Origin of the sequence: Kitasatospora sp. NPDC004614 (genome assembly GCF_042873675.1) — a bacterium.
Classification (GTDB): domain Bacteria; phylum Actinomycetota; class Actinomycetes; order Streptomycetales; family Streptomycetaceae; genus Kitasatospora.
In genome coordinates, this window is record NZ_JBIALR010000006.1 from 115,344 (window position 1) to 227,500 (window position 112,157).

106 protein-coding genes and 2 pseudogenes (2 of these 108 cut by a window edge) are annotated in these 112,157 nt (G+C 72.7%); 68 read left to right on the top strand and 40 right to left on the bottom strand.

Going from position 1 to position 112,157, the window contains the following annotated elements:
* Both ACFYST_RS15935 and ACFYST_RS15940 read right to left on the bottom strand, forming a co-directional pair.
* Positions 1-360, bottom strand: partial view of an MBL fold metallo-hydrolase gene (locus tag ACFYST_RS15935; RefSeq protein ID WP_387646455.1) — the 5' portion only. Its footprint begins 294 nt before the window's first position; the window shows 360 of its 654 coding nt (coding positions 1-360); its start codon is at positions 358-360; its stop codon lies beyond the left edge, outside the window.
* A 46-nt stretch (positions 361-406) separates the two neighbouring features.
* Positions 407-1,156 carry a maleylpyruvate isomerase family mycothiol-dependent enzyme gene (locus ACFYST_RS15940; RefSeq protein ID WP_387646452.1) on the bottom strand — a complete coding sequence of 250 codons (750 nt, stop codon included), beginning with the start codon at positions 1,154-1,156 and terminating at the stop codon, positions 407-409.
* Positions 1,157-1,396: 240 nt separating this feature from the next.
* Between ACFYST_RS15940 and uvrA the strand changes: the two genes are divergently transcribed.
* The 11 genes from uvrA to ACFYST_RS15995 all read left to right on the top strand — a co-directional run bounded on the left by uvrA (position 1,397) and on the right by ACFYST_RS15995 (position 14,081).
* Complete coding sequence (gene uvrA, locus ACFYST_RS15945) at positions 1,397-4,273, top strand: excinuclease ABC subunit UvrA (RefSeq protein WP_387646448.1); 2,877 nt, start codon at positions 1,397-1,399, stop codon at positions 4,271-4,273.
* Positions 4,274-4,467: 194 nt separating this feature from the next.
* Positions 4,468-4,878 (top strand): Rieske (2Fe-2S) protein, encoded by a 411-nt coding sequence (locus ACFYST_RS15950; protein ID WP_387862749.1) that lies wholly within the window; start codon positions 4,468-4,470, stop codon positions 4,876-4,878.
* A gap of 43 nt (positions 4,879-4,921) precedes the next feature.
* A complete protein-coding gene (uvrC, locus tag ACFYST_RS15955; protein WP_387862751.1) occupies positions 4,922-6,925 on the top strand; it encodes an excinuclease ABC subunit UvrC in 2,004 nt (667 codons plus the stop codon).
* On the top strand, positions 6,922-7,806 hold the full coding sequence (gene rapZ / locus ACFYST_RS15960) for an RNase adapter RapZ (protein ID WP_369880792.1): 885 nt from the start codon (positions 6,922-6,924) through the stop codon (positions 7,804-7,806). The genes uvrC and rapZ overlap by 4 nt, the downstream gene beginning before the upstream one ends.
* A 62-nt stretch (positions 7,807-7,868) precedes the next feature.
* Positions 7,869-8,927, top strand: coding sequence for a uridine diphosphate-N-acetylglucosamine-binding protein YvcK (yvcK, locus tag ACFYST_RS15965; RefSeq protein WP_387646440.1), 1,059 nt, complete (start codon positions 7,869-7,871; stop codon positions 8,925-8,927).
* Positions 8,918-9,898 carry a DNA-binding protein WhiA gene (gene whiA, locus ACFYST_RS15970; protein WP_043910002.1) on the top strand — a complete coding sequence of 327 codons (981 nt, stop codon included), beginning with the start codon at positions 8,918-8,920 and terminating at the stop codon, positions 9,896-9,898. The genes yvcK and whiA overlap by 10 nt, the downstream gene beginning before the upstream one ends.
* Before the next feature lie 233 nt (positions 9,899-10,131).
* Positions 10,132-11,139 (top strand): type I glyceraldehyde-3-phosphate dehydrogenase, encoded by a 1,008-nt coding sequence (gene gap, locus ACFYST_RS15975; protein WP_387646436.1) that lies wholly within the window; start codon positions 10,132-10,134, stop codon positions 11,137-11,139.
* Between the two features lie 158 nt (positions 11,140-11,297).
* The gene (locus tag ACFYST_RS15980; protein WP_387646433.1) at positions 11,298-12,503 is read left to right on the top strand and encodes a phosphoglycerate kinase; all 1,206 of its coding nucleotides are present in this window, start codon (positions 11,298-11,300) and stop codon (positions 12,501-12,503) included.
* A gap of 7 nt (positions 12,504-12,510) precedes the next feature.
* On the top strand, positions 12,511-13,296 hold the full coding sequence (gene tpiA / locus ACFYST_RS15985) for a triose-phosphate isomerase (RefSeq protein WP_387862754.1): 786 nt from the start codon (positions 12,511-12,513) through the stop codon (positions 13,294-13,296).
* An 88-nt stretch (positions 13,297-13,384) separates the two neighbouring features.
* Entirely contained in the window at positions 13,385-13,618 is a 234-nt protein-coding gene (gene secG, locus ACFYST_RS15990) for a preprotein translocase subunit SecG (RefSeq protein WP_387646428.1), read from the top strand.
* 127 nt (positions 13,619-13,745) lie between these two features.
* Positions 13,746-14,081, top strand: coding sequence for an RNA polymerase-binding protein RbpA (locus ACFYST_RS15995; RefSeq protein WP_073814874.1), 336 nt, complete (start codon positions 13,746-13,748; stop codon positions 14,079-14,081).
* Between the two features lie 258 nt (positions 14,082-14,339).
* Here the strand turns inward: ACFYST_RS15995 and pgl are convergent, their stop codons facing one another.
* The 5 genes from pgl to tkt all read right to left on the bottom strand — a co-directional run bounded on the left by pgl (position 14,340) and on the right by tkt (position 21,081).
* Positions 14,340-15,077: a 6-phosphogluconolactonase gene (gene pgl / locus ACFYST_RS16000; protein ID WP_387862757.1), complete on the bottom strand. Its 738-nt coding sequence runs from the start codon at positions 15,075-15,077 to the stop codon at positions 14,340-14,342.
* The gene (opcA, locus tag ACFYST_RS16005) at positions 15,074-16,129 is read right to left on the bottom strand and encodes a glucose-6-phosphate dehydrogenase assembly protein OpcA (RefSeq protein ID WP_387646422.1); all 1,056 of its coding nucleotides are present in this window, start codon (positions 16,127-16,129) and stop codon (positions 15,074-15,076) included. The genes pgl and opcA overlap by 4 nt, the downstream gene beginning before the upstream one ends.
* A complete protein-coding gene (zwf, locus tag ACFYST_RS16010; protein ID WP_387646672.1) occupies positions 16,126-17,685 on the bottom strand; it encodes a glucose-6-phosphate dehydrogenase in 1,560 nt (519 codons plus the stop codon). Before zwf ends, opcA begins: the two co-directional genes overlap by 4 nt.
* A gap of 68 nt (positions 17,686-17,753) precedes the next feature.
* Positions 17,754-18,887 carry a transaldolase gene (gene tal / locus ACFYST_RS16015; protein ID WP_387646419.1) on the bottom strand — a complete coding sequence of 378 codons (1,134 nt, stop codon included), beginning with the start codon at positions 18,885-18,887 and terminating at the stop codon, positions 17,754-17,756.
* A 97-nt stretch (positions 18,888-18,984) separates the two neighbouring features.
* Positions 18,985-21,081, bottom strand: coding sequence for a transketolase (tkt, locus tag ACFYST_RS16020; protein WP_387646418.1), 2,097 nt, complete (start codon positions 21,079-21,081; stop codon positions 18,985-18,987).
* 402 nt (positions 21,082-21,483) lie between these two features.
* Here tkt and ACFYST_RS16025 point away from each other — a divergent pair, with 402 nt between their 5' ends.
* Entirely contained in the window at positions 21,484-22,425 is a 942-nt protein-coding gene (locus ACFYST_RS16025; protein WP_387862759.1) for a heme o synthase, read from the top strand.
* Positions 22,426-22,453: 28 nt separating this feature from the next.
* Here ACFYST_RS16025 and ACFYST_RS16030 read toward each other — a convergent pair whose 3' ends face one another.
* Positions 22,454-23,098, bottom strand: coding sequence for a DUF2461 domain-containing protein (locus ACFYST_RS16030; RefSeq protein ID WP_387862762.1), 645 nt, complete (start codon positions 23,096-23,098; stop codon positions 22,454-22,456).
* A 140-nt stretch (positions 23,099-23,238) separates the two neighbouring features.
* On the opposite strand from ACFYST_RS16030, the gene ACFYST_RS16035 reads away from it, so the two are divergent.
* From ACFYST_RS16035 to ACFYST_RS16045, 3 genes are read left to right on the top strand one after another with little or no spacing between them, the layout of a single operon-like run.
* Entirely contained in the window at positions 23,239-23,829 is a 591-nt protein-coding gene (locus ACFYST_RS16035; RefSeq protein WP_387862764.1) for a chorismate pyruvate-lyase family protein, read from the top strand.
* Positions 23,826-25,097 (top strand): FAD-dependent monooxygenase, encoded by a 1,272-nt coding sequence (locus ACFYST_RS16040; protein ID WP_387862767.1) that lies wholly within the window; start codon positions 23,826-23,828, stop codon positions 25,095-25,097. The genes ACFYST_RS16035 and ACFYST_RS16040 overlap by 4 nt, the downstream gene beginning before the upstream one ends.
* Before the next feature lie 9 nt (positions 25,098-25,106).
* The gene (locus tag ACFYST_RS16045) at positions 25,107-25,439 is read left to right on the top strand and encodes a hypothetical protein (RefSeq protein WP_387646406.1); all 333 of its coding nucleotides are present in this window, start codon (positions 25,107-25,109) and stop codon (positions 25,437-25,439) included.
* A 69-nt stretch (positions 25,440-25,508) separates the two neighbouring features.
* On the opposite strand, the gene ACFYST_RS16050 is transcribed toward ACFYST_RS16045, so the two are convergent.
* Positions 25,509-26,474 (bottom strand): heme A synthase, encoded by a 966-nt coding sequence (locus ACFYST_RS16050; protein WP_387646403.1) that lies wholly within the window; start codon positions 26,472-26,474, stop codon positions 25,509-25,511.
* A gap of 213 nt (positions 26,475-26,687) precedes the next feature.
* Between ACFYST_RS16050 and ACFYST_RS16055 the strand changes: the two genes are divergently transcribed.
* On the top strand, positions 26,688-27,956 hold the full coding sequence (locus ACFYST_RS16055) for a choice-of-anchor A family protein (RefSeq protein ID WP_387862769.1): 1,269 nt from the start codon (positions 26,688-26,690) through the stop codon (positions 27,954-27,956).
* 31 nt (positions 27,957-27,987) lie between these two features.
* On the opposite strand, the gene ACFYST_RS16060 is transcribed toward ACFYST_RS16055, so the two are convergent.
* A complete protein-coding gene (locus tag ACFYST_RS16060) occupies positions 27,988-28,758 on the bottom strand; it encodes an ABC transporter permease (protein ID WP_387862772.1) in 771 nt (256 codons plus the stop codon).
* Positions 28,755-29,672: an ABC transporter ATP-binding protein gene (locus ACFYST_RS16065; RefSeq protein WP_387862775.1), complete on the bottom strand. Its 918-nt coding sequence runs from the start codon at positions 29,670-29,672 to the stop codon at positions 28,755-28,757. Before ACFYST_RS16065 ends, ACFYST_RS16060 begins: the two co-directional genes overlap by 4 nt.
* Before the next feature lie 124 nt (positions 29,673-29,796).
* Between ACFYST_RS16065 and ACFYST_RS16070 the strand changes: the two genes are divergently transcribed.
* The 8 genes from ACFYST_RS16070 (at position 29,797) to ACFYST_RS16105 (ending at position 36,591) form a co-directional block, all read left to right on the top strand.
* Positions 29,797-30,666 carry a helix-turn-helix transcriptional regulator gene (locus ACFYST_RS16070; protein WP_387862777.1) on the top strand — a complete coding sequence of 290 codons (870 nt, stop codon included), beginning with the start codon at positions 29,797-29,799 and terminating at the stop codon, positions 30,664-30,666.
* A complete protein-coding gene (gene sufB, locus ACFYST_RS16075) occupies positions 30,659-32,071 on the top strand; it encodes a Fe-S cluster assembly protein SufB (protein ID WP_363480938.1) in 1,413 nt (470 codons plus the stop codon). The genes ACFYST_RS16070 and sufB overlap by 8 nt, the downstream gene beginning before the upstream one ends.
* A 60-nt stretch (positions 32,072-32,131) precedes the next feature.
* Positions 32,132-33,364, top strand: coding sequence for a Fe-S cluster assembly protein SufD (gene sufD / locus ACFYST_RS16080; RefSeq protein ID WP_387646392.1), 1,233 nt, complete (start codon positions 32,132-32,134; stop codon positions 33,362-33,364).
* Positions 33,361-33,684, top strand: a complete 324-nt coding sequence (locus tag ACFYST_RS16085; RefSeq protein ID WP_380365196.1) for a non-heme iron oxygenase ferredoxin subunit — start codon at positions 33,361-33,363, stop codon at positions 33,682-33,684. The genes sufD and ACFYST_RS16085 overlap by 4 nt, the downstream gene beginning before the upstream one ends.
* A gap of 7 nt (positions 33,685-33,691) precedes the next feature.
* On the top strand, positions 33,692-34,456 hold the full coding sequence (gene sufC / locus ACFYST_RS16090) for a Fe-S cluster assembly ATPase SufC (RefSeq protein ID WP_387646389.1): 765 nt from the start codon (positions 33,692-33,694) through the stop codon (positions 34,454-34,456).
* Positions 34,453-35,715, top strand: a complete 1,263-nt coding sequence (locus ACFYST_RS16095; protein WP_387646387.1) for a cysteine desulfurase — start codon at positions 34,453-34,455, stop codon at positions 35,713-35,715. Before sufC ends, ACFYST_RS16095 begins: the two co-directional genes overlap by 4 nt.
* Positions 35,716-35,724: 9 nt before the next feature.
* Positions 35,725-36,177, top strand: coding sequence for a Fe-S cluster assembly sulfur transfer protein SufU (gene sufU, locus ACFYST_RS16100; protein ID WP_073814843.1), 453 nt, complete (start codon positions 35,725-35,727; stop codon positions 36,175-36,177).
* A 126-nt stretch (positions 36,178-36,303) separates the two neighbouring features.
* Positions 36,304-36,591, top strand: coding sequence for a metal-sulfur cluster assembly factor (locus ACFYST_RS16105; protein ID WP_051055973.1), 288 nt, complete (start codon positions 36,304-36,306; stop codon positions 36,589-36,591).
* Between the two features lie 174 nt (positions 36,592-36,765).
* Here the strand turns inward: ACFYST_RS16105 and ACFYST_RS16110 are convergent, their stop codons facing one another.
* Positions 36,766-38,091, bottom strand: coding sequence for an MFS transporter (locus tag ACFYST_RS16110; RefSeq protein WP_387862779.1), 1,326 nt, complete (start codon positions 38,089-38,091; stop codon positions 36,766-36,768).
* A gap of 376 nt (positions 38,092-38,467) precedes the next feature.
* Between ACFYST_RS16110 and ACFYST_RS16115 the strand changes: the two genes are divergently transcribed.
* From ACFYST_RS16115 to ACFYST_RS16125, 3 genes are all read left to right on the top strand, one after another.
* Positions 38,468-40,051: a hypothetical protein gene (locus tag ACFYST_RS16115; protein WP_387862781.1), complete on the top strand. Its 1,584-nt coding sequence runs from the start codon at positions 38,468-38,470 to the stop codon at positions 40,049-40,051.
* Positions 40,052-40,204: 153 nt separating this feature from the next.
* A complete protein-coding gene (locus ACFYST_RS16120; protein WP_387862784.1) occupies positions 40,205-41,311 on the top strand; it encodes a hypothetical protein in 1,107 nt (368 codons plus the stop codon).
* Positions 41,312-41,455: 144 nt separating this feature from the next.
* The gene (locus tag ACFYST_RS16125) at positions 41,456-42,949 is read left to right on the top strand and encodes an alkaline phosphatase PhoX (RefSeq protein ID WP_387862786.1); all 1,494 of its coding nucleotides are present in this window, start codon (positions 41,456-41,458) and stop codon (positions 42,947-42,949) included.
* Between the two features lie 123 nt (positions 42,950-43,072).
* Here ACFYST_RS16125 and ACFYST_RS16130 read toward each other — a convergent pair whose 3' ends face one another.
* Positions 43,073-44,665 carry a PucR family transcriptional regulator gene (locus ACFYST_RS16130; RefSeq protein WP_387646372.1) on the bottom strand — a complete coding sequence of 531 codons (1,593 nt, stop codon included), beginning with the start codon at positions 44,663-44,665 and terminating at the stop codon, positions 43,073-43,075.
* A gap of 301 nt (positions 44,666-44,966) precedes the next feature.
* Here ACFYST_RS16130 and pruA point away from each other — a divergent pair, with 301 nt between their 5' ends.
* Both pruA and ACFYST_RS16140 read left to right on the top strand, forming a co-directional pair.
* Positions 44,967-46,595, top strand: coding sequence for an L-glutamate gamma-semialdehyde dehydrogenase (gene pruA, locus ACFYST_RS16135; RefSeq protein ID WP_387862789.1), 1,629 nt, complete (start codon positions 44,967-44,969; stop codon positions 46,593-46,595).
* Between the two features lie 92 nt (positions 46,596-46,687).
* Entirely contained in the window at positions 46,688-47,617 is a 930-nt protein-coding gene (locus tag ACFYST_RS16140; protein WP_387646368.1) for a proline dehydrogenase family protein, read from the top strand.
* A 68-nt stretch (positions 47,618-47,685) separates the two neighbouring features.
* On the opposite strand, the gene ACFYST_RS16145 is transcribed toward ACFYST_RS16140, so the two are convergent.
* On the bottom strand, positions 47,686-48,105 hold the full coding sequence (locus tag ACFYST_RS16145; RefSeq protein WP_387862791.1) for a barstar family protein: 420 nt from the start codon (positions 48,103-48,105) through the stop codon (positions 47,686-47,688).
* 9 nt (positions 48,106-48,114) lie between these two features.
* Positions 48,115-49,233, bottom strand: a complete 1,119-nt coding sequence (locus ACFYST_RS16150; protein WP_387646667.1) for a TerD family protein — start codon at positions 49,231-49,233, stop codon at positions 48,115-48,117.
* Positions 49,234-49,372: 139 nt separating this feature from the next.
* Here ACFYST_RS16150 and pepN point away from each other — a divergent pair, with 139 nt between their 5' ends.
* Positions 49,373-51,865: an aminopeptidase N gene (gene pepN / locus ACFYST_RS16155; RefSeq protein WP_387862794.1), complete on the top strand. Its 2,493-nt coding sequence runs from the start codon at positions 49,373-49,375 to the stop codon at positions 51,863-51,865.
* A gap of 199 nt (positions 51,866-52,064) precedes the next feature.
* On the opposite strand, the gene ACFYST_RS16160 is transcribed toward pepN, so the two are convergent.
* Positions 52,065-52,970, bottom strand: a complete 906-nt coding sequence (locus tag ACFYST_RS16160) for a hypothetical protein (RefSeq protein ID WP_387862797.1) — start codon at positions 52,968-52,970, stop codon at positions 52,065-52,067.
* Between the two features lie 274 nt (positions 52,971-53,244).
* Between ACFYST_RS16160 and ACFYST_RS16165 the strand changes: the two genes are divergently transcribed.
* Complete coding sequence (locus tag ACFYST_RS16165; RefSeq protein WP_387862799.1) at positions 53,245-53,742, top strand: SsgA family sporulation/cell division regulator; 498 nt, start codon at positions 53,245-53,247, stop codon at positions 53,740-53,742.
* Here ACFYST_RS16165 and ACFYST_RS16170 read toward each other — a convergent pair.
* The 3 genes from ACFYST_RS16170 to ACFYST_RS16180 form a co-directional block, all read right to left on the bottom strand.
* Positions 53,661-54,995 carry a GAF domain-containing protein gene (locus ACFYST_RS16170; protein WP_387862802.1) on the bottom strand — a complete coding sequence of 445 codons (1,335 nt, stop codon included), beginning with the start codon at positions 54,993-54,995 and terminating at the stop codon, positions 53,661-53,663. The genes ACFYST_RS16165 and ACFYST_RS16170 overlap by 82 nt on opposite strands.
* 193 nt (positions 54,996-55,188) lie before the next feature.
* Positions 55,189-56,175, bottom strand: coding sequence for a M56 family metallopeptidase (locus ACFYST_RS16175; RefSeq protein ID WP_387862804.1), 987 nt, complete (start codon positions 56,173-56,175; stop codon positions 55,189-55,191).
* On the bottom strand, positions 56,172-56,540 hold the full coding sequence (locus ACFYST_RS16180) for a BlaI/MecI/CopY family transcriptional regulator (RefSeq protein ID WP_387646350.1): 369 nt from the start codon (positions 56,538-56,540) through the stop codon (positions 56,172-56,174). The genes ACFYST_RS16175 and ACFYST_RS16180 overlap by 4 nt, the downstream gene beginning before the upstream one ends.
* A gap of 189 nt (positions 56,541-56,729) precedes the next feature.
* Between ACFYST_RS16180 and ACFYST_RS16185 the strand changes: the two genes are divergently transcribed.
* From ACFYST_RS16185 to ACFYST_RS16200, 4 genes are all read left to right on the top strand, one after another.
* Positions 56,730-57,368, top strand: a complete 639-nt coding sequence (locus ACFYST_RS16185) for a phosphatase PAP2 family protein (RefSeq protein ID WP_387862807.1) — start codon at positions 56,730-56,732, stop codon at positions 57,366-57,368.
* 131 nt (positions 57,369-57,499) lie between these two features.
* A complete protein-coding gene (locus ACFYST_RS16190; RefSeq protein WP_387862808.1) occupies positions 57,500-58,621 on the top strand; it encodes a TIGR03364 family FAD-dependent oxidoreductase in 1,122 nt (373 codons plus the stop codon).
* Between the two features lie 24 nt (positions 58,622-58,645).
* Entirely contained in the window at positions 58,646-59,326 is a 681-nt protein-coding gene (locus ACFYST_RS16195) for a phosphonatase-like hydrolase (protein WP_387862810.1), read from the top strand.
* Positions 59,327-59,449: 123 nt separating this feature from the next.
* A complete protein-coding gene (locus tag ACFYST_RS16200; RefSeq protein WP_387862812.1) occupies positions 59,450-60,664 on the top strand; it encodes a glycoside hydrolase family 3 N-terminal domain-containing protein in 1,215 nt (404 codons plus the stop codon).
* A gap of 18 nt (positions 60,665-60,682) precedes the next feature.
* Here the strand turns inward: ACFYST_RS16200 and ACFYST_RS16205 are convergent, their stop codons facing one another.
* From ACFYST_RS16205 to ACFYST_RS16245, 9 genes are all read right to left on the bottom strand, one after another.
* A complete protein-coding gene (locus ACFYST_RS16205) occupies positions 60,683-61,174 on the bottom strand; it encodes a DUF6584 family protein (protein WP_387646339.1) in 492 nt (163 codons plus the stop codon).
* A gap of 32 nt (positions 61,175-61,206) precedes the next feature.
* Positions 61,207-61,764, bottom strand: coding sequence for a DUF6584 family protein (locus ACFYST_RS16210; RefSeq protein ID WP_387862815.1), 558 nt, complete (start codon positions 61,762-61,764; stop codon positions 61,207-61,209).
* A gap of 13 nt (positions 61,765-61,777) precedes the next feature.
* On the bottom strand, positions 61,778-62,335 hold the full coding sequence (locus ACFYST_RS16215; protein WP_387862818.1) for a DUF6584 family protein: 558 nt from the start codon (positions 62,333-62,335) through the stop codon (positions 61,778-61,780).
* Between the two features lie 142 nt (positions 62,336-62,477).
* On the bottom strand, positions 62,478-62,798 hold the full coding sequence (locus ACFYST_RS16220; protein ID WP_387646332.1) for a DMT family transporter: 321 nt from the start codon (positions 62,796-62,798) through the stop codon (positions 62,478-62,480).
* The gene (locus ACFYST_RS16225) at positions 62,798-63,466 is read right to left on the bottom strand and encodes an HAD family hydrolase (protein ID WP_387862821.1); all 669 of its coding nucleotides are present in this window, start codon (positions 63,464-63,466) and stop codon (positions 62,798-62,800) included. Before ACFYST_RS16225 ends, ACFYST_RS16220 begins: the two co-directional genes overlap by 1 nt.
* A gap of 498 nt (positions 63,467-63,964) precedes the next feature.
* Positions 63,965-65,053 (bottom strand): ABC transporter ATP-binding protein, encoded by a 1,089-nt coding sequence (locus tag ACFYST_RS16230; RefSeq protein WP_387862824.1) that lies wholly within the window; start codon positions 65,051-65,053, stop codon positions 63,965-63,967.
* Positions 65,054-65,075: 22 nt separating this feature from the next.
* Positions 65,076-65,903 carry an ABC transporter permease gene (locus ACFYST_RS16235; RefSeq protein ID WP_387646325.1) on the bottom strand — a complete coding sequence of 276 codons (828 nt, stop codon included), beginning with the start codon at positions 65,901-65,903 and terminating at the stop codon, positions 65,076-65,078.
* Positions 65,891-66,871, bottom strand: a complete 981-nt coding sequence (locus ACFYST_RS16240; RefSeq protein ID WP_387646323.1) for an ABC transporter permease — start codon at positions 66,869-66,871, stop codon at positions 65,891-65,893. Before ACFYST_RS16240 ends, ACFYST_RS16235 begins: the two co-directional genes overlap by 13 nt.
* 8 nt (positions 66,872-66,879) lie before the next feature.
* Positions 66,880-68,046, bottom strand: coding sequence for an ABC transporter substrate-binding protein (locus tag ACFYST_RS16245; protein ID WP_387646320.1), 1,167 nt, complete (start codon positions 68,044-68,046; stop codon positions 66,880-66,882).
* A 312-nt stretch (positions 68,047-68,358) separates the two neighbouring features.
* Here ACFYST_RS16245 and ACFYST_RS16250 point away from each other — a divergent pair, with 312 nt between their 5' ends.
* The 3 genes from ACFYST_RS16250 (at position 68,359) to ACFYST_RS16260 (ending at position 72,403) form a co-directional block, all read left to right on the top strand.
* Positions 68,359-69,126, top strand: coding sequence for a GntR family transcriptional regulator (locus ACFYST_RS16250; RefSeq protein ID WP_387646318.1), 768 nt, complete (start codon positions 68,359-68,361; stop codon positions 69,124-69,126).
* 43 nt (positions 69,127-69,169) lie between these two features.
* On the top strand, positions 69,170-69,574 hold the full coding sequence (locus ACFYST_RS16255) for a RidA family protein (protein ID WP_387862826.1): 405 nt from the start codon (positions 69,170-69,172) through the stop codon (positions 69,572-69,574).
* Between the two features lie 279 nt (positions 69,575-69,853).
* Positions 69,854-72,403: an ABC transporter permease gene (locus ACFYST_RS16260; RefSeq protein ID WP_387862829.1), complete on the top strand. Its 2,550-nt coding sequence runs from the start codon at positions 69,854-69,856 to the stop codon at positions 72,401-72,403.
* 36 nt (positions 72,404-72,439) lie between these two features.
* On the opposite strand, the gene ACFYST_RS16265 is transcribed toward ACFYST_RS16260, so the two are convergent.
* Entirely contained in the window at positions 72,440-72,643 is a 204-nt protein-coding gene (locus ACFYST_RS16265) for a hypothetical protein (RefSeq protein ID WP_387646310.1), read from the bottom strand.
* A gap of 116 nt (positions 72,644-72,759) precedes the next feature.
* Here ACFYST_RS16265 and ACFYST_RS16270 point away from each other — a divergent pair, with 116 nt between their 5' ends.
* The 3 genes from ACFYST_RS16270 (at position 72,760) to ACFYST_RS16280 (ending at position 77,338) form a co-directional block, all read left to right on the top strand.
* The gene (locus tag ACFYST_RS16270; protein WP_387862832.1) at positions 72,760-75,075 is read left to right on the top strand and encodes a SpoIIE family protein phosphatase; all 2,316 of its coding nucleotides are present in this window, start codon (positions 72,760-72,762) and stop codon (positions 75,073-75,075) included.
* A gap of 123 nt (positions 75,076-75,198) precedes the next feature.
* Positions 75,199-76,593, top strand: a complete 1,395-nt coding sequence (locus tag ACFYST_RS16275; RefSeq protein ID WP_387862835.1) for a sensor histidine kinase — start codon at positions 75,199-75,201, stop codon at positions 76,591-76,593.
* Positions 76,594-76,633: 40 nt separating this feature from the next.
* A complete protein-coding gene (locus tag ACFYST_RS16280) occupies positions 76,634-77,338 on the top strand; it encodes a response regulator (protein ID WP_387646665.1) in 705 nt (234 codons plus the stop codon).
* 141 nt (positions 77,339-77,479) lie between these two features.
* Here the strand turns inward: ACFYST_RS16280 and ACFYST_RS16285 are convergent.
* Positions 77,480-77,776 (bottom strand): annotated as a pseudogene (locus tag ACFYST_RS16285) (phosphatase PAP2 family protein); the annotation flags it as partial.
* On the opposite strand from ACFYST_RS16285, the gene ACFYST_RS16290 reads away from it, so the two are divergent.
* On the top strand, positions 77,742-77,921 hold the full coding sequence (locus ACFYST_RS16290; protein ID WP_387646683.1) for a hypothetical protein: 180 nt from the start codon (positions 77,742-77,744) through the stop codon (positions 77,919-77,921). The pseudogene ACFYST_RS16285 and the gene ACFYST_RS16290 sit on opposite strands and share 35 nt — an antisense overlap.
* Positions 77,922-78,151: 230 nt before the next feature.
* Here ACFYST_RS16290 and ACFYST_RS16295 read toward each other — a convergent pair whose 3' ends face one another.
* From ACFYST_RS16295 to ACFYST_RS16310, 4 genes are all read right to left on the bottom strand, one after another.
* Entirely contained in the window at positions 78,152-79,732 is a 1,581-nt protein-coding gene (locus ACFYST_RS16295; protein WP_387862837.1) for a TauD/TfdA family dioxygenase, read from the bottom strand.
* A gap of 266 nt (positions 79,733-79,998) precedes the next feature.
* A complete protein-coding gene (locus ACFYST_RS16300; protein WP_387862838.1) occupies positions 79,999-80,718 on the bottom strand; it encodes a hypothetical protein in 720 nt (239 codons plus the stop codon).
* Positions 80,715-82,061 carry an AAA family ATPase gene (locus ACFYST_RS16305; protein WP_387862840.1) on the bottom strand — a complete coding sequence of 449 codons (1,347 nt, stop codon included), beginning with the start codon at positions 82,059-82,061 and terminating at the stop codon, positions 80,715-80,717. Before ACFYST_RS16305 ends, ACFYST_RS16300 begins: the two co-directional genes overlap by 4 nt.
* Positions 82,062-82,110: 49 nt before the next feature.
* The gene (locus ACFYST_RS16310) at positions 82,111-83,193 is read right to left on the bottom strand and encodes a pyridoxal-phosphate-dependent aminotransferase family protein (protein ID WP_387646290.1); all 1,083 of its coding nucleotides are present in this window, start codon (positions 83,191-83,193) and stop codon (positions 82,111-82,113) included.
* Between the two features lie 115 nt (positions 83,194-83,308).
* Here ACFYST_RS16310 and ACFYST_RS16315 point away from each other — a divergent pair, with 115 nt between their 5' ends.
* The 4 genes from ACFYST_RS16315 to ACFYST_RS16330 are packed head-to-tail and all read left to right on the top strand — an operon-like array spanning position 83,309 to position 86,210.
* Positions 83,309-84,394, top strand: a complete 1,086-nt coding sequence (locus ACFYST_RS16315) for an amidohydrolase family protein (protein WP_387862842.1) — start codon at positions 83,309-83,311, stop codon at positions 84,392-84,394.
* A 9-nt stretch (positions 84,395-84,403) separates the two neighbouring features.
* Positions 84,404-84,964 carry a hypothetical protein gene (locus ACFYST_RS16320; protein ID WP_387862845.1) on the top strand — a complete coding sequence of 187 codons (561 nt, stop codon included), beginning with the start codon at positions 84,404-84,406 and terminating at the stop codon, positions 84,962-84,964.
* Complete coding sequence (locus ACFYST_RS16325; protein WP_387862848.1) at positions 84,964-85,497, top strand: hypothetical protein; 534 nt, start codon at positions 84,964-84,966, stop codon at positions 85,495-85,497. The genes ACFYST_RS16320 and ACFYST_RS16325 overlap by 1 nt, the downstream gene beginning before the upstream one ends.
* Positions 85,498-85,532: 35 nt before the next feature.
* Complete coding sequence (locus ACFYST_RS16330) at positions 85,533-86,210, top strand: uracil-DNA glycosylase (protein ID WP_387862851.1); 678 nt, start codon at positions 85,533-85,535, stop codon at positions 86,208-86,210.
* A 49-nt stretch (positions 86,211-86,259) separates the two neighbouring features.
* On the opposite strand, the gene ACFYST_RS16335 is transcribed toward ACFYST_RS16330, so the two are convergent.
* On the bottom strand, positions 86,260-86,556 hold the full coding sequence (locus ACFYST_RS16335) for a hypothetical protein (protein ID WP_380485970.1): 297 nt from the start codon (positions 86,554-86,556) through the stop codon (positions 86,260-86,262).
* Between the two features lie 414 nt (positions 86,557-86,970).
* Here ACFYST_RS16335 and ACFYST_RS16340 point away from each other — a divergent pair, with 414 nt between their 5' ends.
* From ACFYST_RS16340 to ACFYST_RS16365, 6 genes and pseudogenes are all read left to right on the top strand, one after another.
* Positions 86,971-89,571: a SpoIIE family protein phosphatase gene (locus tag ACFYST_RS16340; RefSeq protein ID WP_387863028.1), complete on the top strand. Its 2,601-nt coding sequence runs from the start codon at positions 86,971-86,973 to the stop codon at positions 89,569-89,571.
* Positions 89,572-89,653: 82 nt separating this feature from the next.
* Positions 89,654-90,331 (top strand): response regulator, encoded by a 678-nt coding sequence (locus ACFYST_RS16345; protein WP_387646280.1) that lies wholly within the window; start codon positions 89,654-89,656, stop codon positions 90,329-90,331.
* A gap of 27 nt (positions 90,332-90,358) precedes the next feature.
* Complete coding sequence (locus ACFYST_RS16350; protein ID WP_387862854.1) at positions 90,359-91,522, top strand: sensor histidine kinase; 1,164 nt, start codon at positions 90,359-90,361, stop codon at positions 91,520-91,522.
* 67 nt (positions 91,523-91,589) lie between these two features.
* Positions 91,590-92,129: pseudogene (locus ACFYST_RS16355) on the top strand (ABC transporter ATP-binding protein); the annotation flags it as partial.
* 419 nt (positions 92,130-92,548) lie between these two features.
* The gene (locus ACFYST_RS16360; protein WP_387646272.1) at positions 92,549-93,301 is read left to right on the top strand and encodes an ABC transporter permease; all 753 of its coding nucleotides are present in this window, start codon (positions 92,549-92,551) and stop codon (positions 93,299-93,301) included.
* 31 nt (positions 93,302-93,332) lie between these two features.
* Positions 93,333-93,527: a histidine kinase gene (locus ACFYST_RS16365; RefSeq protein ID WP_387862857.1), complete on the top strand. Its 195-nt coding sequence runs from the start codon at positions 93,333-93,335 to the stop codon at positions 93,525-93,527.
* Between the two features lie 11 nt (positions 93,528-93,538).
* Here the strand turns inward: ACFYST_RS16365 and ACFYST_RS16370 are convergent, their stop codons facing one another.
* Positions 93,539-94,219 (bottom strand): hypothetical protein, encoded by a 681-nt coding sequence (locus ACFYST_RS16370; RefSeq protein WP_387862859.1) that lies wholly within the window; start codon positions 94,217-94,219, stop codon positions 93,539-93,541.
* A gap of 249 nt (positions 94,220-94,468) precedes the next feature.
* Here ACFYST_RS16370 and ACFYST_RS16375 point away from each other — a divergent pair, with 249 nt between their 5' ends.
* On the top strand, positions 94,469-95,401 hold the full coding sequence (locus ACFYST_RS16375; RefSeq protein ID WP_387862860.1) for an SCO1860 family LAETG-anchored protein: 933 nt from the start codon (positions 94,469-94,471) through the stop codon (positions 95,399-95,401).
* Between the two features lie 158 nt (positions 95,402-95,559).
* Positions 95,560-96,582 carry a glutamine synthetase GlnII gene (gene glnII, locus ACFYST_RS16380; RefSeq protein ID WP_387646263.1) on the top strand — a complete coding sequence of 341 codons (1,023 nt, stop codon included), beginning with the start codon at positions 95,560-95,562 and terminating at the stop codon, positions 96,580-96,582.
* A 74-nt stretch (positions 96,583-96,656) separates the two neighbouring features.
* Here the strand turns inward: glnII and ACFYST_RS16385 are convergent, their stop codons facing one another.
* Entirely contained in the window at positions 96,657-97,421 is a 765-nt protein-coding gene (locus ACFYST_RS16385; RefSeq protein ID WP_387862863.1) for a GNAT family N-acetyltransferase, read from the bottom strand.
* Between the two features lie 87 nt (positions 97,422-97,508).
* Between ACFYST_RS16385 and ACFYST_RS16390 the strand changes: the two genes are divergently transcribed.
* From ACFYST_RS16390 to ACFYST_RS16410, 5 genes are all read left to right on the top strand, one after another.
* The gene (locus ACFYST_RS16390; RefSeq protein WP_387862866.1) at positions 97,509-98,444 is read left to right on the top strand and encodes a MerR family transcriptional regulator; all 936 of its coding nucleotides are present in this window, start codon (positions 97,509-97,511) and stop codon (positions 98,442-98,444) included.
* Between the two features lie 79 nt (positions 98,445-98,523).
* Positions 98,524-99,687 (top strand): M48 family metallopeptidase, encoded by a 1,164-nt coding sequence (locus ACFYST_RS16395; RefSeq protein WP_387862869.1) that lies wholly within the window; start codon positions 98,524-98,526, stop codon positions 99,685-99,687.
* 99 nt (positions 99,688-99,786) lie between these two features.
* Positions 99,787-100,320 (top strand): hypothetical protein, encoded by a 534-nt coding sequence (locus ACFYST_RS16400; protein WP_387862871.1) that lies wholly within the window; start codon positions 99,787-99,789, stop codon positions 100,318-100,320.
* Positions 100,321-100,414: 94 nt separating this feature from the next.
* Positions 100,415-100,954: a hypothetical protein gene (locus ACFYST_RS16405; RefSeq protein ID WP_387646251.1), complete on the top strand. Its 540-nt coding sequence runs from the start codon at positions 100,415-100,417 to the stop codon at positions 100,952-100,954.
* The gene (locus ACFYST_RS16410) at positions 100,951-101,727 is read left to right on the top strand and encodes an MOSC domain-containing protein (RefSeq protein WP_387862874.1); all 777 of its coding nucleotides are present in this window, start codon (positions 100,951-100,953) and stop codon (positions 101,725-101,727) included. The genes ACFYST_RS16405 and ACFYST_RS16410 overlap by 4 nt, the downstream gene beginning before the upstream one ends.
* Before the next feature lie 3 nt (positions 101,728-101,730).
* Here the strand turns inward: ACFYST_RS16410 and cobC are convergent, their stop codons facing one another.
* Both cobC and ACFYST_RS16420 read right to left on the bottom strand, forming a co-directional pair.
* Complete coding sequence (cobC, locus tag ACFYST_RS16415; RefSeq protein ID WP_387862877.1) at positions 101,731-102,771, bottom strand: Rv2231c family pyridoxal phosphate-dependent protein CobC; 1,041 nt, start codon at positions 102,769-102,771, stop codon at positions 101,731-101,733.
* Entirely contained in the window at positions 102,768-103,166 is a 399-nt protein-coding gene (locus ACFYST_RS16420; RefSeq protein ID WP_387862880.1) for a cobalamin biosynthesis protein, read from the bottom strand. Before ACFYST_RS16420 ends, cobC begins: the two co-directional genes overlap by 4 nt.
* A gap of 407 nt (positions 103,167-103,573) precedes the next feature.
* Between ACFYST_RS16420 and ACFYST_RS16425 the strand changes: the two genes are divergently transcribed.
* The 7 genes from ACFYST_RS16425 (at position 103,574) to ACFYST_RS16455 (ending at position 109,443) form a co-directional block, all read left to right on the top strand.
* On the top strand, positions 103,574-104,464 hold the full coding sequence (locus tag ACFYST_RS16425) for an alkaline phosphatase family protein (RefSeq protein ID WP_387646238.1): 891 nt from the start codon (positions 103,574-103,576) through the stop codon (positions 104,462-104,464).
* A gap of 6 nt (positions 104,465-104,470) precedes the next feature.
* On the top strand, positions 104,471-105,763 hold the full coding sequence (locus tag ACFYST_RS16430) for an MFS transporter (protein WP_387862883.1): 1,293 nt from the start codon (positions 104,471-104,473) through the stop codon (positions 105,761-105,763).
* Complete coding sequence (locus ACFYST_RS16435; RefSeq protein WP_387862886.1) at positions 105,760-106,842, top strand: TolB family protein; 1,083 nt, start codon at positions 105,760-105,762, stop codon at positions 106,840-106,842. Before ACFYST_RS16430 ends, ACFYST_RS16435 begins: the two co-directional genes overlap by 4 nt.
* Positions 106,843-106,898: 56 nt before the next feature.
* A complete protein-coding gene (locus tag ACFYST_RS16440) occupies positions 106,899-107,531 on the top strand; it encodes a hypothetical protein (RefSeq protein ID WP_387862889.1) in 633 nt (210 codons plus the stop codon).
* Between the two features lie 147 nt (positions 107,532-107,678).
* Positions 107,679-108,308 carry a DUF3592 domain-containing protein gene (locus tag ACFYST_RS16445; RefSeq protein ID WP_387862891.1) on the top strand — a complete coding sequence of 210 codons (630 nt, stop codon included), beginning with the start codon at positions 107,679-107,681 and terminating at the stop codon, positions 108,306-108,308.
* Positions 108,309-108,374: 66 nt separating this feature from the next.
* Positions 108,375-108,974 (top strand): hypothetical protein, encoded by a 600-nt coding sequence (locus tag ACFYST_RS16450; RefSeq protein WP_387862894.1) that lies wholly within the window; start codon positions 108,375-108,377, stop codon positions 108,972-108,974.
* Between the two features lie 178 nt (positions 108,975-109,152).
* The gene (locus tag ACFYST_RS16455; protein WP_387862897.1) at positions 109,153-109,443 is read left to right on the top strand and encodes a hypothetical protein; all 291 of its coding nucleotides are present in this window, start codon (positions 109,153-109,155) and stop codon (positions 109,441-109,443) included.
* Positions 109,444-109,450: 7 nt separating this feature from the next.
* Here ACFYST_RS16455 and ACFYST_RS16460 read toward each other — a convergent pair whose 3' ends face one another.
* Positions 109,451-109,972, bottom strand: coding sequence for a GbsR/MarR family transcriptional regulator (locus tag ACFYST_RS16460; protein WP_387646659.1), 522 nt, complete (start codon positions 109,970-109,972; stop codon positions 109,451-109,453).
* Between the two features lie 108 nt (positions 109,973-110,080).
* On the opposite strand from ACFYST_RS16460, the gene ACFYST_RS16465 reads away from it, so the two are divergent.
* Together ACFYST_RS16465 and ACFYST_RS16470 are read left to right on the top strand one after the other, a co-directional pair.
* Positions 110,081-110,986 carry an ATP-binding cassette domain-containing protein gene (locus tag ACFYST_RS16465; protein WP_387862899.1) on the top strand — a complete coding sequence of 302 codons (906 nt, stop codon included), beginning with the start codon at positions 110,081-110,083 and terminating at the stop codon, positions 110,984-110,986.
* Positions 110,983-112,157: the 5' portion of an ABC transporter permease gene (locus ACFYST_RS16470; protein ID WP_387862902.1), read on the top strand. 442 nt of this gene lie beyond the right edge of the window; only the first 1,175 of its 1,617 coding nucleotides appear in the window; its start codon is at positions 110,983-110,985; the stop codon falls past the right edge of the window. Before ACFYST_RS16465 ends, ACFYST_RS16470 begins: the two co-directional genes overlap by 4 nt.

Sequence of the window (112,157 nt, forward strand, 5' to 3'; positions counted from 1 at the left end):
CCCGACCCGGAGCACCGAGCCGTCCTCCAGCAGGACGTCGGTGGGCACCTCGATGCCCTCCGCGTCGACCCGCCCGGCCGCGGTGCGTGCCCCGGTGGCGGCGACCACCTCGGCCAGCGCGCCCCAGTGGTCGTGGTGCCGGTGGGTGGTGACCACCATGGCCAGCCGGCTGCCGACGGTCTCCAGCAGCACCGGCGCGTCGGCGGCCGCGTCGATCAGCAGCTGCTCGTCGGTGGCCCGGCAGCGCAGCAGGTAGGCGTTGTTGTCGTACGGTCCGACCGCCACCTTGGTGATCATCAGGTGGGCCAGCTCCCGGACGTCGGGCGCGCCGCCGACCTTGACCGTTCCGTGGTACGTCATCACGTCGCTCCTTGCTGCTGCTGGGGTTCCCCGTCAATCGGCACCATCATCCCATCGGGGGGAGCTCGGGCAGCGAGCTGCGCGCGTCGACCAGGTGGCCGGCGCGGTGGACCTGCAGGCCGTCGCCGTCGGAGCGGCCCGACAGCCAGCCGGTGAGCGCCCGCACCGGGCCCTCGACGGTCAGCTCCGGCTCGCCCGCGCCGCCGAGCCGGGCCTCCGTCGCGGCGTCCTCGGCGATCAGCCGGACCACCGGGAGGCCGTCCAGGGCGCCGAAGTGGGTGCCCAGGCGCCGGAACTCGGCGATCGCGAACTGCTCGGGCCAGTGCGCCGGGGTGTAGCCCGCGTTCAGGTCGACGTGGTGGTACTCCAGTTCGGCCAGCCGCTTCCCGGGCAGCTGCCAGGCCGGGAAGGTGTAGCCGGCCCGGTGGCGGACCGTGGCCTGCCAGTGCTCGGGCGCGAGCTGCCGGGCGGCGTCCACGAAGCGCTGCTGGCTGTCGCGGACGTCGGCCAGCTGCACCTCCAGCGGCCGGCCCGCGCCGGCCTCGATGCCGGCGTCCCGGGCGGCCGAGCTGGCGTACTGGGGGATGTCCTGGCCGGTGCGGGCGCCGTTCAGCAGGTTGACCAGCGAGTCGGCGTTGCGGGCGATGTGGGCCAGTACGTGGCCGCGGGTCCAGCCGGGCAGCGAGGACGGTTCGAACACCTCCTCGGGCTTCAGCTCGGACAGCGTGTGCAGCAGTTCGGCGGTGCTCTCGACAGTGGCTCGCAGCTGCTCGGCTGCGGTGGTCGCGTCGCTCATCGGGCGGTGCCTTTCGACGGTCGGGTGGAGCGGTTCCGGGCGGTACTCGACCGCCCCGGGCCGTTGCCGGGGGCGGTTGTCAGTCGTTGACGCTACCGTCGGGCGCGGGTGCCGTTCACTCGTACGGGTGGACACCGCTGGACGGTTCGAGATTCGAACAGATGAGCTAGTACGCTGGCGGGCGCATCCTGGAAGAAGCAGACCTCACACATTTCGACCCGGAGAAAGGCGCCAGTAGCTGTGGCAGACCGCCTCGTCGTCCGCGGTGCACGCGAGCACAACCTCAAGAACGTCTCGCTCGACCTGCCCCGGGATTCCCTCATCGTCTTCACGGGCCTCTCCGGGTCCGGCAAGTCCTCGCTCGCCTTCGACACGATCTTCGCCGAGGGCCAGCGGCGATACGTCGAGTCGCTGTCCTCGTACGCCCGGCAGTTCCTCGGGCAGATGGACAAGCCGGACGTCGACTTCATCGAGGGTCTCTCCCCGGCCGTCTCGATCGACCAGAAGTCCACCAGCCGGAACCCGCGCTCCACCGTCGGCACCATCACCGAGGTGTACGACTACCTGCGCCTGCTGTTCGCCCGGATCGGCAAGCCGCACTGCCCGCATTGCGGCCGCCCGATCGCCCGGCAGTCGCCGCAGGCCATCGTCGACAAGGTGCTGTCGCTGGCCGAGGGCACCCGGTTCCAGGTGCTCAGCCCGGTGGTCCGGGAGCGCAAGGGCGAGTTCGTCGACCTCTTCGCCGACCTGCAGTCCAAGGGCTACGCCCGGGCCCGGGTGGACGGCCAGACCGTCCAGCTGACCGAGCCGCCGACGCTCAAGAAGCAGGAGAAGCACACCATCGAGGTGGTCGTCGACCGCCTCACCGTGAAGTCCAGCGCCAAGCGCCGCCTCACCGACTCGGTGGAGACGGCCCTCAAGCTGGCCGGCGGCATGGTGGTGCTCGACTTCGTCGACCTCCCGGAGGACGACCCCGAGCGCGAGAAGATGTTCTCGGAGCACCTCTACTGCCCCTACGACGACGTCTCCTTCGAGGAGTTGGAGCCGCGGTCGTTCTCCTTCAACTCCCCGTTCGGCGCCTGCCCGGACTGCTCGGGCCTGGGCAACCGGATGGAGGTCGACCCGGAGCTGCTGGTTCCCGACCCGGAGAAGTCGCTCGACGAGGGCGCCATCCACCCGTGGTCGCAGGGCGCCACCAAGGAGTACTTCCAGCGGCTGGTCAACGCGCTGGCCGGCGAGCTCGGCTTCCGCACCGACATCCCGTGGGCCGGGCTGCCCGCCCGCGCCCGCAAGGCCCTGATGTACGGGCACAAGACCCAGGTCGAGGTGCGCTACCGCAACCGGTACGGCCGCGAGCGCTCCTACACCACCGCGTTCGAGGGCGCCGTCCCGTTCGTGACGCGGCGGCACTCCGAGTCGGAGAGCGACTCCAGCCGCGAGCGCTTCGAGGGCTACATGCGCGAGGTGCCCTGCCCGACCTGCAAGGGCACCCGGCTCAAGCCGGTGGTCCTCGCGGTCACCGTGATGGACAGGTCCATCGCCGAGGTCTCCGCCATGTCGATCAGCGACTGCGCGGACTTCCTCGGCGCCCTCCGCCTCGACGCCCGCGACAAGAAGATCGCCGAGCGGGTCCTCAAGGAGGTCCTGGAGCGGCTGCGCTTCCTGGTCGACGTCGGCCTCGACTACCTGTCGCTGAACCGCGCCGCCGGCACCCTCTCCGGCGGCGAGGCCCAGCGCATCCGGCTGGCCACCCAGATCGGCTCCGGCCTGGTCGGCGTGCTGTACGTGCTGGACGAGCCGTCCATCGGCCTGCACCAGCGCGACAACCACCGCCTGATCGAGACCCTGGTCCGGCTGCGGGACATCGGCAACACCCTGATCGTCGTCGAGCACGACGAGGACACCATCAAGACCGCCGACTGGATCGTCGACATCGGCCCCGGCGCCGGCGAGCACGGCGGCAAGGTGGTGCACTCCGGCTCGCTCAAGGACCTGCTGAAGAACCCCGAGTCGCTCACCGGCCAGTACCTGGCGGGCAAGCGCAGCATCCCGATCCCGGCCGCGCGCCGCCCGCGCGACAAGAAGCGCCAGCTCGTGGTGCACGGCGCCCGCGAGCACAACCTGAAGGACGTCACGGTCGCCTTCCCGCTGGGCACCTTCACGGCGGTCACGGGCGTCTCCGGCTCCGGCAAGTCGACGCTGGTCAACGACATCCTCTACTCGCACCTGGCCCGCGAGCTGAACGGCGCCCGCAGCGTCCCCGGCCGGCACACCCGGATCACCGGCACCGACCTGGTCGACAAGGTGGTGCACGTCGACCAGTCGCCGATCGGCCGCACCCCGCGCTCCAACCCGGCCACCTACACCGGCGTCTTCGACCACGTCCGGCGGCTGTTCGCGGAGACCCAGGAGGCCAAGGTCCGCGGCTACCTGCCCGGCCGGTTCTCGTTCAACGTCAAGGGCGGCCGCTGCGAGAACTGCTCCGGCGACGGCACCATCAAGATCGAGATGAACTTCCTGCCGGACGTCTACGTCCCCTGCGAGGTCTGCCACGGCGCCCGCTACAACCGGGAGACGCTGGAGGTCCACTACAAGGGCAAGTCCATCGCCGAGGTGCTGGACATGCCGATCGAGGAGGGCCTCGACTTCTTCGAGGCCGTCCCCGCGATCGCCCGCCACCTGCGCACCCTCAAGGAGGTCGGCCTCGGCTACGTCCGCCTCGGCCAGCCCGCCACCACCCTCTCCGGCGGCGAGGCCCAGCGCGTCAAGCTCTCCGCCGAACTCCAGAAGCGCTCCACCGGCCGGACGGTCTACGTCCTCGACGAGCCCACCACCGGCCTGCACTTCGAGGACATCAGCAAGCTGATCAAGGTCCTGGAGGGCCTGGTCGACAAGGGCAACACCGTCATCGTCATCGAGCACAACCTCGACGTCATCAAGACCGCCGACTGGCTGGTCGACATGGGCCCCGAGGGCGGCGCCGGCGGCGGCGGCGTGGTCATCGAAGGCACCCCGGAAGAGGTCGCCGCCTCGACGATCAGCCACACCGGCAAGTTCCTCCGGGACATCCTGCCGGGGGTTTCGGACGCGACCCCGGTGAAGCGCAAGAAGAAGTAATCTCCGGCGCTGCCGCAGGCCGGCGAGGTTTTTTCACTCCTCAACCCCCGCGCCCCGCCAGGGGCGCGGGGAACTGCGCGAAGCGGGGGGCGAACGTCAACGCGGGCCGCCCGCGGAGAGCACCAGGCTCCCCGGGCGGCCCGCGTTGTGCGTGCTACGTTGCTGGCGCCCTTCCCCGCACCGAGGAGTTCCCGATGTCCGAGCCCGTCGCTTCCCGCCGAACCGTCCTCTGCTGCGCAGCCGTTGCGCTGGCCGGTGCCACGGCCGCGGGCTGCTCCTCGTCCAAGGACAACAAGACCGAAGCCTCCTCCGGCCCCGTCGACCTCGGCGCGGCCTCCGACGTCCCCGTCGGTGGCGGCAAGGTGTACCGCGAGCAGGCCGTCGTCGTGACGCAGCCAGCCGCGGGCGAGTACAAGGCGTTCAGCGCGAAGTGCACGCACGCCGGGTGCCTGGTCAACGGCGTGGCCAAGGAGCAGATCCAGTGCCTGTGCCACGGCAGCCGTTTCGCGATCACCGACGGCGCGGTGCTGGACGGCCCGGCGCCGAAGCCGCTGCCGGAGTACAAGGTCGCGGTGCAGAACGGTCAACTCCAGGTCACCAAGTAACTTCCCGCTCCGAGGTGTCGGCGTCAGTCGGTACGGTAGGGGCATGGCTGACCCGTCCACCTACCGTCCGGCTCCGGGGGCGATCCCGCTTTCGCCCGGGGTGTACAAGTTCCGTGACGCGCACGGCCGGGTCATCTACGTCGGCAAGGCGAAGAACCTGCGCCAGCGGCTGTCCTCGTACTTCCAGGACGTCGCGAACCTGCACCCGCGCACCGCGACGATGGTCACCACCGCGGCGTCGGTGGAGTGGACGGTGGTGTCCACCGAGGTCGAGGCGCTGCAGCTGGAGTACTCCTGGATCAAGGAGTTCGACCCGCGGTTCAACGTCAAGTACCGGGACGACAAGAGCTACCCGGAGCTGGCGGTCACCCTGAACGAGGAGTTCCCGCGGGTCCAGGTGATGCGCGGGGCGCACAAGAAGGGCGTGCGCTACTTCGGCCCGTACGGGCACGCGTGGGCGATCCGCGAGACGGTCGACCTGATGCTGCGGGTGTTCCCGGTCCGGACGTGCTCCAACGGCGTGTTCAAACGCGCCCAACAGGTCGGCCGCCCCTGCCTGTTGGGCTACATCGGCAAGTGCGCGGCGCCCTGCGTGGGCCGGGTGAGCGCGGATGAGCACCGCGAACTCGCCGAGGAGTTCTGCGACTTCATGGCCGGCCGGACGGGCAACTACCTGCGCCGCCTGGAGGCGCAGATGCAGGAGGCCGCCGCCGACATGGAGTACGAGAAGGCGGCCCGGCTGCGCGACGACCTGGGGGCGCTGCGCCGCGCGATGGAGAAGAACGCGGTGGTGCTCGGCGACGGCACCGACGCGGACCTGCTGGCGGTCGCCGAGGACGAACTCGAAGCCGCCGTACAGATCTTCCACGTCCGCGGCGGCCGGGTGCGCGGCCAGCGCGGCTGGGTGACCGACAAGGTCGAGGACGTGGACACGGCCGGCCTGGTCGAGCACGCGCTGCAGCAGCTGTACGGCGCGGGCACCGAGCAGGTGCCGCGCGAGGTGCTCGTCCCGGCGGTGCCGGACGAGGCCGTGCACGAGTGGCTGTCCGGCCTGCGCGGCGCCCAGGTCGACCTGCGGGTGCCGCAGCGCGGCGACAAGAAGGACCTGATGGAGACGGTGCAGCGCAACGCCCAGCAGGCGCTGGCGCTGCACAAGACCAAGCGCGCCTCCGATCTGACCACCCGCAGCCGGGCGCTGCAGGAGATCGCCGAGGCGCTGGAGCTGGACTCGGCGCCGCTGCGGATCGAGTGCTTCGACATCTCGCACCTGCAGGGCGAGGACGTGGTGGCGTCCATGGTGGTGTTCGAGGACGGCCTGGTGCGCAAGAGCGAGTACCGCCGGTTCCAGATCAAGAGCTTCGAGGGCCAGGACGACGTCCGCTCGATGCACGAGGTGATCACCCGCCGGTTCCGCCGCTACCTCCAGGAGCGCGAGCAGACCGGCGAGTGGGCCGTCCCGGAGGAACCCGCCGATAGTGACGAGTCGCTCACCGACGAGAGCGGCCGCCCCAAGCGCTTCGCCTACCCGCCGCAGCTGCTGGTGGTCGACGGCGGACAGCCCCAGGTCGCCGCCGCCAAGCGGGCGCTGGACGAGCTCGGCATAGACGATGTCGCGGTGTGCGGCTTGGCGAAGCGGCTGGAGGAGGTGTGGCTGCCCGGCCAGGACGACCCGGTGGTGCTGCCGCGCTCCAGCGAGGGCCTGTACCTACTGCAGCGGGTGCGCGACGAGGCGCACCGGTTCGCCATCACCTATCAGCGCTCGAAGCGGGCCAAACGGCTCACGGCGGGGGAACTGGACTCCGTCCCCGGGCTCGGAGAGACTCGCCGCCGGGCCCTGCTGAAGCACTTCGGTTCACTGAAGAAGCTTCGCGCGGCCACCATCGACGAGCTGTGCGAAGTCCCCGGGATCGGGCGCCGGACCGCCGAGACTGTTGCCACAGCCTTGGCCTCCCGTACACCTGCCGCATTCGCGGTCAACACCGCGACCGGCGAGATCATCGAAGACAGCACCGCCACAGCAGTACCGAGAAGCGGGGAAGAGACGTGACTGTGTCCAACGGGGGAGAGAGCACCCCCGAGCTGGTGATCATCTCCGGCATGTCCGGGGCGGGCCGTTCCACGGCCGCCAAGTGCCTGGAGGACCTCGGCTGGTTCGTGGTCGACAATCTGCCGCCGGCGCTGATTCCCACCATGGTCGACCTGGGGGCCCGCTCGCAGGGCGCGGTACCGCGGATCGGCGTGGTGGTCGACGTGCGCGGCCGCACCTTCTTCGACGACCTGCTGACCTCGCTGGAGGAGCTGGAGAAGCGCGGCGTCCGCCTGCGGGTGGTGTTCCTGGACTCCTCCGACGACGCCCTGGTGCGCCGCTTCGAGTCGGTGCGCCGCCCGCACCCGTTGCAGGCCGACGGCCGGATCGTCGACGGCATCGCCCGCGAACGCGAGCTGCTGCGCGAACTGCGCGGCGAGGCCGACCTGGTGGTCGACACCTCGAACCTCAACGTGCACCAGCTGCGCGCCAAGATGGACGCCCAGTTCGCCGGCCAGGACGAGCCGGAGCTGCGCGCCACCGTGATGTCGTTCGGCTTCAAGTACGGTCTGCCGGTCGACGCCGACCTGGTGGTGGACTGCCGCTTCCTGCCGAACCCGCACTGGGTCCCGGAGCTGCGGGCCCGTACCGGAACCGATCCGGACGTGGCAGAGTACGTGTTCCAGCAGCCCGGCGCGCAGCCGTTCCTGGACGGCTACACCGAGCTGCTGCGGATCATCACCGAGGGTTACCGCCGCGAGGGGAAGCGCTACATGACGCTTGCCGTAGGCTGCACCGGAGGCAAGCACCGCAGCGTCGCGATGTCCGAGCAGCTGACGAAGCGTCTGATCGCGGACGGGGTCGAGACGGTGCTGGTCCACCGGGACATGGGCCGGGAGTAGCGGCCGGGAACCCCCCGTAACCGCCGCCCCGGCCGAGCACGAGACAGGAACATGGGGTCGGCGTGACGGGATACGTGCCAGCACGGCAGCAGATCCGGACCAGACCTGCCGAGCGGGCCGCCCCGGGGCCCCGCCCCGGGGCCCCGCGCATCGCCGCGCTGGGCGGCGGCCAGGGCCTGTCCGCGTCGCTGTCCGCGCTGCGCCGGCTGACCACCGAGCTGACCGCCGTGGTCACCGTCGCCGACGACGGCGGCTCCAGCGGGCGGCTGCGCGCCGAGCTCGGCGTGCTGCCGCCCGGCGACCTGCGCAAGGCGCTGGCCGCGCTGTGCGGGGACGACGACTGGGGCCGCACCTGGTCCGAGGTGATCCAGCAGCGCTTCACCGGCAACGGCGAGCTCGGCGGCCACGCGGTCGGCAACCTGCTGATCGTGGCGCTCTGGGAGAAGCTCGGCGACCCGGTGGAGGCGCTGAACTGGGTGGGCCGGCTGCTGAACGTGCAGGGCCGGGTACTGCCGATGTCCGCCGTGCCGCTGGACATCGAGGCGCAGGTGCGCGGCCACGACCCGCTGAAGCCGGGCGAGGTCTCGGCGGTGCGCGGCCAGGCCGCGGTGGCGGTGACGCCGGGCACGGTGCTGTCGATCCGGCTGCTCCCGGACGGGCCCCCCGCCGTCCCCGAGGCCGTGCAGGCCGTACGGGAGGCGGACTGGGTGGTGCTCGGCCCCGGCTCCTGGTTCACCAGCGTGCTGCCGCACCTGCTGGTGCCGGACCTGGCGAAGGCCCTCGTCGAGACCCGGGCCCGCCGCCTGCTGACCCTCAACCTGGCGCCGCAGCCCGGCGAGACCGAGGGCTTCACCCCGCAGCGCCACCTGGAGGTGATCGCCGACCACGCTCCGGACCTCGCGGTGGATGCGATCCTGGTGGATGAGCGGGCCGTCAGCGGAGGAGCTTTCGGGCTCGCCGACCTGACGGGCCTGGAGCAGGCCGCGAAACGGATGGGCGCCGCACTGGTGCTCGACCAGGTGGCCCGCGCCGACGGCACCCCGCGACACGACCCGGAGCTCTTGGCCGCGGCGTACGACCGGATTTTCCGGACTCATGGAAGGATCGGCCCATGGCGATGACGGCAGCGGTGAAAGACGAGATCTCCCGGCTTCCCGTCACCCGTGCCTGCTGCCGCAAGGCGGAGGTCTCGGCGATCCTGCGTTTTGCGGGCGGACTGCACATTGTGAGCGGCCGCATCGTGATCGAGGCGGAGCTGGACACCGGCATTGCGGCACGGCGGCTGCGCAAGGACCTCCTGGAGATCTTCGGACACTCCTCGGATCTGGTGGTGATGGCCCCCGGCGGGCTGCGTCGCGGCAGCCGGTACGTGGTGCGGGTGGTGAAGGACGGCGAGCTGCTGGCCCGGCAGACCGGGCTGGTGGACGGACGCGGACGACCGATCCGGGGCCTGCCCCCGGCGGTGGTCTCCGGCGCGACCTGCGACGCGGAGGCCGCCTGGCGCGGCGCGTTCCTGGCGCACGGCTCGCTCACCGAGCCCGGCCGCTCCTCCTCCCTGGAGATCACCTGCCCCGGCTCGGAGGCGGCGCTCGCCCTGGTCGGCGCGGCCCGCCGGCTCGGCATCCCGGCCAAGGCCCGCGAGGTGCGCGGCGTCGACCGGGTGGTGATCCGCGACGGCGACGCGATCGGCGCGCTGCTCACCCGCCTCGGCGCGCACGAGTCCGTGCTGGCCTGGGAGGAGCGCCGGATGCGCCGCGAGGTGCGCGCCACCGCCAACCGGCTGGCCAACTTCGACGACGCCAACCTCCGCCGCTCGGCCCGCGCCGCGGTCGCGGCCGGCGCCCGGGTGGCCCGCGCCCTGGAGATCCTCGGCGAGGAGGTGCCCGAGCACCTGGCGGCGGCCGGCGCGCTGCGCATGCAGCACAAGCAGGCCTCGCTGGAGGAGCTCGGCGCGCTCGCCGACCCGCCGCTGACCAAGGACGCGGTCGCAGGCCGGATCCGTCGCCTGCTGGCGATGGCCGACAAGCGCGCCGCCGAACTCGGCCTGCCCAACACCGAGGCCAACCTGACGGAGGAAATGGCCCTGAACTGACGGGTCATCAGCCTCCCGGAACGCAACCCCGGAGGGGCGTGCGGAGCATGACGCGGCATCTGCCGCGGACAGGCCCGCACGCCCCTTTTCGGCCATCTGGGCCCTCGCGGCCTACCGGTGAGGCGATGTGCCTTGCCACACTTGGGGGAGGTAGGGTCAGCACTGGTCGGGGAAAACCCAAAATTTCACCCCCGTCGGGCTCCGGCCCGGCGTACCTAAGAGGAGATCGGTTCGTGACGATCCGGGTAGGCATCAACGGGTTCGGCCGCATCGGCCGCAACTTCTTCCGTGCGGTCAAGGCCCAGGGCGCGGACATCGAGATCGTCGGTGTCAACGACCTGACGGACACCAAGACGCTCGCTCACCTGCTCAAGTACGACACCACCCTCGGTACCTTCCCCGGTGAGGTCTCGCACACCGAGGACAGCATCACCGTCGACGGCCACACCTTCAAGGTCACCGCCGAGCGTGACCCGGCCAACCTCCCCTGGGCCGCGCTGGGCGCCGACATCGTCGTCGAGTCCACCGGAATCTTCACCAAGGCCGAGGGTGCGAAGAAGCACCTGGCGGCCGGTGCGAAGAAGGTCATCATCTCGGCGCCCGCCTCCGGCGAGGACATCACCATCGTGCTGGGCGTCAACGACGGCAAGTACGACGCCGCCGCGCACCACATCATCTCGAACGCCTCCTGCACCACCAACTGCGTGGCGCCGATGGCGAAGGTGCTGGACGAGAACTTCGGCATCGTCAAGGGTCTGATGACCACCGTGCACGCCTTCACCAACGACCAGGTCACCCTGGACTTCCCACACCGGGACCTGCGCCGCGCCCGCGCCGCCTCGCAGAACATCATTCCGACCTCGACCGGCGCCGCCAAGGCCACCGCCCTGGTGCTGCCGCAGCTGAAGGGCAAGCTGGACGGCACCTCGCTGCGCGTCCCGGTCCCGACCGGCTCCATCACCGACCTGGTGGTCACCCTGGAGCGCGAGGTCACCAAGGACGAGGTCAACGCCGCGTTCCAGAAGGCCGCCCAGGAGGGCTCGCTGAAGGGCATCCTGGCGTACACCGAAGACCCGATCGTGTCCTCGGACATCGTGAACGACCCGCACTCCTGCATCTTCGACTCCCAGCTGACGATGGTTCAGGGGAACCAGGTCAAGGTGCTCGGCTGGTACGACAACGAGTTCGGCTACTCGAACCGCCTCGTCGACCTGGTCGCCATCATCGGCGAGCAGCTCTGACTCCCAGCGGTAGCTGACGTGACGTAAGGGGCAGGGCCCGGACGGCTGTCATCGCCGACCGGGCCCTGCCGCTGCGCCCACCTCGTCCGTCCTACCCATTCCGGTGACGCACTGCGCCGTGTCGCCGTCTGCCGATCCATCCATCGAGGAGCAAGACCGTGAAGACGATCGAAGACCTGGAGGTCTCCGGCAAGCGGGTGTTCGTCCGCGCCGACCTCAACGTGCCGCTGTCCGGTGACACCATCACCGACGACGGCCGGATCCGCGCCGTCGCGCCGACCATCGCCAAGCTCGTCGAGCGCGGCGCCCGGGTGGTCGTCGCCTCGCACCTGGGCCGCCCGAAGGGCGAGCCGGACCCGAAGTTCTCTCTCGCGCCGGTGGCGGTCCGCCTCGGCGAGATCCTCGGCCGCCCGGTGAGCTTCGCCACCGACACGGTCGGGGACAGCGCGAAGGCCACCGTCGCCGCACTCGGCGACGGCGAGGTCACGCTGCTGGAGAACCTGCGCTTCAACGCCGGCGAGACCTCCAAGGACGACGCCGAGCGCGGAGCGTTCGCCGACCAGCTGGCCGCCCTGGCAGACCTGTACGTCGGCGACGGCTTCGGTGCGGTGCACCGCAAGCACGCCTCCGTCTACGACCTGCCGGCCCGCCTGCCGCACGCCGTCGGCGACCTGATCGCCACCGAGGTGGGCGTGCTCAAGCGCCTCACCGAGGACGTGGCCCGCCCGTACGTGGTGGTGCTCGGCGGCTCCAAGGTCTCCGACAAGGTCGGCGTGATCGAGAACCTGCTCGGCAAGGCCGACCGGATCCTGATCGGCGGCGGCATGATGTACACCTTCATCGCCGCCCAGGGCCACGGCGTCGGCAACTCGCTGCTCCAGGAGGACCAGATCCCGGTCGTCCAGGACTACCTGAAGCGCGGCGCCGAGCAGGGCGTGGAGTTCGTGATCCCGCTGGACACCGCGGTGTCCGGCTCGTTCCCGGACGTCAAGACCGGTGCCCCGGTGGACGACTTCGCGGTGGTCGACGTGGACGCCATCCCGGACGGCGCGCTGGGCCTGGACATCGGCCCGAAGACCGCGCAGCTGTTCGCGGAGAAGATCGCCGACGCGAAGACCGTGTTCTGGAACGGCCCGATGGGCGTGTTCGAGCATCCGGCGTTCGCGGACGGCACCCGGGCCGTGGCCCAGGCGCTGATCGACTCCGAGGCGTTCACGGTGGTCGGCGGCGGAGACTCGGCGGCAGCGGTGCGCACCCTCGGGTTCGACGAGGCGAAGTTCGGACACATCTCGACCGGCGGTGGCGCGAGCCTCGAGTACCTGGAGGGCAAGACCCTCCCCGGTCTCGCCGCCCTGGAGGACTGAGAAAGACATGACTGAGCGTCTCCCGCTGATGGCGGGCAACTGGAAGATGAACCTCGACCACCTCGAGGCCATCCAGCACACCCAGAAGCTGGCGTTCTCGCTGGCCGACAAGGACTACAAGGCCGTCGAGGTCGCCGTCCTGGTGCCGTTCACCGACCTGCGCTCCGTGCAGACCCTGGTCGACGGCGACAAGCTGAAGCTCAAGTACGGCTCGCAGGACATCTCGCAGCACGACGGCGGCGCCTACACCGGTGAGGTGTCCGGCCCGATGCTGGCGAAGCTGAAGTGCACCTACGCGGTGATCGGCCACTCCGAGCGCCGCCAGTACCACGGCGAGAACGAAGAGATCGTCAACGCCAAGGTGAAGGCCGCCTACCGCAGCGGGGTCACTCCGATCCTGTGCATCGGCGAGCCGCTGGAGATCCGCAAGGCCGGCACCCACGTCGCGTACACCCTCGCGCAGCTGGACGGCGCGCTGGACGGCGTTCCGGCCGGTGACGCGGAGAGCATCGTGGTCGCGTACGAGCCGGTCTGGGCGATCGGAACCGGCGAGGTTGCCACGCCCGAGGACGCGCAGGAGGTGTGCGGCGCGATCCGGGCCCGGCTCGGCGAGCTGTACGGCACCGAGCTGGCCGACAAGGTCCGCGTCCTGTACGGCGGTTCGGTGAAGTCCTCGTCGGCGGCCGGCCTGATGGCCAAGCCCGACATCGACGGCGGACTGATCGGCGGCGCCTCGCTGGACGCCGAGGAGTTCGTCAAGATCGTGCGGTACCGTGACCAGGCAGTAGGCTAACGCCGCCGCAGCAACGTAGGCTTTGGGGCCGGACCGCGTGGAGCGGGCCCGGCCCCTTCGCCGAAGATTCGAGAGAGTTGGTCCCGTCGTGGTTCTCGGGTTCGAGATTGCTCTGATCATTCTCAGTGTGCTGATGATCATGCTGGTCCTGCTGCACAAGGGCAAGGGCGGCGGCCTGTCCGACATGTTCGGCGGCGGCGCGATGTCCACCGGCGGCGGCTCCGCGGTGGCCGAGCGCAACCTCGACCGCATCACCATCGTGATCGGCCTGGCCTGGTTCGCCTGCATCATCGTGCTCGGCCTGCTGCTGAAGAGCAGCTGACACCGACAACTGACGTGAAGTCGGCGGCGATGGTGGCACAGCCTTAACCGCCGCTTACACTAGGACGACTTCGCCACCGTCCGCCCAGCCGCGGCCGGACGGCACCAGCACGCAGGGGAGTCAGACCGTGGCAAGTGGCAACGCGATCCGAGGCAGCAGAGTCGGTGCCGGCCCGATGGGAGAAGCGGAGCGCGGCGAGTCCGCCCCCCGCAACCGGATCTCCTTCTGGTGCGCCAATAAGCATGAGACGCGCCCCAGTTTCGCCGCGGAGGCGGCCATCCCGGACACCTGGGACTGCCCCCGCTGCGGGTTCCCGGCCGGCCAGGACGAGCACAACCCGCCCGCCCCGGCCCGCAACGAGCCCTACAAGACCCACCTCGCGTACGTGCGGGAGCGTCGGACGGACGCGGACGGCGAGGCGATTCTCGCTGAGGCGCTGGCCAAGCTGCGTGGCGAGATCTGAGCCGTACGGCAACGCGAAAGCCGCCCACCTGGGGAGTTCTTTGGGTGGGCGGCTTTTTGCGTGGGCGCACTCCCCCTTGCGGGGCACGAGTGAAGGGGCGTCAGTGGAAACGGATGCCGCCCACCTGGGGAGTTCTCCGGGTGGGCGGCTTTCTGTTGGTCCCGTTCCCCTGCGCGCAGTTCCCCGCGCCCCTGACGGGGCGCGGAGGTTGGGCGCTGGTTCTACGTGCCCCTGACGGGGCGCGGGGGTGAGGGGGCGTCAGTGGAGCTTGCCGGCGGCGGTGGTGTCGAGGAACCAGAGGGTTCGGGTGGTTCCGGTGACGGCGCCGGCGGGGGCGGTTTCGGGGGTGGGGGTGGTGCGGGCCAGGGCTACGGCGTCGGCCTTGTCGGGGCCGGCGGCGAGGAGCCAGACCTGGTGGGCGGTGCGGAGCGCGGGGAGGGTGAGGGAGATGCGGGTGGGGGGCGGCTTGGGGGAGTCGTGGACGGCGATCACGGTGCCCTCGGTCTGCTTGACCCCGGGGTGGCCGGGGAAGAGCGAGGCGACGTGCGCGTCCGGGCCGACGCCGAGCAGCAGGACGTCGAAGACCGGCAGGTCCGCGCCGTTGGGGGCGGCCGCGCGGAGTTCGGCGGCGTACCGGGCGGCGGCGTCCTCGGGGGAGGAGCCGTCGTCGGCGGGCATCTCGTGCACCCGGGCGCCGAGCGGCCGGACGGCGTCCAGGAACGCGGCGGCCTGTACGGCGTTGCGTTCCGGGTCGCCGGCCGGCAGGTAGCGCTCGTCGCCCCACCACAGGTCGACCTGTGCCCAGTTCACCGCGTCGCGCGCCGGGTGGGCGGCGAGTGCGGCGAGCAGGGCGTTGCCGTTGCGGCCGCCGGTGAGCACCACGTGGGCGGAGCCGTGGGCGGCCTGCGCGTCGACCACGGTGGTGATCAGCCGGGCGGCGACCGCCTCGGCCAGCACCGTCGGGTCGCGGTGGACCAGGACCGTCTCGGTGCTCACTGGGCGCTCCGCTTGCGGGTGGTGGCCTTCTTGGCGGCGACGGGCTCCTCGGGCTCGTCGGCCGTCTGCTCCGCGGCGTGCCCCTCGACAGTGCCGCCGGGGCCCGCGTGCTCGACTCCGGCGATCCGCTCGCGCAGCCGGTCCACGGGGGTGCGGACGGCGGTGGCGTAGATGTCGTCGGGGTCGAGGCGGCGCAGTTCCTCGGCGATCAGTTCGGCGGTGTCGCGGCGCTTGAGCGCGACCATGCGGTCGGGCGCGCCGGGCATCGACAGGGTGCCGAGCAGGCCGTCGGGGCGGTCCAGGACGATGTTGCCGTCCTTGGTGCGCAGCGTGACGGAGGTGATGCCGGGGCCGCCGGTGACGACCCGTTCGACCGGCACCCGCAGGCGGTTGTGCAGCCACAGGCCAAGCAGTTCGACGCTGGGGTTGTACGACTCGCCCTCGACCACCGCGGCGGTGATGGTGACGTCGCGCTGGTCGAGCGCGGCGGCCAGCATCGAGCGCCAGCCGGTGATCCGGGTCCACGCCAGGTCGGTGTCGCCGGGGGTGTAGCCGGCGGCCCGCTGGGCGAGCTGGCCGACCGGCGACTCGGCGGTCACCGCGTCGGTGATCCGGCGCTGGGCGAGCGCGCCCAGCGGGTCCTGGGCGGGGTTGAGCGGCGCGTTGTCCGGCCACCAGACCACCACGGGGGCGTCGGGCAGCAGCAGCGGCAGCACCACGGACTGGGCGTGCGAGGCGAGTTCGCCGTGCATGCGCAGGATGACGGTCTCGCCGCTGCCGGCGTCGCTGCCGACCAGGATCTCCGCGTCCAGCCGGGTCTCGGCCCGGGCGCGGGGCGAGCGGCCGGCCCGCTTGATGACGGCCAGGGTCCGCGAGGGGTGCTCGCGGGAGGCGTCGTTGGCGGCCTTCAGGGCGTCGTAGGCGCTGCCCTCGTCGGTCACGATGACCAGGGTCAGCACCATGCCGGCGGCGGTCGAACCGCTGGCCCGGCGGGCGTCCATCAGGGCAGCGTTGATCCTGCTCGACGTGGTGTTCGTCAGGTCGATCTTCATGGCCGGCGCCAGCTCCTGCCGTCTCGTGCGAGCATCTCGTCCGCCTCGACCGGGCCCCAGGTGCCGGCCGGGTACTCCGCGGGCTTGCCGTTGGCGTCCCAGTACTGCTCGATCGGGTCGAGGATCTGCCAGGACAGCTCGACCTCCTGGTGCCGGGGGAAGAGGTTGGCGTCGCCCAGCAGGACGTCCAGGATGAGGCGCTCGTACGCCTCGGGGCTGGATTCGGTGAACGATTCGCCGTACGCGAAGTCCATGGTGACGTCGCGGACCTCCAGCGCGGTGCCGGGGACCTTCGAGCCGAAGCGCACGGTGACACCCTCGTCCGGCTGGACGCGGATCACCAGGGCGTTCTGGCCGAGCTCCTCGGTGGCGTAGGAGTCGAACGGCAGGTACGGGGCACGCTGGAAGACCACCGCGATCTCGGTGACCCGGCGGCCCAGCCGCTTACCGGTGCGCAGGTAGAACGGCACGCCCGCCCAGCGCCGGTTGTTGATCTCCAGCTTGATGGCCGCGTAGGTGTCGGTCTTGGACTCGGGGTTGATGCCGTCCTCGTCCAGGTAGCCGCGCACCTCCTCGCCGCCCTGCCAGCCGGAGGTGTACTGGCCGCGCACGGTGTGCTTGCCCAGGTCGGCGGGGAGCTTGACGGCGCTGAGCACCTTCAGCTTCTCGGCGACCAGCGCCTTCGGGTGGAAGGACGCCGGCTCCTCGATGGCGGTCAGCGCCATCAGCTGGAGCAGGTGGTTCTGGATGACGTCACGGGCCGACCCGATGCCGTCGTAGTAGCCGGCGCGGCCGCCGATGCCGATGTCCTCGGCCATGGTGATCTGCACGTGGTCGACGTACGACCGGTTCCAGATCGGCTCGAACATCTGGTTGGCGAAACGCAGCGCCAGGATGTTCTGGACGGTCTCCTTGCCCAGGTAGTGGTCGATCCGGAAGACCTCGTCACGCGGGAAGACCTCGTGGACGATCCGGTTCAGCTCCTGGGCGCTCTCCAGGTTGTGGCCGAACGGCTTCTCGATGACCGCGCGCCGCCAGGAACCCGGCGCCGGGTCGGTCAGGCCGTGCTTCTTCAGCTGCTGGACCACGGTGGGGAAGAACTTCGGCGGCACCGACAGGTAGAACGCGAAGTTGCCGCTGGTGCCCTGCGCCTGGTCGAGTTCCTCGATGGTGCGGCGCAGGGTGGCGAAGGCGTCGTCGTCGCCGAAGTCGCCCTGGACGAAGCGCATGCCCTTGGCGAGCTGCTGCCAGACCTCCTCGCGGAAGGGGGTGCGCGCGTGCTCCTTGACGGCGTCGTGCACCACCTGCGCGAAGTCCTCGTCGGCCCACTCGCGCCGGGCGAAGCCGATCAGCGAGAAGCCCGGCGGCAGCAGGCCGCGGTTGGCGAGGTCGTAGACGGCCGGCATCAGCTTCTTGCGCGACAGGTCACCGGTGACGCCGAAGATCACCAGGCCGGACGGGCCGGCGATCCTCGGGAGCCGGCGGTCGGCAGGGTCCCGCAGCGGGTTGACGGGCTGGTCGGGGGTGTCTCCCCCGACCGGCTCCGTGCCCTCCACGTCCGGGTACGGCTGGGTGTTGCTCACTGTGGTGTGCTCCGCTTTCCGTTCGGTTTCGTGAGCGGGAGTCAGTTGTCGCCGTGCGACTGGAGCGCGGCGGTGACGGTGTCGAGCAGCTCGTTCCAGGAGACCTCGAACTTCTGCACGCCCTCCTCCTCCAGCACCCGCACGACGTCGTCGTAGTCCACGCCGGCCGCGGCGATCGCGTCCAGCACGGCCTTGGCGTCCGCGTAGTTCGGGGTGATGGTGTCGCCGGTGATGACGCCGTGGTCGTCGGTGGCGTCCAGGGTGGCCTCGGGCATGGTGTTGACGGTGCCCGGGGCGACCAGCTCGGTCACGTACAGGGTGTCCGGCAGGCTCGGGTCCTTCACGCCGGTGGACGCCCACAGCGGGCGCTGCGGCTTGGCGCCGGCCGCCTCCAGGGCCGCCCAGCGGGCCGAGGCGGGCTTGCTGCCGTCGACCGAGCCGTACACCTCCTCGTACGCCTGGTAGGCGAGGCGGGCGTTGGCCAGCGCGGCCTTGGAACGCAGGTCCTTGGCCTCGCCGCCGAGCGCGTCCAGGCGCTTGTCGATCTCGGTGTCCACCCGGGAGACGAAGAACGAGGCGACCGACTCGACCTGCGAGAGGTCCAGGCCGGCGGCCTTGGCCTGCTCCAGGCCGGTCAGGTGGGCGTCGATGACGGCCTTGTAGCGCTCCAGCGAGAAGATCAGCGTGACGTTGACGCTGATGCCCTTGGCGAGCACCGCGCTGATCGCGGGCAGGCCGGCCAGCGTGGCGGGGATCTTGATCAGCACGTTCGGGCGGTCGACCAGCCACCACAGCTGCTTGGCCTCGGCGATGGTCGCGGCGGTCTCGTGGGCCAGGCGCGGGTCGACCTCGATGGAGACCCGGCCGTCACGGCCGTTGGAGGCGTCGTACACCGGGCGCAGCACGTCGGCGGCGTCGCGGACGTCCGAGGTGGTGATCATGCGGACGGCCTCGTCGGTGGTGACCTTGCGCACCGCGAGGTCCTCCAGCTGGCGGTTGTAGGCGCCGTTGCCGGCGATCGCCTTCTGGAAGATGGTCGGGTTGGTGGTGACGCCGACGACGTGCTTCTCCTGCACCAGCTCGGCCAGGTTGCCCGAGTTCAGGCGCTCCCGGCTGAGGTCGTCCAGCCAGATCGCCACGCCTTCTTCGCTGAGGCGGTTCAATGCGTCGGTCATGGTGCTTCAGTCCCTCTTCTTCTGTTCTTCGTACGTCTGTGGAGTCCGGGGGCCCGGCCCGGGGGAGTGCGGATCCCCCGGGCCGGGGCTGTAACCGCTAGCGGGAGACGGCCTCGACCGTGCGCAGCGAGGCGCGGGCCGCGTTGGCGACGGCGTCCGCGGTGATGCCGAACTCCTGGTAGAGCACCTTGTAGTCGGCGGAGGCGCCGAAGTGCTCCAGGCTGATGATCCGGCCGGCGTCGCCGACCAGCTCGCGCCAGCCCTGGGCGATGCCCGCCTCGACCGAGACCCGGGCCCGGACGTTCGGCGGCAGCACGCTGTCGCGGTACGCCTGGTCCTGCTCGTTGAACCACTCCACCGACGGCATCGACACCACGCGGGTCGGGGTGCCCTCGGCCTGCAGCGCCTCGCGGGCCTGCATCGCCAGCTGCACCTCGGAGCCGGTGCCGAGCAGGATCACCTTGGGCTCGCCGCCCTCGGCCTCGGCCAGCACGTAGCCGCCCTTGGCCGCGCCCTCGGCGGAGCCGAACACCTCGCGGTCGAAGGTCGGCACGCCCTGCCGGGTCAGCACCAGGCCGACCGGGCCGGGGTGGCTGGTCTGCCGCTCCAGGACGGTGCGCCACACCACGGCGGTCTCGTTGGCGTCCGCCGGGCGGACCACCGCGAGGCCCGGGATGGCCCGCAGCGCGGCCAGGTGCTCGACCGGCTGGTGGGTCGGGCCGTCCTCGCCGAGGCCGATCGAGTCGTGCGTCCAGACGTAGACCACCGGCAGCTTCATCAGCGCGGCGAGCCGGACCGCGGGGCGCATGTAGTCGGAGAACACCAGGAAGGTGCCGCCGTAGATGCGGGTGCGGCCGTGCAGCGAGATGCCGTTCATCACGGAGCCCATGGCGTGCTCGCGGATGCCGTAGTGGACGGTGCGGCCGTACGGCGAGGCGCTCTTGAGCGAGTTGCCCTCCGGAAGGAAGGAGGACTCCTCGTCGATGGTGGTCAGGTTCGACTCGGCGAGGTCCGCGGAGCCGCCCCACAGTTCGGGGATCAGCTTGCCGACGGCCTTCAGGGTGTCGCCGGAGGCCTTGCGGGTGGCGACGTCCTTGCCGGCCGGGAAGACCGGCAGGGCCTTCTCCCAGCCGTCGGGCAGCTCGCCGATCTGGATCCGGTCGAACTCGGCGGCGCGCTGCGGGTTGGCGGCGCGCCACTCGCGCAGCTGCTCCTCCCAGGCGGTGCGGGCGGCCTGGCCGCGCTGCACGACCTCGCGGGCGTGCGCGACGACCTGGTCGGTCACCTCGAAGGTCTTCTGCGGGTCGAAGCCCAGCACCTTCTTGGTGGCGGCGATCTCGGCGTCGCCGAGGGCCGAGCCGTGCGCCTTGGCGGTGTCCTGGGCGTTCGGCGCGGGCCAGGCGATGATGGTGCGCATCGCGATGATCGACGGCTTGCCGGTCTCCGCCTTGGCGGCCTCCAGCGCGGCGGCCAGCGCGACCACGTCGATGTCGCCGTCCGACTTCGGGACGACCCGCTGGACGTGCCAGCCGTACGCCTCGTAGCGGGCCAGCACGTCCTCGGAGAACGCGGTGGCGGTGTCGCCCTCGATGGAGATGTGGTTGTCGTCGTACAGCGCGACCAGGTTGCCCAGCTTCTGGTGGCCGGCCAGCGAGGACGCCTCGGCGGAGATGCCCTCCTGGAGGTCGCCGTCGGAGACGATCGCCCAGATGGTGTGGTCGAACGGCGAGGTGCCGGCCGGCGCGTCCGGGTCGAACAGGCCGCGCTCGTAGCGGGCGGCCATCGCCATGCCGACCGCGTTGCCGATGCCCTGGCCCAGCGGGCCGGTGGTGGTCTCGACGCCGGCCGTGTGGCCGTGCTCGGGGTGGCCCGGGGTGCGGCTGCCCGCGACCCGGAAGGCCTTCAGGTCGTCCAGCGACAGTCCGTAACCGGACAGGAACAGCTGGGTGTACAGCGTGAGGGAGGTGTGCCCCGGCGAGAGCACGAAGCGGTCGCGGCCGACCCAGGTCGGGTCGGTCGGGTCGTGGCGCAGGAAGCGCTGGAAGATGAGGTAGGCCGCGGGGGCCAGCGACATGGCGGTGCCGGGGTGCCCGTTCCCCACCTTCTGCACGGCGTCCATGGCCAGGACCCGGGCCGTGTCAACGGCCCGCTGGTCCAGCTCGCTCCACTCGAATACGTTCGGCGTCGTGCTCACCCTGACTCAGGGCTCCTTCCGGATTTTTGTAGAAGTGTCACCCCGTGAAGGGGACCGGTCGGCCACGCCGCTGTGGCTGGTGCCGATCACGGAGGGTTGATCCCGCTTCTCTGTGCGAGCCTACCGTTTGCGGGGCACCTCACCCTGCGTGCCGGGCAACCAGGAACTGCGGCGTCGCATTCCCCTGTCGGGGCGTCAACTGCTCTGTCCTACATTCACCCGTCCGGGGAGGGTTTGCCCGTCCGAGGCGTAAGACGCGCATGCGCACGGCTCGCCGGGGGACCCCGGGGCGGATCGGGAGATATGGAGCGTCTATCGTTGCGTGGTACGCGCAGCGCGGACGGTGGGCACCCTGCGGGTTCTCCGGGCGCCTGTGGAAGTTCATCGACTGTTGAGGTGTCCGTGACCGCCGTCGAATCCCGCCCCGCCGGGGTGGTAGGGACGAGCACCGCGCGCCGGCCGTTCGGGGCCCGCATCGGGGCTTTCGTCGCCCTCACCAAACCCCGGATCATCGAGCTGCTGCTGATCTCCACGGTGCCGGTGATGTTCCTGGCCCAGGGCGGTGTGCCCAACCTGTGGCGGGTGCTCGCGGTGGTGGTCGGTGGATACCTGTCCGCCGGCGGCGCCAACGCGCTCAACATGTACATCGACCGCGACATCGACGCGGTGATGTCCCGCACCGAGCGGCGCCCGATCGTCACCGGCATGGTCTCGCCGCGCGAGGCGCTGGTCTTCGGCATCTCGCTGGCCGTGATCTCCACCGTCTGGCTCGGCCTCCTGGTCAACTGGCTGTCCTCGGCGCTGGCCGGCAGCGCGCTGCTGTTCTACGTGTTCGTCTACACGCTGGGCCTCAAGCGCCGCACCGCGCAGAACATCGTCTGGGGCGGCATCGCCGGCTGCATGCCGGTGTTCGTCGGCTGGGCGTCCGTCACCAACTCGCTGTCCTGGTCGGCGCTGCTGCTGTTCCTGGTGGTCTTCTTCTGGACGCCGCCGCACACCTGGGTGCTGTCGATGAAGGTCCGCGACGACTACGCCCGGGCCGGCGTGCCGATGCTGCCGGTGATCCGCGGCAACATCGGCGTCGCCAAGCAGGTCGTCATCTACTCCTGGGTGATGGTGGCGACCTCGATGCTGCTGTGGCCGGTCGCGCACACCAGCTGGCTGTACCCGATCACCGCCGGCGTGCTCGGCGTGCTGTGGATGAAGGAGGCGTACGCGCTCCAGTCGCGCGCCAAGGCCGGCATCGTGGGCGCCAAGCTCAAGGAGATGCGGCTGTTCCACTGGTCGATCACGTACCTGACGCTGCTGTTCCTGGAAGTCGCGATCGACCCGTTCGTGGGCTGACACCCCCCGTTTCCCGAACCCCTCGGCCTCAGCGCGGCGCAAGCCCGCTGGGGCCGACGTGGTTCTCCAGCCACTCGTGCAGCGGGGCCGCCGCGTGCAGGAAACCGGTGACCCGGCCGTACGCCTTCGCGGTGCCCAGCCAGGGCGCGGGCTCCCACCGCTGCCAGGCGATCAGGCCCTTGTGGCGCAGCAGCTCGATCCGCGGGTGGTCCCTCGGGTAGCCGCGCGGCGCGGTCTTCAGACTGTCCCGGCCGACCACCTCCGGCCCGGCCGCGCGCACCGCCGCCACCACCCGCTCCAGCTCGGCGCCCGGCAGGTCCTCGGCGACCGCGGTGCGGTAGGCCGCCAGCTGGTCGGTGGCCAGGTGGTAGTAGCCGAGCCCGCAGGCCAGGCCCTCGGCGGACAGCTGCACGTACCCGCCGGACTCCAGCACCGCGCCGATGTGCGTCTTGTACGGGGACTTGTCGGCCGAGAACCGGACGTCCCGGTTCGGCCGGAAGATCTTCCCCGGACCGAACTCGGGCTCCAGCCGGGCCAGCAGCGCCTCCATCGGGGCGCGCACCTGTTCCTCGTACTGGGTGCGGTGCTCCGTCCAGAAGGTCCTGGAGTTGTCGGCCTCCAGGTGCTCGTAGAACTCCAGGGCCTCGGCCGGCCAGCCACGGAAATCGTTCACGGGGCCAGTATTCACGCCGCGGCGGCGCGGGCCGCCGGCTTTGCGCGCGCATGGGGTGACGTTTCGTCAGCGGAAACAGTTCTCCAGTAGGGTCGGCCACCGTTTGCGATCCTGTCGTCGCCTTTCGGGGGAAAGAAAGAATGCCGCTCCAGTCCATCGTCCTGTCCGGACACCTGTTCCTGGCCCGCGAACCGGCCGAGCTCGCCGGGCTGATCGGGGCCTTCGCCGACCCGCCCACCCGGATACTGCTCGGCGCGGACGGGCTCACCACCACCCTGCTGTCGGCCTGGACCCGCGGGCCGGTGCGGGTCGGGCACGCCGACCACCGGCGGGTGACGGCCGCCGAGGCGCCCGCCGGGGCGGCCGCGCTGCTGCTGGCCGGCGACGACGAGGAGCTGATCGTCCGGCGCTCGGTGCTCACCGGCGGTGACGGCGGCGAGCTGTCGCGCAACGTGGTGGTCGCCCGGCCGGTACTGTCCGCCACCGCCGAGCAGTGCCTGACCGACACCGCCGCGCCGATCGGCGCCGCCCTGCAGGCCACCGGCACCGGCTACCGGCGCACCGTGCTGGACGCCGGTGTGCGCGACTGGGACGGGGCGGACGCCGCGTACAAGACCTACCTGATGTGGCACGGGCCGAAGCCGCTGGCCGCCGTCACCGAAACGTTCAACCCCGCGCTGGTGCCCGCCGTGGCCGGGGCCGACCTGCTCGCCGTCGGAGGCCGTCGATGACCCGCCGAACCACCACCGTCGCGATCGTCGGCGCCGGGCCCGCCGGGCTGGTGCTCGCCCACGTGCTGCACCGGGCCGGGATCACCGTCACCGTCCACGAGCGGCTCTCCCGGGCCGCCGTCGAGAGCGCCGCCCGGGCCGGGGTGCTGGAGCACCGGGTGGTGGAGTACCTGCGCGCGCTGGGCCTCACCGACCGGCTGACCGCCGAGGGCGAGCGGCACGGACGGTGCGAGATCACCTGCCTCGGCGAGAACGTGCTGGTCGACTACGGCACGCTGTCCGGCGGCATCCGGCACTGGGTGTACCCGCAGCAGCTGCTGCTGCGCGACCTGATCGCCGCGTACCTGGCGGACGGCGGCAGCATCGCCTTCGAGCGGCCGGTGGACTCCGTCACGGTCGGCGCCGACGGCCGCCCCGAGCTGAACACCGCCGACGGCCCGCTCACCGCCGAGTACGTGATCGGCTGCGACGGCGCGCACAGCGTGGTCGCCGCCGCCTTCCCCGACGGCGCCGACGGGCCCGGGCGGCGCTACCCGTACGACTGGCTGACGGTGCTGGCCCGGATCTCCCGGCCGGTCGAGCAGATCCGCTACGCGGTGCACGCCGACGGGTTCGCCGGGATGATGCCGCGCACCGCCGACGTCGGACGGTTCTACCTGGAGGTGCCCGCCGGGGAGGACCCGGCCGGCTGGGGCGAACGGCGGATCCGCGCCGAACTCGAACGGCGGCTGGAGCTCGACGGCGAGGACCCCGCGCTCGGCGCGCTGCTGGAGACCGGCATGCTGCGGATGCGCGGCAAGGTCGCCCGCCGGATGCGGGCCGGGCGGCTGCTGCTGGCCGGGGACGCCGCGCACACCGTCACCCCGTCCGGGGCCAAGGGCCTCAACTCGGCGGTCGCCGACGCCGCCGACCTGGCGGCCGCGCTGATCGCCGAGCTGCGCGACGGCGACGGCACCGGGCTGGACGGCACCGGGCTGGACGGCACCGGGTTGGACGGCTACGAGCGGCGACGGCTGGACGCCGCCTGGCGGACCCAGGAGTTCTCCGAGCAGCTGCTCGACCTGCTGCACCTGCCGGCCGGCCTGCCGCCCGGGCAGCGCGAGTTCGCGCTGCGGCTGCGGCTGGAGCGGATCCGCCGGATCGCCGCCCCCGGGCCGGAGGGCGCCGCCTTCGCGCTGGCCTACGCCGGGGCCGGTGAGCTGCGGCTGCCCGCCATGTGGCCGTCGGCACAGGGCGGTGCCGTCGCCAGCGGCGCTACCGGTCGGTAGCATGCGGGCATGACCAGCGCAGAGACCGCCACCACCGCCGCGCCGGACGCCCGCGTCGAGCGTCGCGCCAAGCGCATTGCCAAGCACCTGAGCAGCTTCGCCAAGCAGCACGGCGGCCACGCGGACGGTGTCGTCGAGTACGTCGGCCGCACCGCCACCCGGATCGTCGTGGTCGGCGCCGACGGCACCTGGGGCGACCAGGTCGCGCCGACCTACGCGATCGGCCGCCGGGCCGCCGAGCTCGCCGGGCTCACCCTGCACGACGACTTCGAGGGCGAGCTGGGCCTGAAGGTGAAGACCAGCTCGTACGAGTGGAAGCGCATGGCGGGCATCCAGATCTAGTCCGCCCCGGCGGACGGAAAAGGAGCGCGGACAGCTGTCCGCGCTCCTTTTCTGCGTTCGGGGTGTCGCTCAGGCGACCAGCTCGGTCGACGGGGCGGTGGCCTGGGCCGGGATCTCGGCGCGGGTGCGCAGGGCGAGCGGGATGCGGACGGCGGCGCCGAGGATCAGGGCCGAGCCCAGCATGTGCACGCCGACCATGATCTCCGGGGCGTCGGTGAAGTACTGGACGAAGCCCAGCACGCCCTGGATCATCAGCAGGCCGAACAGCTCGCGGACCCGGGCCCGGGCGGCCGGCGGGGCCTTCACGGCGGCGAACACCAGCAGCGCCGCCAGCGTCAGGCCGACCGAGAGGAACACCAGGTCGGCGTGGGCCTGGACGAGCCGGTCGTAGTCGATCGGGATGCGGTACACCGGCTTGCCGTCCTTGGACGAGGCTCCCGGGTGGTGGCCCGCGCCGGTGACCGCCGTACCGGCCACCACCAGCAGGCTGATCGTCAGCACCAGCACCTGGGCGAGGCGCTGGATCGGCTCCGCGACCAGGGCCCGCGGCGCGCCGTCACCCTCCCGGGTGCGCTCCCACTGCACCACCGCGACCCAGACCAGGGCCAGCGCGGCGACCATGTGCGCCGCCACGATGTACGGGTTCAGGCCGGTCAGGACGGTGATGCCGCCCATCACCGCGTTGCTCATCACCAGCCAGAACTGGGCCCAGCCGAGCTTGGTCAGCGAGCGCCGCCACGGCTTGGCGCAGCGGGCCGCCAGGATCGCCCAGCCGACGGCCGCGCACAGCACGTAGGTGAGCATCCGGTTGGTGAACTCGATGACGCCGTTGATGCCCATCTCGGGCGTCGGCGTCAGGCTCTCGGCGGTGCAGCGCGGCCAGGTGGTGCAGCCGAGACCGGAGGCGGTCAGCCGGACGGCGCCGCCGGTGACCACGATCACCACGCTCATCACCAGGGCGGCCATGGCCGCCCGGCGGACGTGCTGCGCGCTCGGGTGCCAGCGCTCGGCGAGGAGGGAGAACGGGTTGGTCACCGGACCATCGTAGGCGGGCTTACACGGTGGTCCGGCGGCGCGGGTGCGGCAGCGGGCCTCGCGAGGGGCGCGCGGACAAAACGGACGGATCGAGCGTGTCGGTGCGTTGGTCTTGACCTACTGGTGAGTGGCCGAAAGGGTGCGACTTGGTCCAGACCTTTCACAGGTTGGGCTCATCTCCCCCTGCCCTTCTCCACCCGTGGAGTCCTGCACATGCGCAAGTCCATATCCGCCGCCGCCGTGGCGCTCGGCGGCTCGCTCGCCCTCGCGGCCCTGGTCGCGCCCACCCCAGCGACCGCCTCCCCCGGCGAGGGCAACTGCTTCAGCCTCGGCGTCGCCGGCAAGTACGGCGAGTTCATCGAGGGTGACGACACCCACAGTCCCGACGCCGAAGGCGCCGTCGCGATCGGTGGGAACGCCGATTTCAGCCAGGCCGGTTTCTCGGTGGGGCAGGAGCTCACCGCCGATGAGGTCAAGGCCCTGCCCGGCGGTTACTCCCTGGTGGTCGGCGGCGACATCAAGGGACCCGTTCACGTGCAGAAGGGCAAGGGCGTCTACGCCGGGCGGAACCTCGGTGGAGCGATGGACGGTGTGACCAAGGGGACGTCGCCGATCGACTTCGCGGCCGAGTTCGCCAAGCTGCGGGCCGTGTCCGCCGAGCTGGCGAAGACCGCGGGTGCGGCCCCGGTGGCGGACGGCCGCACCCTGACCTTCACCGGCACCGACGCCAAGGCCAACTTCTTCACGGTGACCGCGGACACCCTGCAGAAGGCGGGCGAGATCCAGCTGAAGGTCCCGGCCGGCTTGTCCACCGTGATCACCGTCACCGGCGGCGGCTACGACCAGACCAAGGCGCCCACCAGCGGGTTCCTGATCTGGGACAACGCCAAGAAGGGCTACCTGCTGGACGACAAGCTGCAGTCCGCGGACGGCGGCGCCGAGCGGGCCAGGCTGCTGTGGAACTTCCCCACCACCACGAAGATCACCAAGCACAGCGGCAACGCCTGGCCGGGCAGCATCCTGGCGCCGAACGCGGCGTTCGACCTGGGCAGGGGCGGTCCGGTGAACGGCTCGGTGTGGGCGAAGTCGCTCACCGGCAGCGGCGGGGCCGAGACCCACCACTACCCGTTCGAGGGCTGCCTGCCGGGGACCACCGTGGCGCCGGTCTCGCCGTCCGGGGCCCCGTCCGCGTCGCCCTCGCCGTCCGCGAGCAGCGGCGGGTCGGAGAGCCCGTCGCCGTCGGGCAGCGCCTCGACGCCGGGCGGCAGCGAGTCGCCGAGCCCGAGCGGCTCGGGCGGCGCTTCGGTGAGCCCGTCCGCGAGCCACTCCGCCCAGGCGGGCGGTGGCAGCGGCGGTGGCGGGCTGGCGTTCACCGGGTCGGAGGGCCTGCTGGCGCTGACCGTGGGCGGCGCGGCGGTGCTCGGCGTGGGCGGCGGGATCATCTACGCGGCACGCCGCAAGAAGGCCGGCGCCGCTTCCTGAGCCCGGACGTGGCCCCCGAGGGCAGCGGGGGCTACTCCCAGCGGAAGAAGCGGGCGGCCGCAGCCAGGCCGAGCACCGACCAGACGCCCAGGATGCCGAGGTCGGACCAGGGCATGCCGTGGCCGAGCTGGAGCACCGAGCGCAGGCCGTCGGAGAGCGCCGAGATCGGCAGCAGCTCCAGCACCGGGCGCACCGCGTCCGGGAACTTGGCGAGCGGCACCACCACGCCGCCGGCCAGCAGCAGCAGGATGAACACCAGGTTGGCGCCGGCCAGGGTGGCCTCCGCGCGCAGCGTGCCCGCCATCAGCAGGCCTAGGCCGGAGAACGCGGCGGTGCCGAGCACCAGCAGGAGCAGGACCGCCAGCGGGTTGCCGTGCGGCGACCAGCCGAGGGCCAGCGCGATGCCGGAGAGCAGCAGCACCTGGAGCAGTTCGGTGACCAGCACGCAGCCGGTCTTCGCGGTGAGCAGCGCCCAGCGGGGCAGCGGTGTCGCGCCGAGCCGCTTGAGGACGCCGTAGCGGCGCTCGAAGCCGGTGGCGATGGCCTGGCCGGTGAAGGCGGTGGACATCACGGCGAGCGCCAGCAGGCCGGGGGCGAGGAAGTCGACGCGCTTGCCGGGGCCGTCCACGGCGACCACGTCGACGGCGGAGAACAGCACCAGCAGCACGGTGGGGATGACCACGGTGAGCAGCAGCTGCTCGCCGTTGCGCAGCAGCATCCTGGTCTCCAGGGCGGTCTGCGCGAGCAGCATCCGGCCGACCGGCGCGGCGCCCGGGCGGGGGGTGAGGTCGGTGGCGGTCATCGCAGGTCCCGTCCGGTCAGGTCGAGGAAGACGTCTTCGAGGCTGCGGCGCTGTACCGCGAGCTTGTCGGGCATCACCCCGGCCTCGGCGCACCAGCCGGTGACGGCGGCGAGCAGGGCGGCGTCCAGGGCGGCCTCGACGCGGTAGGAGCCGCGGGAGGGCTCGGCGACCAGAGCGGTGTCGGGGAGGACCTTGCGCAGGCCGGCCAGGTCCAGCCCGGGCGGTCCGTCGAAGCGCAGCTGGGCGTCGGGGCCGCGCAGCTCGTCGGGGGAGCCCTGGGCGATGACCTTGCCGCGGTCGACGACGGCGACGTCGTCGGCGAGCTGTTCGGCCTCGTCCATCTGGTGGGTGGTGAGGACGACGGTGACGCCGGCGGTGCGCAGTTCGGTGACCAAGTCCCAGGTGGCGCGGCGGGCCTGCGGGTCGAGGCCGGCGGTGGGCTCGTCCAGGAAGACCAGTTCGGGGCGGCCGACCACGGCCATGGCGAGGGCCAGGCGCTGCTGCTGGCCGCCGGAGAGCCGGCGGTAGGTGGTGCGGCCGCAGGAGTCCAGGCCGAGGCGTTCGGCGAGCGGGCCGACGGGCAGCGGGTTCGCGTAGAGCTTCGCGGTGTGCTGGAGCATTTCGAGGGCGCGCGCACCGGCGTACACGCCGCCGGACTGGAGCATCACGCCGATCCGCGGCTTGAGCTGCCCGGCCTGCGCGACCGGGTCCAGGCCGAGGACCCGGACGGTGCCGGCGTCGGGGCGGCGGTAGCCCTCGCAGGTCTCGATGGTGGTGGTCTTGCCCGCGCCGTTGGGGCCGAGCACCGCGGTGACGGTTCCGCGCGCGATGGCCAGGTCGAGGCCGTCCACGGCGGTCTTGTCGCCGTACCGCTTGACCAGTCCGGTCACCTCGACGGCGGGGTCTGCATGCATACCGGCGAGTGTAGGAGCAGTTCACGACCCTCATCAGGTAAGGCATGCCTTCCGTGATGGAGGCCACCGGTGAGACCGGGGTCACGGCTTGTTTCCCGCGGAGGAATTAAGCAACAATCGTGTTGTGAAAAAGATTCGCGAGCGCGACGCTCAGCGGGAGCCCGAGGCTCCCGACTGTGCCGTGCCCGCGACTCCGGCGGAGGCGCTCGCCGCCGAGGGCCACCGGGCGACCCGGGACCGGGTCGCCCGTTCGATCCTCGACCACGGACCGTCCTCGGCCGCCGACCTGGCCGGCCGCCTCGGCCTGACCACCGCCGCGGTGCGCCGCCACCTGGACGGCCTGACCGCCGCCGGGCTGGTCGAGTCCCGCGAGCAGCGGGTCTACGGCAGCCGCGGCCGGGGCCGTCCGGCCAAGGTGTTCGCCCTGACCGACGGCGGGCGGGACGCCTTCTACCAGGCCTACGACCAGCTCGCCGCAGACGCGCTGCGCTGGATCTCGGAGGCCGCCGGTGGCGGCGAGGCGGGCGAGCAGGCGGTCGCCGCCTTCGCCCGGGCCCGGCTCGCCAAACAGGGCCGGAAGTACCAGGGCGAGGTCGAACAGGCCGACGCCCCGCAGCGGGCCCAGGCGCTCGCTCGGGCCTTGAGCGCCGACGGGTACGCTGCCACGGTGCGGCCCGTCCCGTCCGCCGCCTCGGTGCCTGCCGCCCCGGCCGGCGCCCAGCTGTGCCAGCACCACTGCCCGGTCGCGCACATCGCCGAGCAGTTCCCGCAGCTCTGCGAGGCGGAGACCGAGGTCTTCTCGCAGCTCCTGGGCACCCATGTGCAACGGCTGGCCACCATCGCCCACGGCGACGGGGTCTGCACCACGTATGTGCCGGCATCCGGTGCCGCACCGTCGTCCTCCGGGACGCCCGGTGCCGTGCCGACTGCCGGTACCTCCATCGAACGTCCGACGAAACCGGCTCCACCGCGCGGAGGAACCTCGCATGACTGACATCGCACACCCCGAGCTCGAAGGTCTCGGCACGTACGAGTACGGCTGGGCCGACTCGGACGCGGCCGGTGCCGCCGCCAAGCGTGGCCTGAGCGAGGACGTCGTCCGCGACATCTCGGCGAAGAAGAACGAGTCCGAGTGGATGCTCAACCTTCGCCTCAAGGGCCTGAAGCTGTTCGGCAAGAAGCCGATGCCGACCTGGGGCTCCGACCTGTCGGGCATCGACTTCGACAACATCAAGTACTTCGTGCGCTCGACCGAGAAGCAGGCCGAGTCCTGGGAGGACCTGCCCGCCGACATCAAGGCCACGTACGACAAGCTGGGCATCCCGGAGGCGGAGAAGCAGCGCCTGGTCGCCGGTGTCGCCGCCCAGTACGAGTCCGAGGTCGTCTACCACCAGATCCGTGAGGACCTGGAGGAGCAGGGCGTCATCTTCCTGGACACCGACACCGCGCTGCGCGAGCACCCGGAGCTGTTCAAGGAGTACTTCGGCACCGTCATCCCGGTGGGCGACAACAAGTTCGCCTCGCTGAACACCGCGGTGTGGTCCGGCGGATCGTTCATCTACGTGCCGAAGGGCGTGCACGTGGACATCCCGCTGCAGGCCTACTTCCGGATCAACACCGAGAACATGGGCCAGTTCGAGCGGACGCTGATCATCGTCGACGAGGACGCCTACGTCCACTACGTCGAGGGCTGCACCGCGCCGATCTACTCCTCGGACTCGCTGCACTCCGCGGTGGTCGAGATCATCGTCAAGAAGGGCGGCCGCTGCCGCTACACGACCATCCAGAACTGGTCGAACAACGTCTACAACCTGGTCACCAAGCGCGCCGTGGCGTACGAGGGCGCGACCATGGAGTGGGTCGACGGCAACATCGGCTCCAAGGTCACCATGAAGTACCCGGCCGTCTACCTGATGGGCGAGCACGCCAAGGGCGAGACGCTGTCGATCGCGTTCGCCGGCGAGGGCCAGCACCAGGACGCCGGCGCGAAGATGGTCCACATGGCGCCGAACACCTCGTCGCACATCGTCTCCAAGTCGGTGGCGCGCGGCGGCGGCCGGACCTCCTACCGCGGTCTGATCGAGATCGGCGAGGGCTCGCACGGCGCCAAGTCGAACGTGCTGTGCGACGCGCTGCTGGTCGACACCATCTCCCGCTCGGACACCTACCCGTACGTGGACGTCCGCGAGGACGACGTGTCGATGGGCCACGAGGCGACGGTCTCCAAGGTCTCCGAGGACCAGCTCTTCTACCTGATGAGCCGCGGCCTGACCGAGACCGAGGCGATGGCGATGATCGTCCGAGGCTTCGTCGAGCCGATCGCGCGCGAGCTGCCGATGGAATACGCGCTGGAGCTGAACCGGCTGATCGAGCTGCAGATGGAGGGCGCGGTCGGCTGACGCGCCGTCAGCCCCCGCCCGTCCGTCGACCATTTCCGAAAGAGAGCAACACGAACAGCCATGGCTGAGCAGAACACTCCCGGCTCCACCACCGCCGGTTCGATCGAGGTGGGCACCGCCGGCGCCGGCGCGCAGCTCGCCGGTCCGGGCACCGGCCGCGAGAGCGTCCGGCAGCCGATCGACGCCCGCGTCGCGGTCAAGCCGTCCTTCGACGTGAACGACTTCCCGGTGCCGACCGGCCGCGAGGAGGACTGGCGCTTCACGCCGATGCACCGCCTCGCCGGCCTGCACGACGGCACGGCCGTCGACGCGGTCCGCGGTGAGGACAAGATCGAGCTGGGCCTGCCGGAGGGTGTCACCTCCGAGCTGGTCGGCCGCGACGACGCCCGCGTCGGCAAGGCCGGCACCCCGGTGGACCGGATCGCCGCGCAGGCGTTCAGCGCCTTCGAGCAGGCCCTGGTGGTGACCGTCCCCAAGGAGACGGTGCTGACCGAGCCGGTCCGGATCGACGTGCACGGCGAGGGCGGGGTCCGCTTCGCCCACGTGGTGATCGAGGTCAAGCCGTTCGCCGAGGCCGTCGTGGTGCTGAACCACTCCGGCACCGGCACCCGCGCCGCCAACGTCGACCTGCTGGTCGGCGACGGCGCCAAGCTGACCTTCGTCTCCGTCCAGGACTGGGAGCGGGACGCGGTGCACGCCGCCCAGCACAACGCGCTGGTCGGCCGGGACGCCACCTTCAAGTCCGTGGTGGTCACCTTCGGCGGCGACGTGGTGCGCCTGCACCCGCGGGTCTCCTACGCGGGCCCCGGCGGCGAGGCCGAGCTGTTCGGCCTGTACTTCGCGGACGCTGGGCAGCACCTCGAGCACCGCCTGATCATCGACCACGACACCCCGCACTGCCGCTCCAACGTGGCCTACAAGGGCGCGCTGCAGGGCGAGGACGCGCACGCGGTGTGGATCGGCGACGTGCTGATCCGCGCGGCCGCGGTCGGCACCGACACCTACGAGCTCAACCGCAACCTGGTGCTCACCGACGGCGCCCGGGTCGACTCGGTCCCCAACCTGGAGATCGAGACCGGCGAGATCGTCGGCGCCGGCCACGCCTCCGCCACCGGCCGCTTCGACGACGAGCAGCTGTTCTACCTGCAGTCCCGCGGCATCCCGGCCGACGAGGCCCGCCGCCTGGTGGTGCGCGGCTTCTTCGCCGAGCTGGTCCAGCAGATCGGCGTCGCCGAGATCCAGGACCGCCTGATGGAGAAGATCGAGGCCGAGTTGGAAGAGACGGTCGCATGAGCGCCGGCTACCTGCGCGCCTGCGCGCTGAGCGTGCTGCAGGAGGACGTGCCCAAGAAGGTCGAGCTGAACGGCGTCCCGGTGGCGATCGTCCGCACCGACGAGGGCGTGTTCGCGATCAACGACATCTGCTCGCACGCCAACGTCTCGCTCTCCGAGGGCGAGGTCGAGGACTGCATGATCGAGTGCTGGCTGCACGGCTCCAGCTTCGACCTGCGCACCGGAAAGCCGTCCGGGCTGCCCGCGACCAGGCCGGTCGCCGTCTACCCCGTAAAGATCGAAGGGGACGATGTGCTCGTCTCCGTCAACCAGGAGAACTGAGTACCCCATGGCAACGCTTGAAATCCGCGACCTGCACGTCTCCGTCAACGCCGAGGGCGGCCCGCGCCAGATCCTCAAGGGCGTCGACCTGACGGTCAAGCAGGGCGAGACCCACGCGATCATGGGTCCGAACGGCTCCGGCAAGTCCACCCTGGCCTACTCGCTGGCCGGCCACCCCAAGTACACCGTCACCGGTGGCGAGGTGCTGCTGGACGGCGAGGACGTGCTGGCGATGTCGGTCGACGAGCGCGCCAAGGCCGGCCTCTTCCTGGCCATGCAGTACCCGGTCGAGGTCCCCGGCGTCTCGGTCTCCAACTTCCTGCGCACCGCCGCCACCGCCGTCCGCGGCGAGGCCCCCAAGCTGCGGCTGTGGGTCAAGGAGGTCAAGGAGGCGATGGCCGCCCTGCAGATGGACCCGGCGTTCGCCGAGCGCAACGTCAACGAGGGCTTCTCCGGCGGTGAGAAGAAGCGTCACGAGATCCTCCAGCTCGAGCTGCTCAAGCCGAAGGTCGCGATCCTCGACGAGACCGACTCCGGCCTGGACGTCGACGCGCTGCGGATCGTCTCCGAGGGCATCAACCGGGTCCGCTCCACCGGCGAGGTCGGCACCCTGCTGGTCACCCACTACACCCGCATCCTGCGCTACATCAAGCCCGACTACGTGCACGTCTTCGCGGGCGGCCGGATCGTCGAGTCCGGCGGTGCCGAGCTCGCCGACAAGCTGGAGGAAGAGGGCTACGAGAGCTACGTGAAGGGCGGCGCTTCCGAGTGACCCACTCCCATCTGACCGGACTCCTGGACACCGACGCGATCCGCAAGGACTTCCCCGTCCTGTCGCGGGTGCTGCACGACGGCAAGCCGCTGGTGTACCTGGACAACGCGGCGACCTCGCAGAAGCCGCGCCAGGTGCTGGACGCGCTGAACGCCTACTACGAGCAGCACAACTCCAACGTCCACCGCGGCGTGCACGTGCTCGCCGAGGAGGCGACCGCGCTGTACGAGGGCGCCCGGGACAAGGTCGCGGCGTTCATCAACGCGCCCAGCCGGAACGAGGTGATCTTCACCAAGAACGCCTCGGAGTCGCTCAACCTCGTTGCCAACATGCTGGGTTGGGCCGACGAGCCGTACCGGGTGGACGCCGACTCGGAGATCGTGATCACCGAGATGGAGCACCACTCCAACATCGTTCCGTGGCAGCTGCTCGCGCAGCGCACCGGCGCGAAGCTGAAGTGGTTCGGGCTGACCGACGAGGGCCGGCTCGACCTGTCCAACATCGACGAGCTGATCACCGAGAAGACGAAGATCGTCTCCGTCACCCTGGTGTCCAACCTGCTGGGCACCATCAACCCGGTGGAGACCATCGTCCGCAAGGCCCAGTCGGTCGGCGCGCTGGTCGCCATCGACGCCTCGCAGGCCGCCCCGCACGCCGTCCTCGACGTGCAGGCGCTGGAGGCCGACTTCGTCGCCTTCACCGGCCACAAGATGCTGGCCCCGACCGGCATCGGCGTGCTGTGGGGACGCCAGGAGCTCCTCGAGGACCTCCCGCCGTTCCTCGGTGGCGGCGAGATGATCGAGACCGTCACCATGGGCTCGTCCACCTACGCCCCCGCGCCGCACAAGTTCGAGGCCGGCACCCCGCCGATCGCCCAGGCCGTCGGCCTCGGCGCCGCCATCGACTACCTGTCGGCGATCGGCATGGACCGCGTGGCCGCGCACGAGCACGCGATCACCGAGTACGCCATCGAGCGCCTGCTGGACGTCCCCGACCTGCGGATCATCGGCCCGCGCACGGCCGTGGACCGCGGCGCGGCGATCTCCTTCACGCTCGGCGACATCCACCCGCACGACGTCGGCCAGGTGCTCGACGAGCAGGGCATCGCCGTCCGGGTCGGCCACCACTGCGCGCGGCCGGTCTGCCTGCGGTACGGAATTCCGGCGACCACCAGGGCGTCGTTCTATCTGTACTCCACGCCCGGTGAGGTGGACGCGCTGATCGACGGCCTCCACCACGTCCGCAACTTCTTCGGCTGAGGTGGTCGCATGAAGCTCGACTCGATGTACCAGGAGATCATCCTGGACCACTACCGCAACCCCCACGGCAAGGGGCTGCGGGACGGCGACGCCGAGGTGCACCACGTCAACCCGACGTGCGGCGACGAGATCACCCTGCGGGTGAAGCTCGACGGCGCGGTCGTCGCGGACGTCTCCTACGAGTCGCAGGGCTGCTCGATCAGCCAGGCCTCCGCCTCCGTGCTCAACGACCTGGTGGTCGGCAAGACGGTCGGCGAGGCGCAGCAGGTCCAGGAGGCGTTCCTGGAGCTGATGCAGAGCAAGGGCCAGTCCGAGGGCGACGAGGAGATCCTGGAGGACGCCGTCGCGTTCGCCGGGGTCTCCAAGTACCCGGCCCGGGTCAAGTGCGCCCTGCTCGGCTGGATGGCCTGGAAGGACGCCACCGCCAAGGCGCTGGCCGGCCACCCCGAGATTTCCGACTGACGTTCCGGTAAGGACACTGAATTCATGAGCGAGAACGAGACCCCCGAGGCCGCCACGGCCGAGGTCGCGGTGTCCGACAGCCCCGGTGCGTTCACCACCGCCGGGACCGTCACCACCGAGGACCTCATGGAGGCCCTGATGGACGTCGTCGACCCCGAACTGGGCATCGACGTCGTCAACCTGGGCCTGATCTACGGCCTGCACATCGACGAGGACGACACCGCCACCGTCGACATGACCCTCACCTCCGCGGCCTGCCCCCTCACCGACGTGATCGAGGACCAGGCCCGGACCGCCACCGACGGCCTCGTCAAGGACCTGCGGATCAACTGGGTCTGGATGCCGCCGTGGGGCCCGGACAAGATCACCGACGAGGGCCGCGACCAGCTGCGCGCGCTCGGCTTCAACGTCTGATCGGTCAGTAGTACTTCTGGCAGGGGCGGGACCTTCGGGTTCCGCCCCTGCTGCGTGTGCTCACTTGATCGTTGCCCTCCCGCAGCGCCGCCGCCACCCGGCGGACCGGGCCCGACTGCGGACGGTCGGGCAGCCGGGCCGGCAGCAGCCGATGTCCGCCTCGCGGCGGGGGGGTCAGTCCTTGCGGCGCAGGACGGCGGTGGCCAGGGCCAGGGAGGCGGTGGCGGCGAGGGCGGCGAAGGTGGTGATGGCGGGGATCAGGCCGTAGGCGCGGGTGAGGGCGCCGACGGCGATGATCGGGGCGGAGGAGCCGAGGTAGACGATCACCCAGAGGGTGGAGAGTTCGCTGCCGCGGCGGGCGGGGTCGAGGGCGGCCACTGCGGCGGTGAACAGGGAGCGGAAGGCGATGCCCTGGCTGACGCCGGCGACCACGCTGCCGATGAAGAGGAGTGCGGGGGTGCCGGTGGCGGCGGCCGCGGTGAGCAGGCCGAGGCCGGTGGCCAGGCCGGTCAGGCCGGCGGCGACCACGATGCGGTCGGAGGTGGGCGGGACCAGCAGCTGGGCGGCTGCCGAGGAGCCGAGCAGCAGGGCCGCGACGGCGGCGCCCGCCATCTTGGAGTCGGTGTGCAGCAGGGTGCTGGAGAACGCCGGGGCGAGCGCCAGGTAGACGCCGAAGACCGCGTACGAGACGAAGCCCGCGCCGGAGGCGAGCAGGAACTCGCGGCGCCCGGAGCGGGGCAGTCGCAGGCGCTGCGGGCGCAGGTGGGTGGGGGTGGTGATGCGCGGCGGGGAGGCCGGGGGGCGGACCGAGCCGGGCATCCGCGGGTGCACCAGGGCGAGGGGTACGCAGAGGGCGAGCAGCGCGACGGCGTGGGTCAGGAACAGGCCCGGCAGCGGGTTCGAACCCGAGGCCATGGCCGCGCCGACCAGCGGGCCGAGTGCGACGCCGCCGGCCGAGCAGGCCAGGGTGACTTTGGCGGCGAGGGTGGGCCGGTCGGGCAGCAGGTCGCCGAGGGCGGCGCCCGCCGCGCCCGTGGACAGGCCGACGGCGATGCCCTGGACGGCGCGTCCGGCGGCCAGTTGCCAGAAGGAGCCGGCGGTGGCGAAGACGACGTCGCCGGCGGCGGACAGCGCGACCGCGGGCAGGATCATGGCGCGTCGCCCGAGGTGGTCCGACCAGTGGCCGACCGCGGCCAGTACCGGGACCAGGGCGAACACGTAGACCGTGAACAGGATCGTGGTGTCGAGCGGGGTCAGGCCGAGCCGCTGCTGGAGCGCGGGGTAGAGCGGCGTGACCAGGTTGGCGCCGATCAGCATCAGCAGCAGGCCGGCGGCGACCAGGCCGACCCGGATGCCGCGCAGCGCGTTCCATCGGCTGATCGCGGAGAGCTGGAGCTGCTTGCGAGGGGCGAGTTCCAGCGGAAGCAGGGCCTCCGACAGTCGGCGGCCGGCGTACTGAGCGGTGCTCAGGCCGGGGCCGGCGGGGGAGAGGTCCGCCATGGCAGGGGTCTCCTGTGGCCGGGCGCCGCCGGGCGTGGCCAGGCCGGGGAGTGGTGGCATGGCGGACTGGCCCGGTCGGCGCGGGTGTGCACGTGGTTCTTGGGGTTCGGAGCTCCGTCGCTCCGGGGAGGCACGCGCGGGGGTGGTGCGCGGCGCCCACCGAAGGATACGTGCACCCGGGCACTCGTTCGGCCGCACCGTCCCACTCGTTCGGGGGGACGCCCGGGCGGCTCACGCTTTCGGTGGTGGCGGCCGATACGCTGGGTTGACGGGCCGACACACCGGTCCGCGCCGCCGATGCCCCGGCGTCCGCCCATTTGTCGGACCGCCCACCGGGCGGCGGTTACCTCCGACGAACAGCGGGAGTTCGCGCGCGATGGCCGGACGAAGCCGTAAGACCCCTGAGCAGCAGCCGTCCGACGCCGAGGGCCTGCTGCCCGCCGACTACGACCTCGCGGAGCTGTACGGCTCCAGCAGCGGCGACGAGGACCCCGACGACACGGCGGTGCTGATCCCGCCGATCGTGCTGCCCTCGGACCGGGAACTCGCCGACGCGGCGCTCGCCGTCCCGCTGATCGCCCAGGTGGTCGCGCTGGCCCGCTGGGTCGACCCGCACCGCGACGTCGACGAGCACGGCGACCTCGGCCCCGAGGACCGGATCCGGGCCGCCCGGATGCTCGGCATCGAGAACCCGGACGAGGAGGACGTCGTCGAGGCGATGCGCGCCTGGGCGCTGGCCTGCGACCTCGGCGCGGTGGAGACCGGCACCACCGAGGGCGGCACCCACATCGCCGTCCCCGGCGCCGACCTGCCCGCCGTCGAGGCCGGCGAGCCGGCGGCCGTGCTCGGCCTGTGGTTCGAGGCCGCCGAACTGGTCCGCGAACTCGCCGCCGAGGCCGAGTCGGTGGACCCGGACGTGGTCGAGGGCAGCGAGCGGGACGATCCCGAGGGCCTGGCCGAGGTGGAGGACGCCCGGGACCAGGCCGCCGAGATCCTCGACGAGGCGCTGCACGTGCTGTACGAGTCCACCGCGTTCGCCGAGCCCGGCGCCGACACCACCGTCCCGCTGGGCGTGCTGGCCGCGCTGCTGGTCGTCCCCGAGGGCGAGGAGCCCGACGAGGAGATGCTCGGCGAGATCACCGACCTGATGGTCGTCCTCGACCCGATGCTCGGCGACCTCGCCGAACTCGGCCTGGTCGAGCACACGCCGATCGACCCCGAACTGTTCGAGGAGGAGGACGACGCCGCCGCCGCCGAGCCCGAGCACCCGCTGACCGACGAGGACGCCGCCCGCTTCGGCACCGTCCGGCTCACCCCGCTCGGCCAGTACGCGGTGCGCGAGTGGCTGATCGCCGACGGCCTCGACGCCCCGCTGATCGGTGACCTCGCCGACCTCGACGGCCCCGCCCTGCTGCGCGCCCTCGCCGAGAACGGCAACACGTTCGCCGAGCCCGAGCTCAGGGCCTGGCTGGCCGCCCGGGAGGACGCCACCGACGCCGCCCGCGCGCTGCTGTCCGGCGGGCGGGGCCGCGACGTGCAGTCGCCGGTGCGCCGCTACTACTGCGGGTTCGCGCTCGGCGAGCTCGGCGAGGACGCCGTCCCCGCCGTCCGGGAGGTCGTCGACGACCCCGAGCTGGGCGGCCTGGCCCGCGAGTGGCTGCGCGCCCGCGGCGAGGACGTCGAGGCCGCCGAACGCCCCGACGCGCTGTGGCGGGTGGTCGACTCGGTGGCCGCCGTGCTGCTGCTCACCGCCGGTGAGGGCGGCCGCCTGCAGGCGCTGGTCGCCGACCTGCCGGTCACCGACAACCCGGCCAGCTACTTCGGTGAGGTGTGGCGGGTGCCGCACCCGTTGACGCCCGAGGTGCTGGAGGTCATCGGCGCGCTCCACCTGGACCGCAAGGTCGCCAAGGAGGCGCGGCGGGCCGCGATCAAGGCCCGTTCGCTGAGGGCGCAGCGCTGACGGGCAACCCGGGCGGGTTCCCGCCGCGTCACCCTGGCGGAAGACCACTGCGGAGCTGATGGATCGACAGGTTCCCCGGGCCGTATGGTGGTCGCCGTGCCGGGCCCGCCCGGCAGCGGAACGGTGTGGCGAGTGCCGGGGGTGCGGCGAGAAATGAAGAGGCAGCACGCGAGCGGGCCGTGGGAGATCGAGGAGGTCTACGCGGACCAGGAGGCGTACAGCCGGCGGCTGATGGCCGGGGCCGGGTTCCCGGTGTTCGGCTGGGAGCACCGCGCGGGCGGCCTGCCCGGGCGGGACGTCCTCGCCGAGTACCAGGTCGACAACGGCGAACTCGGCTGGGTGGAGGTCCGCTCCGGTGACTGGAACCGTGCGGACGGTCCGTACGTGACCGTCCGCACCTACCGGCCCGGCGCGGAACTCACCGAACCGCTGCCCGACCTGGAGGACGTGGTCGAGGACGAGCGCGACCGGGTGTACGAGCAGCTCGGCATCGACGAGGGCGACACCCCCGGCGGCGTGCGGGCGCTGCGCGAGTGGATCACCGTGGACGGCGACCCGCGCGCCCTGCAGATCCACGAGGACCGCCGCCCCGGCGCCGGCACCGTCTGGGCCGGCCGGCTGTGGATGGACGGCACCACCGTCACCGTCACCGGACGCGGGGTGCCGCCCGGCGCGATCGAACTGCGCGGAATCGCCGACTTCGAGCAGTACATCATCGGCCGCACCGCGCTGCTGCGGACCCTGGCCGCCCGCCGGACCACCGCGTCCGAGCCCGCGGCCGAACCGACACCCGCCGAGCTCGGCCTGACCGCCCACCGCGAACTCGTCGAGCACGGCATTGCCCGGGCCACCGCGATGGTCACCCAGCTCCGGGCCGGCCGCAGCGCGAGGCTCCCCCGGTACCTGCGCGGTGCGGACCGCAAGGCCCGCTGGGAGACCGTGGTGCGCCAGCAGATGTGGCTCGCCTCGGAGACCGAGGAGGAGGCGGACAGCGCCGTCACCTCGATGGTCAACCACCTCGGCCGGCTCGCCCACCACGTGGACTGGCTGACCGGCACCGCGGAGGGCGCCGCGGCTGCCGAGGAGGTGGTGCGGTACACCGTGTTCGCCAGTGAGGTGCCGAGCCTGCCCGCGCAGCGCGCCTGGGAACGCCTGTGGGTCGGGGGCACGCCCGAGCTGCCGTCCGGCACGGAGGACGCCTGGCTGACCGCCTGGGAGCAGTGGCGCGTCGAGCGTACCCAGCACCGGAACCAGTGGTAAAGACCCGGTCATGGGGCCGTCTCCGGTTGGCAAAACGGTCGGTGGATCGGCGCTTTGACGTAGCGTCCGGTTCACGCCCGGTTCACGCGCGGGCCGGACTCTGACGGTCACCGATCCGTCTCCTTCCGCTGAGGAGTGACCGTCATGTCGCTGTCCCGCCGGGACTTGTTGAACCGTTCGACCGTGCTCGGCGCAGGCGTCCTGATCGCCGGAAGCGCGGAGGTCCTCGCCACCGCGCCCGGGGCGATCGCCGCTCCCTCCGGCGGCGAGGCCGCCCTCGCCGGGGCCGGGCACGCCGCGGTCGGCTACGGCGCGCTGGTGTCCGACCCCGAGGGCATCCTGGCACTGCCCAGGGGCTTCTCCTACGAGATCATCACCCGGACCGGCGTCACCACCCTGCTGACCGGCGAGAGCACCCCCAGCAACCACGACGGCACCGCCGCGTTCGAGGGCCGCCACGGCGCGACCCTGCTGGTCAACAACCACGAACTGGCCGGCCCGCGGGCGAACTGGCCGCACCCCGTGCCGCTGCTGGACGGCTACGTGTACGACCCGGCGGCGGCCGGTGGGTGCACGGTCGTGGAGGTGTCCGGGCGTGGTCATTTCCAGGAGGACGGCGACGATCACGGTTGCGGGCACGGGTACGGCAGGCGGCGGGTGCGGGAGTGGGTCGGCATCGCCGGCACCGCCACCAACTGCGCCGGCGGGGCCACCCCCTGGGGCACCTGGCTGACCTGCGAGGAGACCGAGGACAAGGCCGGCACCAACGGCTTCACCAAGGACCACGGCTACGTCTTCGAGGTCGACCCGCACGACCAGGACGCCAACCGCGACCCGCAGCCGATCAAGGCCCTCGGCCGGTTCGCGCACGAGGCCGTCGTCATCGACGAGAAGCGCGGCCACGCCTACCTCACCGAGGACGCCTCCAAGCCGAACGGCCTGTTCTACCGCTGGACGCCGCCGGCCGGCTTCCGGCACGGCAAGGGCAAGCTGCGCACGCTGGCCGCCGACGCGGGCGTGCTGGAGGCGCTGAAGGCGTTCGACGCCCAGGGCAAGCTGGTCGACGACCTCTCCCGCGCCACCAAGCCCGGCACCACGTACGGCGCGGACTGGGTCAAGGTCGCGGACCGGGACGCCCGCACCACCTCGATCCGCAAGCAGTTCGCAGCCGGCGAGATCACCCGGGCCCGCAAGCTCGAAGGCATGTGGTGGGGGGACGGCGGCATCTACTTCGTGTCGTCGTTCGCGCGCGAGGAGTCGCCGCTGCAGCACGACGGGCAGGTCTGGTTCTACCACCCGGCCCGGCGGACGCTGACGCTGAAGGTCATCCTCGGGGTCAACGCGGACGTGTGGACGGACAAGGGGAACTTCGACGGCCCCGACAACATCACGGTGTCGCCGCACGGCGGGCTGATCATCGCCGAGGACGGCAACGGGCTGCAGCACCTGTTCGGGGCGACTTCGGACGGGCGGACGTATGCGCTGGCGCGGAACGAGCTCAACCTGGGGACGGCGGAGAAGCCGGAGTTCAGCGAGTTCACCGGGGTGACGTTCTCGCGGGACGGGCGGACGTTGTTCGCGAATATTCAGGAGCCGGGGATCATGCTCGCGATCAGTGGGCCGTGGCACCGGATGTGACACGTTTTTAGGTGGTCCGCCCGGGGAGAGACGTTGCGCTCCCTTGGGCGGACCTTGCCGTTTGTGGGTGGTTGCTCGCGCTCCGCTGGGGGGACCCCAGCGCCCCTGGCGGGGCGCGGGCCGTTAGTCGGAGAGGCGCAGTTGGAGCATGGCCAGGAGGCGTTGTTGGGGTTGGGTCAGGTCGAGGCCGGTCAACTGCTCTGCTCTGCGGACTCGGTAGCGCAGGGTGTTGGGGTGGATGTGGAGGGCGTCTGCGGCTGCGCGGACTTCACCGAGGGCTTCGAGGTAGGCGAGGACGGATTCGGCGAGGCGGGTGTGGTGGCGGGTGTCGTAGGTGGTGAGGGCGGTGAGGCGGGGGTCGCGGAGTTCGGGGCGGTCCTGGAGGAGGGCGAGGACTTCGGAGACCAGGACTTCGGCCTGGACGTCGTGCAGGGCGGCGACGTCGGGGACGACGCCGCCGCGGCCCATGGCGTCGAGGATGCGGTCGGCCTGGGCGCGGGAGGAGGGGACGTCGGCGAGGCCGGGGACGGTGGGGCCGATGGCGGCGCGCAGGGGGATGGCGAGGTGGGTGCGGGCGGCGTCGACGGTTTCCTGGGCCCAGTCGCGGAGGGTGGACTGCGGGAGGGCGGGCGGGAGTTCGGGCAGCAGGACGTAGATGCGGGAGTCGACGGGGGCGAGCAGGGCGCCGCGGTGGCGGGCGGCGGTGTGGACGGAGATCAGGCCGGTGACTTCGTCGCGGGAGAGTTCGACGTCGCGTTCGGCGGTGGCGGCCGGGGCGTAGGCGAGGACGGTGGCGGGGCGGCGCAGGTCGAGGCCGAGGTGGGTGGCGAGCGACTGGGGGCCGGTGGAGCCTTCCAGCAGGCCGGTGAGCAGGGTCTGGGTGAGCCGGGCGTCGGCCGACAACTCGCGGCGGCGGCGCACCAGTTGACCGGCGGCGACGCGGGCGGCGCCGACCAGGGCGCGGTCGGCGGTGGGGGCGAGCGGGCGGGTGCTCTCCTGGACCCAGATGGTGCCGAGCGGCTGGGCGCCGGAGCGGATCGCGATGGCGAGGCGGCGGCGGATGCCGAGTTCGGGGTGGGCGGCGATCTCGATCGCGCCGTCGGAGCCGCGCAGGTGGGAGAAGACGCCCCATTCGCGGAGCTTGGCGAGGTAGGGCTCGGGCCCCTGGCGGCCGAGGATGGACAGCCGGCGCAGGTCGTCGACCTCGTCGGAGTCGGAGGTGCGGGAGTAGGCGAGGACCCGGCTGGAGGTGTCCTCGATGGAGACGATGCCGCCGGTGAGGACGGCGACGGTCTGGGCGAGGGTGAAGAGGTCGCCGGTGTCGGCCTCGCCCGGTTCTCCGCTGTCGGGTCCGGCGAGCAGGGCGCGGGCGAGCGAGTCGAGGTGTTCCCAGCGGGTTTCGCGGCGTACTGAGAGAAGGGCGACGCCGGCTTCGGTGGCGGCCTCGCGCAGCGCGTCGGCCTGGCCGGGCCCGTCGAGTTTGACGGCGACGGCGGCGGCCCGGGCGCGGCCGGCGGCGCGCAGGGCGGGGAGGGCGGCGCGGCCGCGGGCGCCGATGGCCAGGACGAGCTCGCCCGGGGCGGCGGTCGGCGGGTCCTCCGGGTCGAGGATGGCGACGTCGCGGACCGGGACGTCCAGGCCGGCCGGCGCGGCCTGGAGTTCGACCAGGGGTTCGCCGAGCGACATCAGCAACTGGCGCAGCGGCAGGCCGTTCATGGGCGGGGTCCTCGTCGAGTCACTGTCGGGGTCTGGCGGGGCTGGCGGGGTCTGGCGGGGTCCGTCGAGTCCGTCGGGTCTTCGTCGGGGCGGACAACATCCCGGCCCCGAGTTTAGTGAGCCGGACAGGATTCGGCGGCCGTGACCGGGACGTGACGGTGTTCGTCCGGGCGGACAACGGCGAGCGGGGGACTTTGGCGGCGCGGCCAACAGTTGGCGGCCAGGACGGGGAATAGCGTTCGTGACATGGCCGACGTGTGAACCCCGTCGGCGTCCCATGACGAGAAGGAGAGCGTGCGCCATGGATGCTGTGACCCAGGTCCCCGCGCCGGTCAACGAGCCGGTCCACAGCTACGCCCCCGGGAGCCCCGAGCGGGCCCGCCTGGAGGCGAAGCTGAAGGAGCTGGGCGGCCAGGGGCCGATCCAGCTCACCATGACGATCAACGGCGAGCAGCGCCTCGGCGGCGGCTCCGAGTTCCACGTGGTGCAGCCGCACAACCACGCGGCGAAGCTCGGCACGCTGCGCAACGCCACCCAGGACGACGCGCGTGAGGCCATCGACACCGCGCTGGCCGCCGCCCCGGCCTGGCAGGCGCTCTCCTTCGACTCGCGCGCCGCGATCTTCCTGCGCGCCGCCGACCTGCTGGCCGGCCCGTGGCGCGAGACGCTGGCCGCCGCCACCATGCTCGGCCAGTCGAAGACCGCCCAGCAGGCGGAGATCGACACCCCCTGCGAGCTGGTCGACTTCCTGCGCTTCAACGTGCACTTCGCCCGGCAGATCCTGGCCGAGCAGCCGATCTCCTCGGACGGCGTGTGGAACCGCATGGACCACCGCCCGCTGGAGGGCTTCGTCTACGCGATCACCCCGTTCAACTTCACCGCGATCGCCCTCAACCTGCCGACCGCGCCCGCGCTGATGGGCAACGTGGTGATCTGGAAGCCGTCCCCGACGCAGCAGTTCGCCGCGCACTACCTGATGCGTCTGCTGGAGGCCGCCGGCCTGCCCAAGGGCGTCATCAACATGGTCACCGGTGACGGCCTGGACGTCTCCGAGGTCGCGCTGAAGCACCCCGCGCTGGCCGGCATCCACTTCACCGGCTCCACCCCCACCTTCCAGCACCTGTGGCGCACGGTCGGCGAGAACATCTCCAACTACCGCACCTACCCGCGGATCGTCGGCGAGACCGGCGGCAAGGACTTCCTGGTCGCCCACCCGTCCGCCGACAAGGCGATCCTGAAGACCGCGATGACCCGCGGCGCCTTCGAGTTCCAGGGCCAGAAGTGCTCGGCGCTGTCCCGCGCGTACGTCCCGGCCTCGATCTGGGCCGAGCTGAAGGACGACTTCCGCGACGAGGTCGAGTGGCTCACCATGGGTGACGTCACCGACCTGGCGAACTTCATGGGCGCCGTCATCGACGAGCGTGCGTTCGCCAAGAACAAGGCCGCGATCGACCGCGCCCAGGCCGACCCGAAGGTCGAGGTCCTGGCGGGCGGCACGTACGACGACTCGGTCGGCTACTTCGTCCGCCCGACCGTGCTGGTCTGCGAGGACCCGACCGCCGAGTACTTCAAGGACGAGTACTTCGGCCCGATCCTCTCCGTGCACGTCTACGAGGACGACAAGTACGACGAGATGCTCGCGCAGATGGAGTCGGTGTCGTCCTACGGCCTGACCGGCTCGATCATCGCCCAGGACCGCGAGGCCGTGCAGCACGCCATGCACGTGCTGCGCAACGCCGCCGGCAACTTCTACATCAACGACAAGCCGACCGGCGCCGTCGTCGGCCAGCAGCCCTTCGGCGGCGGCCGGGCCTCCGGCACCAACGACAAGGCCGGTGCCAAGCAGAACCTGATGCGCTGGACGTCCACCCGGTCCATCAAGGAGACGTTCGTCCCGCCGACGGACTACCGCTACCCGCACATGGGCTGACCCAGCCCCGCTGTGCTCTTCGGCGGGGCGGCCGCCACCCCGGCCGCCCCGCCACCTCTCGCCACCAGCTGAACCTTGATCCGGGAGTACCGATGCTCCGTTCCGCCCTCCTCGCCGCCTCGCGCTCCCCGCAGGTGCGCACCATGGTCGAGAAGTTCCCGCCCACCCACGCGATAGTCGAGCGCTTCGTCGCCGGTGACCGCCTCGACCAGGGCGTGGACGCGACCGAGACGCTGGTCAACAGCGGCCGCAAGGTCACCCTCGACCACCTCGGCGAGGACACCAAGGACGCCGCCCAGGCGGCCGGCACCGCCCTGGCGTACGAGCACCTGCTGACCGCCCTCAAGGAGACCGGCCTCGCCGCGAACGCCGAGGTCTCCGTCAAGCTCTCCGCGGTCGGCCAGTTCCTGCCCGTGGACGGCGAGAAGATCGCGCTGGAGAACGCCCGCCGGATCTGCCAGGCCGCCGCCGACGCCGGCACCACGGTGACCCTCGACATGGAGGACCACACCACCACCGACTCCACCCTCGGCATCGCCCGCGAACTGCGCGCCGACTTCCCGTGGCTCGGCGTCGTCCTGCAGGCCTACCTGCGGCGCACCGAGGCCGACTGCCGAGACCTCTCCCACGAGGGCTCCCGGGTGCGCATCTGCAAGGGTGCCTACAAGGAGCCCGAGTCGGTCGCCTTCCAGGGCAAGCACGAGGTCGACCTCGCGTACGTCCGCGCGCTGAAGGTCCTGATGGCCGGTCAGGGCTACCCGATGGTGGCCTCGCACGACCCCAACATGATCAAGATCGCGGGCCAGCTGGCCGAGTGGAACCGCCGCGACGTCACCTCCTTCGAGTACCAGATGCTGTTCGGCATCCGCCCCGAGGAGCAGCTCCGCCTCGCCGAGGCCGGCAACACCATGCGCGTGTACCTGCCGTACGGCCAGGAATGGTATGGGTACTTCATGCGCCGCCTCGCGGAGCGCCCCGCGAACCTGACGTTCTTCCTGCGGGCGATGGCCACCCGCGGCTGACGCCGGCTCAACTCCCGCACGGGGCCCGTGGCATGACGCCACGGGCCCCGTCGGCGTGCGGAGGGCCGTCAGCCGGCCGCACCGCGCAGGCCGATCAGACAGTGCAGGGAGGTGGAGCGGCCCCCGGTGAAGGAGGGGTCGGTGAGGGTGTCGGCGAGTTCCGTGAGGATGCCGACGGCGGTCCGGAACTCCCCGGGGGCCCGGTCGTGCAGGAGGGTGAGGTCGGTCACGACGATCAGGGCGGTGTCGCCGGGGGCCCCGTGCAGGCCGCTCCACAGCGAGTCAGCGAGGGCGTCCCAGCCGCGCCGGCCGAGCAGCGGCGGGTCCATGGGGAGCGCGCCGCGCACGGCGTCGAAGAAGTCGGCGCGGGAGGTGGCCGCGACGGTGTCGACCCAGTAACGCAGGACGGCGTCCCGGGCTGCTGCGGCCCGGCCGATCGCGGACGGATCGACCAGGGTGACCCCGGGGGTGCGGAGCGGCGCCGGCACGGGGGGCGCTCAGAGCATCGCCGCCGCGGGCTGGACCATGGAGCGGGCGGTTTTGGCGTCGACGTATTCGCCGAGGGCGGTCATGACCCATTCGCCGGAGAACTGGCGGACGAGTTTGCACATGGCGACACCGGTGCGGGGTTCGGCGTGGGTGAGGTCGAAGCGGACGAGTTCTTCGCCGGTGGCGGCGTCGGTGAGGCGGCAGTAGGCGTTCTTGACGTCGGTGAACTTCTGGCCGGAGAAGGAGTTGACGACGAAGACCAGGCCGCAGACCTCGGCGGGCAGGCCTTCGAGGTGGACGGTGATGGCTTCGTCGTCGCCGCCGCCCTTGCCGGTGAGGTTGTCGCCGGAGTGGGCGATGGCGCCGTTGAAGACGGAGAGCTTCATGAACCAGGCGGTGTCGACCTTTTCGCGCCGGGCGTCGAAGGCGATCACCGAGGCGTCCAGGTCGATGCCGCGGCCGTGGGTGGCGGGTTCCCAGCCGAGGCCCATCCGGACCGAGGCGAGGAACGGCTTGCCGGCCTTCTCCAGGGAGACCGAGCCGCCCTTGACCAGGTTGACCTTGCCCTTGTCGAGGGTGATCTTGCCGACGGCGGGGGAGCCGGACGGCATGGGGGGTGCGGCCGCGGCCGGTGCGTCCTCGACGGTGACGCCGAAGTCGGTGGCGATGCCGGCCAGGCCGTTGGCGTAGCCCTGGCCGACGGCGCGGATCTTCCATTCGGCGCCGCGCCGGTACACCTCGACCACCACCAGGGCGGTCTCGCCGCCGAGCCGGGGCGGGGTGAAGGTGAACAGTTCGCGGCCGCTGTCGGCGTCCCGGACGGTCGCGGTGGGCTCGGTGCCGGCGAAGGTGGCCTGCCGGTCGTCGAGGGAGGCGGTGACCACGATCCGGGTGACGTCGGCGGGCACGCCCGCGGTGTCGACGGTGATCGCGTCGGGGTTGCTGCCGGCGGCCGGACGGTGCGTCACACCGGGGCCGGTGGGGGCGTTGAAGAAGACGAAGTCGGCGTCCGAACGGACCTTGCCGGACTGGGTCAGCAGCAGCGCGGACACGTCCAGCTGCTTGCGCGCGGTGACCTCCACCACGACCCGGCTCGCGCCGAGCGACGCATTGCCGCCCCGCACCAGAACTGTCGTCACGTGCTCCTCCTCGACTCGCCGCCGCGACACACCCTAGCCAACTCCCCGGACCGCCCCTGGTACGCCGCCAGCGAATCCGGGTCGAACCCGCTTGCCGGTCCCGGGCGGGCTCGGCGAGCATGCAGTCATGCCAGCACTGCAACGAGCCGAAGCAACTGTCCGTGCCCGCCTGTTGGCGGTCCACGGCTACACCGTCGACCTCGACCTGACCCGCGGACCGGACCGGTTCGGCAGCACCACCGTGATCCGGTTCGGATGCGCCGAGCCCGGCAGCGACAGCTTTGTCGACCTGGAGCCGGCCACCCTGCACCGGGCCGTCCTGAACGGGCAGCCGCTGGACGTGGCCGCCCTGGACGGCAACCGGCTCGCGCTGCCCGGACTGCGCGCCGAGAACGAGCTGCTGATCGAGGCCGAGATGCGCTACTCGCGCACCGGCGAGGGCCTGCACCGCTACACCGACCCCGCCGACGACGCGGTCTACCTGTACGCCACCTGCGGCCCCGACCTGGCGGCCAAGGTGTTCGCCTGCTTCGACCAGCCCGACCTGAAGGCCCCCATCACCCTCACCGCCACCGCCCCCGAGGACTGGACCCTGGTCTCCAACGGGGCGCCGGTCAAGTCCGAGGGCGGGCACTGGGAGTTCGTCGCCACCAAGCCGATCTCCACCTACCTGTTCACCGTGGTGGCCGGCCCGCTGCACTCGGTGTACGGCGAGCACGACGGCATCCCGCTCGGCCTGCACGCCCGCCGCTCGCTGGCCGCCGAACTCGACCGCGAGGCCCCCGAGTTGTTCGAGGTGACGGCCGCCTCGTTCGACCGGCTGCACGAATTCTTCGACGAGCGCTACCCGTTCGGCGAGTACCACCAGGCGTTCGTCCCCGAGTTCAACTGGGGCGCGATGGAGAACCCCGGCTGCGTGGTGTTCCGCGACGAGATGCTGTTCCGCTCGCCGGCCACCGACGTCGAGCGCGAGCGCCGCGCCATGGTGGTCTGCCACGAGATGGCCCACATGTGGTTCGGCGACCTGGTCACCATGCGCTGGTGGGACGACCTGTGGCTGAACGAGTCGTTCGCCGAGATGCTCGGCTACCGGATCGCCGCCGAATCCACCCGCTTCACCGGCACCTGGACCGGCTTCTCGGTGCAGCGCAAGGGCTGGGGCTACGACGCCGACCAGCGCGCCTCCACCCACCCGGTGGCCGGCAACGGCACCCGCTCGGTCGCCGAGGCGATGGTCAACTTCGACGGCATCTCCTACGCCAAGGGCGCCTCCGTGCTGCGCCAGCTGGTCGCCTGGCTCGGCGACGAGGCGTTCTTCACCGGCCTGAACGCCTACTTCGCCGACCACCTGTACGGCAACGCCGAACTGCCCGACTTCCTGGCCGCGCTGGCCACCGCCAGCGGCCGCGACGTGCACGCCTGGGCCGAGAGCTGGCTGCGCACCAGCGGCGTCGACACGCTGCGCGCCGAGACCGAGCGCGCCGCCGACGGCACCCTGACCGCGCTCACCGTGGTCAACGAGGGCGAGCGGCCGCACCTGATCGAGGTCGGTGGCTACCGGATCGAGGACGGCCGGGTCGTCCCCGTCGGCCGCGCCGCCGTCGAGCTCGCCCCCGGCCGCCGGGTCGCCGTGCCCGCCCTGGTGGAGGCCGGTGCGCAGCTGGTCGTCCCCAACGACGGCGACCTCAGCTGGGCCAAGATCCGCCTGGACGCGCACTCCTGGCAGCTCGTCACCGAATCGCTGTCCGCCGTCGAGGACGACGTCACCCGCGCCGTGCTCTGGGCACACGCCCGCGACCTGGTCCGGGACGCCGAGCTCGACCCGGTCGCCTACCTCGGCCTGCTGGAGCGGCACCTGCCCGCCGAGACCTCCGACGCGATCGTCGAGGCGGTGCTCACCTTCGCCCACCTCCACGTCGTCGGCCGGCACCTGACCGGCGAACGCCGCACCGACGGCCTGGCCACGCTCAGCCGCACCGCCCGCGCGCTGGTCACCGGCGGCGCCGGCGACGGAATCCGGCTGGCCGCGCTGCGGGTCGCCGTGGAGGCCTCCGGCGGCGAGCAGCAACTCGCCGAACTGCGCGGCTGGCTGGCCGGCGACGGGGTCCCCGCCGGGCTGGAGATCGGCCCCGAGCTGCGCTGGGCGGGCCTGGCCCGACTGGCCTCGCTCGGCGAACTCTCCGAGGACGAGATCGCTGCGGAGCTCGCCCGCGAGCCCGGCACCGAGGCCGAGTTCGGCGCCGCGCAGTGCCGGGCGGCCCGGCCGGAGAGTGCGGCCAAGGCCGCGGCGTGGCAGGTCCTGTTCACGCCCGAGTCGATGTCCAACCGTCTGCTGGAAGCCACCGCGCGTGGTTTCTGGGCCTCCGGTGACCCGGAGGAGAAGGCCGCGTACGCGCTGCGGTACTTCGAGCGGATCGGGGAGGCCTCGGACCGCGGCGACATTGTCGCGCACTTGCTCGGGGGGACGCTGTTCCCAGTGGACCAGGCGACGCCCGAGGTGGTGGCTGCGGCCGAAGCTGCGCTCGCGGAGCCGGAGTTGACGCCCGGGCTGCGGCGGAACCTGGCCGACTGCGCGGACGATCTGCGGCGGGCGCGGGCGATTCGGGTGGCGTTCGAGTAGGGGTGCGAAACCAGGGGCCCGGGGACGGCGGTTGTCCGTGGCTGCGGGTGGTCGGGGACAGCGGTTGTCCGTGGCTGCGGAGGGTCAGAGACGGGGGCCAGAAACGGCGGAACGCTCCGCGCCCTGTTGATCCTCCGCAGGCACGGCCCCGCCGTTCCCCGGGCCCCTGACGGGGCTCGGCTTCCCCCCTGCCGAAGGCTCAGAAGCTGCCGCGGGCTGCGACTGCGCGGGTGGTGGGGAGGGCGAAGGCGGAGGCGGTCCAGGTTTCCGGGGTGGTGGGGGTGGGGGCGGCGAGGGCGCCGGTGACGGTGAAGGTGTAGGTGCCGGGGGGCAGTTGGAGGTGGGACGGGGTGGTGAAGCGGTAGATCAGGGTGTCGCGTTCGAGGGCGATGGTGGCGACCGCGCCGGGCAGGTCGGTGGCGGGGACGGTGCCGGGGAGGGCGGCGGGGCGGGCGAGGCGGAACTCGACCTGGAGGGCCGTCATCGTTTCGTCGAGCTGGATCTGTACGACGTGCCGGGTGCCGGCGCGGCCCAGTGCGTCCACCCGGGCGGTGCCGCTCAGCGGCTGCGAGGGGGCGGGCGCGGCCGTCGGTGAAGGCTCGGCGGGGTTCAAGGGCGAGAGGGTGTCGCTCGGGGACGGCGTCGGGGACGGCGTGGTGGGGCCGGCGGGGATCGACGGCGAGGGCCGGGTCGACGGGGCGGCGGGGATGCTCGGCGAAGCGGAGGGTGCGGCCGGGCCGGTGGCGGCTGCGGGGCGGGCTCCGGTGCGGGTCGGGCCCGGGACGGGGGAGACGGTCGCGGAGCCGCGCGGGGGCGGCGGGGTGTCGGTGGGCTCGTCGACGGGGGTGGCGTTGGTCGTGGGCGAGGCGTCGGGGCTGGGGACGGGCGGGCCGCCGACGGTGACTCCGGGGCGGCGGCCGATCTGCTGCTGTTCGTTCAGCAGCCAGGTGGTGGCCAGGCTGATGCCGACCACCGTGGACATCGCCATCGCCGCGCCGGAGAAGCGGATGGTGGGCAGCCGGAGCCGTCCGCCGAAGGGCCGGGGGCGGCCGTGCCGGCCGGTTCGCCCGGCGGCGACGGGCCGGGAGTGCTCGCGGAGCGCCACCGGGCTCCCCTTCCTGGGTCTGGTCCGCGTCCGGCGTTCGGTCCGAACGCCACGCCGCATCCCGCGCCGCCGGGGGTGCCCGGACGAACGGCGGAGGAAGGACGAGAGTACCAGCGGCCTGACGGTCCGCCAGATTCCGGACCGAACCCGGGTGCGAATCGGGCCGCCGCCCGCCGGCCGGAAGCGGACACCCGTGCAACCCCCTGCAACCGTTGCGGGCGCCGGTGTGCGGGAGCAGGCTTGGCGGACACCCAGCCGCCCCGGAGAGACAGTCATGCCGCGCGATCCGCTGCCCGCCCCGTCCGACCAGCCGCTCGCCGCCACCCCCACGGGCGGCGAGCCGGCCGGTGCCGCCGTGCCCCGGGTGCTGGAGGAGACGCTGGTGCTGCGGATCGCGCTGGACGAGGAGCAGGTCGGCGAGGTGCGGACGCGGTTCCGCTACGACGCCGCCGCGCCGTACGAGGTGCGCCTGACGTTCCACGCGGGGCGTCCCGACGAGGCGGACTGGGTGTTCTCCCGCGATCTGCTGCGGGACGGCCTGGATTCGTTGTCCGGCCAGGGCGACGTCAAGTTGTGGCCCACTCACTGCCCGTGCCACGGGCTCACCCTGCACCTGGCGTTGGAGTCCCCGCACGGCAGTGCGCTGTTGGAGGTGCCCCGGCCGCAGGTGAAGGACTGGCTGGAGCGCAGCTACCGGATCGTCCCGGACGGCCAGGAGGCCGAACTGCTGCCCGACGACGAGGAGTTGGCGAAGCTGCTGGCCGAGGGCTGAGCCGCTCCGGGCAGTCGCAGTACGCCGTGTGCCAGGTCGGCCCGCAGTGCCCGTACGGCCGGGGCGGCCGAGCCGGGCAGCAGGTCGTACGGGTCGTCGGGGCCGAGCACCGTCACCTGGGCGCAGTTCGCCAGCCGGTACGGGCGGGCCTCCAGCAGCGGGCCCAAGTGCCGTCGCAGGCGGGAGAGTTCGGCGCGGACGGTGACGGTGCGGGCGGCGTCGGCGAACAGTTCCTCGGCGAGTTCGGCGGCGCTCAGGCCGTCCCGGTGCAGGGCCAGCAGCAGGAGCAGTTCGGTGTGCCGCGGGCTCGGGGTGTGCGACCAGCTGCCGGCGCTGCCGTTCACCCGCAGCTCGGGACGGTCGGTGCGGCGCAGGTCGAGTTCGATCAGGCCGGCGCCGGGGTGCTCGGCGTCCTCGGCGGGCCGCGGCGCGGACGGGCGGATCAGCCAGCCGTCGGCCAGCGGCTCCACCACGCACTCGCCGAGGGTCGGTACCCAGCGCACCCCGCCGCCCTCCCAGTTCTCGGCGGGCAGCGCCAGCCGGGGCGAGGCGGGGACGCCGACCGCGGCGGCCGTCCAGCCGGCCGGGTCGACCACCAGCGCGGGGCCGCCGAAGCGGGCCAGCAGCGGTACCGCGACGGTGCGCAGGTGGTGCAGGGCCTCCAGGTGGGCGGCGCGCAGTTCGGTCTCGGCGAGGCGGGCGGCGGTCAGCGCGAGCTGCCGCAGGTAGTGGTGGTCGCCGGCGGCGGGGCCGCTCAGGTCGACCACGCCGGCCGGGCGGCCGGTGCGCGGGTCGCGGATCGGCACGCCGTAGCAGCTCCAGTTCTGGTGGCTGCGCAGGTAGTGCTCGGCGGAGTGCACCTGGGCGGGTCGGCCGGTGCGGGCGGCCAGACCGATGGCGTTGGTGCCGACCTCCTCCTCGGCCCACAGCGCGCCCTGCTCGAAGCCGATCGAGTCCACCGCGCGGCGCAGCCGCTGCTCGCCGTCCATCCACAGGACCCGGGCCTTGGGGTCGGAGACCGCGAGCACCAGCGGGGTGGAGCCGCCGGGCGCGAACAGGGTGGAGCGCAGCACCGGCAGGACGGCGGCCAGGCCGGTGGCGCGGCGCAGTTCCTCCAGTTCGGCGGGCGGCAGCCGGTGGGTCTCGCGGGGGCGTTCCGGGTCCAGGCCGAGGCGGCGCAGGCGGGCCCAGGAGTCCTCGATCTCCGGTCGGACGGGGTGGTCGTCGTCGGGGGCGGGCCGCTCGCCCGCCATGATCCGTTCGTATGCGCGGGCGGGGAGGTGCACGCGGGTCGGGGGCCGGACGCCTCTGCTGCCGTGCTGCATGCGTACCCCCCGTGTCGACGTCGGCTGTCAGCGTAGGCCGGTTCGGCGTGGACACGCCGAACCGGGGAAATGATCTCGTGCACGCGGCGGCCGCCGGTGCACACTGGCCGGTTCCGCCCGGTCAGCGGTGCTGTGCGGGGCGCTCGCCCTGGGCGGTTTCGACGGCCCGGTGGAGGTCGTGGCCGGCCTCCGCGATGGTGACGGCGGTGCCGGCCAGGCAGCCGGCCAGTGCGAGCGCGGCCAGGGCGCGGGAGGCGCGGCGGTGGCGCGGGGGGCCGGGGGTGAGCAGGGCGCGGACCCGGCGGGGCACCGGGCCGCCGGCGGCGGCGGGCGCGAGCCGGGGGCGCGGGGCGGCCGGGGCGCGGGCGGCGGCGAGTGCGGCGCGGCCGATCGCCCGGGCGATGAGCGCCCGGTCGCCGACCTCGGCGGCGGCGCACTCGTCGGCCCAGCGCTCCAGGTGGTAGCCGAGCGAGCCGCGCAGCGGCCGCAGCGCGGGGTGGCAGGCGGCGGCGTACTCGGCGGCGGCCAGCAGCAGGTGGTGGCGGCCGGCCAGGTGGGCGCGCTCGTGGGCGAGCAGCGCGGCCCGTTCGGGGGCGCTGAGCGCGGCCAGCATGCCGGTGGTGGCGACGATCCGGGGCGGGCGGCCGGGCAGCGCGTAGGCGTCGGCGCGGTCGTCGTCGAGGACGGTGAGCGCGGCCGGGCCGGTGCGGCGCAGCCGGTCGCGCAGGCCGGTGGGCGCCCCGCCGGTGGCGCGGCGGGCGCGGCGCAGGTCGGCCAGCTGGTGGTGGGCGGTGCGGGCGGCGAGTGCGCCGATCACCAGCAGGGCGAGTGCGGCGGCGGCCGCGGCGGGCGCCCACTGCGTGCCGGAGAGTGCGTCGGGCAGGCCGTGGGCGGGGGAGAAGTGGGCGAGCGCGCCGACGTACGGCAGGTGCAGCAGGCCGGTGACGGTGAGCAGGCCGAGCGAGCCCAGCGCGGCGGTGCCGAGGACGACGGCGGTGCTGGCCAGGGTGAGTGCGGCGGCGCGCGGGGCGAGCTGCTCGGTGAGCCGGCGGGCCAGCGGGGCGGCGAGCAGCGGCAGCAGCAGCGGGATCCAGACGGCCCAGGTCACGGTTGCTCCCCGAGCAGTTCGCGGAGCAGCCGTTCGTCCTCGCCGGACAGGTCGGAGACGAACCGGGCGAGCACGGTGGAGCGGTCGCGGCCGCGTTCGAGTTCGGTGCGCATCCGGCGGGCGGCGAGGCCGTCGGCGTCCTGGACGGTCGGGGTGTAGGCGAAGGCCCGGCCCGCCTTGGTGCGGGCGACGGTGCCCTTCTCGTGCAGCCTGGCCAGGATGGTGGCGATGGTGGTGCGGGCCAGGTCGGCGTCGAGCGCGTCCTGCACCTGCTGCGGCGTGAGCGGGGTGCCGGCGGCCCAGAGGACAGCGAGCACCTGGGCTTCGAGCTCTCCCGCCGGCCGACGGGCGGTCGTGTCCGTCATGTCGCGCGAACCTCCGGCGTTCGTCTACAGTCCTGTCGATCGACGTCTACACCACTGTAGACGCCAAGGGGGTGCCCGGAACCGGACCCCCCCAAGGTAACGGGAGGTCCGCCAGCCTTGCCCCAGTCACTGCTCCTCGGAACCGCGAGCACGCCGCACGCCGCGTCCGTTCTGGTACATGTTGTCCCTGTGACTCCGAACGTTCATCCCTCCGCCCGCCTGCTCGCCTACGACGGCAGTGGCATCGACGGCAGCCTCTACACCCGGGTCACCGGGTGGGCCGAGTCCGCCCCGCACTGGTTCGACCAGCTGGCCAAGGAATGGTCCGCGTACGGCCTCGCGGTGTTCGCGCTGCTGATGGTGTGGGGCTGGTGGCGGGCCCGGGCCGCCGACTCGGTGGTGATGGCCCGGGTGCTGGCCTCGCCGCTGATCGTGGTCGGCGCGTACCTGGTCAACTCGGTCTTCAAGGGGATCGTCGAGGAGAACCGGCCCTGCCAGCAGATTCCCGGCAGCTTCACCCTCGAGGCCTGCCCGGCGCCCGGCGACTGGTCGTTCCCCAGCAACCACACGGTGATCGCGTTCGCCGCCGCCGCCGCGCTCTGGTACGCCGACCGCCGGCTCGGCTGGATCGGCCTGGTCGCCGCCGTGCTGATGGGCGCCTCCCGGGTCTGGGTCGGCGCGCACTACCCGCACGACGTGGCGGTGGCCGCGGTGGTCGGCATCGTGGTGGCGCTCCCGCTGGCGGCGCTCGCCGGACGGGCTGCACCGCTGGTCGACCGCCTGCGAACCGGCCCGCTGGGCCCCGTTCTCGGAGCCGGAGCCGCCTGACCTCTCGCAGGTTGTTCGGAGTCGGAGCCGCCTGACCTCTCGCAGGTTGTATGGACAACTCTTGCGGGCGGTTCACCTGTCCGACGGGAGCCGGACGACCTGCGGCCACCTCGGCGCCCGAGCCTGTCCGCATGAAGGTAATCGTCGTAGGAGCTGGCGTGCTGGGCACCATGCACGCCTGGCAGGCCGTCGAGCGCGGCCACGAGGTCGTCCACATCGAGCGCGAGGCCGAGGCACGCGGCGCGTCCGTCCGCAACTTCGGACTGGTCTGGGTCAGCGGACGCGCCGCCGGTGAGGAACTCGAGGTCGCGCTGCGCGCCCGCGAACTCTGGGAGCAGATCGGCGCCCGCGTCCCCGGCCTCTGGTTCCGCCCCAACGGCTCGCTCACGCTGGCCCGCACCGAGGCCGAACTCACCGTCGCCGAAGCCGCCGTGAAGCTGCCCGACGCCGCCGCCCGCGGCTACCGGCTGCTCGACGCCGACCAGGTCCGGGCCGTCAACCCGGCGCTGCGCGGCGACTTCCTCGGCGGCCTGCACTGCACCCGGGACGGCGCCGTCGAATCCCGGGTCGCCCAGCCCGCGCTGCGCGCCGCGCTGGAGGCCACCGGCCGCTACACCTTCCTGCCCGGACGCGAGGTCCGCGAGGTGGTCGGCACCGCCGCCGTCCGCGACGACCACGGGCAGCTGCACCAGGGCGACCAGGTCATCCTGTGCACCGGCGCCTGGCTCGGCGGCCTGGTCCGCGAACTCGCCCCCGACCTGCCGGTGCGCCGGGTGCGCCTGCAGATGATGCAGACCGACCCGCTGGGCGAGACGCTCACCACCTCGGTCGCCGACGGCGACTCGTTCCGCTACTACCCCGCCTTCATCGGCCCCGAGCTGGACGCGCTGCGCGCCGGCCAGCCGCAGCCGCCGGTCGCCGCCGAGCACAAGATGCAGCTGCTGATGGTCCAGCGCAAGGACGGCGGACTCACCATCGGCGACACCCACGAGTACGACCAGCCGTTCGGCTTCGACGTGGTCGAGGACCCCTACGAGCACGTCGCCGAGGTCGCCGAGACGCTGCTCGGCCGCCCGCTGCCGAAGATCCGCCGCCGCTGGGCCGGCGTCTACGCCCAGTGCCTGGACACCACCCGGGTGGTGCACCGCCAGCAGATCACCGAGGGCACCTGGCTGGTCACCGGCCCCGGCGGCCGCGGCATGACCTGCTCGCCCGCCATCGCCGAGACCACCGCCGACCTCGCCGGCCTCTGACACCTTCGATCGCATAGGCAGAACATGACCACGCACGATGTGACCCTGGTGGTGCTCGACATGGCCGGCACCACCGTCGCCGACGACGGCCTGGTGGAGCTCGCCTTCGCCGCCGCCGCCCGCTCCCAGGGCGTCGAACCCGGCAGCCCCGAGCACGCCGGCATGCTGGCGCACGTCCGCGCCACCATGGGCGAGTCCAAGATCTCGGTCTTCCGTCACCTGTTCGGCGACGAGGACCGCGCCCAGGCCGCCAACCTGGCCTTCGAGGCCGGCTACGACAGCCTGGTCGACGAAGGCCGCTGCGAGGCGCTGCCCGGCGCTGCCGAGGCGATCGCCGAACTGCGCGGGCAGGGACGGAAGGTCGTCCTCACCACTGGCTTCTCCCGCACCACCCAGGACCGCATCCTGGCTGCGCTCGGCTGGGAGTCCGTCGCCGACCTGACGCTGTGCCCCGCCGACGCGGGCCGCGGCCGCCCCTACCCCGACATGGTGCTCACCGCGCTGCTGCGCACCCGCACCGACTCGGTCCGGCAGGTCGCGGTGGCCGGCGACACCGGCTACGACATGCTCACCGGCACCCGGGCCGGCGCGTCCGTGGTGGCCGGCGTGCTCACCGGCGCCCACGACGAGGCCCGGCTGCGCGCCGACGGCGCCACCCATGTGCTCGGCTCGATCGCCGAGCTGCCGGGGGTGCTGCTCGGCTGAGGTGCTGTACGGCTGACGTGCTGTTCAGTGGCCCCGGGGCGGTGACGCCCCGGGGCGCGCGGGGGCCAGCCCGAGGGCGCGCGTGGGATGGCCCGATGGTTGTTCGCGTGCTTATCTGACGGTATGTCGCTCTCACTGAGGTCGGTCGGCCTGCTCACGCTCGGACTGGCGCTGGCCGCCGGCTGCGGATCGCCCGCCAAGAGTCCGTCCCCGAGCCCCGCGACCGGCAGCGCCGAGCCGACCACGAACGCGCAGCCCACCAGCCCGTCGCCGTCGCTCTCGCCGACCGCCTCGCCGTCGCCGACCGCCTCGCCGACCGCCCAGCCATCGGCGGCCGCCGCCGACCTCGCCGGGCAGCGGATCGTCTACTCCTACCCCGGCACCACCCCGCCCGCCGCGCTGCTGCAACGCATCCGCGAAGGCCGGGTGGCCGGAGTGATCTTCTTCGCCGAGAACGTCGGCAACGACCCGTCCGTGCTGCGCACCGCCGTCAGCCAGCTCCGGCAGGCCGAGCAGCAGGCCCCGCACCCCCGGCCGCTGCTGCTGATGACCGACCAGGAAGGCGGCCTGGTCCGGCGACTGCCCGGCGGGCCCGCCCAGTCCGCGAAGGACGTCGGCCGGGCCGCCAACCCCACCGCCGCCGCCACCGCGACCGGCGGCCAGGCCGCCGCGACGCTCTCCGGCTTCGGACTCAACCTCAACCTGGCGCCCGTCCTCGACGTCTACCGCACCCCCGGCGACTTCGCCGACAGCGCCCAGCGCTCGTACAGCACCGACCCCGCGGTCGTGGGCAAGCTCGGCTCCGCGTTCATCAAGGCCCAGCAGGGCGCCGGCGTCGCCGCCACCGCCAAGCACTTCCCCGGCCTCGGCAGCGCCCCCGCCGGAGCCAACACCGACGAGGAACCCGTCACCCTGAACGTCTCGGCGGACCAGCTGCGCACCGTCGACGAACGCCCCTACCAGGACGCGGTCGCCGCCAACGTCAAACTGGTGATGCTCTCCTGGGCGATCTATCCGGCCCTCGACCCCGGCACCCCCGCCGGGATGTCCGGCACCATCGTCCGCGACGAACTCCGCGACCGCCTCCACTTCCAGGGCGTCACCGTCACCGACGCGCTGGAGGCCAAGGCACTCGACCCCGTCGGCGGCACCGGCAAGCGTGCGCTCGCCGTCGCGGACGCCGGAGTCGACTTGATCCTGTGCTCCGCCCGCGACGTCAACCAGGGCGACCAGGCCGCGACGGCCCTGGCGGGCGCGCTGGACTCCGGGGGCCTGGACCGGGACGCGTTCACCGCCTCCGCGAACCGGGTGGACGCGCTGCGGGACTCGCTCAAGTAGCGGGCGGCGTAGGCGGGTTCAGCGTTCGGTGGAGGGCAGGTGTCCGGCTGCGAGGCGGCGGCGGAGCTCGCGGAGCTGCTCGTCCGAGGCCGGCGGCGCGGACGGGACCGGAAGGATTTCCTCCCGGCCGTCGTCCGGAAGGTCCGACCAGGCAGGGAGACGGCCGGTTGCCTCGCGGTGCAGGATGGCGAGTCGGCGGCGGGCCGTCGGTGTCGACGGCGGGTTGCGCTCGGGATCGGGCCAGACCAGCAGCTTGAGGCGGCGGGCCGGGTCGCGGAACTGCCGTTCGAACGCTTCGAGTTCGGGCCAGGTCAGCGCGTCGTCCAGGAAGTTCCACCGGCCGACCTGGGCCGCGTGCATCCAGTCGTGGTACGCCTTGGCGAAACGGCGGCGGATCGTCAGGTCGGTCGGGTAGCTCGACACCAGGCCGCGCAGCCGCCGCCGGGCCAAGTCGTCCCGGTGCTCGCGCAGGTCGGTGTCGACCTTGGCCAGGGTGGACTCGATGCTCACGGCCCGGATCATTGCCGCCCGGGGGCGGCTGGTCAACCGAGTTGGTGCAGGACCAGCGCGATCAGGGCCGCGCCGGCGGTGACGAGCAGCGTCAGGCGGAAGGCGGCGACGTACATCGGCATTCCGGGCGGGGGTGGCGCGAACTTGGGCCGCGGTGACGGCTGTTGGGGCGGGACCGGGCGCGGGGGCGGGGGCGGGTTCGTCGTCGCCGCGTCGTCCGGGTGGTCGGGCCAGCTGGGTGGGGTGCCGGTGGCCTGGTGATGGAGGGCGGCGAGTCGGCGGCGGGCGAGCGGGGTCGGCGGCGGGTTGTGCTTGGGGTCGGGCCAGCGCAGGACGGCCAGCCGGCGGGACGGGGCGCGGAAGCGGCGTTCGAAGGCGAGGAGTTCGTCCGTGGTGAGCGATTCGTCCAGGTAGTTCCACCGGCCCGACTCGTCGAGGTGGCCGATCCGGCGGTAGTGCTCGGCGAGGCGGTGGCGGAGCGCCAGGTCGGTCGGGCGGCTCGTCAGCAGGCCGAGCAGACGTTGGCGGGCCAGGTCGGGGCGGCCCTCGCGGGCGTCCTTCTCGGCTCTGGCCAGGGTGGATTCGGTCATTTGGTGGACGCTTTCACAGGAACCGGAGGACGGTGGTGATCGTGCCGATCACGGCCGGGGAGAGGAGGGCGGCGGCGGTGATCAGGCAGGTGGGGAGCAGGAGGTCGTGGGGTTCGGGCCCAGGGCCCCGGTCCTCCAGGGCGATGTACAGGTCGGTCCAGGTGACCGGGCCGCCGTCGCCGCCGACGGCGGACTCGCGGAGGGCGGGCTCGCGGAGGGCGGGCTCGCGGAGGGCGGGCTCGCGGAGGGCGGTAAGGCGGGCGCGGGCCGTCCCGGTCGGGGCGTGGTTCTCGGGGGCGCGCCGGCAGAGGGCGATCATCCGGCGCGGCGGATCCGGGTGGCGGGCCTCGAACGCCGCGGTCTCCGCCGGGTCGGCGGACTCGTCCAGGAAGTTCCGGCGCCCCGCCTCGGCCAGCTCGCCGTACAGGCGGTACACGGCGGCCGGCCGGTGGCGCGCCGTCAGGTCGGTCGGGTGGTCCGCGATCAGGCTGCGCAGCCGCTGCCGGGCCATCGGGACGCGGCTGGCAGCCAGATCGGCGTCGGCGCGGGCGAGGGCGGCTTGCAGGGGCATGAGGGGATGCTGGCCGAGTGGCGGCGGGGCGGTCAACTCGGTTTCTTTGCAGGTCAGCGGGTGGACCGCGGGTTGGTCGGGTGGTGCGGGGGTGCTCGGGGAGCGGTGGTGCGGGGGTGCTCGGGGAGCGGTGGTGCGGCGGTCAGTGGCTGGAACGCAGGTTGAGCAGGATCACGCCGGCGATCACCAGGGCGATGCCGCACCACTGGAGACGGCCCAGCGACTCGCCGAAGAAGGTGGCGCCGATGGCCGCGACCGCGGCCGTGCCCGCGCCGGACCAGACCGCGTACGCGACGGAGACCGGTATGTGCTTGAGGGCGCGGCCCAGCAGGTAGAACGACAGCACGTAGCCGACGGCGACGGCGAGGCTCGGCCACAGGCGGGAGAAGCCGTCGGTGAGCTTGAGCAGACTGGTGGCGCAGACCTCGCTGGCTATCGCGAGGGCGAGCAGCAGATACGGCATCAGGACGCCGGGGCGGCGGTGAGGGAGCCGAGGAGCGCGAGGTCCGCGCGCTCCAGGCTGTCCAGCACGGTGATGCCGTCGCTGGCCGGGATCGGGACGGTGGACGGCACCGCGAGGACGGCGCAGCCGGCGGCGTGCGCGGAGGCGACACCGGTCGGGGTGTCCTCGACGGCGACGCAGGCGGCCGGGTCAAGGCCGAGACGGTCGGCGGCGGCCAGGTACGGGTCCGGGGCGGGCTTGGTGCGGGGGGTGTCCTCGGCGGCGAGAGTGGTGGCGAACCAGTGCGGGCCGAGAGCGCTCAGCACGAGATCGACGACGCGGCGCGGGGACGCGGAGACCAGGGCGGCTGGGATCCGGGCCTCCTGGAGCGCGGCGAGCAGGGCGAGGGCGCCCGGGCGGGGCACGATCTCGGCCTCGACCTTGGCGGCGAAGGTGTTGTTCAGGTGCTCGACGAGGTCGGACTCGGCGCGGGCGGTGCGGCTGGTGCGGTGCAGGTGGGCGGCGGTGTGCTCGACGGCCTGGCCCAGGACGTCCGGCAGGTCGGCGTCGGTGAGGGTGAGGTCGAGCTCGGCGGCGAGTTCGGCCGCGGCCTGCCACCAGAGGTGCTCGGTGTCGACCAGGGTGCCGTCCATGTCGAACAGGACGGCGGCGGGGTGGGTTGCAGGCATGGCGGTACCTTACGTGGCTCATCGGGCAACGCGACGTGTCGCGGTGCGAGGTGACGCGGTGCGGGGCGGCGGGACGCGGTGCGGGGCGGCAGGTGGTTGTCGGAGGGCGGCTGCGGCTCGTTGCCTTCCGCTTCGCGCAGTTCCCCGCGCCCCTGCGGGGCGCGGAACTCTTGAGAGCGAGGAACGGAGAGGGCGCTACGGGGCGGCAAGTGGGTGTCGGCGGGCGGCTGCGGCTCGTTGCCTTCCGTCTCGCGCAGTTCTCCCCCAGCCCTGGCGGGCTGGGAGGTGCCCCCACGCGCCCCTGCGGGGCGCGGAACTCTTGGGGGCGAGGAACGGAGAGGGCGCTACGGGGCGGCAAGTGGGTGTCGGCGGGCGGCTGCGGCTCGTTGCCTTCCGTCTCGCGCAGTTCCCCGCGCCCCTGCGGGGCGCGGGATTTCAGTGGCACTGACGCTCAGGGTGCGGGACTTGGGCGCAGGACGACGGTGCCCTGGCGGGACGTCAGGATGCGGCCGGGGCCCGGTCGACGAGGACGGGGCGGGTGGGGAGGGTGAGGGTGGCGTGGGTGCCGAGGGGGAGGGTGGCGGCGGTTTCGGTGGGGAGGTCGGACTTGATTTCGGTGCCGTCGGGGAGGCGGACGGTGAGGCGGGTGACGGCGCCGAGGAAGGAGGCGGCGATGACCTGGGCGGGGCCGTCCGTCGCGGGGGTGAGCTGGACGTTCTCGGGGCGGACCAGGACGTGCAGGTCGCCGTCGGCGGGGAGGGTGCCGTCGACGGGGTGGCGGCGGCCGAGCACCTCGACCTGGCCGTCGGCGGTGCGCACGCACGGGATGCGGCTCATGGTGCCGACGAACTCGGCGACGAACGCGGTGGCCGGCCGGGAGTACAGCTCGGAGGGCGTCGCGCACTGCTCGAGCCGGCCGGCGCGCAGGACGGCGACCCGGTCGGCCATCGAGAGGGCCTCTTCCTGGTCGTGGGTCACGAACAGGGTGGTGATGCCGAGTTCCTGCTGGAGGCGGCGGATCTCCTCGCGCAGCGAGAGGCGGACCTTGGCGTCGAGGGCGGACAGCGGCTCGTCCAGGAGCAGGACGCGCGGCTGGAGGGCGAGCGCGCGGGCGAGGGCGATGCGCTGCTGCTGGCCGCCGGACATCTGGTGCGGGTAGTGGTCGGCGCGCTGCGGCAGGCCGACGAGTTCGAGCAACTCGTGGGCGCGCTTGCGGCGTTCGGCCTTGGCGGCGCCGCGCATGCGGAGGCCGAAGGCGACGTTGTCGGCGGCGGTGAGGTGCGGGAAGAGGCTGTAGGACTGGAACACCATGCCGGCGTCGCGCTTGTGGGCGGGGATCCGGGTGATGTCCTCGCCGTCGACCAGCACCTCGCCGGAGTCGTGGGTCTCGAACCCGGCGAGGATGCGCAGCGCGGTGGTCTTGCCGCAGCCGGACGGGCCGAGCAGGGCGAGGAGTTCGCCCGGGTTGACCGTGAGGTCGAGGCCGTCGAGGGCGGTGGTGGCGCCGAACTGCCGCCGCAGCGAGCGGAATTCGACGGTGGCGCTGGTGCCGGTGGCTGCGGTGGGGGCGGCGGTGGCGGTGCTCATGGGTGGTGGTCTCCGGGGAGGCTCAGGAGGCGGTGGCGGTCTTGTGGCGGCGCTCGCGGCCGGCGGCGGCCAGCAGGAGCAGCAGCACCCAGGTGATCAGCAGGCTGAGCACGGACACCGCGACGGACATCTGGCCCTGGCTGTTGCCGACCGAGTAGATCCACACGGCGAAGGGCTGGTAGCCGAGGATCGAGGCGGTGGTGAACTCGCCGAGGACCATGGCCAGGGTGAGGAAGGAGGCGTTCAGCAGCGCGCCGCGCAGGTTCGGCAGGATCACCTGGACGACGGCCCGCGGCCAGCTCGCGCCGCAGTTCCGGGCGGCCTCGACCAGGGTGCGGACGTCCACGGCGCGCAGGCCGGAGTCAAGGGCGCGGTAGGCCAGCGGCAGCGCCATCAGCACGTACGCGATCACCAGGACCAGCGGGAACTCCGGCTGCTGGATGAACACGAAGGTCTGGAAGAACGGGGTTTCCATCAGGTAGTCCGGGCCCCAGCGGAGCACGCCGATCAGGCCGGCGGTCAGCGCGACCGGCGGCACCACCAGCGGCAGGGTGCAGACGATTTCGAGCACCGGGCGGAGCTTCGGCGAGCCGAGCCGGACGGCGATCATCGCGGGCACCAGCAGGAGCAGCAGCACCACCACGGTGACGGCGGCGAGCTCCAGGGTGAGCAGCAGGCTGTCGGTGAAGCCGGGGGCGGACAGCAGGCCGGTGTAGGCGTCGAAGGTGATGCCGCCCCGGTTGTCGATGGAGAACCACACCGACGCGGCCATCGGGATCAGGAAGTACAGGCCGGCCAGCAGCAGGACCGCCCCGCGCCAGACCCGCAGACGGGAGATCAGCTGAGCCATCGGGCACTCCGGCGCTGGAGGGGCAGGTAGACGGCCATCACCAGGACGGCGACGATGATCATGTCCAGGCTGAGCGCCAGCGCCAGGTTGCCCTGGCCGGTCAGCACGTTGCCGGACAGCGCGTCGGCGATCTGGCGGCTGATCAGTGGCACGGTGGCGCCGACCATCGCGGCGGCGGTGGCGTACGCGGCGAACGCCGAGCCGAACAGCAGCACGAAACCGCCGAGCAGCGACGGGAACAGGATCGGCAGGGCGACGTGCCGCCAGTACTGGAGGCTGGTGGCCCGGTTGTTCTGGGCGGCCTCGCGCCACTGGACCCGCAGGCCCTCCAGCGCGGGGGTGATGGTGAGCACCATCAGCGGCACCAGGAAGTACAGGTAGGCGACCGTCAGGCCGGTGAAGCTGTACAGCGACCAGCCGTGGTCGGTCAGGTGGAACATCTTGGTCAGCTCGCCGGCGTTGCCGAGGGTGGCGACGAAGGCGAACGCCAGCGGCAGGCCGCCGAAGTTGGCGAGCACGCCGGAGGCGGTCAGCACCGCTTCGCGCAGCACCCGGAACCGGGAGGTGAGCACCGCCTGGGCGATCGGCACGCCGACCGCGGTGGCGATCAGGGCGGTGAGCGCGGACAGCTTCACGCTGGAGACCAGCGCCGTCCAGTAGGCGCCCTGCACCGAGTCGGTGAGGTTCGCGGTGGTGAACGAGCCCGCGCCGGTCTCCGCGTCGCTGGAGACGGTGAACGCGCCCGTGACGATGGCGATGGCCGGCAGGCCGAAGCCGATCAGGAAGAAGGCCAGCAGCGGGACGGTGGCCAGCCAGGACTTGCCGCGCAGCAGGCGGCGTCCGGCGGCCCCAGGGGTGGAGTTCAGCGGGGTGGGGGCAGGGGAGGTGATGGCGGTGTCGGTGGCCACCGGGCCGCCGCTGAGGTCAGCGGCGGCCGGGGCCGGCACCGGGGTGGGAGCCGTGGTCATGTCGGTGATCAGCCCGCGATCGCCTTGGCCCAGTTCTCGGTCACGACCTTCTTGGCCGCGTCGATCTGCTCCGAGCTGGGGAAGGTGGTGAACGGCTTCTCGACGAGCGGCAGCTTGGCCGCCGCGGCGGCGTCCAGGGTGCCGTCCTTCTTCATCGCGTCGAACAGCGCCGGGGTGGCGTAGCCGCCCATGAAGCCGTTCTGGCCCTCGGCGGAGTACAGGTACTCCATCCACAGGCGGGCGGCCGCCGGGTGCGGGGCGTCCTTGTTGATGGCCTGGTTGTAGAACTGGGCGTAGGAGCCGTCCGAGGGGATCGACACCTGCCAGTCGACGCCCTTGCCCTTGAACTCGTCGGTGTAGCCGGCGTTCAGGTACGACCAGTCGATCGAGATCGGGGTCTCGCCCTTCTCGACGGTCGCCGGGGTGGACTCGACCGGGTTGAAGTTGCCGGACTGCTTCAGCTTGGCGAAGAAGTCGATGCCGGGCTGGACGTTGTCCAGCGAACCGCCGTTGGCCAGCGCCGCCGCGTACACGCCGCCGAACGCCGAACCGGACTTGGTCGGGTTGCCGTTCAGCGCGACCTGGCCCTTGTACTCGGGCTTGAGCAGGTCGGCGAAGGTCTTCGGGCAGTTGGCGACCTTCTTGGCGTCGCAACCGATCGAGACGTAGCCGCCGTAGTCGTTGACCCGCAGGCCGGCCGCGTCCTTCATGGTGTCCGGGATCTTGTCGAACGACGCGACCTTGTACGGGGCGAGGATGCCCTCCTTGGCGGCGGACAGCGCGAACGCCGAACCCAGGTCCAGAGTGTCGGGCGCGCGGTCCTGGCCCTTGCGGGACTTGACCGCGTTGATCTCGTCCTGGCTGGAGCCGTCCGGGTTCTCGTCCTCGATCTCGATGCCGTACTTCGCCTTGAAGTCGTCCATCAGCTTGCCGTAGTTGGCCCAGTCGCGAGGCAGGGTGATGACGTGCAGCTTGCCCTCCTTCTTCGCGGCGGCCACCAGGCCGTCCATGCCGCCGAAGTCGGCCAGCGAGGTGGCGGTCTTGGCGTTGCCCGAACCGCCCTTGGCGTCACCGGACTTGGCGGCCTGGCCGGCGGAGCCGCAGGCGGAGAGGGAGAGCGCGGCAGCGGTCAGCACGGCCGCGAGGGCGGCGGCGCGGTGGCGGTGCACGGTCACGGGAGGGTCTCCTGAAGGAAGTGGAGCTGCAGAGATCACGAGAGGTGTTCGGTGCGCGGCGCGGGATGTGTCGGGTAGTGACACGTGTCGGGTCCTGGCCAAGTTGGCCAGCCAACTTCCGTCGCCCGAGGTAAGTACGCCCGAGGCCGGTGACGGGAAAGTGAACGGACGGCCCAGTGCAGGGGGCGGCTGTCGGAACGGTCGCGCCCGGCGCCGGACGGTGCGGTGACAGCGGCTACAGTCAATGGTGTACGCGCGATCACAGCGCGGACACGGCCCAATCTCCTTACCAGGCAAGGGAAATCGACGCACGTGGCATCCGACCAGGACAGCGCCGCCGGCTCGCTCTACCGCAAGGTGGCCGCCGACCTGCGCGAAGCGATCACCTCCGGCTCGTTCGGCGACGCCGGACGACTGCCGGCGGAGGGTGCCCTCGCCGAGCAGTACGGCGTCTCCCGCGGCACCGTCCGGCAGGCCCTCGCCCTGCTGCGCGCCGACGGACTGGTCACCTCCCGCCGCGGCACCCGCCGGGTCGTCCTCGGCAGCGCCCGCGTGCAGTCCTTCTCCGAACTGCTCTCCTTCACCCACTGGGCCCGCTCCATGGGCGAAGAACCCGGCGGCCGACTGGAATCCATCGTCCGCCGCCCCGCCGACGCCGCCGAACGCGAACAACTGCGCCTCGAACCCGGCACCGAGGTCTACGCGATGCTCCGCCTGCGCACCCTCTCCGGCACCCCCGTCATGGTCGAACGCACCGTCTACCCGCCCCGGGTCGGCGAACTCGTCGCCCAACTGCCCCCCGACGCCGTCTCGCACACCGAACCGCTGCGCGAACACGGCATCCTGTTCAGCGACGCCGACCACACCATCGACGTGGTCGGCGCCAACGCCGACGACGCCCGGCTGCTCGGCTGCCGGCGGGGCAGCCCGCTGCTGCGCGAGAAGCGCCGCACCACGGACCCGACCGGCACGCCGGTGGAATGGTCGCAGGACCGGTACCTGCCCGGGACGGTGGCCTTCTCCATCCACAACTCCCTTGCCTCGTCGGCACTTTCGCGGCACGCGCGGGAGAACGACTGATATTCGGATGCCTGCGGCTCCGCTCGCGGGGCACTATCGGCGGATGACCGACATCACCCGCATCAGCCCCGCCGAACTCCACCCCACCGCCGGCTACGCCCACATCACCATCACCGAGACCGGCCGCACCGCACACCTGGCCGGGCAGTGCCCGCTCGACCGCGACGAGCTTCTGGTCGGGGAGGGCGACCTGTTCGCCCAGATCGACCAGGTGGTGGCCAACTCGCTCGTCGCCCTGGCCGCAGCCGGCGTCGGCCCCGAGCGGGTGGTCCGCTCGGTGATCTACGTCGTCAGCGACCGGAGCGAGGAGCTGGGGGCCGCCTGGAAGCACCTGCAGGACGGCCCGCTCGCCCCCGCGTTCGCCACCGCCAGCACGCTGCTCGGCGTCGCCGCGCTGGGCTACCGCGGGCAGTTGGTGGAGATCGACCTGACGGCGGCGCTGCCCTAGCGAGCCGGCGCGGCGGCCTCGTCCTGGCGCTGGCGCCTCGCGCTGGTGCCTCGTGCTGGTGGCGCGGCCGCTCGCACGCGTCGCGGCGACCGTCGTGTTCCGGGTGGCTGTGGGCTCACCCCCCCGGGGCGTCGTCCCGGGGGTGGACCGGACGCTGCCGCGTACGCCCGCACGGCTACGTCAGTGGACTGACGTGCCGTCATGTCCGGGGCCGCAAGATGGAGTTGTCGCCGTCCGGGCCGCTTCCCGGCCGCCCGCCTCGGTCAGGACAGAGCTCCCATGTACCGCACCGCACTGCGCAATCTGCTGGCCCACAAGGGCCGACTGCTGATGACGGCGCTGGCCATCATGCTCGGGACCGCCTTCGTGGCCGGCAGCATGGTCTTCTCCGACACCGTCGACCAGGCCACCAGGAACAGCTACTCGACCAGCTTCGACGACCTGTCGGTGATGGTCTCCGACCCGGCGGCGTCGGCCTCCGGCGCCTTCCGCGGCCAGCGGAGCTCGGCCCAGCTGAACGAGGAGACCGTCGCCAAGGTCGCGGCGCTCCCCGGGGTGGCGAAGACCCGGGCGGTGGTCGGTGACTTCACCGGTGTCGCCGACAAGCAGAACAAGCTGATCGGCCCGGCGTGGAGCGCCAGGTCCGCGAACTTCGTGCCGGACGTCTCCGGCAACGACCCGCGCTACCCGATGGTCCAGGGCCGCGGCCCGCGCGCCACCGGCGAGATCGCCCTCGACCGGAAGACCGCCGAGTCCGGCGGTCACCAGGTCGGCGACACCGTGCGGATCGCCACCAACGGCCCGGCCGTGGACGCCCGGCTGACCGGGATCTTCACCACCACCGACCCGATGGTCGCCGGCGGCGGCTCGCTGACCCTGCTGGACACCGCCTCCGCGCAGCAGGCGCTGCTGACGCCCGGCCAGTACAGCAGCATCGAGGTCACTGCCGAGCCCGGCGTCTCCGCCCAGGCGCTGCGCGAGCAGATCACGCCGGTGGTGGCGTACAGCAAGCGGTTCACGGTGCAGACCGCCGAGCAGCTGCGGACCGCCCAGTCCGAGATGATCTCCCGCCGCACCCACAGCCTGGAGCAGGTCCTCCTCACTTTCGCCGCGGTTTCGCTCTTCGTCGGCATCTTCATCATCGCCAACACCTTCACCATGCTGATCGCCCAGCGGACCAAGGAATTGGCGCTGCTGCGCGCGATCGGTGCCGCTCGGTCCCAGGTCACCGGGTCGGTGCTGGCCGAGGCCGCGCTGATCGGCCTGGTCTCCGCGGCGGGCGGCCTGCTGGTCGGCATCGGCGTCGGCGCCGGCCTCCAGTGGGGCCTGAAGTCGGTCAACCGGGGCATGCCCACCGGCTCGGTGGTCGTCTCACCGGGCACCACCGTTACCGTGCTGGCCGTCGGCGTGCTGGTCACCGTGGTCTCCGCCCTGCTGCCCGCCGTCCGGGCCTCCCGGATCGCGCCGGTGGCCGCGATGAGCAGCGGCGACCAGCCCACCACCCCGAAGAGCCTGCTGATCCGCAACAGCATCGGCGGGCTGATCACCGCCCTCGGCCTCGGGCTGATCACGCTCGGCATCGTGTCCGACCACAGCAAGCAGCAGTTCATCCGGCCGGGTGCGCCGCTCGCCGCGATCGGGATCCTGATCCTGCTGCCGCTGCTCTCCCGTCCGGCGATCGGCCTGGCCCGCCCGGTCCTGGTCCGGCTGTTCGGCACCCCCGGCAAGCTGGCCGCACTGAACGCGGTACGCAGCCCGCGCCGCACCGCGGCCACCGCCGGCGCGATCGCCATCGGCCTCACCCTGGTCACCGCGATGACCGTGGTCGGCGCCTCGGTGACCGACGTGACCGCCCGATCCGTGGACGGCGCGGTCAAGGCCGACCTCGCCGTCGCCATGACCAACGGCCGAGGACTGTCCGCCCAGATCCCCGCGGACATCGCCAAGGTGCCGGGCGTGACCTCGGTCAGCGCCGTCACCTCGATGAACGCCAAGGTGAACGGCAACCCGCACACCGTCGAGGGCCTGGACGCGGACACCTTCGACCAGCTGGTCAAGCTGTCCATGACGGCCGGCTCCGCCGACACCCTGAAGCAGGGCCAGCTGCTGATCGACGCCGGCCTGGCGAAGAGCGAGGGCCTCGAGGCCGGCTCGACCGTCAAGATGAGCAACCCCGACGGGACGGAGAGCGCGCTGACCGTCGGCGGCGTCTTCGAGAACAACCAGTTGCTCTCCCCGGTCCTGCTCGCCAACTCCGTGATCGCCGCGCACAACCCGCAGCCCTTCATCGTCCAGGCACTGGTCAAGGGCACCAACGGGCCGACCCGGGAACTCAAGCAGGCCATCGCCACCGCCACCGGGAACAACCCGGTGATCGTGATCCGCGACAAGCGGGCCATGGCGGACGACTACAGCTCCACCGTGAACGCCGCGATGAGCCTGCTGTACGTCATGCTCGGCATGTCCGTGCTGGTCGCGGCCCTCGGCGTGGTCAACACCATGGCGATGTCCGTCTTCGAACGCAAGCGCGAGATCGGCCTGCTGCGCGCACTCGGCCTGGACCGGGCCGGCATCAAGCGGATGGTCCGACTCGAATCGGCCGTCGTCTCGGTCTTCGGCGCCGTGGTCGGCATGGCCCTCGGCAGCTACCTGGCCAAGGCCGCGGTCAGCACCCTGTCCGTCCCGCTGCCCGGCATCAGCACCGTGCTGCCGTTCGGGGAGCTGCTCCTGTTCCTGGTCTGCGCCGGCGCGGTGGGCACCATCGCCGGCCTCTGGCCCGCCCGGCAGGCCGCCGGGACGGACATCCTGCACAGCATCAACGCGGCCTGAACCGACCGTCCCTGACGGCCGGACGGACCACCGGCACTAGCTCCGGGACAGGACGGTGTCCGTCCAGCGGCGGAGCAGGGTGAGCAGGGCCGTGAGGCGTCGTATTCCGCCCGGGAAAGCGGGCAGGAGCAGGACGGCGGGCAGGCAGGCCACGGTCACCAGGATCATGGGCAACAGGGCCAGGGCCACGACCACTGCGCGCTGGCAGGCGGCCAGCTGTCGGACGACTGCGGTGAACATCAATGCGCCTTTCGCTGCGGGGGGTTGAGGGTTTCTCCTAGTCTTCGACGCAGGCCGAGAGTTGCACCAGGCGCAACGGGTTGCCACTTCCCGGCAACGGCCGGGGAGGGGAGCCCGTGACGCTCGAACCGCAGGGCGGCGAGCCGGAAGTCGCCGCCTTCACGGCCTTCCTGGGGCAGCTGTTCCAGGCCCTGGGGATCTCGCTCACCCGCTACGCCGCTCGCTGCAACTACGACAAGGGCACTGTCTCGCGGTACTTCAGCGGGGTGCGGATCGCTCCGAAGGACTTCGTGGACGAGTTGCTGCGTCAAGTCGCCGAGACCACGGGGGAGTCGGTCACTTCCGAGGTGCAGGAACACGTCCACCGGCTGCGGATGGAGGCGTTGCGGGTGCGCAACGCCTCCCGGCACGAGGTCGAGGAACTGCGCGACCGGCTCGGGGCGGCGGAACGCGAGCTCCAGCTGGCGGGGGTGCGGGAACGGCACCTGCTGCGCTCGCTGGCGGCGACGGAGGCGCAGGCGCAGCAGGCCGAGCAGCGCTACCGGCAGTTGGAGGCGGACCGGGCCGCGGCGCGTTACGGGGCGGGCGAGCTGGAGCGGTGGGCGGACGGGCCGGACACCGAGCCCGCCCGGGAGGAACTGCGGTCGCTGAAACGGGAGTTGGACCTGCTGCGGGCGGAGCTGGCGCGGGCCCAGTCGCTGCGCCACGACGCGGAGGAGCAGTGCGTTCGCCTGGAGGCCCGGCTGCTGGCGGCAGAGGCCGCGCTGGCCACCCAACGGGCGCGCCACGAGCGGGAGTTCAGGTACCGGGCGGAGCTGGAGTCGCCGGCGGCGGTGCTGACGCGGGAGTTCGGCCGCAGGGTTGGCACCACCGTGGACCTGGACACCACGATCACCGAGCTGTGCGAGGTGTTCGTGCCGGGCTGGGCCGACCTGGCCACGGTCTATCTGCGGACCGAGTTCGTCTTCGGCTCCCACCCGGAGGACGAACTGCCGTGGCGGAACAGCAGGTTTCAGCTGGCCGGTCACGCCGGGGACAGCGACGGCCTGCTCGGGCTGTCGCCGCGGATGGGCGCGGTGCTGAGCATCGGGCCCGGCACCCCGATCGGCCGCGCCCTGCAGGGCGGCGAACCCGTCCTCACGCTGGTGGACGAGGGTCACGAACCCGGCCCGGAATCGTCGGTGCTGGCCCTCCCGCTGACGGTTCGGGGGCGGGTGTTCGGGGTGCTGCAACTGTTGCGGATGTCCAGCCGGGTGCCGTTCGAGTCCGCCGACGTTCCGCTGCTGCGCGGACTCGCCGAGCGCGGGGCGCTCCTGCTGGACAGTGCGCGGCTGCACCAGGCCGAGGCGCGGCTGGCGGAGGCCCTGCAGCGTTCGATGATCCCGCCCGACCCGCCCAGGATCGCCGGTGTCCGGACCGCACACCGCTACCTGCCCGGCGACCGCAAGGCCGGGGTGGGCGGCGACTGGTTCGACGTCATCCAACTGGCCGGCCAGCGGGTCGCCCTGGTGGTCGGCGATGTGATGGGCCACGGTCTGGAGGCCGCCCAGACGATGAGCCGGCTCCGCGCGGGGGTGCAGGCCTTCGCCCTGCTCGACGTACCGCCCGCACAACTGCTGCGGCACCTGGACGACTTGGTCCTGCGGCTCGGTGTCGCCCAGCTGGCGACCTGCCTCTACCTGGTGTACGACCCGATCGCCCGGCGCTGCGAGATGGCCTCGGCCGGCCATGCGCCCCCGCTGCTGCGCCACCCGGACGGCAGCGTCGAGTGGCTCGCCGTGCCCTCCAACCTTCCGGTCGGGACCGGGGGGCTGCCGTTCGAGGCCATCACGGTGGACGTCCCGGACGGAGCCATGCTGGTGCTCGGCTCCGACAGCCTGCTCCCGCTGCACGACTACGACGGGTTCGGGGAGTTCGCCGACCGCTGCGCCGACCTGATCGGGCCGGAGTCCACACCCGGCCAGGTCTGCGCGGACCTGCTGGACGAACTGTCCGCGACGGCCCGCCGGGACGACCTCGCCCTTCTGGTGGTGGGGCTCGACGGCATCCCCGCGGAGCGGGTGGCGCACTACCTAGTCGTGCTGGGGGAGCAGGAGGTGCGGGCCGCCCGGCGGTTCGTCCGGGACCGGATCGCCGAGTGGGGCCTGGAGATCGACCTCGACCTCGCCGAACTGCTGGCCGGTGAACTGATCACCGACGCCGTGCTGGTGGCGAAAGTACCTGTCGGGGTGCGGCTGGTGTACACCGATCGCCTGCTGGTCGAGGTCACCGACGACCACCACCGGCTCCCCGTCCTGACGGCAGTCGATCCGCTCGACGAGGAGGCCGATCGCGGTCTCCTGATGGTGGCCTGGTCCGCCGACGGGTGGGGGGCCGAGCTCCGGCCGGATGGGCGGACGGTGTGGTTCGAGCTGCGGCCCCGGGAGCGTTAGCGCGTCAACTCCCTGAGAAGCGGCCGGAATTCGGCGAACGCCGGGATGTCGGCCGGCGGGTTCCCGGCGGGCATGACTTTCGGCAGATCCGCAGGTGGGGGCGGCCCCCGTAGGGTCGTGGGCATGCGGATGAGTGGGGCGGCGCTGCCGGTGGTGGCGGCGGGGTGTGTCGGGCTGGGTGTCACGAGCCTGTGGTGGGTGTTGCCGGCGGTCGGGTTGTCGTTCCTGGCGGGGCTGCGGACGGAGCGGGTGCGGTCGGCGGCGGTGGTGTTCGCCGTGCTGGTGGCGGGCGGGGTGCTGGTGGTCGGGTCGGTGCCGGCGTGGATCCTGTTGGGGCTGCGGTTCGTCGTGCTCGCCGTGTGCACGGGGATGGGGCCGTGGTTGCTGGGCCGGTTCTGGCGGCAGTCGCAGGAGTTGGTGCGGGCCGGGTGGGAGCGGGCGGAGCGGCTGGAGCGGGAGCAGCAGTTGGTTGCCGAGCAGGCGCGGTTGCGGGAGCGGGCCCGGATCGCGCAGGACATGCACGACGCCCTCGGGCACGATCTCAGCCTGATCGCTCTGCGCGCCGGGGTGTTGAAGCTCGCCCCCGACCTTGCGGAGCCCCACCGGGAGGCGGCCCAGGAGATCCGGGCGGGTGCGGCCGCTGCCGTCGATCGGCTGGGCGAGGTGATCGGGATCCTGCGGGACGAGGGCGACGCGGGTCGCGGGCCGGCCGACGCGGACATTCCGCACCTGGTGGCGGAGGCGGCCGCGGCCGGCCTGGCCGTCCGTTCGGAGATCACCGGTGAGCCGGACGGGTTTCCGCGCGCCACCGAGCACGCCGCGTACCGGGTGGTGCAGGAGGCGCTGACCAACGCGGCCAAGCACGCCCCGGGGGCGGGCGTCACCGTGGAGGTGGCGTACGCGTCCGAGGGTGCCCGGGTCAGGGTGGCCAACGGCCCGGCGCCCGTCGCCCCGGGAGTGCCGGCGGCGGGCGGTGGGCGTGGCCTGGTCGGGCTGGCGGAGCGGGTCCGGCTCGCGGGTGGGAGCTTCGCGCACGGTCCGGGAACGGACGGCGGGTTCGAGGTGGTGGCCGAGCTGCCGCGCCGCCCCGCCGGGCCCGTTCCGCCGGGGCCCGCCGCCCCGCCGTCGCCGGTGCGTGAACTGCGGCGCGCCCGGCGCAGGGTCGGCCGGACGCTGGCTGCCGTGGTGCTCGTCCCGCTGGTGACGGCCGTGCTGCTGACCGTGGCGCTGCGGGTGTGGACGCTGTACGTGGTCAGCCTGTCGGTGCTGGACCCGGAGGTGTACGCCACCCTCCAGGTGGGGCAGGACCAGGCCTCGGTCGAGCGGGTGCTGCCGGGCCACCGGCTGCCGTATCAGGTGCCGAGCGGGCCGTCGACGCCCGCGCCGCCGCCGGGGGAGGGCGTTTCGTGCGTGCACTACGCCATCACCGCGCAGCTGTTCGTGGACCGGGCGGACGACGCGTACCGGCTGTGCTTCCAGGACTCCCGGCTGGTCTCGCGCGACGTGCTCGTCTCCTGACCATTCCCCATACGTGCTGAACGACCGACAGGAGTTGCTGATGACACCCGCACCGATCCGGGTGCTGCTCGCCGACGACGAGCCGATGATCCGCGCGGGGCTGCGCGCCGTGCTCACCACCGACCCGGGCATCGAGATCGTCGCCGAGGCCGGGGACGGCCGGGAGGCCGTCGAGCTGGTCCGGCGTCACCGGCCGGACGTCGCCGTGCTGGACATCCGGATGCCGGGGACGGACGGCATCGCGGCCGCCGCCGAGATCCGTCGCAGCGGCCTGGCCACCGGGGTGCTGATGCTGACCACCTTCGGCGAGGACGACTACATCCTGCGCGCGCTCAGCGGGGGCGCGAACGGCTTCCTGATCAAGTCCGGCGAGCCCGAGGAACTGCTCGCCGGGGTGCACGCGGTGGCCGCCGGGGCGGCCTACCTCTCACCGAAGGTGGCCGCCCGGGTGGTCGCCCACCTGGCCGCCACCGGGGCCGGTGGCCCCGCCGACCGGCGTGCCGGAGCCCGGGAACAGGTGGCCGCCCTGACCGTCCGGGAACGGGACGTGCTGACGCTGATCGCGGCCGGACTGTCCAACGGCCGGATCGCCCGCCGGCTGGGCGTGGTCGAAGGCACCGTGAAGGCCCATGTGAGCTCCATCCTGGCGCGGTTGGGGGTGGCCAACCGGGCGGCGGCCGCCGTCCTCGCGCACGAGGCCGGGCTGACCCTCGGCGCGAACTGCGCGGGCGGTCCGCGGGACTGAGGCCGCGGGAGTCGACAGCAGCCACCCGAGCACCGGCACCCCGGTCAGGGCCGACACGGCGCGGGTGGCCGCCGGCCGCAGGGCGAGGACCACGGCCGCCGTGACCGTTCCGCCGAGGGCGGCGCCGGCGAGCACGTCGTGCGGGTAGTGCACCCCGGCAGCCACCCGCAGCGCGGCCGTGGCCCCGCCGACGGGGACGGCCAGCAGCGCCCAGCGCGGGCGCAGCAGGACCAGCCCCGTCGCCAGCGCGACCGCCAGGGTGGCGTGGTTGCTGGGGAACGACCAGTCACCGGGCGGCGGGCAGTCGCCGACCGCCGTGCCGGGCAGCCCGGTCAGTGCCCGGCAGGGCCGCTCCTCGTCGAGGAGCACCTTCAGCACCTCGCTCGTCCCGTAGGCCAGCACCGTGCCGAGCCCGACCAGCGCCACCCCCGCGACCACCCGGGCGGCCCGGCGGGCCCGGGCCGTCCACCAGCAGTACGTCAGCAGCAGCCCCAGCACCAGCAGCCCGGCCTCGGTGGCCGGCTCCAGCAGCGCGGCCACCGCGTGCGGGGCGTCGCCGACGGCCTCCGCCACCCGGCGGTAACCGTCGGCCGACCACCGCGCCGGTTCCGTTCCGCCTTGCTTCGGCGCCAGCAGTACCACCGCCCCGGCCCCCGCGCTGAGCACGGCCGCGGCGAGGACGGGCCTGGCCCCCGTCCCGGATTTCCTGTGCGTGTACGTCATGGTCCGGACGGTACGAGCCGGGGTGCCCGTGTGGCCCGGCCCGAAAGTCAACCGGCACCCCTGACGATGGTCAGGGTTGACACCAGCGTGTCAGCTCATCAACTCCAGGAGCAGCGGCCGGAATTCGGCGAACGCCGGGGTGCCGACCGCAGGGTCCTTCGCGGCCTCGTCCCAGCGGCGGACGGTCACGGCGTCGGCGGCGAACGGGCCGGCGGCGAACTCCTCGGCCTCGGTGGGCGTCATCGGGCCGCCCTGGAGGCCGAGGGTGTGGACGGAGGCGGGGGAGAGCTTGGCGAAGTAGTCGGGTTCGGCGGTGCAGAGGTAGCGCTTGGCGGGGACGTGCAGGCGGACGGGCTCGGTGACGGCGGTGGGGAAGTACCGGGAGAGCCAGCCGGCGGCGGTGTCGCCGTGGCGGTTGTCGGTGCCGGCCATCAGCTTCAGGCCGCTGCCGTGGAAGTGGCCGATGTCGTGGAGCAGCGCGGCGGCCACCAGCGCGGGCGGGGCGCCGGCCGTCCGGGCCAACTGGCCCGCCTGGAGCATGTGTTCGGCCATGGTGACGGCTTCGCCGAGGTACTCGCCGGCACCCTCGCCCGCGAACAGGGCCTCCAGTTCGTCGAGCGCGGCGACGTTGCGGCGCAGCACGGAGAGGGTCGAGGAGAGCGAGTCGAGGTCGGCGTAGCAGCCCTGGAGGTGGCGGCCGCCGGCCTGTTCGAAGGCGGTGCGGGCGTGCAGCAGGCGGGTGTTGTCGAAGATCAGGCAGTCGCCCGGGCCGAGCCGGAACTCGAGCTGGAGTTCCGGGCGGAGGGTGATCGCCGCGAAGCGCCGGTACGCGGCGTAGAAGGCGTCGAGCTCCGCGCCGTCGAGCGTCCGCAGGGTGTCGATGGAGCGGTTGTTGAAGCGGATCTCGCGGATCGCGCCGCGCGGGTCGAGCCCGATCATCGGCAGCTCGGCGGCCAGGTCGGCGGTGCGGTCCCGGTAGCGGAACGGCACCGGGGTGCGGGCGAGCAGCGCGAACGCCTCCGGGTCCTCCTCGCGCAGCAGCGCGGCGGCGCGGAAGCCGTCCACCAGGCCCGAGTCGCCGCCGGCGGCCTCGTTGCGCAGGCAGTGCAGCAGCTGGAGGGTGGGGACGGGGTCGCGGTACGGGTTGTCGGTGTGCGGGGCGATGGCGGCGTCGGTGAACGCGAAGTTCACCGCGTCGGGCTCCACCCGGACGTCGAACAGCTCGCCGTAGTTGGTGTCCCGCACATACCCGAACGTCCGTGCCACGGCGAGGACTTGACGCTCCTCCACCGGGACGCCGCGGAGCACCGCGAAGCCGGAGCGGCGGACGGCGGAGAGGACGGCGATCCTCTCCTCCGGGTCGGACAGGTAGCTCGACCAGTCGGCCTCGGGCAGGCCGCGGGCGAAGTCGGCGGCCTCCCACAGGCGCTTGCCGTGTTCGGTGCGGTGGTCGCCGGCCGCGTCCTCGGGCGCGTCCCAGCCGGTCGGGTAGTGCGAGCGGTGGCCGTCGGACCACACCACGCTCAGCCCGCTCTCGTCCCGGTGCGCCTCGGTGGCGGTCAGGCCGTCCGGCAGGTCGCCGATCTGGAACCGCTTCTGCCCGCTGCGCGGGTTGCGGCACTCGGTGCACGGACAGTTGTCGCGCAGCCAGTAGGGGTTGGGGACGGACATGGGAGCAGCCTCCGGTTGTACAGACAACTTCGCGGGGCTGCTCAGCCAAGTCCGCGCTTGCGTACACCGGTTGCCCAGGCGGTGAACGGTCGGCCACCGGAAGCCGAACCCTGTCCGTGGGGGGCGCTAGCGTGCGAGGCATGACGCTGGACCTTGCCCGTGACCTGCCAGCCGCCCTCGGCCAGGAGGACCCGCCGACCGTCGCTTGGCCGAACGTCGCGCCGTCCGTGCAGCTCCAGGTTTCCTGGCTGGAACACTGACCGACGTCAGAAACCGTGCACCGACCGCCAGGCGTCGAGCGCGGGCACCGTTCGCTGCCCGACGACGGTCGGTGCGAGCGTCGGCTTCAGCCGGGTCATCGCGTGGACGACGTCGATGAACGGGGAGTCCAGCAGGGCCCGCGCCACATCGTCCGCGTGCGGGTCGCCGTCCTGGACCAGGGTGAACCAGTCGCGGATGTTGGAGCAGGCGCGGTGGAAGGCGTCCAGGCGGCCCTTGACCAGGTCGCCCCGGTTGAGGCCGAACACCTCGATCGTGCGCCGGCCTTTCCGGGACCCGACGACCGGTTCGTACTCGCCGCTCCTCAGGAACAGCACCAGGTGGTCGGCGGGGTCCTCGGCGGTCGGGTCGATCAACAGGCAGGTGCCGTCTGTGTCGACCGGGTACGCGTCCCGCTTGGCGTTGCTGTTGCAGAAGGAGCAGGCGAAGAGGTGGTTCGGCCAGTCGAACGCCCGCAGCGGGGCGCTGTCGATCGGTTGGAAGTGGTCGATGCCGGTGCCCCGGCTGTCGTCGCAGTACATGCACCGGAGGTTGCCGCGGGCCATCGGTTCCAGGGTTCGGTGGATGTGCTGCTTGGGTGCCGCGGCCCGCTTCCAGTGGTCGCGGGCCGTTTTCGAGTCGCCGCCGGCCGCCGCCACGCGTCCGGTCCACTTGGTCAGCAACTGCGCGGAGTCGGCCGGCAGGGGTGTGCGGGGGAGCGGGATCACCGGTCCGGCTCCAGCCTGGCGGACACCTCGGCCACCCTGCTGCTCAGTGAGCTCGTGAGTCGCTCGCCGAGTTCCTGGTACTCGGCGATCTCCTCGGCGGAGGCCGTTTCGGCGTACACCTTGCGCTCCAGCGCGACCAGCCGCCGGCGTTGCCCTTCGGCGCGGTTCGAGTAGGGCGTCTCCAGGCCGAACAGCTCCGAGAGCACGGCGTCGTCGCCGCTGCCGTAGACGACCCGGTGGTAGAGGTCGTCGTCGACGACCACTGCGGGGTGCTGCTCGTCGACGCCCGGGAGGCGGATCAGGCTGCCCGGGTCGGCGGCCTGGCAGATGTAGGGGCTGTGGCTGGTGACGATGAACTGGATCGCCGGGAAGTGCTGCCGCAGCCAGTCGCCGATCTTGCGCTGCCAGGTGACGTGGAGGTGCGCGTCCACTTCGTCGATCAGCACCACGCCGGGCAGGTGGACCGCGATGCCTCCGCCGGGGATCGGCTGGGAGAGCAGGGTGCCGTAGGTGCTGTGGAGTTGGCGCACGATGTCGAGCACCAGCGCCACCACCGTTCGATAGCCGTCGCTCATCTCCCGCAGCGGGAAGCCCCGTCCGTTCCGGCCGTGCTCGCGGACCCACAGCCCGTCGGCCGTCACCCGCTGGATCTGGTACTGGTCCGGCAGCAGCCCGTCCTGGAGCAGGCCGAGCACCTTTGCGAGCAGTGCCGCCGCTCCGCCTGGCCGGTCCTCCTCCTCGTACGCCCGCAGCCGCAGGTCGATGAGCCAGGCCACGCCTTCGGCCAGCGAGGCGTCCTCGTGGAACAGCGTGGCCAGGCGACCTCGAGGCCCCTGATTGATCATCAGGCGCTGGGCCTCGCTGGACCCGCCGGTGAGTCGCCGGAACGGGCCGTAGCCGGCGCAGAACCAGCCGAACGAGTTCTCCGCCCAGGGGCCCCGGGAGCCGCTCTTCGTCGTGCTGGGGAAGGCGCTCAGGGCGGGGCGGGCGGGGTGATCGGCATCGGCGGGCGGAGGTGTCCAGCGCAGTCCCAGCGAGATGGGTCCCTGCGGGGTCTTGCCTGCTCCCGCGAAGCTGTCCAGCGGCGATTTGTGGGTCACCTCGATGTCCACCGCCCCCTGCCTGGCGCCGGTGGTGACCCACCCGGTGAAGTCCGGCACCAGGGTCTGGGCGACGCTCGGGCCGCTCACGGCCAGGGCGATCGCCTGGAGCACGGTGGACTTGCCCGAGCCGTTGCGTCCGGCCAGGACGGTCCAGCCGCTGCCGCCCGCCAGCGGCAGGTCCACGGCGCGCTTCCCGGTGAAGCCCTTCACGTTCCTGAGCTGGACTCTGGTGATGTACATCCGTGCTCCCTCGTCGTCCCGGACCGCCGCCGCAGGCTGTGGCGCAGCGTCAGATCGCCTGCTCCCAGGCCTCGGTGGCTGCCGCCACCGCTGCCGCGGCCGAGACGTCGGTGGCCTGGGCGAGGGCTTCCAGGGTGGCGATGACCGTTTCGGCGGTGGCGGCCGGGCCGTAGTGGTTGAGGCGGAGCATGGTGGTGGCGAGGGCGCCGCCGCCGGCCTGGACGGGCAACTGGGGGGCGTGGCGGCGGAGTTCGGCGGCGAGTTCGGTGGCGTCGAGGCCGTCGGCGGTGCGCAGGGTGGTGGCGACCGGGGCGGCGTGCTCGGCGAGGCGGACGTACGGGGTGAGGGTGCCGAGGGCGGTGGCGCCCGCGCGGGTGGCGGCGGCTGCGGCGCGGTGGCGGGCGATGACTGCGTCGAGGGTCTCGGCGGTGATCGCGTCCAGGCACTCCTCGAGTGCGAGCATCTCCAACTGGGCGGGGGCGTGGGGCAGTTGGGTGCGGCCGGCGTCGGTCCAGCGGGCCTTCCAGTCGAGCAGCGAGAGGTAGGAGCGGCGCGGCGCGGCCGGGTTGGCCTCGATCCGCTGCCAGGCCCGCTCGCTGACCGAGACGGCCGAGACGCCGGCCGGGCCACCCATCGCCTTCTGGCCGCCGATCACGCACAGGTCGATGCCCCAGGCGTCGGTCAGCAGCGGCTCGGCGGCCACCGAGGCCACCGCGTCCAGCATCAGCAGCGCGCCGTGCTCGCGCACGACGGCGGCGATCTCGGCGACCGGGTTGGTGTTGCCGGTGGCGGCCTCGGCGTGCACCAGCGAGACGAAGTCGATCTCCGGGTTGGCGCGCAGCGCGTCCGCGACCTGCTCGGCGGTGACGGCGGCGTCGAACGGCGCGGCCAGGTCGACGACCTTGGCGCCCGCGTCGCGCAGCCAGCCGCCGAAGGTCTGGCCGTAGGGGCCGGTGATCACGTTCAGCGCGGTCGAACCCGGGTGCGCCGCGCCCTTGATCGCCGCCTCCAGCGGCAGCAGCGCCTCGCCCTGGGTGACGATCACGTCGGCCTCGGTGTGCAGCAGCGCCGCCACCTTGTCCTCGATCGCGGCGAACCGGTCGGCGGTCATCGGGGGAAGGTCGAGCAGCATGCGGGGAGGCCTTTCGGGCAACGGGGTTTCGCCGGGGCGACGAGGGGGTCGCCGTCGAACAGTGTGCCGCAGATCGCCCCGTGCGCCCGCACGGCTGCCGAGTACAGTGCCAGGCATGACAGACGGTGGGGTGCTGCACATCAAGGGCCGGGTGCTGGTCGGGCCGGAGGACGTCCGGGACGAACTCTGGGCGGTGGACGGCCGGGTGACCTTCGCGCGGCCCGCCGCCGAACCCGCCGCCACCCTCACCGGCTGGGCGCTGCCCGGCCTGGTCGACGCCCACTGCCACGTCGGACTGGACGCGCACGGCGCCGTCGACCGGGCCACCAGCGAGAAGCAGGCCCTCACCGACCGGGACGCCGGCACCCTGCTGATCCGCGACGCCGGCTCCGCCGCCGACACCAGGTGGATAGACGACCGCGCCGACCTGCCGAAGATCATCCGGGCCGGGCGGCACATCGCCCGCACCCGCCGCTACATCCGCAACTACGCGCACGAGATCGAACCCGGCGACCTCGCCGCGTACGTCACCGCCGAGGCCCGGCGCGGCGACGGCTGGGTCAAGCTGGTCGGCGACTGGATCGACCGCGGCGCCGGCGACCTCGCCGCCTGCTGGCCCGGCGACGCGCTCACCGAGGCGATCGCCGCCGCGCACGCCGAGGGCGCCCGGGTCACCGCGCACTGCTTCGCCACCGAATCGCTGCCCGACCTGCTGGCCGCAGGCATCGACTGCATCGAGCACGCCACCGGCCTCACCGAGGAGTTGATCCCCGCCTTCGTCGAACGCGGCGTGGCGATCGTCCCCACCCTGGTCAACATCGCCACCTTCCCGGGCCTCGCGGACGGCGGCGAGACCAAGTTCCCGCAGTGGTCCGCGCACATGCGGCGCCTGCACGAGAACCGCTACGCGACGGTGGGCGCGGCCCACGACGCCGGCATCCCGATCTACGTCGGCACCGACGCGGGCGGCTCGCTCGCCCACGGCCTGGTCGGCGAGGAAGCACTGGAGCTGACCAAGGCCGGCCTCACCCCCACCGAGGCCCTCGCCGCCGCCACCTGGTCCGCCCGCGAGTGGCTCGGCCGCCCCGGCCTCACCGAGGGCGCCCCCGCCGACCTGGTGATCTACGACGCGGACCCGCGCGCGGACCTGCGGGTGCTGGGGGCGCCGCGGCACATCGTGCTCAACGGCCGGGTGGTGTGAGTGATGCGGATGACGGACGAGGAAGCCCTCGCCTGGTGGGAGACGCTGCCTGCCGACGTCCGTGAGCAGGTGGACGGGTTGGTGCTGCAGTTCCGGCTGGTCTGGGCGATGAAGATCCTGCTGGACGCGGGGCGGGTCAGCCATGGGATCGGGCTGCACCAGGCCCAGGCGATCGTCGGGGCGCGCTGCGAGCACTACGGTGACCGGGTCGCGAACCCCGCGAACGTTCCCCTCGATCCGGCGGCGGTGGAGCGGCGGGCCGGGGAGGTCGACGAGCGGGTGCTGGCGGTCGAGGCGGTCTGGGACGGGGACACCGTCCAGAACTGGTTCGTCGACCTGGTCGCGGTCGGCGGGAGCCGCGACCACCGGCTGGTGACCGTGTACTGGAGCAACGCCGCCCGCTACCTCGGCTCCGACGACCGGATCGACGGCCGCCCGCACATCGCGGTCGCCGCCGAACGGATCGGGCGTGGCGTCGCGGCGGAGCTCGGCGTCCCGTTCCACTTCGGCAGCCCCGACCGGCCGGACGACGAGGCCCCGCGCTGGGTGCGGCCGCGGGCGACGCCGTGATGACGGGCGAGGAGGTTCTCGCGCTGTGGGAGGCGCTGCCCGCCGAGGCGCGTGAGCAGGTGGACGACCTGGCGCGGAAGGACAAGACGTACGGGATCGTGGTGCTGCTGCAGACGGCCCACGGCTTGAGCATTCCGCAGGGGTTGGGGATCGCTGTCGCCCGCCACGCGCTGCTGCGGCCGCCGGTCCCGGACGGGCCGGTGGATCCCCGGGTGCTGATCCGGAAGGCCGGGGAGGTCGAGGAGCGGGTGCTTGCGGTCGAGGCGGTCTGGGCCGGTGACTTGGCGCACGGCTGGTTCGTTTGGCTGTTCGCGATCGGTGCGACGCGGGACCACCCGCTGGAGCCTGTGTACGCGAGCACGGCGACTCGGCACCTCGGCTCGGAGGAGAGCGACGACGGGCGGCCGCACATCGCGGTGGCGGCGGAGATGATCGGCGTCGCGGTGGCAAGAGCGCTCCGGGTGCCGTTCCACTTCGCGAGCCCCCGCACGCCCGACGGCCGTGCCCCGCGGTGGGTGCGCTGGACCTCGTGAACTGGCGTTGTCGGTGCGGCCGATAGGCTTTCGTCATGGCTGCTCGACCCTTGCACGAAATCGTTGAACCCGGCTGGGCCCAGGCCCTCGCGCCGGTCGCCCCGCAGGTCGCCGCGATGGGCGACTTCCTGCGTGGTGAACTCGCCGCCGGGCGTACCTACTTGCCGCCGGGGCCGCAGGTGCTGCGGGCCTTTCAGCAGCCGTTCGCGGACGTCCGGGTGCTGATCGTCGGTCAGGACCCGTACCCGACACCGGGTCACGCCGTTGGCCTGAGCTTCTCGGTCGCGCCGGAGGTGCGTCCGATACCGGCGAGCCTGGTCAACATCTACCAGGAGTACGGCAACGACCTCGGCTTCCCGCCGCCGTCCAACGGTGACCTGACGCCGTGGGCGAACCAGGGCGTCCTGCTGCTCAACCGGGCGCTGACCACCCAGACCCGCAAGACCAACGGCCACCGCGGCAAGGGCTGGGAGGCTGTCACCGAGCAGGCCATCAAGGCCCTCGCCAACCGCGGCGGCCCGCTGGTGGCCATCCTCTGGGGCCGCGACGCCCGCGAACTGCGCCCGTGGCTCGGCCAGGTCCCCAGCATCGAGTCGCCGCACCCCAGCCCCTACTCCGCGTCCAGCGGCTTCTTCGGCTCGCGGCCGTTCAGCCGCGCCAACGACCTGCTGGTCCGCCAGGGCGGGCAGCCCGTGGACTGGCGCCTGCCGTAACTGTCCGGGGCACATGGGTGGCCCGGGTTCGGGGCCCGGGCCGGTGGGGTCAGTGCTGGGCGACCTGGAAGCAGGCGACGTCGTACTGGGACGGTGCGCCCGCGTTGTTGTAGGCCGCTCCGCCGGTGCCGCCGTTGGTGCTGCCGAAGCCGGGCTCGTTGAAGACCGAGCCGGGTGAGGTGCCGGAGTGTCCGGGGGCCCCGGCGCCGGTGCCGGGGGTCTCGAAGCTCTGGCAGGACTGGTTCGGGGGTCCGGTCCCGCTCGGGTTGGCGGCGGCCATCGCGGTGGCCGCGCCGCCGAGGCAGAGCAGACCGGTGAGGAGCCCTGTCGCCACGATGCGCAGCATTTCTCCTCCTTCGGTGGAAACGTTCACGTGAAGCCGGACGGCTTCACGTCTCCCCACCCGTGAGTACGTACCGTGGCGGCGAAGTGTTCAGCGTCGCCGCCCGCAGTCCGAACTCCCGGCCGGGTGGCGGCGGGTGGCGCACAGGGTGGGGCCATGGCCGACACGATTCGGGTGGTGCTGATCGCGGACGACCAGGCGCTGCTGCGCGGCAGCTTCCGGCTGGCTCGGTCCTCACCACGGGTGTAGGTGTGGGGTATGGCGCGGTTCGGTACCTGGCGAGCCGCCCTGTCGCGTGGCAGAGAGGCGGCTGCAGAACCGCGGTCGTCGGGCTCTGCGGCTGATCGGGGCGGTTCCGGCCGGCGACGGCGCGCGGCGTTCCTCGTCCCGCGCAGCCTCGCGGGCCGGGTGTTCGTGATGCAGCTGGTGGTGGTGCTGCTGCTGGTCGTGACCGCCCTGGCGGAGCTGCTGGTCCAGGCACACGACGACATCAACGAGAGGGCCCGGAGCCGGGCGATGGCCGTCGCGCAGACCTTCGCCAACTCGGCCGGGGTGGTGCCCGCACTGGCCACCAGCAACCCGTCGGCGATCCTCGAGCCCAAGGCCCTGGCAGCGTCGCAAGCCTTGGGCGACACGGGCATCCAGGTCATCAACGCGCAGTACGTCCGCGTGACCGACCGCTACCCGTACCGGGTCGGCACGATGGTGGAGCCCAACATCGTGCCCACCCTGTCCCGCGACCATCCGAACTTCGCAATCGTGCACACCAGCGCCGGTGGGAAGCAGATGGTCGCCCGGGTCCCGGTCTACGACAACGGCCGGTTCGTCGGGTGGGTGGCCGCGAGCACTCACATCAGCGACATCAACGGTGTCGTCGGCATGCGCGTGCGCGTCCTCACCATCGGGGCTGCCGGTGCGCTGGCGGTGTCGGTGCTGGGGACGGCCTTGATCAGCCGGAGGCTCAACCGGCAGACCCGGGGCCTGGGGCCGGCCGAGATGACCCGGATGTACGAGCACCACGACGCGGTGCTGCACGCGGTACGCGAGGGCGTCGTGATCGTCGACGGTGAGGGCCGGGTGGTGCTCGCCAACGACGAAGCGCGGCGCCTGCTGGATCTGCCGCCCGACTGCGAGGGCCGCTTGGTGCCGGAGCTGGGTCTGGAGTCGCCGACGGCGGACCTGCTGGCCGGTGGCACCACGGTCAGCGACGAGGTGGTGGCAGCCGGAGAGCGGCTGCTGGCGGTGAACATTCGGCCGACCGGCCAGGTTGACGGCCCGCCCGGCAGCGTGGCCACCCTGCGTGACACCACCGAACTGCGCAGCCTGTCGGGACGGGCGGAGCAGGCACGCGGCCGCCTGCGCCTGGTGCACGAGGCCAGCACCGCCATCGGGACGACCCTGGACGTGACCCGCACCGCCGAGGAGCTCACCGAGGCAGTCGTGCCCCGGTTCGCCGACTTCGTCACCGTCGACCTGGCCCCCGGAGTCGTATCGGGCGAAGAGCCCACCGAGCGGGACTGCCGTGAGGTGGTCCGCGTGGCGATCGGCGGCATCCGTGACGACGCCCCCTTCTTCCCGATCGGCCGCACCATCGCCTTCGGCCGGGCCACTCCCCAGGGCTGGAGCCTGGGCACCGGACGCGCCAGGCTCGCACCCCGTCTCGCCGACGACGCCGCGTGGCAGGACGTGGACCCGCCCGCCGCCCGCGCCCTGCTGGACCACGGCGTGCACTCGATGATCGCGGCCCCGCTGCTGGCCCGCGGCATCATGCTCGGGGTGGCCGAGTTCTGGCGCGCCGACACCACGGCACCCTTCGAGGAGGACGACCGCTCCGTCGCCGAGGATCTCACCGCGCACGCCGCCCTGTGCATCGACAACGCCCGCCGGTACACCCGCGAGCACACGCTCGCCGCCACCCTCCAACGCCGCCTGCTGCCCGGCGAATTGCTGCCGCAAGCCGCCCTGGAGGTCGCCCACCGCTACCTGCCCGCCCAGGAAGGGGCCGGCGGCGACTGGTACGACGTGATCCCCTTGCCCGGCACCCGGGCCGCCCTCGTCGTCGGTGACGTCGTCGGACACGGGATCCACGCCGCCGCGACGATGGGCCGCCTGCGTACCGCCGTGCACAACTTCTCCGCTCTCGACATCCCCCCGGACGAACTCCTCGGCCACCTCGACGAACTCGTCCAACGCATCGACCGGGAAACCGCCGACGCAGAGGACACCATCACCGGCGCCACCTGCCTGTACGCCATCTACGACCCCACCGCCGGTCACTGCACGCTGGCCACCGCCGGCCATCCGCCGCCCGTCGTCGTCCACCCCGACGGCAGCGCCTACTACCCGGACATCCCCCAGGGGCACCCTCTCGGCCTGACCGCTCTGCCTTACGAGACCGCCCGGATCGACCTGCCGCCGGGCAGCCTCCTGGTCCTCTACACCGACGGACTCATCGAGAGCCGCGAGCAGGACATCGACAGCGGCCTCCAGCTGCTGCGCGAGACCGTCGCCCACCCGCACCGCACCCCGGAGGAGACCTGCACCGCCATCCTGCGCCGCCTGCCGCCCGCCCGTCAGAACGACGACGTCACCCTCCTGGTCGCCCGCACCCGCACCCTCAGCCCCGGCAGCATCGCCGAATGGGACGTCCCCCAGGACCCCGCCGCAGTCGCCCACGTGCGCGCGGCGGTCAACGACCAACTCGACGCCTGGGGCATCGAGGAAGAAGCCTTCGCCACCGAACTCATCCTCAGCGAACTGGTCACCAACGCCGTCCGCTACGGCGCCCCACCCATCCACGTGCGCCTGATCCGCGACGCCGCCCTGGTCTGCGAGGTCTCCGACGGCACCAGCACCGCACCCCACCTGCGCTACGCCGCCACCACCGACGAGGGCGGACGCGGACTCTTCCTCGTCGCCCAACTCGCCGACCGATGGGGCACGCGCTACACCGAAACCGGCAAGATCATCTGGAGTGAACAAGCACTTGATCACGTCTCCCCGCCCGTGACTACGTAGCGCGGCGGCGAAGTGTCCGGCGTTGCCGCCCGCAGTCCGAACTCCCGGCCGGGTGGCGGTGGGTGGCGCATAGGGTGGGGCCATGGCCGACACGATTCGGGTGCTGATCGCGGACGACCAGGCGCTGCTGCGCGGCAGCTTCCGGCTGCTGGTGGATTCCACGCCCGGCATGACGACGGTGGCGGAGGCCGCCGACGGGGCGGACGCCGTCCGGCTCGCGCGCGAACTGCGGCCGGACATCGTGCTGATGGACCTCCGGATGCCCGCGCTCGACGGCATCGCCGCCACCCGGGAGATCTGCTCCGACCCCGAACTGGCGGGTGTCCGCGTGCTGGCGCTGACCATGTTCGACCTGGACGAGTACGTGTATCCGGCGCTCCGGGCGGGGGCGAGCGGCTTCCTGCTGAAGGACGCCACGCCGGCCGACCTGGTGGCCGGGATCCGGACCGTCGCGGCGGGGGAGGGCGTCCTGTCGCCGACCGTGACCAGGCGCCTGATCGCCGACCTGTCCTGGAGCGCCGGACCGGCCAGGCCCGAGCCGCGGCTGGTCGGGCTGACCCGCCGCGAGCACGAGGTGCTGGTGCAGATCGCCAACGGGCTCTCCAACCAGGAGATCGCCGGGCGGCTGGTGGTCAGCCTGCCCACGGTGAAATCCCATGTCGGCAGCCTGCTGGCCAAGTTGAGCGCCCGGGACCGCGCCCAGCTGGTGATCATCGCCTACGAGGCGGGGGTCGCCGAGCCCGGCATGCCGCAGCTCTGACGCCGGCGGCGAGTTAGTGTCGGCGGCATGGTGTCCGCATTCCGAAAGGCTTACGTGGTACGGCAGTTGATCGCGATCGACGCCGGCGTCGCGCTGGGGTTGGCGTTGCTGCCGGCGTTGTCCCCGTTGCGGCGGCAGGTCGGGGACGGTGTGCCCGGGTGGATGCTGTGGGCGGCTGCCGCGGCGGTTCCGTTGGTGGTCCGACGGATCTGGCCGTGGCCGGTGTTCCTCACGGTGCTCGCGGTGGCCGTGGCCTCGGTGCCGCTGGGCCTGGCGCCGACCGCGTTCCTGGCCGCCGCCTTCGCCGCGTACCCGGTCGCGCTGCTGACCGGTCCGCCGCCGTTCGGGCGGAGCGCGGCGGTGATCGGCGGGACGAGCGTGGCGGGCGTGGCCCTGCTGACCGTCGGCGGCAGCCCGCACTACCCGGGCGGGACGCAGGCCGTGCAGGTGCTCTTCGGCGTGCTGGTGCTCGGCGCCACCTGGGCGGCGGGCCTCGCCGTGCGGGAACGCCGGGAGGGCGTGCGCCGGACGATCGAGCAGGCCGGGGAGCGGGCCAGGCGCGAGGAGCGGCTGCGGATCGCCCGGGACATCCACGACGTGGTCACCCACAGCGTGGGCCTGATCGCCGTCAAGGCGGGCATCGCCAACCACCTCGCCGCCACCCGCCCGGAGGAGGCCGGGCTCGCGCTCACGGCCATCGAGGAGATCAGCCGCAAGGCGCTGAGCGACCTGCGCGCGACGCTCGTCGTGCTGCGCGGCGAGGACGGCCACGACGGGGGCGACCTGCGGCCGGCCCGGGGTCTGGCCGACCTGCCCGAGCTGGTCCGCGCCGCCGAACTGGCCGGGGTGCGAGCCGAGTTGACGACGCAGTGCGCGGTGGAGCCGCCGGGCGGGGTCGCGCTCGCCGGGTACCGCATCGTGCAGGAGGCGCTGACCAACGCCGCCAAGCACGCCGCCCCCACCCGCTGCCGGGTCCGGGTGGTCGCGGCCGACGGCGAGCTGACCGTCGAGGTGGCCGACGACGGGCCGTCCGACGACGGGCCGTCCGACGGCCGGTCGGCCGGGCCGGTGCCTGGCGGCGGCCTCGGCCTGCCCGGCATGCGCGAGCGGGCCCGCGCCCACGGCGGCACCCTCACGGCCGGGCCCGGCGACGGCGGCGGCTGGACCGTCCGCGCGGTGCTGCCGTACTGACGAGAACTCATCCCCAGGTAGGGGTTCGGGCGGCGGCCCGGCGCGGGCGGGACCGGACCGGGGCCCGATGTGGCGCCGGCGTGGCCCGCCGAGACTGGACGGCGTGATCGACGTCAACGACCTGACCAAGCGGTACGGCCCGCACACCGCCCTGGAGGGGCTGACCTTCGCCGCCCGGCCCGGTGCCGTGACCGGGTTCCTCGGCCCGAACGGCGCCGGGAAGACCACCACCATGCGAATGATCCTCGGCCTGACCCGCCCGGACGGCGGCAGCGCCCTGATCAACGGCCTGCCGTACCGTCAACTGCCCTTCCCAGCACGGCAGGTGGGCGCCCTGCTGGAGGGCGGCGGCGCGCACCGCGGCCTCACCGCCCGCGACCACCTGCGCTGGCTGGCCCGGAGCAACGGCATCGCGCCCGAACGGGTCGGCCGGATGCTCGACCTGACGGGCCTTGGCGCGGCGGCCGGCAAGCGGGTCGGAGCACTGTCCCTCGGCATGTCCCAGCGCCTGGGGCTGGCCGCGGCGCTGCTCGGCGACCCGCCGGTGCTGGTGCTGGACGAGCCGGTCAACGGCCTCGACGCGGAAGGCATCCGCTGGCTGCGGGAGTTGCTGCGGACGATGGCCGTCGAGGGGCGCACCGTGTTCGTGTCCAGCCACCTGATGGCGGAGATGTCGATGGTCGCGGACCGGCTGGTCGTGGTCGATCACGGCCGACTGGTCGCGGACGCCCCGCTGGAGGAGTTCCTGGCCCGGCACGCCCGCGCCCACGTTCAGGTCCGAACCCCCGAACCGGCGCTTCTGGCAGCCGAGTTGCAGCGGGCCGGCGCCACCGTGCAATGCGCTGCGGACGGCAGCCTTCAGGTCACCGGGTTGCCCGCGGCCGAGATCGGCCGACTGGCCGCCGCCCGCGGCCGAGATCGGCCGACTGGCCGCCGCCCGCGGCCTGCCGCTCGACGAACTGGCCACCCGGACCGACTCGTTGGAGGAAACCTTCCTCGCCCTGCTCGCCGAGAGGAACACCGCCCGTGCCTGAGACCCTGGCCGCCCTGCGGGGCGAACTCGTCAAGCTGCGCAGGGTGCGCGGCACCTTCCTCTCCCTGCTCCTGTTCGCCCCCGTCAGCCTGGCGATCGGCGCCCTCGACGGCGCCTCCGCCCGCTCCGCGCTGGAGTCGCACAGCCCGCTGCTGCGCGCCGACTTCACCCCGGAGCAGACCGGCCTGGACGGCATCGGGTACGGGCAGCTCGCCCTGATCGTCTTCGCGGTGCTGGCGGTGGCCGGCGAGTACGGCTCGGGCATGCTGCGGACCTCGCTGCTGGCGGTGCCCGACCGGGGCCGGCTCTACCTGGCGAAGACCGTCGCGACGGCCCTGGCGGCCCTCGCGGTCGGCGCCCCCGTGACGGTCGCCGGGTACCTGGTCACCCAGTACGCGCTCGGCCCGCACGGTGCGGGCCCGGGCGCCGACGGCGTCCCCGCCGCGCTGGTCGGCGCGGTCGGCTACCTGGTGCTGATGAGCCTGTTCGCGGCCGGCCTCGCCGCGGCGGCGCGCAATGCCGTCGTGCCGCTGGTCGTCCTGCTGCCCATGGTGCTGGCCGGCTCGCACCTGCTGTCGCTGCTCGGCGCGACCAGGGAGCTCGCCCGCTACCTGCCGGACCGGGCCGGGGCGGAACTGCTCACGGTCGGCTCCCACGACCAGCTCCGGGGCCTGCTGGTGCTGCTTGCCTGGACGGTCGCGGCGCTGGCGCTCGGCCTGCTGCGGCTGCGGCGCTGGGACGGCTGACGGGTCACCAGTTGTCGGTGGTGCCGAGGGCATGCGCCGGACCATCGAGCAGGCCGGGGAGCGAGCCAGGCGCGAGGAGCGGCTGCGGATCGCCCGGGAGATCCACGACGTGGTCACCCACAGCGTGGGCCTGATCGCCGTCAAGGCGGGCATCGCCAACCGCGTCTCCGCCACCCGTCCCGCGCTGGCGCTCGGCCTGCTGCGGCTGCGGCGCTGGGACGGTTGAGAGGTGGCGGGTCACCACTTGGAGGTGGTGCCGAGGGTGACGGTGGCGCCGGTGTCGGTGCCGGCCACGAAGACGCACACCTGGTAGGCGTCGAGCAGCGAGCCGTGGGTCCGGCAGGCCGACCAGCCGCCGCGGCTGTCGGTGGCGAGCGGCCAGCCGGAGGCCGTCAGGTGGCCGCGGACCTGGTCGAGGACCTGGCCGGCGTTCTGGCCGGAGGTGCCGCCCACGTCCAGGCCGTGCTCGCAGAAGTCCGCGGAACCGCTGCCGCAGCCGGAGCGCTCGGAGGTGATCAGGAGCCCGGCGGGCAGCGGGGCCAGCTCCGAGGCGGCCGGGGTCTCGGCGGGACGTCCGTTGTCGTGCAGGAACGAGCCGAACAGCCAGCTCGCCGCCCCCATCAGCAGCGCGCAGCCCACCATCAGCGCGGCCGCGAACCCCCGGCGGTCGCCGCTCTCGCCCTTGTGCACGGGCCACACCAGGGCCAGACCCACCAGCGGCACCACGGCCAGGACGCAGCCGGCGCCCACCAGACCCGTCCAACGCACCTGCTGGGGAAGCCAGTTCAGCATTCCGGCCGCCGCTGTCAGCGTCGCCGCCGCGAGCACTGCCGCGATCACCGGCCTGGCCCACCCCTTCGGTGCCGCGAGCAGCCAACAGCCCAGCGGTACCGCCAAGATGATGATTCCCACCGTCATGGTTGGTCACTCTGCCCTGTGACCCGTCCCGCTGGGAAGGCTCCGATGTGTGCCGGAATCCCTCCGGAAACGGTCAGTCCGGATCGTCAACCTCACCCGAAGGAGTGAACTGACGCTCCGTGTTGCTGGGGTGACGCACGGTTCGAGAAGACTGGCGGCAGTCGAGAGCGCGAGTCCCCTCCCCGTGCCGGTGTGCCGGGTGAGGTCGCGGGTGCGCTCTGCCGTTCACCATGTGTGGGGGTTCCTGTCATGTCTGTTCTGCGCACGGTTGCCGTGTCCACCCTGGCCGTGTCCGCGCTCGCGCTCGCACTGCCGCTGCCGGCCTACGCGGCCGACGGCAGTACACCGGCCAAGCCCGGGAAGGCGAGTGCGGTGACAGCCGAACTCGCCCTGAACGTCGAGCTGTTGAACGCGGTGAAGGTGCCGGTCGAGGTGGCCCTGAACAAGGTGGAGTCGCCGGCCCAGCGGGACGGGGCGATGCTCACCGCCACGGTCGACGGCGTGGACAACGGGAAGCCGGTGAACCTGGTGAAGGCCCAGGTCGGCAAGTCCGTGACCAAGGTGGACGACAAGCTGGCCACCGCCTCGGTGCAGCTGGTCGGCGCGGACGTGCACGTCCCCGGTCTGCCGCTGACCACGCTGCTCGGGCTGGACGCGATGAGCGCCGAGGTGACCTGCCCGGTGGACGGCCAGCCGACCGCCAAGGTGACCGCCCCGGTGAAGCTGACGGTGCTCGGGAAGTCGGTGACGGTGGGCCTCAACTCGCCCACCCACGTGGACGTTCCGGCGATCGGCTCGGTGGACGTCGAGTTCTCCAAGAAGACCGTCACCAGCAGCACCGCCGCCGCCTCCGCGCTGGAGGTGCAGGTGTCGATCAACCCGCTGAACCTGAACGTCGCCAAGGTGGACGGCAAGGTCACGGTCGCCGGGGTGTCCTGCGAGAAGCCGGTGGCGGCCGTCACGCCCGCCGCCGCCACCTCCGGCGCGCCGAGCCCGTCCGGCTCCGCGGCCGGGACCGCGCAGAACCGTACGGCGCCGAAGGAGGCCGGTGAGGAGCTGGCGTACACCGGCTCGACCGGCACCACCGCGATGGCCGCCGCCGGCGTCACCCTGCTGGTCGCCGGCGGGGCCGCGGTCTGGATGACCCGCCGCAAGCGCGCCGCGCACGCCCGCCAGCGCTGAACCCCGGCGGTGTGCTCACGCTCCGGCGCCTCTCGGAGGGTGAGCACACCGCTGCGGTCCGTTGGTTCACATGGGCGTTACATAGGAGGAACAACCGGGAAACGGCGGCTTGCGAGGCTACGCAGGCACCCACCACCCGAGCAGTGAGGTTCACCGCGATGGCAATCAAGGCCGAGTACATCTGGATCGACGGCACCAAGCCGACCGCGAAGCTGCGCTCCAAGACTCGGGTCCTGCCGAACGCGGACAAGATCCCCACCTGGGGCTTCGACGGCTCCTCCACCAACCAGGCCGAGGGCCACGCCTCGGACCGCGTGCTCGACCCGGTGCGCGTCGTCCCGGACCCGATCCGCGGCGGCGACAACATCCTGGTGCTGTGCGAGGTGCTGGAGACCAACGGCACCGCCCACGCCTCCAACAACCGCGCCCTGCTGCGCGAGGTCGCCGAGAAGTACGCCGCCCAGGAGTCGATCTTCGGCATCGAGCAGGAGTACACCTTCTTCAAGGGCTCCCGCCCGCTCGGCTTCCCCGAGGGCGGTTACCCGGCCCCGCAGGGCGGCTACTACTGCGGCGTGGGTGCCGAGGAGGTCTTCGGCCGCGAGATCGTCGAGCTGCACCTCGACCGGTGCATCGACGCCGGCCTGGCGATCTGCGGCATCAACGCCGAGGTCATGCCCGGCCAGTGGGAGTTCCAGATCGGCCCGGTCGACGCGCTGACCGTCTCCGACGACATGTGGATCGCCCGCTACCTGCTCTACCGCACCGCCGAGGAGTTCGGCATCGACGCCACCCTGGACGCCAAGCCGGCCCGTGGCGACTGGAACGGCGCGGGTGCGCACACCAACTTCTCCACCAAGGCGATGCGCGAGGGCTACGACGCCATCATCACCGCCTGTGAGTCGCTCGGCGCCTCCCAGGAGAAGGTGCTGGAGCACGTCAACCAGTACGGTGACGACATCCAGTCCCGCCTGACCGGCAAGCACGAGACCGCCCCGTGGAACGTCTACTCGTACGGCGTCTCCGACCGCGGCGCGTCGGTCCGCATCCCGTGGCAGGTCGAGGTGGAGCAGAAGGGCTACATCGAGGACCGCCGCCCGAACGCGAACGTCGACCCGTACGTGGTCACCCGCCTGATGATCAACACCTGCTGCGAGGCCCTGGAGAAGGCCGGCCAGGTCTGATCCGCCACGCGTCACGCAACGGCGCCCGCTGAACCCTTGCTCGGGGGTTCGGCGGGCGCCGTCGTGTTTTTCGGTCACATCTTGACGAAGCCGTGGGTGCGGCCCACCGGCACGAATCCGCGCCGGGCGTACCACGCCTGCGGCCAGTCCTCGGCGTCCGCGACCAGGAAGCGCAGGCCGTCCGGGGCCTGTTCGGCGGCCAGGTACAGGGCGGTGGTCAGCACCCGGTCCGCGAGGCCGCGGCGCTGATGGTGCTCCGCCGTCGCCAGATCCTCGACCTGCGCGGTGCCCGCCGCGTCCTGGTACAGGTCCGCCCAGGAGCCGAACTCGCCGTCCTCGTCCCGCGCGGCCAGGGTCAGCACCCGCTCCGCGCCGGCCTCGCGGGCCGTGCGCCGTGACACCAGCTGCGCGATCGAATCGTCCGGGGCCGACGGCAGCCAGCAGCGCCACTGGCGCTCCAGCATCGGCGCCAGCTCCGCCAGTTCGACCTGTTCGGCGCCGCCGGGAGCGGGCACCGGGCCCTGGTGGACCATCACCAGCTCGACCTCGTGCCGGTACCCCGCCGCGACCAGGCCCGGGGCCAGCGCCTGCGCGGACGCGTCGTCGAACACCGCGATCCGCCGGTGCTCCAGGTGCCCGAGCACCTCCTCGGCCAGGCCCGCCGCGTCCACCCCGCTCGGCGGAGCGTCCAGGATCAGCTGGTTGTGCTCGTGCGAGTACCGGTATCGCTCGCTCAACACCGCGAACCCGCCCGGCAGTTCGGTTACTTCGTCGGCCTGCCGGCGGGCGAACCCGCGACGGAAGTCCAGTGCAGTCCGCAGACTCTCTTCGCCCACCATCGGGCCATCGTAGGCCGGACCGCCCGTTCCGGCCGACGGGATATTCGGCTTGAGTCTCCTGTGGGGGGAGACCGCAGAGTTGGGGTCATGGACGGCGAGGAGCTCGTGACGATCGGGGCACTGGCGCGGCGGTGCGGGCTGACGGTGAAGACCATCAGGTTCTACTCGGACATCGGGCTGGTGCCGTCCACCGACCGCAGCGCGGCCGGGTACCGGCGGTACGGGGCGCGGGCCGTGGCGAGGCTCGAACTGGTCCGCACACTGCGCGAGTTGGGGCTCGACCTGGGCACGATCCGCCGGGTGCTGGACCGGGAGACCTCGGTCGGCGAGGTGGCGCGGGCCCACGCCGACGCCCTGGACGTGCAGATCCGCGCCCTGCGACTGCGCCGGGCCGTGCTCCGCGCGGTCGCCGAACAGGGAAGCGAAGGAGAGGAGATCGCGTTGATGCACCGACTGGCGAGGCTGCCCGACGAGGAACGCCGCCGCATGATCGAGGAGTTCGTCGACGACACGTTCGGCGCGGTGGACGCCAACCCCGAACTGGTGGAACTGCTCCGGACGGCGGTGCCTGAGCTGCCGGAAGAACCCAGCGCCGCGCAGGTGACCGCGTGGGTGGAGCTCGCCGAACTGACCCGGGACCAGGAGTTCCGCGCCTCGCTGCGGCGGATGGCCGCCTACCAGGCCACGGAACGTGCCGCCGGCGACACCACCGGGCTGCACCACGAACTGACCGAGCACGTCCGGGAGGCGGTCGGCGCGGCGCTGGAGTCCGGCGTCGAACCGGGCTCGGCGCAGGCCGCGCGAGTGGTGGCCGGGCTGACGGCCCGCTACGCGGAAGTTTTCGAACGGCCGGACGACGCCGCGCTGCGGACCTGGCTGCTGACCAGGCTGGAGGTGGCGGGCGACCCCCGGGTCGAGCGCTACTGGGAGCTGCTCGCCCGGATCAACGGCTGGCCGGTGCCGCCGCCGCTGACGCCCGTGTTCGGGTGGCTCGCGGCGGCGCTGGCGGCGCCGGCGGCCTGACGGTCGGCCGGGCCGCTCGGCGGGTGGCAGGCGCCGGGCGCAGGGGTCCGACGGCGCGCCCGGTCACTACGCTGGGGGCATGGCCGACACACCGACCCCCGTTCCGTCCGGTGACTTCGCCCCGCAGGAGGTGGCTCGCGGCCGGGCGTTGCGGCGGGCGCAGCTGCCGTGGGCGCTCGGCGGGCAGCTCGCCTCGCTGGCGCTGTCGGCCGTGCTCGGGTTCACGGCGGCCGGGGCGGGGCTGGTGACGGCGGTCGGCGGCTGGTTCGGCGGCAGCTGGGCGGCCGAGGTGCTCGGCGGGAGCGCCGCGCTGGTGCTGCTCGGACGGGCCGTGACGCTGCCGTTCTCGGCCAAGGTTCGTACCGCCCGCGCCGGTTTCGGCCTGGTCACCCAGGGCTGGAAGGGCTGGGCGGTGGACGCGGCGCGCGGGACGGCGGTGACGCTGGCGCTGTTCCTGCCGCTTGCGCTCGGCCTGTACGCGCTGATCGGGCACTCGCCGACGGGCTGGTGGGTGCCGGGCGCGCTGGCCGCGGCGCTGCTGACGGTGGCGATGTCGTTCCTGCACCCGCTGGTGTTCGAGCCGCTGTTCAACCGTTTCTCCCCGATGCCGGACGGCGAACTGCGCACCGCCCTGCTGGAGTTGGCCCACCGCGACGCCATCGCGGTGCGCGACGTGCTGGTCGCCGACGCGTCCCGCCGCACCACCGCGCTGAACGCGTACGTGTCCGGCTTCGGCCCGACCCGGCGGATCGTGGTCTACGACACCCTGCTGGAGACCGCCGAGGCACGCGAGGTCGAACTCGTCGCCGCGCACGAACTCGGCCACGTCAAGCACCGCGACGTCGCCACCGGCACCGTGCTCGGCGCACTCGGCGCGGCCGTCGTGGTGCCGGTGCTGGCCGCGCTGCTGGCCTGGCAGCCCCTGCTGGACGCGGCGGGCGCCGCCACCCCGCAGGACCCGCGTTCGCTGCCCCTGCTCGCGGCCCTCGCCGCCCTGCTCGGCGCGCTCAGCCTCCCCGCCCAGTGCGCGGTCAGCCGCCGGATCGAGACCCGCGCCGACCGCCACGCCCTCGAACTCACCGGCGACACCGAGCAGTTCATCGCCATGCAACGCCGCCTCGCGGTCGCCAACGTCTCCGACCCCGACCCGCCACGCGCCCTGGAACTCCTCCTCGCCACCCACCCCAGCGCCACCCGCCGCATCGCCGCCGCCCGCAACTGGCAGGCGGAGCAGCATTCCTGACTGCGGGTGCCCTGGGACCCGGCCCTCTTGGTCCAAAGCGGTGGTCGGACGGCCCGGGTGCGGGAGAGAATCCGGCACGGGCCGACCGAGGGGGAGCACATGACAGACCGTCCGCTGCTGATGCTGGACGTCGACGGGCCGATCGCCCCGTTCGACCGCTTCTTCCGCCCCTGGGGCTACCGGACGCACCGGGTGCCGTCGCAGACCTGGCGGCAGCGGCAGCTCGACAAGGGCGTGACCGACCCGAAGCCCTTGCGGGTCTGGCTGAACCCCGCCCACGGTCCGTCCCTGCTCGCCCTGCCGTACGACCTGGTGTGGGCCACCGCCTGGCAGGCGGAGGCGGACGAGCACCTGGCGCCGCTCCTCGGCCTGCCGCAACTGCCCTACGTGAGCTGGGAGTCGATGCACCACAAGGACCCCGACGGCCTGCACTGGAAGACCCGGCAACTGGTCTGCTGGGCCGACCAGCGGCCTTTCGTCTGGGTCGATGACGAGATCGGACCCCAGGACACCGAGTGGATCGCCGCCAATCACCCCGGCGAGGCGCTGACGATGAAGATCGACCACCGGTCCGGGCTGCGGCCCGAGCACTTCGCCCGACTCACCGCCTGGGCCAGGGAGCTCGGCCGCTGAAGGTCGCCGGGCCGTGCCGCCCCAAGGGCAAAAGCGCTGGCCGGAGGGTGTGCGGGTGGGGGAGAATCCGGCATCGGCCGCCGAGGAGGAACGCATGACGGACCGTCCCTTGTTGATGCTGGACGTCGACGGACCGATCGCGCCGTACGTCGGGAGTCCGTACCGGCGGCCCGAGGGGTACCTGACGCACCGGGTGGAGTCGCAGTCCTGGCGGCAGCGGCAGCGCGAGATGGGCGTGCGCAATCCGAAGCCGCTGCGGGTGTGGTTGCATCCCGGCCACGGCCCGTCCCTGTTGGCGCTGCCGTACCGCCTGGTGTGGGCGACCACGTGGCGGGCGGAGGCGAACGAGCACCTGTCGCCGCTGCTCGGGCTGCCGCAACTGCCGTACGTCGACTGGGAGTCGATGCACCGCGGCGATCCGGACGGCTTGCACTGGAAGACCCGGCAGTTGGTGGCCTGGGCGGCGGGGCGGCCGTTCGCCTGGGTGGACGACGAGATCGAGCCACAGGACGCGGCGTGGATCGCCGACCGTCATCCCGGGCCGGCCCTCACCCTGAAGATCGATCACCGGTACGGGCTGCGGCCCGAGGACTTCGTACAACTCACCGACTGGGCCGAGGAGATCACCCGTTGAAGGTCGCCGCGCTGTACCGCCACCCCGTGAAGTCGATGCTCGGCGAGGAGATCGTCCGGGCCCGGATCGACGAACGCGGCATCGAGGGCGACCGCCGCCGCGCCCTGCTGGACGTCACCACCGGCCGGATCGCCAGCGCCAAACAGCCGCGCACCTGGCGGCAGTTGCTGACGATGAGTGCCGAGACCAAGGACGACGGGGTACGGATCACCGGCCCCGACGGCGGCGAGCTGGACGAGGACGGGATCAGCGCGCTGCTGGGCCGCCCCGTCCGGCTGATCACCGAACGGCCGGCCGGCTCCGTGCTGCTGCGCTCGGTGCCCGAGCAGGTGCTGGCGGACGGCATCGAGGCCGAAGTGGAGTACACCGTCCAGGACTTCGGCAAGGCCGCCGCCCCCGGCAGCTTCTTCGACTTCGCGCCGCTGCACCTGATCACCGCCGCCAGCCTGGCGGGTACGCCGGCGGTCCGGTACCGGCCCAATCTGGTCCTGGAGACGGACGGGGAGCCGTTCGACGAGAACGCCTGGGTCGGCCGCGAGCTCACTGTCGGCCCGGACCTGCGGCTGCGGCTGATCGCCGCCAGCCCGCGCTGCGCCGTCCCGACCCTCGCGCACGGCGAGCTGCCCGCCGACCCAGAGGCGCTGCGTCGCCCGGCCCGGCTGAACCGGGTCGAACCGCTGCCCGGCATGGGCCCGTTGCCGTGCCTGGGGGTGTACGCGCAGGTGCTCACCCCGGGCACCGTGGAGGTCGGCGACCGGGTGGAGGTGCACTGACCGTCAGCGGGAGATCGCGGCCGCCAGGGCGGTGAGGAAGCGGTCGGTGGTGTCCCGGTCGCGGACGGCCAGGCGCAGCCAGTCGGGGCCGAGGCCGGGGAAGGTGTCGCCGCGGCGGACGGCGAAGCCGGCGGTGCGCAGGCGGTCGCGGACGGCGGCGGCGTCCGGGAGCTGGATGAGGACGAAGGAGGCGGCGGGGTCGCCGTGCACCCGGACGTCCGGGAGCGCGGCGAGGCCCTTCAGCAGGTGCTCGCGGTCCAGGGCGGTGGCGCGGGCGGCGGCGTCGGCCTCGGCGAGGGCGGCGGGGGCGGAGCAGAGTTCGGCGGCGGCGAGCGCGGGCGTGGAGACCGGCCAGAGCGGCTGGGCGGCGGCGAGTTCCGTGACCAGGTCGGCGGGGGCGAGCAGGTAGCCGATTCGCAGGCCGGCCAGGCCCCAGGTCTTGGTGAGGCTGCGCAGCACCACCACCCGGCCGGGCAGGTCGCGGGCCCCGGCGAGGGTCTGGGTCTCGCCCGGGTCGGTGTCCATGAACGCCTCGTCGAGCACCAGGGTCCGCCCGGGCCGGGCGAGTTCGGCCAGGTCGGTGGCCGGGTGCAGGATGGAGGTGGGGTTGGTGGGGTTGCCGACCACCACCAGATCGGCGTCCTCGGGAACGGCCCCGGGCAGCAGGCGGAAGCCCTGCTCCGGCGTGAGGAGGACGCGGTGGACGGTGCGCCCGGCGTCCCGCAGCGCCGCCTCCGGTTCGGTGAACTGCGGGTGCACCACCACCGCGTGGCTCGGCCGCAGCACCCGGGCGAGCAGCACGAACGCCTCTGCCGCGCCGGAAGTGAGCAGCACCTCGGCGACGGGGCGGCCGTGCCGGGCGGCGACGGCGGAGCGGGCCGCGGTGCCGTCCGGGTAGGCGGCCAGGGTGTCGAGGGTGGCGGCGAGGTGCGCGCGCAGCCAGGGCGGCGGGGTGCCGGTGCGGACGTTCACCGCGAGGTCGACCAGGCCGGCGGAGCGGACTTCGGCGTCGCCGTGATGGCGCAGATCGGGCTCGGTGTTCACCTGGTGGCCTCCTGGGCGGGTACGGCGAGGGCCGCGGTGGCGGTCGCGGTCGCGGTGCGCGGCGCGAGCAGGCGGCCGCCGGGCCCGGCCGAGGTCAGCGCGGCGGCCTCCGCGACGCTCGGGGTGCCGACCGCGGCGGCCACCCGGGCGGAGCCGGCCACCGGGACGGCGGCCAGCGCGGCGGCCGGGTGGCCGACCACGGGGACGTCCAACTCCCTTGCGGCGGCGCACAGTCCGGGCTCGGCGAGCTTGCTCTCCAAGGTGGCGACCAGGGCGACGGCAGAGCGGTCGAGGCCGCAGGCGGCGAGCGCCACGTCGGCGGTGCGGAGCAGTTCGGCGGCGGGGGTGCCGCGGCGCAGCCCGAGCCCGAGTACGACACGGGGAGTGGCTGTCACGCCCGGCCCTCCCGTTGCTCGTTCACCTGCTCGTTCACCTGCTCGTTCACCTGCTCGTTCACCTGCTCGTTCACCTGCTTGTTCACCGCGCCGGTCGTGCGCGCCGGGCCGGAAAGATCCCACCATGTCGGTCCGAGGCGGGTCAATCGGGACAGGTGTGAGCCGCGCCGCTTCTCCGCTGGCCGAAAAGCGCCCGTGCGGGCTTGTGGGCCGACCAAGCGTTCGCTTGTTCTTAACCTGTCAAAAGGCGTGCCGGTCACCGCTCACCCCTAGCGTTTCCGGCGCTCCAAGCTCCGAGCTCCGAGCTCCGAGCTCCAAGCTCCAAGCTCCAAGCTCCAACGCGTGTTCCACCAAGCGTGCTCCAACAGCCCTGTCCCGCACGTTCCTTGCCCCGGAGGGACCTCGCCATGACTGCCGCACCGCTCAGCCGCCGCACCAAGCGCCGCCTGACCGCGATCGGAAGCACCGTCGCCCTGGCCGCCGCCTCGCTCGGCCTGTGGGCCGCCACCGGCTCCACCGCGCAGGCCGCCGCGCTGCCCGCGCCCGACCACGTCATCGTGGTGGTGATGGAGAACCACGCCTACAGCCAGGTGATCGGCAGCTCCAGCGCCCCGTACCTGAACGGCACCCTGGTGGCCGGCGGCGCCAACCTCACCCAGTCCTACGGCCTGACCCACCCGTCCGAGCCGAACTACTACATGCTGTTCTCCGGCTCCAACCAGGGCCGCACCGACGACAGTTGCGTCAAGGTCGGCTCGATGACCGCGCCCAACCTGGCCTCCGAGCTGATCGCCGCCGGAAAGAGCTGGGGCTCCTACAACGAGACCCTGCCCAGCCAGGGCTCCACGGTCTGCTCCAGCGGCAAGTACGCGCAGAAGCACAACCCGTGGTTCGGCTTCTCCAACGTGCCGACCAACACCGCCTACACCTTCGCCCAGTTCCCCACCGACTACACCACGCTGCCGAAGGTCTCCTTCGTGGTGCCGAACCTGTGCAGCGACATGCACGACTGCTCGGTCTCCACCGGCGACACCTGGATCAAGAACAACCTCAGCGCGTACGCCACCTGGGCGCAGACCCACAACAGCCTGCTGGTGGTCACCTTCGACGAGGACAACAGCCTGTCCGGCAACCGCATCCCCACCGTGGTCTACGGCCAGCACGTCATCCCCGGCTCCACCAGCGCCACCACCTACAACCACTACAACGTGCTGCGTACCCTGGAGGACCTGGCCGGCCTGAGCGCCCACGCGGGCAACGCCGCCTCCGCCTCCGACATCACCGGCATCTGGAACTGACGCCGGATGTACCTCGCGGACGCCCGCTCCACCAAGACGGCCGCCGCCCCGGGCACCCGCCCGGGGCGGCGCGCCGCCGTCCCCGGCACCGTGCTCGCGCTCGGCGCGGTCAGCCTGGTCACCGACGTCTCCTCCGAGATGGTCAGCGCCGTCCTGCCGCTGTACGTGGTCGCCGCGCTCGGCCTGTCCCCGCTCGGCTTCGGCCTGCTCGACGGCATCAACAACGGCGTCGGCGCGCTGGTCCGGCTGCTCGGCGGCCACCTCGCCGACCGCAGCCCGCGCGGCCACAAGCTCGTCGCCGGGATCGGCTACGGCCTGTCCGCGCTGTGCAAGCCACTGCTGCTGCTCGTCCACACCGTGCCGCTGATCGGCGGCGTCCTCGCCATCGACCGCACCGGCAAGGGGCTGCGCACCGCACCCCGGGACGCGATGATCTCGCTGGCCACCGCGCCCGAGCACCGCGGCCGGGCGTTCGGCGTGCACCGCGCGATGGACACCACCGGCGCACTGCTCGGCCCGCTGCTCGCCTTCGCGGTGCTGCGGATCGCCGACGACCGGGCCGAACGCGCCGGCTACAGCGCGGTGTTCACCGTCTCCGGCTGCGTCGCGGTGCTCGGCGTGCTGCTGCTGGTGCTGTTCGTGCCAGGACGGGCCACCACCACTGTTGTCGAGTCGGGGGCGCGCCCCACCCTGCGGGACGCGCTCGCGCTGCTGCGACGCCCCGCGCTGCGCCGGCTCACCCTGGCCGCCGTACTGCTCGGCCTCACCACCGTCAGCGACTCCTTCCTGTACCTGCTGCTGCAACGCCGACTCGGCCTGCCCGCCCACCTGTTCCCGCTGCTGCCGCTCGGCACCGCCGCCGTCTTCCTCACCCTCGCCGTCCCGCTCGGCATGATCGCCGACCGGATCGGCCGCCGCACCCTGTTCCTGGCCGGCCACGCCGTGCTGCTCGCCGGGTACGGCGTGGTGCTCTCCCCGCTGCGCGGCGCGAGCGCCGCCGTGCTGGTCCTGCTGCTGCACGGCACCTTCTACGCCGCCACCGACGGGGTGCTCGCCGCCGCCACCGCCGCGACCGTCCCCGACGGGCAGCAGGGCGCCGGGCAGGCCCTGGTCGGCACCGGCCAGGCGCTCGCCCGCTTCGTCTGCTCGCTCGCCTTCGGCGCCGCCTGGACGCTGTGGGGCCCGCGCGCCGCCCTCACCGGCACCGCCCTGGCCCTCGCCGTCGCGGCCGTTGCCGCCACCCGCCTGCTCCGTCCGACCGCCGTTCCCGAACCCCCGTCCGGAGGGCACCTCGCATGACCGCTCCCGTTGCCGTCGACCCGGACTCCGAGGCGCCCGAACCCCCGGTCGGGGACGCCCAGTTGCGGCGGAAGCTGGTGGTGCTGGTGGTCGCCGTGGTGCTGCTCGCCGGCATCGGGACGTTCGCCGTCCGGTACGCCGCCGGCCGGGCGGACCGGCGTAACCAGGAGCAGGCCGGCGGGCCACCGGTGCGCGAGGGGGCGGTGACGCTGGAGCCGGCGGGCCGTCAACTGCTGCTGCGCAACCTGGCCTGGGGCCCGCACCGCGACGAGGTCGCCGCCGTGCCCGCCGACCACCCGGACGGCGCCCGCACCGCGTCCGGTGTGAAATGCCTGCGCTTCCACGCCGCCGCCGGCACCGGCATCTGCCTGCAGGCCGAACACGGCGCGCTCGACGACACCTACCACGCATCCGTGCTGGACGCCTCGCTGCACGAGATCAAGCGCTTCCCCGCGCCCGGCATCCCCACCCGCGCCCGGGTCTCCCCGTCCGGACACCTGGCCGGCTGGACGGTGTTCGTCAGCGGCGACTCCTACGCGGGCACCGACTTCTCCACCCGCACCGCGATCGTCGACACCCGCAACTGGCAGTTCTACGACAACCTGGAGACCTTCCAGGTACTGAAGGACGGCCACCCCGTCCAGGCGTCCGACCTCAACGTCTGGGGCGTCACCTTCGCCACCGATGACAACCGCTTCTACGCGACGGTCGCCACCGGTGGCCAGACCTACCTGGTCCAGGGCGATCTTGCCGCCCGCACCCTGACCACCCTGCACCAGAACGTCGAATGCCCGTCACTCTCCCCGGACGGCACCCGGGTCGCCTACAAGAAGCGGGTGGCCGGTGCCGACCCGGCCGCGCCCTGGCGGCTGTACGTGCTCGACCTCGCCACCATGACCGAGACCGCGACCGTCGAGCAGCGCAACATCGACGACCAGGCACTCTGGTCCGACGGGCACACGCTGATGTACTCGCTCCCCGGCGACTACGGCTCCGACCTGTGGACCGTCCCCGCCGACGGCACCGGCGCCCCCGCCGTCCTGGTGCGCTCCGCCGTCGCCCCCGCGTATCTCGGCTGACAGCCCGGCCGCGCCGCCGGTAGGGTCCCCGCGTCAAGATCGACACGAAGGACGCGATGAACGAGAAGACCGGTACCGGCCGGCCCTGGCGCGGGTCGCTGCACGCGCTGCTCACCCTGCTCTGCTGCGCGGCGCCGATCGGTGTGCTGACCTACCTGTTCGGCGGCTCGGAGGCCGTCGAGCTGCTGCACGCCGTTACGCCTACCGCGCTGATCCTGGTGGTCGCGCTGAACTACCGCACCCCCCGGGGAGGGGTGGCGGCGTTCGTCGCCGGCGGGCTGGCGCTCTGGCTGAGCTTCGCCGGGATGGCGGCGGTCCGGACCGGGTCACTGGCCGACCACGGGCAGCAGATCACCGTCACCGTCACCGCCGTCCACCCGCGCAACGGCACCCACCTCCCCACCTGCGAGGTGAGCCGACCCGACGGCACCGCCGTCCGCCACCCGCTCGACGCCTGCAACCTCCATGTCGGCCGCCAGCTGACGGTGACCGCCGACCCGTCCGACCGGCAGGCCCCGATCTGGGAACCCCTCGACGCGGACACCCCCCTCCACTGGACGGCGGGCGTCGGCACCGCACTGGTCGCACTGCTGGTGTCCCTCCCGTTCTGGGCCGGCCGCCGCCGGCAGCGCCCCGGCGGGCCGTCGGAGCCGGTGGCCGCAGGCGGGCCCGCGGACTGGCGGGTGTAGCCGGCCACCGATGGCCGGCAGCTGCTCGCGACGGTCATCGGACGTTCGCCGTGGTCACCGCCACCCACCCCCACCAGGGCAAGCGGTGGGCCGGGCACCCCGACTGACGGTGGCTCATGGGCAGGAGTAGCGTCCTTCTTGATCCGAATGATCAATGGGGGGATCGACATGGACGTGAAGTCCGAGGAACACCCGCACCGTTTCTGGGTGCGGTTCGCGCCTGCGACGCTGGTCGCCAGCTCCGCTCTGATCTGGCTGATCAGCCAGCACCTCGGCTGGCGCACGGGGACCCTGAAGGGGGCGCTGGCGCTGCTGGCACTGGCCATGGTCCTGGTGATGGCGTTCTCCTACCGCACCGTGGTCGGCCTGGTCGCGGCGCTCGCGTCCGGCGCGCTGGTGGTCCTGCTCGGGTTCGCCGGGGTCGACGCGGCGCAGCACGACGTGCTGGCCCGGGACGGCGAGCGGACGGTCGCCGAGGTCATTGCCGTGGACCCGGGCAAGGGAAGGGGGACGCCGACCTGTGAGTTGCGGGCTGCCGACGGGCGGGACATCTCCGGCCGGATCCACTCGAACGACTACCGGGTCGGTGACCACGTCAGCGTCACCTTCGACCCGGCCGGCCGGGTGGACCCGGTCGAGGGCGCGCCCGACCCGGACGGCGAGGCGCGCTGGGCCGCCGGGCTGGGCGGGGGGCTGGCCCTGCTGGTCCTGTCGCTCCCGCTGTGGGGACGGTTGGGCCCGCGTCTGGAGCGCGACCGGGACGCTGCGGAGGACTGACCGTTCACACCGCGCCAACTGCGAAGTAACCTCCCCTCGTTCGAACGACGAACGGGGGGAGCGGCGATGAGTGTGAAGCCGGTGCGGCATCCGCACCGTTTCTGGGCGCGGGTCACGCTGCCGACGCTGGCGGGCGGCCTCGCGTTGATCTGGCTGACGGACCGGCAGCTCGGCTGGACGGGGTTCGCCGAGGGGGCGACGATCTTCGTCCTGGCGGCGCTGCTGATGCAGGTGATCGTGTACCCGTACCGCACCAGGGCGGGTGCGGTCGGGGCGGTCCTCGCCCTCGTGCTGCTCCTGGCGATCGGATTCGTCGGCACCGTCGCGTACCACCAGAGCGTGCTGGCCGAGGACGGCGAGCGGACGCTCGCCGAGGTCACCGCCGTCCACCCGAGCGAGGGCAGGGCGGCCGGGTACTGCCTGCTGCGGGCAGCGGACGGCCGGGGCATTCCCGGGCGACTCGGTTCCTGCGAGGGCCGCAAGGTGGGCGACCACCTCGACGTGACCTACGACCCGGCCGGCCGGCAGGATCCGACCGAGGAGGTACCCGACCCGTCCGGTGCGGAGCGCTGGGTCGCCGGGCTGAGTGCGGCGCTGGCCCTGCTGGTGCTGCTGCTCCCGCTGTGGGGGCTGCGCGGGCGGAGCCTGGAGGGGCGGAAGCGGTAGCCGATGGCGGGCACCAACAGGTGTACCGTCCCGGCGTTCGAACGATCGACAGGAATGATGGCTTCGAAGTCGACGGAACACCCGCACCGTTTCTGGGCGTGGTACACGGTGCCCGCGCTGTTCGGGAGCCTTGCGCTGTCGTGGCTGGCGGTTTGGCAGTTCGGCGCGGCCAACCCCGTTGCGTGGGATCACCGCCGTCCATCCCCGCAACGGCAAGGCGGTCGGGTACTGCCTGCTGCGCACCGCCGAGGGTCAGGACATCGCCAAGCGGCTGAGCCCCTGCGAGGGCCGCGACGTCGGCAACCAACTGGAGGTCACGTACGACCCGGCCGGCCGGCAGTATCCGACCGAGAACCTGCCCGATCCGGGCGGTGCGGTGCGGTGGACCGCGGGGCTGGTGGCCGTGCTGGTCCTCTCGATGCCGCTGTGGGGGCCGCGGGGCCCGCGGGTGCGGGAACGGCAGCGATAGCGGTCGCTCACTTCTCGCGGTCGCGCCAGCGCTGCATCATCTGCTGGATCTCGACCCGCAGGAAGGCGAAGAACTCCTGGGATTCGGCGAGGCGTTGGCCGGCCGGGGTGTCCGCGCCGAGCGCGTCGACGCCCTCGACCAGGCTGGACTCGAAGCGGGACAGCGTGCGGTCGCGGTTGGCGGTGGCCTCGTACCAGACGTGGTCGTGGATGCGGTAGCGGTCGCGGCGGGTGCCGGGCTCGCGTTCGCGGCTCACCAGGTCGACCTGGGTCAGGTAGCGGACCGCGCCGGAGACGGCGGCGGGGGAGATCTGGAGCAGTTCGCCGAGTTCGGCGGAGGTCAGCCGCCCGGAGTCGGCGGTCAGCAGGGCGGTGAACACCCGGGCCGACATCCGGGGGAACCCGGCGTCCGCCAGCACCATGGCGAACCGCTCCACGAACTCCGACACCGCCGCCGGATCCCGCTGCGCGTCCACGTCGCCCACGTCGCCCACCTCACTCGCCTGCACCACCGGAACCCTCCCCGACATCCGTCCGACCGGGCGTCCGCCCACCTTCACACACCTTCGGCAGCAACGCGAAGATCCGGGACTTTCGGCAACTTCACGGATTTGTGAAACAAGAGTAGCGTCGAGCTCATGACGACCGCCATTTCGGTGTCCGGCCTGGTGAAGACCTTCGGCCGCACCCGCGCCCTGGACGGACTGGACCTCACGGTCGAGCAGGGCGAGGTTCACGGGTTCCTCGGCCCCAACGGGTCGGGCAAGTCCACCACCATCCGCGTCCTGCTCGGCCTGCTGCGCGCCGACTCCGGCACCGCCGCCCTGCTCGGCGGCGACCCGTGGCGCGACGCCGTCCCGCTGCACCGCAGAATCGCCTACGTGCCGGGCGATGTGACGCTGTGGCGCAACCTCTCCGGCGGGGAGGCGATCGACCTGCTCGGACGGCTGCGCGGCGGACTCGACCCGACCCGCCGGGCCGCGCTGCTGGAGCGCTTCGAGCTCGACCCCACCAAGAAGGGCCGCGCCTACTCCAAGGGCAACCGGCAGAAGGTCGCGCTGGTAGCGGCGTTCGCCGGCGACGCCGACCTGCTGATCCTGGACGAGCCCACCTCCGGCCTGGACCCGCTGATGGAGGAGGTGTTCCGCGAGTGCGTCGCCGAGGCCCGCGAGCGGGGCGCCACGGTGCTGCTGTCCAGCCACATCCTGTCCGAGGTGGAGGCGCTCTGTGACCGGGTGTCGATCATCCGGGCCGGGCGCACCGTGGAGACCGGCACCCTGGACGACCTGCGCCACCTGACCCGCACCTCGGTGGACGCCGTCCTCACCGGGCCGCCGCCGCACCCCGCCTACGCCCACGACCTGACGATCGACGGCAACCGGCTGCGCTGCCAGGTCGACACCGAACAGCTCGGCACCCTGCTCACCGAGCTCACTGCCGTCGGCGTGCACAGCCTCACCAGCCGGCCGCCCACGCTGGAGGAACTCTTCCTGCGCCACTACGAGAACGAGGCCGACACCCCCTCGACGGCGGCCGTCCGATGAGCGGCTACGCGCTGACCGGCACCGGCACCCTCTACCGCCTCGCCCTGCGCCGCGACCGGATCGCCCTGCCGGTGTGGGTGTACATCGGCACCGGCATGGTCGCCTCCACCGCCTTCTCCTTCCGCACGCTGTACGGCGACGAGGCCTCCCGGCGGACCTTCGCGGCCAGCATCGACGGCAACGGCTCGCTGCGCGCCCTGTACGGCCCGATCTTCGACGGCTCCACCATCGGCGGGCTGACCGCGTGGCGGATGGGCGTCTTCGGGGCGGTGCTGGCCGCGCTGATGTCCACCCTGCTGGTGGTGCGGCACACCCGCGCCGAGGAGGAGGACGGGCGGCTCGAACTGATCGGCGCCGGCGCCGTCGGCCGCCGCGCCCCGCTGACCGCCGCACTCGCCACCGCCCTCACCGCCGACGCCGCGCTGGCCGCCCTGGTGACGATCGTCCTGCTGGCCGCAGGTCAATCCGCCGCCGGGGCTCTGGCGTTCGGCCTCGCGCTCGGCGCCACCGGGGTGTTCTTCGCCGCGCTGGCCGCCGTCACCGCGCAAATCGCCGAGACCGGGCGGGCCGCCAACGGCCTTGCCGGGGCGGCGATCGGCCTCGCCTTCGTGCTGCGCGCCGTCGGAGACTCCGGCAGCGGCACGGGCTGGGCGAGCTGGCTCTCCCCGATCGGCTGGAGCGAGCAGGTCCGCGCGTTCGCCGGCGACCGCTGGTGGGTGCTGGTACTGCCGCTGGGCGGGGCCGCGCTGCTCACCGCGCTGGCCCGCACCCTGGTCGAACGACGCGACCTGGGCGCCGGGCTGCTCCCGCAGCGCCCCGGCCCCGCCGTCGCCGCGCCCGGCCTGGCGGACGCCGCCGCACTGGCCCGCCGCCTGCAGCGCGGCGCCCTGATCGGCTGGACGCTGGCCTTCGCGGCGGGCGGCGCGGTGTTCGGCAGCGTCGCCAAGGGCGTGGTCGACCTGGTCGGCGACAACCAGCAGATGGCCGACATGATGGCCCGGCTCGGCGGACAGCAGGGCGTGCTGAACGCCTATCTCTCCACCATCGCCGGGGTGTTCGGGATGATCGCCGCCGTGTACGCCGTGCAGTCCGTGCTGCGGCTGCGCGCCGAGGAGAGCGCCGGCCGGGCCGAACCCGTGCTGGCGGGTGCCGTCTCCCGGCTGCGCTGGGC

Excerpts from the sequence above, each read along its gene's own strand:
- ACFYST_RS16395 (WP_387862869.1), top strand. The coding sequence starts at position 98,524 with ATGGCCGACACACCGACCCCCGTTCCGTCCGGTGACTTCGCCCCGCAG.
- ACFYST_RS16190 (WP_387862808.1), top strand. The coding sequence starts at position 57,500 with ATGAAGGTAATCGTCGTAGGAGCTGGCGTGCTGGGCACCATGCACGCC.
- ACFYST_RS16115 (WP_387862781.1), top strand. The coding sequence starts at position 38,468 with ATGGCCGGACGAAGCCGTAAGACCCCTGAGCAGCAGCCGTCCGACGCC.
- ACFYST_RS16430 (WP_387862883.1), top strand. The coding sequence starts at position 104,471 with ATGTACCTCGCGGACGCCCGCTCCACCAAGACGGCCGCCGCCCCGGGC.
- ACFYST_RS16335 (WP_380485970.1), bottom strand. The coding sequence starts at position 86,556 with ATGCTGCGCATCGTGGCGACAGGGCTCCTCACCGGTCTGCTCTGCCTC.
- ACFYST_RS16165 (WP_387862799.1), top strand. The coding sequence starts at position 53,245 with ATGCCGCGCGATCCGCTGCCCGCCCCGTCCGACCAGCCGCTCGCCGCC.
- uvrC (WP_387862751.1), top strand. The coding sequence starts at position 4,922 with ATGGCTGACCCGTCCACCTACCGTCCGGCTCCGGGGGCGATCCCGCTT.
- sufD (WP_387646392.1), top strand. The coding sequence starts at position 32,132 with ATGGCTGAGCAGAACACTCCCGGCTCCACCACCGCCGGTTCGATCGAG.
- ACFYST_RS16130 (WP_387646372.1), bottom strand. The coding sequence starts at position 44,665 with ATGAACGGCCTGCCGCTGCGCCAGTTGCTGATGTCGCTCGGCGAACCC.
- ACFYST_RS16260 (WP_387862829.1), top strand. The coding sequence starts at position 69,854 with ATGTACCGCACCGCACTGCGCAATCTGCTGGCCCACAAGGGCCGACTG.
- tpiA (WP_387862754.1), top strand. The coding sequence starts at position 12,511 with ATGACTGAGCGTCTCCCGCTGATGGCGGGCAACTGGAAGATGAACCTC.
- ACFYST_RS16310 (WP_387646290.1), bottom strand. The coding sequence starts at position 83,193 with ATGCTGCTCGACCTTCCCCCGATGACCGCCGACCGGTTCGCCGCGATC.
- ACFYST_RS16320 (WP_387862845.1), top strand. The coding sequence starts at position 84,404 with ATGACGGACGAGGAAGCCCTCGCCTGGTGGGAGACGCTGCCTGCCGAC.
- ACFYST_RS16315 (WP_387862842.1), top strand. The coding sequence starts at position 83,309 with ATGACAGACGGTGGGGTGCTGCACATCAAGGGCCGGGTGCTGGTCGGG.
- ACFYST_RS16440 (WP_387862889.1), top strand. The coding sequence starts at position 106,899 with ATGAACGAGAAGACCGGTACCGGCCGGCCCTGGCGCGGGTCGCTGCAC.
- ACFYST_RS16210 (WP_387862815.1), bottom strand. The coding sequence starts at position 61,764 with ATGACCGAATCCACCCTGGCCAGAGCCGAGAAGGACGCCCGCGAGGGC.
- ACFYST_RS16225 (WP_387862821.1), bottom strand. The coding sequence starts at position 63,466 with ATGCCTGCAACCCACCCCGCCGCCGTCCTGTTCGACATGGACGGCACC.
- ACFYST_RS16215 (WP_387862818.1), bottom strand. The coding sequence starts at position 62,335 with ATGCCCCTGCAAGCCGCCCTCGCCCGCGCCGACGCCGATCTGGCTGCC.
- sufB (WP_363480938.1), top strand. The coding sequence starts at position 30,659 with ATGACTGACATCGCACACCCCGAGCTCGAAGGTCTCGGCACGTACGAG.
- ACFYST_RS15940 (WP_387646452.1), bottom strand. The coding sequence starts at position 1,156 with ATGAGCGACGCGACCACCGCAGCCGAGCAGCTGCGAGCCACTGTCGAG.
- ACFYST_RS16060 (WP_387862772.1), bottom strand. The coding sequence starts at position 28,758 with ATGACCGCCACCGACCTCACCCCCCGCCCGGGCGCCGCGCCGGTCGGC.
- ACFYST_RS16365 (WP_387862857.1), top strand. The coding sequence starts at position 93,333 with ATGCGCCGGACCATCGAGCAGGCCGGGGAGCGAGCCAGGCGCGAGGAG.
- ACFYST_RS16180 (WP_387646350.1), bottom strand. The coding sequence starts at position 56,540 with ATGACGGACACGACCGCCCGTCGGCCGGCGGGAGAGCTCGAAGCCCAG.
- ACFYST_RS16240 (WP_387646323.1), bottom strand. The coding sequence starts at position 66,871 with ATGACCACGGCTCCCACCCCGGTGCCGGCCCCGGCCGCCGCTGACCTC.
- glnII (WP_387646263.1), top strand. The coding sequence starts at position 95,560 with ATGGCAATCAAGGCCGAGTACATCTGGATCGACGGCACCAAGCCGACC.
- pruA (WP_387862789.1), top strand. The coding sequence starts at position 44,967 with ATGGATGCTGTGACCCAGGTCCCCGCGCCGGTCAACGAGCCGGTCCAC.
- ACFYST_RS16055 (WP_387862769.1), top strand. The coding sequence starts at position 26,688 with ATGCGCAAGTCCATATCCGCCGCCGCCGTGGCGCTCGGCGGCTCGCTC.
- ACFYST_RS16045 (WP_387646406.1), top strand. The coding sequence starts at position 25,107 with ATGACCAGCGCAGAGACCGCCACCACCGCCGCGCCGGACGCCCGCGTC.
- ACFYST_RS16195 (WP_387862810.1), top strand. The coding sequence starts at position 58,646 with ATGACCACGCACGATGTGACCCTGGTGGTGCTCGACATGGCCGGCACC.
- ACFYST_RS16280 (WP_387646665.1), top strand. The coding sequence starts at position 76,634 with ATGACACCCGCACCGATCCGGGTGCTGCTCGCCGACGACGAGCCGATG.
- ACFYST_RS16220 (WP_387646332.1), bottom strand. The coding sequence starts at position 62,798 with ATGCCGTATCTGCTGCTCGCCCTCGCGATAGCCAGCGAGGTCTGCGCC.
- ACFYST_RS16235 (WP_387646325.1), bottom strand. The coding sequence starts at position 65,903 with ATGGCTCAGCTGATCTCCCGTCTGCGGGTCTGGCGCGGGGCGGTCCTG.
- ACFYST_RS16385 (WP_387862863.1), bottom strand. The coding sequence starts at position 97,421 with ATGGTGGGCGAAGAGAGTCTGCGGACTGCACTGGACTTCCGTCGCGGG.
- ACFYST_RS16375 (WP_387862860.1), top strand. The coding sequence starts at position 94,469 with ATGTCTGTTCTGCGCACGGTTGCCGTGTCCACCCTGGCCGTGTCCGCG.
- ACFYST_RS16170 (WP_387862802.1), bottom strand. The coding sequence starts at position 54,995 with ATGGCGGGCGAGCGGCCCGCCCCCGACGACGACCACCCCGTCCGACCG.
- ACFYST_RS16350 (WP_387862854.1), top strand. The coding sequence starts at position 90,359 with ATGGTGTCCGCATTCCGAAAGGCTTACGTGGTACGGCAGTTGATCGCG.
- ACFYST_RS16110 (WP_387862779.1), bottom strand. The coding sequence starts at position 38,091 with ATGGCGGACCTCTCCCCCGCCGGCCCCGGCCTGAGCACCGCTCAGTAC.
- ACFYST_RS16230 (WP_387862824.1), bottom strand. The coding sequence starts at position 65,053 with ATGAGCACCGCCACCGCCGCCCCCACCGCAGCCACCGGCACCAGCGCC.
- ACFYST_RS16325 (WP_387862848.1), top strand. The coding sequence starts at position 84,964 with ATGACGGGCGAGGAGGTTCTCGCGCTGTGGGAGGCGCTGCCCGCCGAG.
- ACFYST_RS16405 (WP_387646251.1), top strand. The coding sequence starts at position 100,415 with ATGACGGACCGTCCCTTGTTGATGCTGGACGTCGACGGACCGATCGCG.
- ACFYST_RS16465 (WP_387862899.1), top strand. The coding sequence starts at position 110,081 with ATGACGACCGCCATTTCGGTGTCCGGCCTGGTGAAGACCTTCGGCCGC.
- ACFYST_RS16400 (WP_387862871.1), top strand. The coding sequence starts at position 99,787 with ATGACAGACCGTCCGCTGCTGATGCTGGACGTCGACGGGCCGATCGCC.
- pepN (WP_387862794.1), top strand. The coding sequence starts at position 49,373 with ATGCCAGCACTGCAACGAGCCGAAGCAACTGTCCGTGCCCGCCTGTTG.
- ACFYST_RS16295 (WP_387862837.1), bottom strand. The coding sequence starts at position 79,732 with ATGTCCGTCCCCAACCCCTACTGGCTGCGCGACAACTGTCCGTGCACC.
- ACFYST_RS16125 (WP_387862786.1), top strand. The coding sequence starts at position 41,456 with ATGTCGCTGTCCCGCCGGGACTTGTTGAACCGTTCGACCGTGCTCGGC.
- ACFYST_RS16040 (WP_387862767.1), top strand. The coding sequence starts at position 23,826 with ATGACCCGCCGAACCACCACCGTCGCGATCGTCGGCGCCGGGCCCGCC.
- tal (WP_387646419.1), bottom strand. The coding sequence starts at position 18,887 with ATGACCGACGCATTGAACCGCCTCAGCGAAGAAGGCGTGGCGATCTGG.
- ACFYST_RS15950 (WP_387862749.1), top strand. The coding sequence starts at position 4,468 with ATGTCCGAGCCCGTCGCTTCCCGCCGAACCGTCCTCTGCTGCGCAGCC.
- whiA (WP_043910002.1), top strand. The coding sequence starts at position 8,918 with ATGGCGATGACGGCAGCGGTGAAAGACGAGATCTCCCGGCTTCCCGTC.
- ACFYST_RS16425 (WP_387646238.1), top strand. The coding sequence starts at position 103,574 with ATGACTGCCGCACCGCTCAGCCGCCGCACCAAGCGCCGCCTGACCGCG.
- ACFYST_RS16065 (WP_387862775.1), bottom strand. The coding sequence starts at position 29,672 with ATGCATGCAGACCCCGCCGTCGAGGTGACCGGACTGGTCAAGCGGTAC.
- sufU (WP_073814843.1), top strand. The coding sequence starts at position 35,725 with ATGAAGCTCGACTCGATGTACCAGGAGATCATCCTGGACCACTACCGC.
- ACFYST_RS16140 (WP_387646368.1), top strand. The coding sequence starts at position 46,688 with ATGCTCCGTTCCGCCCTCCTCGCCGCCTCGCGCTCCCCGCAGGTGCGC.
- ACFYST_RS16255 (WP_387862826.1), top strand. The coding sequence starts at position 69,170 with ATGACCGACATCACCCGCATCAGCCCCGCCGAACTCCACCCCACCGCC.
- ACFYST_RS16085 (WP_380365196.1), top strand. The coding sequence starts at position 33,361 with ATGAGCGCCGGCTACCTGCGCGCCTGCGCGCTGAGCGTGCTGCAGGAG.
- sufC (WP_387646389.1), top strand. The coding sequence starts at position 33,692 with ATGGCAACGCTTGAAATCCGCGACCTGCACGTCTCCGTCAACGCCGAG.
- ACFYST_RS16450 (WP_387862894.1), top strand. The coding sequence starts at position 108,375 with ATGAGTGTGAAGCCGGTGCGGCATCCGCACCGTTTCTGGGCGCGGGTC.
- ACFYST_RS16340 (WP_387863028.1), top strand. The coding sequence starts at position 86,971 with ATGCAGCTGGTGGTGGTGCTGCTGCTGGTCGTGACCGCCCTGGCGGAG.
- ACFYST_RS16305 (WP_387862840.1), bottom strand. The coding sequence starts at position 82,061 with ATGTACATCACCAGAGTCCAGCTCAGGAACGTGAAGGGCTTCACCGGG.
- ACFYST_RS16265 (WP_387646310.1), bottom strand. The coding sequence starts at position 72,643 with ATGTTCACCGCAGTCGTCCGACAGCTGGCCGCCTGCCAGCGCGCAGTG.
- ACFYST_RS16120 (WP_387862784.1), top strand. The coding sequence starts at position 40,205 with ATGAAGAGGCAGCACGCGAGCGGGCCGTGGGAGATCGAGGAGGTCTAC.
- ACFYST_RS16035 (WP_387862764.1), top strand. The coding sequence starts at position 23,239 with ATGCCGCTCCAGTCCATCGTCCTGTCCGGACACCTGTTCCTGGCCCGC.
- ACFYST_RS16370 (WP_387862859.1), bottom strand. The coding sequence starts at position 94,219 with ATGACGGTGGGAATCATCATCTTGGCGGTACCGCTGGGCTGTTGGCTG.
- ACFYST_RS16390 (WP_387862866.1), top strand. The coding sequence starts at position 97,509 with ATGGACGGCGAGGAGCTCGTGACGATCGGGGCACTGGCGCGGCGGTGC.
- ACFYST_RS16330 (WP_387862851.1), top strand. The coding sequence starts at position 85,533 with ATGGCTGCTCGACCCTTGCACGAAATCGTTGAACCCGGCTGGGCCCAG.
- ACFYST_RS16435 (WP_387862886.1), top strand. The coding sequence starts at position 105,760 with ATGACCGCTCCCGTTGCCGTCGACCCGGACTCCGAGGCGCCCGAACCC.
- ACFYST_RS16445 (WP_387862891.1), top strand. The coding sequence starts at position 107,679 with ATGATCAATGGGGGGATCGACATGGACGTGAAGTCCGAGGAACACCCG.
- ACFYST_RS16460 (WP_387646659.1), bottom strand. The coding sequence starts at position 109,972 with ATGTCGGGGAGGGTTCCGGTGGTGCAGGCGAGTGAGGTGGGCGACGTG.
- ACFYST_RS16345 (WP_387646280.1), top strand. The coding sequence starts at position 89,654 with ATGGCCGACACGATTCGGGTGCTGATCGCGGACGACCAGGCGCTGCTG.
- ACFYST_RS16105 (WP_051055973.1), top strand. The coding sequence starts at position 36,304 with ATGGAGGCCCTGATGGACGTCGTCGACCCCGAACTGGGCATCGACGTC.
- ACFYST_RS16200 (WP_387862812.1), top strand. The coding sequence starts at position 59,450 with ATGTCGCTCTCACTGAGGTCGGTCGGCCTGCTCACGCTCGGACTGGCG.
- ACFYST_RS16275 (WP_387862835.1), top strand. The coding sequence starts at position 75,199 with ATGCGGATGAGTGGGGCGGCGCTGCCGGTGGTGGCGGCGGGGTGTGTC.
- opcA (WP_387646422.1), bottom strand. The coding sequence starts at position 16,129 with ATGAAGATCGACCTGACGAACACCACGTCGAGCAGGATCAACGCTGCC.